General features: G+C 61.0%; 99 protein-coding genes and 2 pseudogenes (1 of these 101 running past the window's edge). 44 read left to right on the top strand and 57 right to left on the bottom strand.

Annotation, left to right across the window (positions count from 1 at the left end):
* The 3 genes from prfB to ACSSNI_RS13205 all read left to right on the top strand — a co-directional run.
* Positions 1-708, top strand: a protein-coding gene (prfB, locus tag ACSSNI_RS13215; protein ID WP_102835948.1) for a peptide chain release factor 2; it begins 388 nt to the left of the window's first position. Within the gene, positions 1-708 belong to an annotated coding region that runs on past the window's edge; the region does not span the whole gene.
* A 195-nt stretch (positions 709-903) separates the two neighbouring features.
* Entirely contained in the window at positions 904-2,406 is a 1,503-nt protein-coding gene (gene lysS / locus ACSSNI_RS13210) for a lysine--tRNA ligase (protein ID WP_200639050.1), read from the top strand.
* A 282-nt stretch (positions 2,407-2,688) separates the two neighbouring features.
* On the top strand, positions 2,689-3,984 hold the full coding sequence (locus ACSSNI_RS13205; RefSeq protein WP_200639052.1) for a flavohemoglobin expression-modulating QEGLA motif protein: 1,296 nt from the start codon (positions 2,689-2,691) through the stop codon (positions 3,982-3,984).
* A gap of 59 nt (positions 3,985-4,043) precedes the next feature.
* Here ACSSNI_RS13205 and ACSSNI_RS13200 read toward each other — a convergent pair whose 3' ends face one another.
* The 3 genes from ACSSNI_RS13200 to dctP all read right to left on the bottom strand — a co-directional run bounded on the left by ACSSNI_RS13200 (position 4,044) and on the right by dctP (position 7,003).
* Positions 4,044-5,354, bottom strand: a complete 1,311-nt coding sequence (locus tag ACSSNI_RS13200) for a TRAP transporter large permease (protein ID WP_148926450.1) — start codon at positions 5,352-5,354, stop codon at positions 4,044-4,046.
* On the bottom strand, positions 5,351-5,890 hold the full coding sequence (locus ACSSNI_RS13195; protein WP_200639053.1) for a TRAP transporter small permease subunit: 540 nt from the start codon (positions 5,888-5,890) through the stop codon (positions 5,351-5,353). The genes ACSSNI_RS13200 and ACSSNI_RS13195 overlap by 4 nt, the downstream gene beginning before the upstream one ends.
* A 78-nt stretch (positions 5,891-5,968) precedes the next feature.
* Complete coding sequence (dctP, locus tag ACSSNI_RS13190; RefSeq protein ID WP_102835953.1) at positions 5,969-7,003, bottom strand: TRAP transporter substrate-binding protein DctP; 1,035 nt, start codon at positions 7,001-7,003, stop codon at positions 5,969-5,971.
* 436 nt (positions 7,004-7,439) lie between these two features.
* Between dctP and ACSSNI_RS13185 the strand changes: the two genes are divergently transcribed.
* The 8 genes from ACSSNI_RS13185 (at position 7,440) to ACSSNI_RS13150 (ending at position 15,321) form a co-directional block, all read left to right on the top strand.
* Positions 7,440-7,958: a PaaI family thioesterase gene (locus ACSSNI_RS13185; protein WP_200639054.1), complete on the top strand. Its 519-nt coding sequence runs from the start codon at positions 7,440-7,442 to the stop codon at positions 7,956-7,958.
* On the top strand, positions 7,951-9,162 hold the full coding sequence (locus tag ACSSNI_RS13180; RefSeq protein ID WP_200639055.1) for an acyl-CoA dehydrogenase family protein: 1,212 nt from the start codon (positions 7,951-7,953) through the stop codon (positions 9,160-9,162). The genes ACSSNI_RS13185 and ACSSNI_RS13180 overlap by 8 nt, the downstream gene beginning before the upstream one ends.
* Before the next feature lie 34 nt (positions 9,163-9,196).
* Positions 9,197-9,964, top strand: a complete 768-nt coding sequence (locus ACSSNI_RS13175) for an SDR family NAD(P)-dependent oxidoreductase (protein ID WP_200639056.1) — start codon at positions 9,197-9,199, stop codon at positions 9,962-9,964.
* Between the two features lie 10 nt (positions 9,965-9,974).
* Positions 9,975-11,045 carry a phosphotransferase gene (locus ACSSNI_RS13170; RefSeq protein WP_200639057.1) on the top strand — a complete coding sequence of 357 codons (1,071 nt, stop codon included), beginning with the start codon at positions 9,975-9,977 and terminating at the stop codon, positions 11,043-11,045.
* The gene (gene surE / locus ACSSNI_RS13165; protein WP_200639059.1) at positions 11,042-11,845 is read left to right on the top strand and encodes a 5'/3'-nucleotidase SurE; all 804 of its coding nucleotides are present in this window, start codon (positions 11,042-11,044) and stop codon (positions 11,843-11,845) included. Before ACSSNI_RS13170 ends, surE begins: the two co-directional genes overlap by 4 nt.
* Positions 11,845-13,527 (top strand): long-chain fatty acid--CoA ligase, encoded by a 1,683-nt coding sequence (locus ACSSNI_RS13160; RefSeq protein WP_200639061.1) that lies wholly within the window; start codon positions 11,845-11,847, stop codon positions 13,525-13,527. The genes surE and ACSSNI_RS13160 overlap by 1 nt, the downstream gene beginning before the upstream one ends.
* 65 nt (positions 13,528-13,592) lie before the next feature.
* Entirely contained in the window at positions 13,593-14,339 is a 747-nt protein-coding gene (locus ACSSNI_RS13155) for a class II aldolase/adducin family protein (RefSeq protein WP_045425379.1), read from the top strand.
* A 52-nt stretch (positions 14,340-14,391) separates the two neighbouring features.
* Positions 14,392-15,321 (top strand): 2-hydroxyacid dehydrogenase, encoded by a 930-nt coding sequence (locus ACSSNI_RS13150; RefSeq protein ID WP_200639063.1) that lies wholly within the window; start codon positions 14,392-14,394, stop codon positions 15,319-15,321.
* A 78-nt stretch (positions 15,322-15,399) separates the two neighbouring features.
* Here ACSSNI_RS13150 and ACSSNI_RS13145 read toward each other — a convergent pair whose 3' ends face one another.
* Entirely contained in the window at positions 15,400-16,968 is a 1,569-nt protein-coding gene (locus tag ACSSNI_RS13145) for a class I adenylate-forming enzyme family protein (RefSeq protein WP_200639064.1), read from the bottom strand.
* A gap of 283 nt (positions 16,969-17,251) precedes the next feature.
* On the opposite strand from ACSSNI_RS13145, the gene ACSSNI_RS13140 reads away from it, so the two are divergent.
* Positions 17,252-17,590, top strand: a complete 339-nt coding sequence (locus tag ACSSNI_RS13140; RefSeq protein ID WP_064480278.1) for a hypothetical protein — start codon at positions 17,252-17,254, stop codon at positions 17,588-17,590.
* A gap of 72 nt (positions 17,591-17,662) precedes the next feature.
* Here the strand turns inward: ACSSNI_RS13140 and lptF are convergent, their stop codons facing one another.
* The 3 genes from lptF to ACSSNI_RS13125 all read right to left on the bottom strand — a co-directional run bounded on the left by lptF (position 17,663) and on the right by ACSSNI_RS13125 (position 19,501).
* Positions 17,663-18,469 carry a lipotoxin F family OmpA-related lipoprotein LptF gene (gene lptF, locus ACSSNI_RS13135; RefSeq protein WP_064480277.1) on the bottom strand — a complete coding sequence of 269 codons (807 nt, stop codon included), beginning with the start codon at positions 18,467-18,469 and terminating at the stop codon, positions 17,663-17,665.
* Positions 18,470-18,511: 42 nt separating this feature from the next.
* Positions 18,512-18,910: a DUF4398 domain-containing protein gene (locus tag ACSSNI_RS13130; protein ID WP_064480276.1), complete on the bottom strand. Its 399-nt coding sequence runs from the start codon at positions 18,908-18,910 to the stop codon at positions 18,512-18,514.
* A 249-nt stretch (positions 18,911-19,159) separates the two neighbouring features.
* Positions 19,160-19,501 (bottom strand): pilin assembly protein, encoded by a 342-nt coding sequence (locus ACSSNI_RS13125; RefSeq protein WP_200639065.1) that lies wholly within the window; start codon positions 19,499-19,501, stop codon positions 19,160-19,162.
* A gap of 200 nt (positions 19,502-19,701) precedes the next feature.
* Here ACSSNI_RS13125 and ppc point away from each other — a divergent pair, with 200 nt between their 5' ends.
* The 11 genes from ppc to ACSSNI_RS13070 all read left to right on the top strand — a co-directional run bounded on the left by ppc (position 19,702) and on the right by ACSSNI_RS13070 (position 29,485).
* Positions 19,702-22,338, top strand: coding sequence for a phosphoenolpyruvate carboxylase (ppc, locus tag ACSSNI_RS13120; protein WP_200639066.1), 2,637 nt, complete (start codon positions 19,702-19,704; stop codon positions 22,336-22,338).
* Between the two features lie 255 nt (positions 22,339-22,593).
* Entirely contained in the window at positions 22,594-23,241 is a 648-nt protein-coding gene (gene adk / locus ACSSNI_RS13115; protein WP_200639067.1) for an adenylate kinase, read from the top strand.
* 144 nt (positions 23,242-23,385) lie between these two features.
* Entirely contained in the window at positions 23,386-24,063 is a 678-nt protein-coding gene (gene tsaB, locus ACSSNI_RS13110) for a tRNA (adenosine(37)-N6)-threonylcarbamoyltransferase complex dimerization subunit type 1 TsaB (protein ID WP_200639068.1), read from the top strand.
* Between the two features lie 58 nt (positions 24,064-24,121).
* Positions 24,122-24,484 (top strand): hypothetical protein, encoded by a 363-nt coding sequence (locus ACSSNI_RS13105; protein WP_234484547.1) that lies wholly within the window; start codon positions 24,122-24,124, stop codon positions 24,482-24,484.
* A gap of 16 nt (positions 24,485-24,500) precedes the next feature.
* Positions 24,501-25,376: a DUF72 domain-containing protein gene (locus ACSSNI_RS13100; protein WP_200639069.1), complete on the top strand. Its 876-nt coding sequence runs from the start codon at positions 24,501-24,503 to the stop codon at positions 25,374-25,376.
* Between the two features lie 59 nt (positions 25,377-25,435).
* Positions 25,436-26,128 (top strand): extensin-like domain-containing protein, encoded by a 693-nt coding sequence (locus ACSSNI_RS13095; protein ID WP_200639070.1) that lies wholly within the window; start codon positions 25,436-25,438, stop codon positions 26,126-26,128.
* 58 nt (positions 26,129-26,186) lie between these two features.
* Complete coding sequence (locus ACSSNI_RS13090; RefSeq protein WP_200639072.1) at positions 26,187-26,969, top strand: class I SAM-dependent methyltransferase; 783 nt, start codon at positions 26,187-26,189, stop codon at positions 26,967-26,969.
* Positions 26,970-27,125: 156 nt separating this feature from the next.
* Positions 27,126-27,545: an HPF/RaiA family ribosome-associated protein gene (locus ACSSNI_RS13085; protein ID WP_102835970.1), complete on the top strand. Its 420-nt coding sequence runs from the start codon at positions 27,126-27,128 to the stop codon at positions 27,543-27,545.
* A gap of 271 nt (positions 27,546-27,816) precedes the next feature.
* Complete coding sequence (locus tag ACSSNI_RS13080; RefSeq protein WP_102835971.1) at positions 27,817-28,077, top strand: hypothetical protein; 261 nt, start codon at positions 27,817-27,819, stop codon at positions 28,075-28,077.
* A gap of 188 nt (positions 28,078-28,265) precedes the next feature.
* Positions 28,266-28,511 (top strand): DUF2789 domain-containing protein, encoded by a 246-nt coding sequence (locus ACSSNI_RS13075; protein WP_200639074.1) that lies wholly within the window; start codon positions 28,266-28,268, stop codon positions 28,509-28,511.
* A 161-nt stretch (positions 28,512-28,672) separates the two neighbouring features.
* On the top strand, positions 28,673-29,485 hold the full coding sequence (locus ACSSNI_RS13070; protein WP_200639076.1) for an inositol monophosphatase family protein: 813 nt from the start codon (positions 28,673-28,675) through the stop codon (positions 29,483-29,485).
* Between the two features lie 195 nt (positions 29,486-29,680).
* On the opposite strand, the gene ACSSNI_RS13065 is transcribed toward ACSSNI_RS13070, so the two are convergent.
* The 7 genes from ACSSNI_RS13065 to ACSSNI_RS13035 all read right to left on the bottom strand — a co-directional run bounded on the left by ACSSNI_RS13065 (position 29,681) and on the right by ACSSNI_RS13035 (position 38,652).
* Positions 29,681-30,160 carry a DUF3597 domain-containing protein gene (locus ACSSNI_RS13065; protein ID WP_200639078.1) on the bottom strand — a complete coding sequence of 160 codons (480 nt, stop codon included), beginning with the start codon at positions 30,158-30,160 and terminating at the stop codon, positions 29,681-29,683.
* 94 nt (positions 30,161-30,254) lie between these two features.
* Positions 30,255-31,742, bottom strand: a complete 1,488-nt coding sequence (locus ACSSNI_RS13060; RefSeq protein WP_200639080.1) for an efflux transporter outer membrane subunit — start codon at positions 31,740-31,742, stop codon at positions 30,255-30,257.
* Positions 31,735-34,902 carry a multidrug efflux RND transporter permease subunit gene (locus ACSSNI_RS13055; RefSeq protein ID WP_200639082.1) on the bottom strand — a complete coding sequence of 1,056 codons (3,168 nt, stop codon included), beginning with the start codon at positions 34,900-34,902 and terminating at the stop codon, positions 31,735-31,737. The genes ACSSNI_RS13060 and ACSSNI_RS13055 overlap by 8 nt, the downstream gene beginning before the upstream one ends.
* Positions 34,899-36,083: an efflux RND transporter periplasmic adaptor subunit gene (locus ACSSNI_RS13050; RefSeq protein WP_200639084.1), complete on the bottom strand. Its 1,185-nt coding sequence runs from the start codon at positions 36,081-36,083 to the stop codon at positions 34,899-34,901. The genes ACSSNI_RS13055 and ACSSNI_RS13050 overlap by 4 nt, the downstream gene beginning before the upstream one ends.
* Before the next feature lie 224 nt (positions 36,084-36,307).
* Positions 36,308-37,597 carry a mechanosensitive ion channel family protein gene (locus tag ACSSNI_RS13045; protein WP_234484548.1) on the bottom strand — a complete coding sequence of 430 codons (1,290 nt, stop codon included), beginning with the start codon at positions 37,595-37,597 and terminating at the stop codon, positions 36,308-36,310.
* Positions 37,598-37,735: 138 nt separating this feature from the next.
* Positions 37,736-37,822 (bottom strand): small membrane protein YohP, encoded by an 87-nt coding sequence (locus ACSSNI_RS13040; protein WP_101153254.1) that lies wholly within the window; start codon positions 37,820-37,822, stop codon positions 37,736-37,738.
* A 95-nt stretch (positions 37,823-37,917) separates the two neighbouring features.
* Complete coding sequence (locus ACSSNI_RS13035; RefSeq protein WP_148926432.1) at positions 37,918-38,652, bottom strand: sulfite exporter TauE/SafE family protein; 735 nt, start codon at positions 38,650-38,652, stop codon at positions 37,918-37,920.
* 167 nt (positions 38,653-38,819) lie between these two features.
* Between ACSSNI_RS13035 and ACSSNI_RS13030 the strand changes: the two genes are divergently transcribed.
* Positions 38,820-39,716, top strand: a complete 897-nt coding sequence (locus ACSSNI_RS13030; RefSeq protein ID WP_234484549.1) for a CAP domain-containing protein — start codon at positions 38,820-38,822, stop codon at positions 39,714-39,716.
* 20 nt (positions 39,717-39,736) lie between these two features.
* On the opposite strand, the gene ACSSNI_RS13025 is transcribed toward ACSSNI_RS13030, so the two are convergent.
* A complete protein-coding gene (locus ACSSNI_RS13025; protein ID WP_019340982.1) occupies positions 39,737-40,108 on the bottom strand; it encodes a SpoIIAA family protein in 372 nt (123 codons plus the stop codon).
* A 302-nt stretch (positions 40,109-40,410) separates the two neighbouring features.
* On the opposite strand from ACSSNI_RS13025, the gene ACSSNI_RS13020 reads away from it, so the two are divergent.
* Positions 40,411-42,006 (top strand): methyl-accepting chemotaxis protein, encoded by a 1,596-nt coding sequence (locus ACSSNI_RS13020; protein ID WP_200639086.1) that lies wholly within the window; start codon positions 40,411-40,413, stop codon positions 42,004-42,006.
* Between the two features lie 108 nt (positions 42,007-42,114).
* Here ACSSNI_RS13020 and ACSSNI_RS13015 read toward each other — a convergent pair whose 3' ends face one another.
* From ACSSNI_RS13015 to ACSSNI_RS12975, 9 genes are all read right to left on the bottom strand, one after another.
* Complete coding sequence (locus ACSSNI_RS13015) at positions 42,115-42,396, bottom strand: peptidylprolyl isomerase (RefSeq protein ID WP_019340980.1); 282 nt, start codon at positions 42,394-42,396, stop codon at positions 42,115-42,117.
* Positions 42,397-42,466: 70 nt separating this feature from the next.
* Positions 42,467-44,011: a glycerol-3-phosphate dehydrogenase gene (gene glpD / locus ACSSNI_RS13010; RefSeq protein ID WP_200639087.1), complete on the bottom strand. Its 1,545-nt coding sequence runs from the start codon at positions 44,009-44,011 to the stop codon at positions 42,467-42,469.
* A gap of 388 nt (positions 44,012-44,399) precedes the next feature.
* The gene (locus tag ACSSNI_RS13005; protein ID WP_200639088.1) at positions 44,400-45,158 is read right to left on the bottom strand and encodes a DeoR/GlpR family transcriptional regulator; all 759 of its coding nucleotides are present in this window, start codon (positions 45,156-45,158) and stop codon (positions 44,400-44,402) included.
* 143 nt (positions 45,159-45,301) lie between these two features.
* Positions 45,302-46,813 carry a glycerol kinase GlpK gene (glpK, locus tag ACSSNI_RS13000; protein ID WP_148926429.1) on the bottom strand — a complete coding sequence of 504 codons (1,512 nt, stop codon included), beginning with the start codon at positions 46,811-46,813 and terminating at the stop codon, positions 45,302-45,304.
* 12 nt (positions 46,814-46,825) lie between these two features.
* Positions 46,826-47,704, bottom strand: a complete 879-nt coding sequence (locus ACSSNI_RS12995; RefSeq protein ID WP_148926428.1) for an MIP/aquaporin family protein — start codon at positions 47,702-47,704, stop codon at positions 46,826-46,828.
* A gap of 318 nt (positions 47,705-48,022) precedes the next feature.
* Positions 48,023-49,678 (bottom strand): FMN-binding glutamate synthase family protein, encoded by a 1,656-nt coding sequence (locus ACSSNI_RS12990; RefSeq protein ID WP_200639089.1) that lies wholly within the window; start codon positions 49,676-49,678, stop codon positions 48,023-48,025.
* 96 nt (positions 49,679-49,774) lie between these two features.
* Positions 49,775-50,200, bottom strand: coding sequence for a DUF1810 domain-containing protein (locus ACSSNI_RS12985; RefSeq protein WP_200639090.1), 426 nt, complete (start codon positions 50,198-50,200; stop codon positions 49,775-49,777).
* Between the two features lie 229 nt (positions 50,201-50,429).
* A complete protein-coding gene (locus tag ACSSNI_RS12980) occupies positions 50,430-51,461 on the bottom strand; it encodes an ion channel (protein ID WP_200639092.1) in 1,032 nt (343 codons plus the stop codon).
* Between the two features lie 192 nt (positions 51,462-51,653).
* Entirely contained in the window at positions 51,654-54,092 is a 2,439-nt protein-coding gene (locus tag ACSSNI_RS12975; RefSeq protein WP_200639094.1) for a helicase-related protein, read from the bottom strand.
* A gap of 208 nt (positions 54,093-54,300) precedes the next feature.
* Between ACSSNI_RS12975 and ACSSNI_RS12970 the strand changes: the two genes are divergently transcribed.
* A complete protein-coding gene (locus ACSSNI_RS12970; RefSeq protein WP_200639096.1) occupies positions 54,301-55,029 on the top strand; it encodes a DUF72 domain-containing protein in 729 nt (242 codons plus the stop codon).
* 100 nt (positions 55,030-55,129) lie between these two features.
* Here the strand turns inward: ACSSNI_RS12970 and ACSSNI_RS12965 are convergent, their stop codons facing one another.
* From ACSSNI_RS12965 to ACSSNI_RS12945, 5 genes are all read right to left on the bottom strand, one after another.
* The gene (locus ACSSNI_RS12965; RefSeq protein WP_102838159.1) at positions 55,130-55,726 is read right to left on the bottom strand and encodes a hypothetical protein; all 597 of its coding nucleotides are present in this window, start codon (positions 55,724-55,726) and stop codon (positions 55,130-55,132) included.
* 208 nt (positions 55,727-55,934) lie between these two features.
* Entirely contained in the window at positions 55,935-56,798 is an 864-nt protein-coding gene (locus ACSSNI_RS12960) for an SDR family oxidoreductase (protein ID WP_200639099.1), read from the bottom strand.
* A gap of 310 nt (positions 56,799-57,108) precedes the next feature.
* A complete protein-coding gene (locus ACSSNI_RS12955) occupies positions 57,109-58,422 on the bottom strand; it encodes a methyl-accepting chemotaxis protein (protein ID WP_200639101.1) in 1,314 nt (437 codons plus the stop codon).
* A gap of 88 nt (positions 58,423-58,510) precedes the next feature.
* Positions 58,511-58,924, bottom strand: a complete 414-nt coding sequence (locus ACSSNI_RS12950; RefSeq protein WP_200639103.1) for a septal ring lytic transglycosylase RlpA family protein — start codon at positions 58,922-58,924, stop codon at positions 58,511-58,513.
* A 266-nt stretch (positions 58,925-59,190) separates the two neighbouring features.
* A complete protein-coding gene (locus tag ACSSNI_RS12945) occupies positions 59,191-61,185 on the bottom strand; it encodes a peptidase U32 family protein (protein ID WP_200639106.1) in 1,995 nt (664 codons plus the stop codon).
* Between the two features lie 201 nt (positions 61,186-61,386).
* Here ACSSNI_RS12945 and ACSSNI_RS12940 point away from each other — a divergent pair, with 201 nt between their 5' ends.
* The gene (locus ACSSNI_RS12940) at positions 61,387-63,621 is read left to right on the top strand and encodes a TonB-dependent siderophore receptor (protein ID WP_200639108.1); all 2,235 of its coding nucleotides are present in this window, start codon (positions 61,387-61,389) and stop codon (positions 63,619-63,621) included.
* A 283-nt stretch (positions 63,622-63,904) separates the two neighbouring features.
* Here ACSSNI_RS12940 and ACSSNI_RS12935 read toward each other — a convergent pair whose 3' ends face one another.
* From ACSSNI_RS12935 to ACSSNI_RS12910, 6 genes are all read right to left on the bottom strand, one after another.
* Positions 63,905-64,240 carry a DUF3325 domain-containing protein gene (locus ACSSNI_RS12935; RefSeq protein ID WP_200639109.1) on the bottom strand — a complete coding sequence of 112 codons (336 nt, stop codon included), beginning with the start codon at positions 64,238-64,240 and terminating at the stop codon, positions 63,905-63,907.
* The gene (locus tag ACSSNI_RS12930) at positions 64,237-65,799 is read right to left on the bottom strand and encodes a PepSY-associated TM helix domain-containing protein (protein WP_200639110.1); all 1,563 of its coding nucleotides are present in this window, start codon (positions 65,797-65,799) and stop codon (positions 64,237-64,239) included. Before ACSSNI_RS12930 ends, ACSSNI_RS12935 begins: the two co-directional genes overlap by 4 nt.
* On the bottom strand, positions 65,796-66,098 hold the full coding sequence (locus ACSSNI_RS12925; protein WP_200639111.1) for an iron transporter: 303 nt from the start codon (positions 66,096-66,098) through the stop codon (positions 65,796-65,798). The genes ACSSNI_RS12930 and ACSSNI_RS12925 overlap by 4 nt, the downstream gene beginning before the upstream one ends.
* Before the next feature lie 184 nt (positions 66,099-66,282).
* A complete protein-coding gene (locus ACSSNI_RS12920; protein ID WP_200639112.1) occupies positions 66,283-68,256 on the bottom strand; it encodes a ligand-gated channel protein in 1,974 nt (657 codons plus the stop codon).
* 134 nt (positions 68,257-68,390) lie between these two features.
* Complete coding sequence (locus ACSSNI_RS12915; RefSeq protein ID WP_200639113.1) at positions 68,391-69,722, bottom strand: HAMP domain-containing sensor histidine kinase; 1,332 nt, start codon at positions 69,720-69,722, stop codon at positions 68,391-68,393.
* Positions 69,722-70,423, bottom strand: coding sequence for a response regulator transcription factor (locus ACSSNI_RS12910; protein ID WP_200639115.1), 702 nt, complete (start codon positions 70,421-70,423; stop codon positions 69,722-69,724). The genes ACSSNI_RS12915 and ACSSNI_RS12910 overlap by 1 nt, the downstream gene beginning before the upstream one ends.
* Positions 70,424-70,585: 162 nt before the next feature.
* Between ACSSNI_RS12910 and ACSSNI_RS12905 the strand changes: the two genes are divergently transcribed.
* The 3 genes from ACSSNI_RS12905 to ACSSNI_RS12895 all read left to right on the top strand — a co-directional run bounded on the left by ACSSNI_RS12905 (position 70,586) and on the right by ACSSNI_RS12895 (position 72,010).
* Complete coding sequence (locus ACSSNI_RS12905; protein ID WP_200639117.1) at positions 70,586-71,437, top strand: CAP domain-containing protein; 852 nt, start codon at positions 70,586-70,588, stop codon at positions 71,435-71,437.
* Positions 71,438-71,584: 147 nt separating this feature from the next.
* On the top strand, positions 71,585-71,734 hold the full coding sequence (locus ACSSNI_RS12900; protein ID WP_200639118.1) for a hypothetical protein: 150 nt from the start codon (positions 71,585-71,587) through the stop codon (positions 71,732-71,734).
* Between the two features lie 147 nt (positions 71,735-71,881).
* Positions 71,882-72,010, top strand: a complete 129-nt coding sequence (locus ACSSNI_RS12895; RefSeq protein ID WP_254981026.1) for a hypothetical protein — start codon at positions 71,882-71,884, stop codon at positions 72,008-72,010.
* 143 nt (positions 72,011-72,153) lie between these two features.
* Here ACSSNI_RS12895 and ACSSNI_RS12890 read toward each other — a convergent pair whose 3' ends face one another.
* The 3 genes from ACSSNI_RS12890 to ACSSNI_RS12880 form a co-directional block, all read right to left on the bottom strand.
* Positions 72,154-74,076 carry a methyl-accepting chemotaxis protein gene (locus ACSSNI_RS12890; protein ID WP_200639121.1) on the bottom strand — a complete coding sequence of 641 codons (1,923 nt, stop codon included), beginning with the start codon at positions 74,074-74,076 and terminating at the stop codon, positions 72,154-72,156.
* A gap of 111 nt (positions 74,077-74,187) precedes the next feature.
* Positions 74,188-75,489 (bottom strand): SLC13 family permease, encoded by a 1,302-nt coding sequence (locus ACSSNI_RS12885; protein ID WP_234484550.1) that lies wholly within the window; start codon positions 75,487-75,489, stop codon positions 74,188-74,190.
* 30 nt (positions 75,490-75,519) lie between these two features.
* Positions 75,520-76,353 (bottom strand): amidohydrolase family protein, encoded by an 834-nt coding sequence (locus ACSSNI_RS12880; protein WP_200639123.1) that lies wholly within the window; start codon positions 76,351-76,353, stop codon positions 75,520-75,522.
* Positions 76,354-76,549: 196 nt separating this feature from the next.
* On the opposite strand from ACSSNI_RS12880, the gene ACSSNI_RS12875 reads away from it, so the two are divergent.
* The gene (locus ACSSNI_RS12875) at positions 76,550-77,287 is read left to right on the top strand and encodes a GntR family transcriptional regulator (protein ID WP_159967565.1); all 738 of its coding nucleotides are present in this window, start codon (positions 76,550-76,552) and stop codon (positions 77,285-77,287) included.
* 53 nt (positions 77,288-77,340) lie between these two features.
* Here ACSSNI_RS12875 and ACSSNI_RS12870 read toward each other — a convergent pair whose 3' ends face one another.
* On the bottom strand, positions 77,341-77,829 hold the full coding sequence (locus ACSSNI_RS12870) for an RNA methyltransferase (protein WP_200639125.1): 489 nt from the start codon (positions 77,827-77,829) through the stop codon (positions 77,341-77,343).
* A 72-nt stretch (positions 77,830-77,901) separates the two neighbouring features.
* Positions 77,902-78,963, bottom strand: coding sequence for an SDR family oxidoreductase (locus tag ACSSNI_RS12865; protein ID WP_200639127.1), 1,062 nt, complete (start codon positions 78,961-78,963; stop codon positions 77,902-77,904).
* 86 nt (positions 78,964-79,049) lie between these two features.
* Here ACSSNI_RS12865 and ACSSNI_RS12860 point away from each other — a divergent pair, with 86 nt between their 5' ends.
* The gene (locus tag ACSSNI_RS12860) at positions 79,050-79,436 is read left to right on the top strand and encodes a winged helix-turn-helix transcriptional regulator (RefSeq protein WP_200639129.1); all 387 of its coding nucleotides are present in this window, start codon (positions 79,050-79,052) and stop codon (positions 79,434-79,436) included.
* Positions 79,437-79,454: 18 nt separating this feature from the next.
* Here ACSSNI_RS12860 and ACSSNI_RS12855 read toward each other — a convergent pair whose 3' ends face one another.
* Complete coding sequence (locus ACSSNI_RS12855) at positions 79,455-79,904, bottom strand: hypothetical protein (protein ID WP_200639131.1); 450 nt, start codon at positions 79,902-79,904, stop codon at positions 79,455-79,457.
* 300 nt (positions 79,905-80,204) lie between these two features.
* Between ACSSNI_RS12855 and ACSSNI_RS12850 the strand changes: the two genes are divergently transcribed.
* Positions 80,205-80,978, top strand: coding sequence for a type IV pili methyl-accepting chemotaxis transducer N-terminal domain-containing protein (locus tag ACSSNI_RS12850; protein WP_200639133.1), 774 nt, complete (start codon positions 80,205-80,207; stop codon positions 80,976-80,978).
* 59 nt (positions 80,979-81,037) lie between these two features.
* The gene (locus tag ACSSNI_RS12845) at positions 81,038-81,178 is read left to right on the top strand and encodes a hypothetical protein (protein WP_200639135.1); all 141 of its coding nucleotides are present in this window, start codon (positions 81,038-81,040) and stop codon (positions 81,176-81,178) included.
* Positions 81,179-81,188: 10 nt separating this feature from the next.
* On the opposite strand, the gene ACSSNI_RS12840 is transcribed toward ACSSNI_RS12845, so the two are convergent.
* A complete protein-coding gene (locus ACSSNI_RS12840; RefSeq protein ID WP_200639768.1) occupies positions 81,189-82,292 on the bottom strand; it encodes a DUF2855 family protein in 1,104 nt (367 codons plus the stop codon).
* Positions 82,293-82,365: 73 nt separating this feature from the next.
* Between ACSSNI_RS12840 and ACSSNI_RS12835 the strand changes: the two genes are divergently transcribed.
* Positions 82,366-83,043 (top strand): TetR/AcrR family transcriptional regulator, encoded by a 678-nt coding sequence (locus ACSSNI_RS12835; protein WP_234484551.1) that lies wholly within the window; start codon positions 82,366-82,368, stop codon positions 83,041-83,043.
* Here the strand turns inward: ACSSNI_RS12835 and ACSSNI_RS12830 are convergent.
* Positions 83,040-83,810 carry a hypothetical protein gene (locus ACSSNI_RS12830; RefSeq protein WP_200639137.1) on the bottom strand — a complete coding sequence of 257 codons (771 nt, stop codon included), beginning with the start codon at positions 83,808-83,810 and terminating at the stop codon, positions 83,040-83,042. The genes ACSSNI_RS12835 and ACSSNI_RS12830 overlap by 4 nt on opposite strands.
* Before the next feature lie 403 nt (positions 83,811-84,213).
* On the opposite strand from ACSSNI_RS12830, the gene ACSSNI_RS12825 reads away from it, so the two are divergent.
* Positions 84,214-84,957, top strand: coding sequence for a class I SAM-dependent DNA methyltransferase (locus ACSSNI_RS12825; protein WP_200639139.1), 744 nt, complete (start codon positions 84,214-84,216; stop codon positions 84,955-84,957).
* 203 nt (positions 84,958-85,160) lie between these two features.
* Here the strand turns inward: ACSSNI_RS12825 and ACSSNI_RS12820 are convergent.
* Together ACSSNI_RS12820 and ACSSNI_RS12815 are read right to left on the bottom strand one after the other, a co-directional pair.
* Positions 85,161-85,469, bottom strand: a pseudogene (locus ACSSNI_RS12820) (DUF2846 domain-containing protein); the annotation flags it as partial.
* A 419-nt stretch (positions 85,470-85,888) separates the two neighbouring features.
* Complete coding sequence (locus tag ACSSNI_RS12815) at positions 85,889-86,584, bottom strand: GNAT family N-acetyltransferase (protein ID WP_200639141.1); 696 nt, start codon at positions 86,582-86,584, stop codon at positions 85,889-85,891.
* Positions 86,585-86,893: 309 nt separating this feature from the next.
* Between ACSSNI_RS12815 and katG the strand changes: the two genes are divergently transcribed.
* Positions 86,894-89,125, top strand: a complete 2,232-nt coding sequence (gene katG / locus ACSSNI_RS12810) for a catalase/peroxidase HPI (RefSeq protein WP_200639143.1) — start codon at positions 86,894-86,896, stop codon at positions 89,123-89,125.
* A gap of 211 nt (positions 89,126-89,336) precedes the next feature.
* Here katG and ACSSNI_RS12805 read toward each other — a convergent pair whose 3' ends face one another.
* The 3 genes from ACSSNI_RS12805 to ACSSNI_RS12795 all read right to left on the bottom strand — a co-directional run bounded on the left by ACSSNI_RS12805 (position 89,337) and on the right by ACSSNI_RS12795 (position 93,186).
* A complete protein-coding gene (locus ACSSNI_RS12805) occupies positions 89,337-89,684 on the bottom strand; it encodes a cupin domain-containing protein (protein WP_200639145.1) in 348 nt (115 codons plus the stop codon).
* Positions 89,685-89,872: 188 nt separating this feature from the next.
* Entirely contained in the window at positions 89,873-91,840 is a 1,968-nt protein-coding gene (locus tag ACSSNI_RS12800) for a methyl-accepting chemotaxis protein (protein WP_200639147.1), read from the bottom strand.
* A 446-nt stretch (positions 91,841-92,286) separates the two neighbouring features.
* Positions 92,287-93,186, bottom strand: coding sequence for a DMT family transporter (locus ACSSNI_RS12795; protein WP_200639149.1), 900 nt, complete (start codon positions 93,184-93,186; stop codon positions 92,287-92,289).
* A gap of 352 nt (positions 93,187-93,538) precedes the next feature.
* On the opposite strand from ACSSNI_RS12795, the gene ACSSNI_RS12790 reads away from it, so the two are divergent.
* Entirely contained in the window at positions 93,539-94,558 is a 1,020-nt protein-coding gene (locus ACSSNI_RS12790; protein ID WP_200639151.1) for a sterol desaturase family protein, read from the top strand.
* A 50-nt stretch (positions 94,559-94,608) separates the two neighbouring features.
* Here ACSSNI_RS12790 and ACSSNI_RS12785 read toward each other — a convergent pair whose 3' ends face one another.
* On the bottom strand, positions 94,609-95,331 hold the full coding sequence (locus ACSSNI_RS12785) for an FMN-dependent NADH-azoreductase (RefSeq protein ID WP_200639154.1): 723 nt from the start codon (positions 95,329-95,331) through the stop codon (positions 94,609-94,611).
* A gap of 117 nt (positions 95,332-95,448) precedes the next feature.
* On the opposite strand from ACSSNI_RS12785, the gene ACSSNI_RS12780 reads away from it, so the two are divergent.
* Positions 95,449-96,354 (top strand): LysR substrate-binding domain-containing protein, encoded by a 906-nt coding sequence (locus ACSSNI_RS12780; RefSeq protein WP_200639156.1) that lies wholly within the window; start codon positions 95,449-95,451, stop codon positions 96,352-96,354.
* 151 nt (positions 96,355-96,505) lie between these two features.
* On the opposite strand, the gene ACSSNI_RS12775 is transcribed toward ACSSNI_RS12780, so the two are convergent.
* Positions 96,506-98,146 carry a BCCT family transporter gene (locus ACSSNI_RS12775; RefSeq protein WP_200639158.1) on the bottom strand — a complete coding sequence of 547 codons (1,641 nt, stop codon included), beginning with the start codon at positions 98,144-98,146 and terminating at the stop codon, positions 96,506-96,508.
* A gap of 200 nt (positions 98,147-98,346) precedes the next feature.
* Here ACSSNI_RS12775 and ACSSNI_RS12770 point away from each other — a divergent pair.
* Positions 98,347-98,504, top strand: a pseudogene (locus ACSSNI_RS12770) (LysR family transcriptional regulator); the annotation flags it as partial.
* Between the two features lie 170 nt (positions 98,505-98,674).
* Positions 98,675-99,889 (top strand): PDDEXK-like family protein, encoded by a 1,215-nt coding sequence (locus ACSSNI_RS12765; RefSeq protein ID WP_200639160.1) that lies wholly within the window; start codon positions 98,675-98,677, stop codon positions 99,887-99,889.
* Between the two features lie 966 nt (positions 99,890-100,855).
* Here ACSSNI_RS12765 and ACSSNI_RS12760 read toward each other — a convergent pair.
* The 5 genes from ACSSNI_RS12760 to ACSSNI_RS12740 all read right to left on the bottom strand — a co-directional run bounded on the left by ACSSNI_RS12760 (position 100,856) and on the right by ACSSNI_RS12740 (position 108,070).
* Entirely contained in the window at positions 100,856-101,788 is a 933-nt protein-coding gene (locus tag ACSSNI_RS12760; protein WP_200639162.1) for a 5'-nucleotidase, read from the bottom strand.
* Positions 101,789-101,946: 158 nt separating this feature from the next.
* Positions 101,947-102,558 (bottom strand): hypothetical protein, encoded by a 612-nt coding sequence (locus ACSSNI_RS12755; RefSeq protein ID WP_200639164.1) that lies wholly within the window; start codon positions 102,556-102,558, stop codon positions 101,947-101,949.
* 6 nt (positions 102,559-102,564) lie between these two features.
* Positions 102,565-103,476 (bottom strand): hypothetical protein, encoded by a 912-nt coding sequence (locus tag ACSSNI_RS12750; protein ID WP_200639166.1) that lies wholly within the window; start codon positions 103,474-103,476, stop codon positions 102,565-102,567.
* 70 nt (positions 103,477-103,546) lie between these two features.
* Positions 103,547-104,812 (bottom strand): ribonucleotide-diphosphate reductase subunit beta, encoded by a 1,266-nt coding sequence (locus tag ACSSNI_RS12745; protein WP_200639168.1) that lies wholly within the window; start codon positions 104,810-104,812, stop codon positions 103,547-103,549.
* Positions 104,813-105,175: 363 nt separating this feature from the next.
* Positions 105,176-108,070, bottom strand: coding sequence for a ribonucleoside-diphosphate reductase subunit alpha (locus ACSSNI_RS12740; protein ID WP_200639170.1), 2,895 nt, complete (start codon positions 108,068-108,070; stop codon positions 105,176-105,178).
* 883 nt (positions 108,071-108,953) lie between these two features.
* On the opposite strand from ACSSNI_RS12740, the gene ACSSNI_RS12735 reads away from it, so the two are divergent.
* The gene (locus ACSSNI_RS12735) at positions 108,954-109,676 is read left to right on the top strand and encodes a winged helix-turn-helix domain-containing protein (protein WP_200639172.1); all 723 of its coding nucleotides are present in this window, start codon (positions 108,954-108,956) and stop codon (positions 109,674-109,676) included.
* Positions 109,673-111,274: an ATP-binding protein gene (locus ACSSNI_RS12730; RefSeq protein ID WP_200639174.1), complete on the top strand. Its 1,602-nt coding sequence runs from the start codon at positions 109,673-109,675 to the stop codon at positions 111,272-111,274. Before ACSSNI_RS12735 ends, ACSSNI_RS12730 begins: the two co-directional genes overlap by 4 nt.
* 73 nt (positions 111,275-111,347) lie before the next feature.
* On the opposite strand, the gene ACSSNI_RS12725 is transcribed toward ACSSNI_RS12730, so the two are convergent.
* Together ACSSNI_RS12725 and ACSSNI_RS12720 are read right to left on the bottom strand one after the other, a co-directional pair.
* Positions 111,348-112,061: a 4'-phosphopantetheinyl transferase family protein gene (locus tag ACSSNI_RS12725; RefSeq protein WP_200639176.1), complete on the bottom strand. Its 714-nt coding sequence runs from the start codon at positions 112,059-112,061 to the stop codon at positions 111,348-111,350.
* A 251-nt stretch (positions 112,062-112,312) separates the two neighbouring features.
* Positions 112,313-113,218: an HTH-type transcriptional regulator ArgP gene (locus ACSSNI_RS12720; protein WP_200639178.1), complete on the bottom strand. Its 906-nt coding sequence runs from the start codon at positions 113,216-113,218 to the stop codon at positions 112,313-112,315.
* Between the two features lie 122 nt (positions 113,219-113,340).
* Here ACSSNI_RS12720 and ACSSNI_RS12715 point away from each other — a divergent pair, with 122 nt between their 5' ends.
* Entirely contained in the window at positions 113,341-113,967 is a 627-nt protein-coding gene (locus tag ACSSNI_RS12715) for a trimeric intracellular cation channel family protein (protein WP_102838198.1), read from the top strand.
* Positions 113,968-114,182 lie beyond the last annotated feature (215 nt).

The following is a 114,182-nucleotide window of genomic DNA, read 5'->3' as shown; positions in this document are numbered from 1 at the left end:
GATATCCAGGCCGGTTCCGGCGGCACCGAGGCGCAGGACTGGGCCAACATTCTCCTGCGCATGTACCTGCGCTGGGCCGACAAGCGCGGTTTCAGTGCCGAGATCGTCGAACTGTCCGAAGGTGAAGTCGCCGGCATCAAGGGCGCTACCGTCCACATCAAGGGCGAATACGCCTTCGGCTGGTTGCGCACCGAGATTGGTGTGCACCGCCTGGTGCGTAAGAGTCCGTTCGACTCTGGCGCCCGCCGCCACACCTCGTTCTCGGCAGTGTTCGTCTCGCCCGAGATCGACGACAGGGTCGAGATCGACATCAATCCGGCCGACCTGCGCATCGACACCTACCGCTCTTCCGGTGCCGGTGGTCAGCACGTCAACACCACCGACTCGGCGGTACGTATTACCCACGTACCAACCAACACGGTGGTGGCCTGCCAGAACGAGCGTTCCCAGCACGCCAACAAGGACACCGCCATGAAAATGCTGCGGGCCCGGTTGTACGAGCAGGAAATGCAGAAGCGCAACGCGGCCTCCCAGGCCCTGGAAGACACCAAGTCCGATATCGGTTGGGGTCATCAGATTCGCTCCTATGTGCTCGACGACTCGCGCATCAAGGATTTACGTACCGGCGTGGAACGTAGCGACTGCCAGAAGGTGCTGGACGGCGACATCGACCAGTACCTCGAAGCCAGTCTGAAGCAAGGGCTTTAACGCGACTGACCTTGGCCAGCGTGGGTGGGCTGAAGCGGAACGCCGCCCGGCTCACCCAACTTGAGTTCCAAGTGTCCAGATGTAGGGTGGGCTTCAGCCCACCAAAATAGGGGCAGGCCACGGTGGGCTGAAGTGAAACGCCTTCCAACACACCCTCCCCGGGATTCATTCATTCGATCCAGGCATTTTTAAACCATGAGCGAACAACCGCTGAACCAGCACGCCATCCACGAGGAAGAAAACAGCCTGATCCTTCAGCGCAAGGAAAAACTGGCTGCTGAACGCGCCAAGGGCGACGTTTTCCCCAATGACTTCCGTCGCGACAGCTACTGCAACGACCTGCAGCTGAAATACGTCGACAAGACCAAGGAAGAGCTGGCAGAAGCGGCGATCCCGGTGAAGGTGGCTGGACGCATCATGCTTAACCGTGGCGCTTTCATGGTGTTGCAGGACATGACCGGGCGTATCCAGGTCTATGTCAACCGCAAGACGTTGCCAGCCGAGACGCTGGAAGCCATCAAGCATTGGGATCTGGGCGACATCATTGCCGCTGAGGGCACGCTGGCGCGTTCCGGTAAGGGCGACCTGTATGTCGAGATGACCGACGTACGGCTACTGACCAAGTCGCTGCGTCCGCTGCCGGACAAGCACCACGGCCTGACCGACACCGAGCAGCGTTATCGCCAGCGCTACGTCGACCTGATCGTCAACGAGGAAACCCGCCACACCTTCCGTGTGCGTTCGCAGGTGATCGGCCACATCCGCAAATTCCTCAACGAGCGCGACTTCCTCGAAGTGGAAACGCCGATGCTGCAGACCATCCCCGGTGGCGCCGCGGCCAAGCCGTTCGAGACCCACCACAACGCGCTGGACCTGCCGATGTTCCTGCGCATCGCCCCTGAGCTGTACCTCAAGCGCCTGGTGGTCGGTGGCTTCGAGCGCGTCTTCGAGATCAACCGCAACTTCCGTAACGAAGGCGTTTCGACCCGGCACAACCCCGAGTTCACCATGCTCGAGTTCTACCAGGCCTACGCTGACTACGAAGACAACATGGATCTGACTGAAGAACTGTTTCGCGAGCTGGCGCAGTTGGTCCTGGGCAGCACCGACGTGCCGTACGGCGACAAGCTGTTCCACTTCGGCGAGCCCTTTGCACGTCTGTCCGTGTTCGACGCGATCCTCAAGTTCAACCCGGAGATCAGCGCTGCCGACCTGCAAGACGTCGACACCGCCCGCGCCATCGCCAAGAAGGCCGGCGCCAAGGTGCTCGGCTTTGAAGGGCTGGGCAAGTTGCAGGTGATGATTTTCGAGGAGCTGGTCGAGCACAAGCTTGAGCAGCCGACGTTCATCACCCGTTATCCGTTCGAAGTCTCGCCGCTGGCGCGTCGTAGCAACGACGATCCGAACGTCACTGATCGCTTCGAGCTGTTCATCGGCGGCCGCGAGATCGCCAACGCCTACTCCGAGTTGAACGATGCCGAGGATCAGGCCGAGCGCTTCCACGCGCAGGTTCGTGACAAGGATGCCGGTGATGATGAAGCCATGCATTTCGATGCCGACTTCGTCCGCGCGCTGGAATACGGCATGCCGCCGACAGCCGGTGAGGGTATCGGCATCGACCGTCTGGTCATGCTGCTGACCAACTCGCCATCGATCCGCGACGTGATCCTGTTCCCGCACATGCGTCCCGAGCTCTGATCAAGGCGCCCAGCCGCCCGGCGCATTGGTCGAGCGGCTGTCCTCCCCACGCTGCGATATGACTGCAGCGGAGGGTAGGCGGGGCATATTGCCGTGGCCATGCCCAGGCTGATGTGCCAAGGCTTGGGTAAGCCAGTTCGCGGTTTCGGCTGGGTACAGATTGCCTGATGCCGGCCGACACACTTCTATACGCCCAGCAGGCAGTTCGCGAACCGGGCCCGGAATGCCACGGTCCGCTGGTGTATAAGTTGAAGGCTATGGCTCATCACTGACGAGGTACGGATGAATACCCGTAACAACCTGGATGAATACCAGCTTACGGTGCGCGGTCTGTCCGAACGTATCGTCGAAGCGCAGACCCCGCTGCGTGTGCTTGATGCGGTGAAATGGGACGACAGCATTCGCCAAGGTTTTTTTGCCGCTGGCGCCCGTGAGCTGCCTCAGGTCGACCGCGCTTACTACGAAGGCCGTCCGCTTGGCTTTAATTCCAGCGCCAAGAAGGAAGAGTTCCAGAACATCGAACGCGACATCACCCGTCAACTGGGCCAATTCAACCCGGTCGGGCAGATCATGCGGCGCATGTGCAAGGAATACCGGATGGTGATCCGCATGCTCGAAGCACGCGGCACCGCCGATTTCGGCCTGATTTCCCAGGAGCTTTACGGCGCTGCTTCTGACGCCTTTCATGCCGGTGATCCGACGCTCGCCGACCTCGGTCTGATGCTGTCCGACTATCTGAACAACATTGCTGACCGCGGCGACCTCAAGGACGAAGCCAAAGTGCTTACCGCACCGCAGGCAGTGGACTTGTTGCAGCGCCGGCTGGATCTGGTGTTTGGCGAGGGTGAAGGCGTGATTCGCGTATTCGAATCTGATGGCATTCTTGCCGATGCCGCCGCCGGCGCTGATTACATCAAGATCCGCAGCGATGCGATGTTCAACGAACGCGACGTACGGGCGCTGGAAGTCCACGAGGGTCTGGTCCATGTCGGCACCACGCTTAACGGGCAGAACCAGCCGATCTGCACCTTCCTGGCCAAAGGCCCGCCGTCCTCAACCGTGACTCAGGAAGGCCTGGCGATCCTGATGGAAGTCATCGCTTTCGCCTCTTACCCGACGCGCCTGCGCAAACTCACCAACCGTACTCGTGCCATCCACATGGCGGAAGAGGGCGCGGATTTTCTCGACGTCTTCGGCTTTTTCCGCGAGCAGGGCTATTCCGACGACGACAGTTACGGCAATGCCAGTCGCGTGTTTCGCGGCTCGTCTCCCGATGGCTTGCCCTTCACCAAGGACCTGTCCTACCTGAAGGGTTTCATCATGATCTACAACTACATCCAGCTGGCGGTGCGTAAGGGCAAGCTGGAACAGATCCCGCTGTTGTTCTGCGGCAAGACCACGCTGGAAGACATGCGCACCCTGCGCCAACTGGTCGAGGAGGGCATGGTGGTGCCGCCGAAGTACCTGCCGCAGCAGTTTCAGGACCTGAATGCGCTGTCTGCCTGGATGTGCTTCTCCAACTTCCTCAACCACCTGAGCCTGGACCGCATCGAAGCGGACTACGCGAACATCATCTGATAGACACGCATGAAAAAGCCGGAGCATCTGCTCCGGCTTTTTTGTTCCCACGCGCTTGATCAGAACAGCGTGTTCGGCAGATAGGTCGCGATCTCGGGGAACAGCATGATGATGCCCATGCCGATGATGTTGACGATCACGAAGGGAATCACTGACCAGTAGATGTCCTTCATGGTGATGCCGGGCGGGACGATGCCTTTCAGGTAGAAGAGGTTGAACCCGAACGGCGGCGTCATGTAACCGATCTCCATGTTGATCACGAACAGCACGCCGAACCAGATCGGATCGAAGCCGAGTGAAGCGACGATCGGCAGGAACACCGGCAGGGTGATCAGCATGATGCCGACGGGATCGAGCAACATGCCCATGACGAAGACGATCGCCATCATGACGATGATGATTGCCCAACGGCCGCCGGGCAGGTCCATCATCAGGCCCTCGATCAGCGACTGCGCCCCCATGCCCTGGTAAGCCGAGCTGAACGCGTGAGCCGCGAACAGGATCCAGGCGATCATGCCGGTCAGCTTGAAGGTGCGGATAGCGGCTTCCTGCAGGACAGGCCAGTTCAGCTTGCGATAGACGGCGGCGGAGATCAGTGCACCGAACACGCCCATGGCGGCCGCCTCGGTCGGGGTCGTCAAACCACCGATGATGGATCCGAGCACCATCACCACGATGCCGATGGGCAGCAGCACGGCACGCACCGCACGCAGCTTTTCGGCCCAACTGCCTCGCTCTTCCTTGGGTAGTGCAGGTGCCAGATGAGGTTGCAGGAACGAGCGCACCAGCACGTAGGTGACCGTCAGCCCAACCAGCAACAGGCCCGGCAGGACGCCGGCGGCGAACATCTTGCCGACCGACTGACCGCTGATCATCGCGTAGAGAATCATCATGATGCTCGGCGGAATCAGAATGCCCCAACCGCCACCGGTGTTGATGCAGCCGAGCACCATGCGCTTGTCATAGCCGCGTTCGAGCATGGCCGGCAGGGCAATGGTACCCATCGCCACGACCGCCGCGCCGCTGATGCCGACCATGGCGCCGAACACCGCACAGATCCCCAGCGTGCCGATCGCCAGCCCGCCACGCATGCCGCCGCACCACAGGTGCATCATGCGGTAGAGGTCGCGCGCCACCCCGGTTCGTTCGAGCAGCATGGCCATGAACACGAACAGCGGGATGGCCACCAGGGTGAAGCTTTCCATGGTGCCCCACATCTGCGAAGCGACCATGTAGAAGGCGTCAACGCCCCAGGTGAAATAGAGAAACAGCACCGAGACACCGCCCAGCACGAAGGCCAGCGGCAGTCCGAGTACAAGAAAGAAGACCAGCGTCAGGAAGAACAGCAACGTGGTGATTTCGATGCTCATGGCGCATCCCCCGCGTGGCGGGTATCGATGACCGATTCACGGCCAAGCGCAATGAGGATGTCCTGCAACAGCTTGGCAATACCCTGCAGCAACAACAGCAAGGTGCCGAGTGGAATCATCGCCTTGATCGGCCAGATCGGAGGATTCCAGGCGGAGTAGGAGGTTTCCATGCCTTGAACCGACTCCCAGGCCATGGAGCTGCCGAAATACAGCAGCGCGGCCATAAACAGGAAAAACATGCTGGAGGTGAAGATGTCGACCGAGGCGCGTGTGCGGGGGCTGAACGAGGCGTAGAGCAGGTCGACGTTGACGTGGTCGTGGTGCGCCATTACGTAGCCGCCGGATAGCACCACATAAGCGCCGAACAGCATCTGCCCGAATTCGTTGGTCCAGGAGGTCGGGTTCGAGAACAGGTAGCGCATGAACACTTCGAGCAGCAGCAGCGCGAAGATAATAAAGATTAGGTAGGCCACCCAGCGGCCGATGAATTCGTTGAGCCGGGTGATGCCGTTGATGTAGGCATGGATCAGGCGCATGACGGGCCCCACAAGCAAGGATTGAGCGAATCGCACTCCCGACGCGTGACCGCGTCGGGAGTGGGTCAGGCGAGGGGGTTACTGGTAACCGAGGTCACTGAGGAAGGTCTTGAGCTTTTGCAAGGCTTCAGCCGACTTGTCGCTACGCTTGCCTTCTTCTTCCCAGGTCTTTTTCGCGACTTCACGAAGCCGCGCCTGGACGTCATCCGGCAGTACGTTGACCTTCACGCCCTGTTCCTTGATGGCCTTCTGCAAGGCGATCTGTTCCTGATACAGGTACTCGTTGGTGCGATACCAGAACTGCTCATCGAGGATCTGTTTGACGATCTCCTGGTCGCGCTCGGACAGCTTGTCCAGCGCCTTCTGGCTGATGATGATCACATCGGTGCCGGCGATGTTCAGTGCGGGTCGCACATGATTCTTCGCCACTTCGTAGAAGCTCATGCTGGCGGCACCCTGGACCGCGCCCCAGTGGGCACCATCAACCACGCCAGTATCGAGCGCTGGGTAGAGCTCGCCACCAGGCAGATAGGTGGTAGAGGCGCCAGCCTCGTCGAGAAACTTCTGCAGCGCACCGGATGAGCGGATCTTCAGCTTGGTGAAGTCTTCCCAGCTGTTGATTGGCTTCTTCACCACCATCTCGGTTGGGTAGACCTTATCGGTCGACCAGTAGACGCCGTGTTGCGCGGCTTCTTCACGGAGCATGTCTTCGAAGCCCATCTGCTTATGGAAGTAGGCAGCCTCCCAGACATTCTGGAAGGCGAAGGGCAGGCCGGAAGCGATACCGGCGAGGGTCATCTTGTCCTGCGCGTAGCCGGGAGAGATGGTGCCCATCTGGACGATGCCGCGGCTGACGGCATTGAAGGTTTCTTGCGGTTTGAACAGCGCGCCGGATTCGAACAACTGCAACTGCAGCCGCCCGTCGGTGCGCCGCTCGATTTCATTCTTGAGTCTGACAAGGCTGTCTTGGTAGGAGCTGCTGGCGCTCGGCCAATGCGATTGCACGCGCCATTTGGTGACGTCCTGTGCGGCAGCCATCTGCGGAGCCATGGCGGAGACCGCCATCGCTAACAAACCGGCGGGAACGAGTAGCTTTTTGAGCATGGATTTCATAACGCGTCCTCTTGTTGTAATTGTCTGGCTGAGGCCATCTTTGTATCACGTGCGTCGCATGCTTGTTTCGCACAGCAGAACTGACTTTTGCAAAGCTGCTCGAAAGCTAACATAGCGCGGAGCTTTTTCAAGCGCTAGCAGAAGGCTATCGCTGCCTTTCTCGATAACAGGTCCGGTGTGCAGCGACTGATTGATCGTGGTCTGTCCAGTAAAGGTTGAGCTTAGACGGTTCTGTTTGTGGGGCATCATAATTCTGCCTGATGGAACTGGATTCCGAATTGACTCAGCGTTTTCTGCATGCCAGCTTCGAAAAGAAGAGGACTCCCCCACAAAAACAATCGAGAGGACTCGTCATGCGCCTCGATGCAAGAGACACCCAGACGCAAGGTCCAGGCTCCGGTTCTGCAGCTGCTGGCAGCTATGCGGTAGTGACACGATGAATGGGCAGGAAACGGAGCCGCCGGTCGATGACAGCCGGACCAATCATTTGCCCATCAGTGGAGGCAGCGACCTGCCTGGCTTTCATCAGGTGCTTGGCTATCGTCAGGTGTCCTGGACCGAAGACGAAGCCGTGATCGAGCTCGATGTGCAGGCCTGTCATCTGAATATGGCCGGCGTGCTTCATGGCGGCGTGATGACTGCGCTGCTGGATGTGGTGCTCGCGGAGGCTGGCACCTATTGCCCTTATCCGGGACGCGTTCGCAAGGCCATCACCCTAGTGCTCAACACCACCTTCACCGGCCAATGCTCGGGCGGTGTGATACGCGCCATTGGTCGGCGACGGGCCGGTGGGACACGCATTTTCAATAGCTCGGGTGAGGTGCGCGACGCGGACGATCGCCTGCTGGCGATTGGCGAGGCGACCTTCCGGCTACGCTCTGGCAGCGAACAGGCGCAAGGCGTGCCTGTGGATTTCCTCGTGCCCAACAACAAGAAGGAAGACGGCGATGTATGAACTGACCGGCAAGGCGCTGGAACTCCAGCAGCAACTCACGGCGTTCATGGATGAACATATCTACCCGAACGAACACGTCTTTCACGAGCAGGTCGCCACCGCCAGCAACCGCTGGGCACCACCGCCGATCCTCGAGGAATTGAAGCTCAAGGCCCGAGCGCAAGGTTTGTGGAATCTGTTCCTGCCGGAAAGCGAACACGGCGCCGGACTGACCAATTTCGAGTATGCGCATCTCTGCGAAATCATGGGCCGCTCCCATGTTGCCGCCGAGGTGTTCAACTGCTCAGCGCCGGATACCGGCAACATGGAAGTCCTGGCGCGCTACGGCACGCCAGAGCAGCAGGAACAGTGGCTCAAGCCGTTGCTCAATGGCGAGATTCGCTCCTGCTTCTCCATGACCGAGCCCGAGGTTGCGTCATCCGACGCGACCAATATCGCCTGCGAGATTCGTCGCGAAGGCGACGAGTATGTGATCAACGGGCAGAAGTGGTGGTCGTCGGGCGCAATGACTACCACCTGCAAGATCGCCATCGTCATGGGCAAGACCAATCCCTCGGCCGAGCGGCATCGGCAACAGTCGATGATCCTCGTGCCGCTGGATACGCCTGGCGTCGAGATTGTTCGCGCGCTCCACGTGTTCGGTTACGACCATGCGCCTCATGGCCATGCCGAGATCCATTACAACAACGTCCGCGTGCCTGCCAGCAACATGCTGCTCGGCGAGGGCCGCGGCTTCGAGATCGCCCAGGGGCGGCTCGGCCCAGGGCGCATTCACCATTGCATGCGCACCATCGGCGTGGCTGAGCGGGCCTTGCAAGCCATGTGCGAGCGGGTGCATTCGCGTGTTGCGTTTGGCAAGCCGCTGGCTGACTTCGATTCGATCCGCAAGGACATCGCCCGGTCCCGTATCGAGATCGAGCAGACCCGCCTGCTGACGCTGAAGGCGGCACGCATGATGGACACCGTTGGCAACAAGGTGGCACGTCAGGAGATCGCGATGATCAAGGCCGCCGCACCGAGCATGGCGCTGCGGGTGCTGGACCGCGCGATTCAGGTCCATGGCGCCAAGGGTGTCAGCCAGGACAGCTTCCTGGCGGCAGCCTGGGCGCACCAACGTACCCTGCGGCTGGCCGACGGCCCGGACGAGGTGCATCTGGACACCATCGCCAAGCTGGAACTGAAGAACTACGCCAGCAAGCGCTGAGCCTCCACCAAAACAACAAGAAGGATGCCGTCCGATGACCAATCCCTTATTCGACCTGTCTGGAAAGGTGGCGCTGATCACGGGTTCCACTCGCGGTATCGGTCGCTCCATTGCCGAAGAAATGGCCCGTTGCGGCGCGCGGGTGGTGATTTCTAGCCGCAAGGCCGACGCCTGCGAGGCCGTTGCTGCCGAGCTGAACGCGGCTGGCTTCGAGGCCATCGCCGTGCCCTGCCACGTGGGGCGCAAGGAAGACCTGCAACGGCTGGTCGACACCACTTTGCAGACCTGGGGGCGCATCGACGTGCTGGTCTGCAACGCGGCTACCAACCCGGTTTACGGTCCCACCAGCGAGCTGACCGACGACGCCTGGGACAAGATCATGGACACCAACGTCAAGGGCACCTTCTGGCTGTCCAACATGGTGCTGCCGCAAATGGCCGAGCGTGGCGAAGGCGCGGTCATCATGCTTTCCAGCATTGCGGGATTGCGCGGCAACACCGTGATCGGCACCTACGGCGTATCCAAAGCAGCCGAAGCGGCACTGGCGCGTAACCTGGCGGCGGAGTGGGGGCCAAAGGGCATCCGCGTCAACGCCATCGCGCCGGGGCTGGTGCGTACCGATTTCGCCAAGGCATTGCTCGATGATCCTGAGCGGGTTCGCCGCGCCGCCGAAAAGACACCGCTGCGCCGTATCGGTGAGCCGGTGGACATCGCCGGTCTCGCGGTCTTCCTGGCAGTGCCCGCCAGTGCCTATATCACTGGCCAGGTGATCGTCGCCGATGGTGGCGAAACCGCATGTTGAGGACCCGTCGATGAACGAACCCGAGCTGATCGACGTTCTGCCTGCGCATCGATTCGACGAGGCGGCCCTGGCTCGATACCTGCGCGAGCATCTGCCGCAGATGGGTGACGATCTGCTGGTCCATCAGTTTCAAGGCGGCCAGTCCAACCCCACCTACCTTCTGGAAAGCGCCGGGCGCCGTTACGTGCTGCGCAAGAAACCGCCGGGCAAGGTGCTGCCCTCGGCGCACATGGTCGAACGCGAGTACAAGGTGATCCGTGCGCTCTCCGAACACAGCAGCGTGCCGGTGCCCTCGGTGTACCTGCTGTGCGAAGACGAAAGCATCATAGGCACCGCGTTCTACGTAATGGACCACATTGAAGGACGAATCTTTAGTCACCCGGCCCTGGACGAATTGCCGGTCGCCGAACGCCAATCGATCCACCTGGCCGCTATCGATACGCTGGCCGCGCTGCATCAGGTCGACGTTGAAGCGTCGGGGTTGAGCGATTTCGGCAAGGCTCAGGGCTATTTCGCCCGTCAGGTGAAACGTTGGTCCGGTCAGTATCAGGCGTCTCGCACCGGCGACATGCCGGCGATGGAACATCTGATGCAATGGCTGCCGGAGCAGGTCCCGCAGCATGACGAATGCGCCATTGCCCACGGTGACTACCGCCTCGGCAATCTGATCTTCGCGCCGGGCGAGGCGAAGGTCGGGGCGATTCTGGATTGGGAGCTGTCCACCGTCGGCCATCCGCTGGCGGACCTGGCCTACTTCTGCCTGCCGTATCACCTGCCAGCCGGCGTCGACGGTTTGCGTGGTCTGATCGGCATCGATCTGCAGGCGCAGGGTATTCCGTCCGAGCACGAGGTGCTGCAACGGTATTGCCTGAAGAGCGGGCGTGATGGCATCGACGACTGGCATGTGTTCGTGGCGTTTTCACTGTTCCGGCTCGCGGCGATTCTGCAGGGCGTGTACGCGCGAGCCCTGCAGGGCAATGCCAGCAATGCCGATGCGTTGCAGGTTGGCCAGCGTGCCGGTCTCTTGGCTGAGGCGGGCTGGCGGATCGCCCAGCGTGGCAACAGCGGGGTGGTGGCATGAGCAAACCATTATTACGGCGCGTTCTTCTGACCAATGACGACGGTATCGCCGCGCCGGGGTTGGCACTGCTCGAGCGAATTGCCGCGCAACTGGCCGAGGAAGTCTGGGTGGTCGCACCCGAGCACGACCAGAGTGGTACGGGTCAGGGCATTTCGGTGCATGCGCCGTTGCGGGTATACCACCACGGTGAACGCCGCTTCGCCGTCTCCGGCACGCCGTCGGACTGCGTCATGTTCGCCATGGCCGAATGGCTGCAGGACGCGCCGCCTGACCTGGTGCTGTCCGGCGTCAACAGTGGGGCGAACATCGGCGACTCGGTGCCTTATTCCGGAACCCTTGGGGCGGTGCTCAGTGCTGATCTGCTGGGCGTGCCGGCTATCGGTCTGAGCCAGGCCTTCCTTGATCGAACCGCCATCGACTGGTCAGGCGTCGAGCGCTACGCCGCGGCCACCATCCGTGCGCTGTGGGCACGTCGCGATGAGAACGGCTGCTGCTGGAATGTGAATTTCCCGGCGTGCTCGGCTGATCTTGTCAGCCATCTGCGAATGACCCGTCAGTCCCATGGCTCGATCACCCGGCCGCGTTTGCAGGCGGGCCATGACGGGCGAGGCCTGCCGTACTGGTGGCTTGGCTTCGAGCACTCATCGGCTCACCTCACGGACCCCGAACTCGACGTCGCAGCGCTGCGCGAGAAGCGCATCGCCATCACCCCGCTGCGCGAAACCCGTGCCTGGCTCGAATGGGGCGAAGAGTGGGCTGTGGCCGATCTGGCCAACAATTGCGATTCAGGAGTTCTGTAATGTTCACTCGTCATCATGTGGTCTGGCCTGACGATCTGCCCAAGCACCTGAGCGTGCCGGAAACCAGCCTGTTCACCAATCTCGAGATCTCGGCGCGGCGTTTTCCCGACAAGCCAGCCATCGTCTATTACGACACCCTGATAACCTATACCGAACTCCTGCGCGAGGTGGAGGCGCTGGCCGGTTACCTTCAGCATTTGGGCGTGGAAAAAGGCGATCGGGTACTGCTGTACATGCAGAACTCCCCGCAATTTACCATCGCCTATTACGCGATTCTGCGCGCCGATGCCGTGGTGATCCCGGTCAATCCGATGAACCACAGCGCCGAGCTGGAGCATTATCTGCACGACACCGGCGCCTCCGTGTGCCTCTGTGGGCAGGAGCTGACCGGCTTCATTGCTCCGCTGGTCGGAACCGCGAATTTAAGGCATGTCGTGGTTGCCGCGTATTCGGATTACGTGCGAGTGCCCACCGACCTGGCGCTGCCGGCTGAAGTGCAGGCTGCGGCGGTCACCCCGAGTTTCACGGGGGGCATCGGCTGGCGTGATGCCCTCAACGCAGGCTGCAGACCCGGCCCGCACACGGCCGGCCCGGACGATCTCTGCGTGTTCCCCTACAGCTCCGGCACCACCGGCGCGCCCAAGGGCTGCATGCACACCCACCGTTCGGCGATGGCGACCATCATTCATCGGGTGGTCTGGACCAACAGCACCAGCGAATCGGTGATCCTCGCAACCCTGCCGTATTTCCATGTGACCGGCATGCAGGGCGCCATGAGCGGGCCGATCTACAACGGCGGCACTGCCGTGATCATGACCCGCTGGGACCGCAAGGTTGCCGCGCAGCTGATCGAGCGCCACCAGGTGACCGGTTGGGTCAACATCGCCACCATGGCCATCGACTTTCTCTCCGATCCGGATCTCGAGCGCTACGACCTGTCCAGTCTGGTCAGCGTCGGTGGCGGTGGCGCGGCGATGCCCAAAGCGGTGGAAGAAAAGCTGCATCGACTGACCGGCCTCCGCTACATCGAAGGCTATGGGCTTTCCGAGACCATCGCCGCTACCCACATCAACCCGGTGCCGCGACCCAAGGCGCAGTGCCTCGGGATTCCGGTGTTCGACGTCGACAGCCGGGTCATCGACCTGAACACCGGGCAGGAGCTTGGCCCGGATGAAGTGGGCGAAATCGTCAGCCGCGGGCCGCAACTGTTCCAGGGCTACTGGAACCGCCCGGAAGAGACCGAACGCGCCTTCATCGAACTGGACGGCCACCGATTTTTCCGCACCGGCGACATGGGCTACTACGATGAAGAGGGCTATTTCTTCCTGGTCGATCGCGTCAAGCGGATGATCAATGCCTCCGGATTCAAGGTCTGGCCGTCGGAAGTGGAAAGCCTGATGTACCGCCACCCCGCCATTCAGGAGTGCTGCGTCATTTCGCGGCCCGACCCCAAGCGCGGCGAGACGGTGAAGGCGTGCATTGTGCTGCGTGAGGGCCAGGCCGGACAGGTCAGCGAGCAGGACATCATCGACTGGTGCAAGGCCGAGATGGCCGCCTACAAGGCACCGGTCTACGTGGAGTTCGTCAGCTCGTTGCCTCGCTCCTCCACTGGCAAGCTGATGTGGCGTGCGCTGCAGGAAGAAGAAAACCGCAAACACGCCGTCGGCGCTGAACAGGCCTGAGGGGTGACAAGCAATTGCAAGGGCCCGCGCCGGCTGGCGCCTTCCAAATCAACGGAGCAGATGCGATGCAAGATTCAACCGCTACGAATCGGGAAGCTGAATGGCAGGTGCGCAAGGACTTGGCTGCCGCCTATCGACTGGTCGCGCACTTCGGTTGGGATGATCTGGTGTTCACCCATCTCTCCGCCCGCGTGCCGGGGCCAGAACATCATTTCCTGATCAACCCGTACGGGCTGTTGTTCCAGGAGATCACCGCCTCGTCGTTGGTGAAGGTGGATCAGGAAGGGCAAATTGTTCAGAGCGGCAGCCTGCATCGGGTCAACCCGGCCGGCTTCACCATCCACAGCGCCGTGCACATGGGGCGTGAGGACGCCGGGGCGGTGATGCATCTTCACGCCGCCGACGGTGTGGCAGTCTCGGCGCATCGCGATGGACTGCTGCCGCTAAGCCAGACCGCGATGCTCTGCCTCGATCACCTCTGCTATCACGAATACGAAGGCGTGGCGTTGGACTTGAGCGAACGCGAGCGGCTGATCCGCGACCTCGGCGACAAGCGCATGATGATGCTGCGCAACCACGGCGTGCTGACGGCGGGCGGCACCGTCGCCGAAGCCTTCACCTACCTCTACTTCCTGATGAAGGCCTGCGAGATTCAGGTGCGCGCTCAGGCCTGTGGCCCGACCCATATGCCGTCAGCGGCAGCCATCGAGACGACGCGCCAGCAATCGGCTGAGCTGGGCAGCGCCGCCAAGCTGACCTGGCCTGCGTTGTTGCGCCTGCTGGAAGCCAATGGGCATGTCTATGCGATATAGCAGTACGCTTTGCGCGTTGCAGATGTCTTCCAAGGAATAAAACTGAGTGACCATGAAAATCCTCTTCGTCGCCGCCGATCCCAAACCCGAGCGCTGGACCAGCCTGATTCAGCAACAGTTGCCAGACGCCGATATCCAGGTCTGGCAGCCGGACAGTCCGAGTTGCGGTGCGGATTACGCCATCGTCTGGCATCCACCGGCGGCGCTGTTCGATAAAGAGCCGCGGCTGAAGGCCGTGTTCAACCTCGGCGCCGGCGTGGATGCGCTGGTACGCATACCGAATCTGCCGCGCGACATTCCGATTGTTCGCCTCGAAGACGCGGGCATGGCGGTGCAAATGGCTGAATACGTGGCCTATCATGTGATCGGCATCAGCCGCGACATGGACGCCTATCGTGAACAGCAGGCGGCCGGTCAGTGGAAGCTGCGGCGGCCCATCGAACGCAGCGAGTGGCCGGTTGGCGTGCTCGGGCTTGGGCATATCGGCCAGCGTGTCGCCAAAACGCTGGCGACGCTGGAGTACCCCGTTATGGGATGGTCGCGCTCCGAGCACCGCCTTGACGGCGTGCGCTGCTTTGCTGGCGAGGCAGGGTTGAATGATTTTCTTGGCGAAACGCGCGTGCTGGTCAATACGCTGCCCTTGACCGACAGCACCCGCGATCTGATCGACTACTCGCTGCTGTCACGGCTGCGGCTTGACGCGGTAGTCGTAAACGTGGGCCGCGGCGAGCATCTGGTCGATGAGGATCTCTGCCGTGCCATCGAAGAGGGCAAGGTGACTCGCGCAGTGCTGGACGTGTTCCGTGAGGAACCGCTGCCGTCTTCGCATCCGTTCTGGCAGATGCCGCAGGTGTCGCTCACCCCGCATGTTTCCGCGCGAACGCTGCGCGAGGCGACCATCGTTCAGATCGCCGAGAAGATCGTCGCGCTGGAAGACGGCCGGACCATTAGCGGCGTGATTGATATCCAGCGCGGTTATTGATCCGCGCCAGGCACGTTGCGGTCTCGATGAGCCGCCCCGGCCGCGGCGCCAGCGCCTGGGGGCGCTGGCTGGTTCTCTTCAGTCAGCTGCGCCGTGCTCAACCTGGTATTGATCGCGTAGTTCACGCTTGAGCACTTTGCCGATGGCACTGCGCGGCAGCTCGTCCGTCAGCACCAGTTGTGCCAGGCGTTGCGTCTTGCCCACGCGGCTGTTGAACCCGTCCAGCAGCGCCTCGGGGGTCGCCATCTCGCCCTTGGCGAGCACCACGAAGGCGACCGGCGTTTCACCCCAGCGCGTCGAGGGCACGCCGAACACAGCGACATCGGCGATGGCCGGATGCTCACGCAGAATCGCCTCGAGATCACTAGGGTAGAGATTGAAACCGCCGGAAATGATCATGTCCTTTTTGCGGTCAACCAGCGTCAGGAACCCGTCCGCATCGAAGCGACCAATGTCGCCGGTACGGATGAAGCGTTTACCGCTGGGGTCGAACCATTCGGCTTCGGCCGTTTTCTCGGGCTTGTTCAGGTAGCCGGTCATCATTGCGGGGGAATGTCCGACGATTTCTCCAATCGAGCCGACAGGCAACTCGTGGCCTTCATCGTCAATCACACGAATGTCATGCCCCTCAGCCGGACGGCCGACCGTGTGCAATTTATCCGGGTACTCGTGCGCAGCCAGAATGCAGGTGCCGCCGCCCTCGGTCATGCCGTAGGTGTCGATCAGCCCGCCGGGCCAGCGTGCCAGGACTTCGGCTTTCAGTGCGGCACCGAACGGCGCGCTGGTGCACATTTTGTAGCGGAAGTGGCTGAGATCGTATTGCTCGAAGTCCTCGCGCGCCATGAGCCGCTGGTACTGCACCGGCACCAGCATCGTATGGGTCACCGCGTGCCGCTGGGCAAGGCGCAGGTATTCGCCCGCGTCGAACTTGCTCATCAGCACCACGCAGCTGCCCAGAGCCAGGGTTGGGAGAAACGCCACCAGCGTGGTGTTGGAGTACAGCGGCGTGGAGATAAGCGTGGTGGCCTCATCGCCGTATCCGTAGGCGGCACTGCGTCGAACATGGGCCCAACGCATGGCGTGAGATTGCACGATGCCCTTGGGCTCCCCGGTGGTGCCGGACGAATAGATGATGTTGAACGCCCATTCCGGCTGGATCGCTACAGACTCTGGCGTGGCATCACTCAGCCAACCGGACAGTCCATTCGCCGCCGTCTGGTCCAGGCGCAGGGTTGGACAGGGCAAGCGTGCTTCTACCGGCTCCAGGTGTTGCGCCGCATGAGCGTCAATAAATAGCAGGCGGGGCGCGGCGTCAGCGAGCATGGTCAGCAGGCTTTCGGCACTGGCCGAGGGCGCCACCGGTGCCACGGCTAAGCCGGCGCGCAACGCGCCGAGAAACACGACGGCGTATTCAATCGAGTTGTAGGCACAGATCGCCAACGAGTTGCCGGGCAGCAGACCGTCACGCTGCAGCGCGGCGGCGACGCTGCTGATCAAGGTGTCGAGTTCTGCGTAACTCAGGCGGCGCCCATCTTGAAGTAGCGCCGATTGGTCCGGCCGATGCCTGGCCCAATAAGCGATCAGGTCTGGGACTGCAGCGAAGGCTTGGTTCAGGTCGGGGGCGTCGGGGCTGGCGGATAGGACCATGTCGGGCTCGTTCTATTGAAGGCAGGTGGACGCTCGCGTGCAACGGCAAGCATGGCAGCGCAGCAGTTGAACAACCTTCGATGGTTAGCGTGTGAGCGGGAAGAGCTATTCGTCTTGGCAATGGTGGACGATTACTGCCAAACAAGTTTGCTGGCACTTTCGCGGCAAGCCGGCCCTGGCGGAAGGGCTCCACGTCGAATGATCGGGGCGGGCAGCGAGCGGGTTTCGCGCTCAAGCCGTTATTTTTGCGACAATACCGGCCCTTTGATCAGGCGACCCCGTCATGTCCGAACGCAACCCCATTCCGCTGATTCTCACCGCCATCGGCAGCGTCATAGGCACCGTTGCGGTGCTCTCCTTCTATGGTTACGTGCACATCGCCAAGCCGGAGGACGCCCTGTTGCTGGCCGACTACACGATGCTCAAGACCATTCCCGGTGAAGACTATCGGGTCTCGCTCAAGCCCGCGCCCCAGGTAGCGGAGTGCATCGACGGTGTGCTGGTGCTTTTCGATACCGAGCAGAAAGGCCTGACCGGTGTGCTGGTGGATAACCGCAAGCGCGCGATCCGCTGCATGGGTCAGCAGGTGCCGACCGAGCGGGCTCCGGCAACCAAGCCGTAGCGTCGCACCGCCATGAAAACAAGAAGCCCGCCATAAGGCGGGCTTCGGTACTGCCGACGCGTTTCCGAGCGGCTATTGCTGCATGGAAGAGCGCGGTGCTACGCGCTTGTTATCGTTGGAGATCGTCACTTCGACGCGACGATTCATCGCCCGGCTTGCTGGCGAGTCGTTGCTTGCGACCGGATACGCTTCACCGTAACCGACGGTCTGGATTCGATCGATTTCCACACCGGAACGGACCAGCGCACGGCGCACCGCTTCAGCTCGACGCTCCGACAGCTGCTGGTTGTAAGAGTCGGAGCCGGTGCTATCGGTATAGCCTTCGACCATGACCTTGCGCTCCGGATTTTCGTTTAGAAACTCCGCCAGCTTCTGTACATCACGCATGCCGGCTGACTTGAGCTCGGCCTTATTCAGGTCGAACAGCACGTCGCCAAAGGTCACCAGAGTGCCGCGCTCGGTCTGCTTGGCCTGCAGGTCCTGCTGCAGCTGGCGGATCTCGTCTTGCTGACGCTTGAGCATCGCCTCGCGGGATTCAAGCCGTGCCTGCGCCCGCTTGGTGGAAGCCTGCTCGATCTGTTGCTCAGCCTTGCGCAATTCGATGGTCTGCTCGGCCAGGTCAATCCGGCGGTTGGCCAGATAGGCAAGCTGGTCGACGCGCTCTTCATCCGCGTCGCTCAGATAGGCCTTGTTGGCTTCGTCGAGTTGCTTGGAGGCGTCCTGGGTTTCCAGGGCGGCATATTTTTGTGACAGCGGATTGCTCTGCAGTGATGCGAACTCGCTGCGTGCCGTTTCCAGATTCTGGTTGGGCTGCGACGAGCAGGCAGCAAGACCGATGCTCATGGCGATCGCTGTGGGGATGGCTACTAGCTTATGCATGTCGATTCATCCTCTGCTAAAGGGAGTGCGGAAGGGATAGGGTTACTGCTGAAGGCCGCGCATGCTTTCTTCGCGCAGCTCCTGAATTCCCTTCTGGGCGTCCTCAACGGCCTTTTGGGCCTTGGCAGCTTGTGCCTTGCGCTCCGCAACGCGTGCGTCCCATTCGGCCTGCTGTGCAAGTCGACGGGCTTCGTCATAGTTTTCTTTCTGCATGGCAAGTTCGGCTTGCTTCCACTTTTCCTGAGCGGCACGCATATCCACGGGAGCGTACTGGGTAGCCCCAGCGCTGACGGCGCTACGGACGGCCGATTCGGTTACAGCGAACTGCTCGTTGGGTGGATTGCCGGCACAGCCAACCAGCAACAGGCCCCCAAGTGCAACGGCTGCCAGCTTGGGTAGCTGGAATCGCGATAGCGGGCTTTCGATGGTGTTCATTTTCATGGCCAGTCTCCATTGGGATATCGGATGGGATATCGAAAACAGTGCCCGTTACGCTGTGGCTTGCACTTGTTAAAAATGGTCAGCAATCAGAACGGGCATGTTTTTGTGAGGCCGGCTGGCTGTAATCGTTCCAGTGAAAAACAAACGAAACGACGAGAGGACGGCGATCTAGAGCCATTGAACAAGGCACGAGGTGGCATGCACGGGCTACCTCGGACGCATGGACGGCTGTTCAGCGTTCGGATTCGATCAGGATTTCTCAGCCCGTTCGGCAAGTAAACGCTCGAGATGCTTGCGCGAGAGCGCCAGGAATCGCGGCGTTGGTCCGATGTCTTCGTAGATCGGGTCGCCTTGCTCGTCCGTCGAAATCACCTTGGAACCCTGCTCGTAGGGAAGGCTGGTCTCGATCCCTTCGAGGGCTGCGCCGACCAGTTCGCCCAGCAGCTCTTCGGTGCTGCGCTTCGGATACATTTCGCCCAGAGCAGCCAGCCTTGCCGCGCTTTCGACATCCAATGGGATGGTGTACTGGGCGGCGCTCATGCGGCCCTTGGCACTGCTTTCCCATTCACGGACCAATTCTGAAATCTTCATCTAGCTCCATCCTTAGCTCGCCTCGCGAGCAATATTGGCGGGTATTACGACCCAGCATCGACAGGCTTGCTCTGCTATGCCTTGTCTTAGTCGTAGACGCTGTGCACTCTGTTTGGACGGTTCCTACAGCGTAGCCGTTCAGCATCGCGGGCATTCAGTTACGAACTTCCGATGCGGCGGCCTGTAAAAGAGAGGCGAACATGGCGAAGATTGACGCGCGTTTGCGCGAAAACGTTCATCTGCTCGGCGAGCTGCTGGGCAATGCAATTCGCGAGCAACACGGCGATGCCTTCTTCGACAAGATCGAGCGTATCCGCAAGGGCGCCAAGGGCGCGCGCCGTGGCTCGGCTGACGGTGCGCGGCTGCTGCAGGAAACGCTCGACGGGTTGGGCGATGACGAGATGCTGCCGATGACCCGCGCCTTCAGTCAGTTTCTCAACCTGGCCAATATTGCTGAGCAATATCACCAGGTGCGCAGGCGGCGCCCCGACGAGCCGGCCCCGTCCGAAGCCGGCGCATTGGATGGCCTGCTCGAACGCCTGAAAGGCGAAGGATTCGGCCAGGAGTTCCTGGCGCGTCAGGTTGGCCGACTCGATATCGAGCTGGTGCTGACCGCACACCCGACCGAAGTCTCACGGCGCACCTTGATCCAGAAATACGACGCCATTGCCGCGCAGCTGGCGGCTCGGGATCACACTGACCTCGGCCCGGGCGAACTGGCCAAGATCGAGCTGCGGCTGCAGCGGCTTGTGGCCGAGGCCTGGCATACCGAAGAGATTCGTCGCAGCCGGCCAACGCCAGTAGAGGAGGCGAAGTGGGGGTTTGCCGTGATCGAGAATTCGTTGTGGCAAGCGCTTCCGAACGTTCTGCGACAGACCGATCAGGCGCTCAAACGCAGCACCAGCCTGCATCTGCCGCTGGACGTCGCGCCGATCCGCTTTGCATCCTGGATGGGCGGCGACCGTGACGGCAACCCCAATGTGACGGCGAAGGTCACCCGGGAAGTCCTGCTGCTGGCGCGCGGGGTTGCTGCAGACCTGTTCCTGCGAGATATCGACGGCTTGATCACGGCGCTGTCGATGCAGACCGCCAGCGATGAACTGCTCAAGCGCAGCGGGCAGTCGGCCGAGCCTTACCGGGCCCTGCTCAAGACCCTGCGCGAACGTCTGCAGGCCACGCGTGAATGGGCCAGTATGGCGCTCGAGCATGACCAGCCTGCACCAGCAGAGGTGTTGCTGAACAACCGCGATCTGTGCGAACCGCTGGAGCTCTGTTACCACTCGCTGCACGCCTGCGGGATGGGCATGATTGCCGACGGCGACTTACTCGACACCCTGCGTCGGGCCGCTGCGTTCGGTCTATTTCTGGTGCGTCTGGATGTCCGCCAGGACTCGTCCCGGCATGTTGCCGCGCTGGCGGAAATTACCGATTATTTGGGTATCGGCCATTACGATCAGTGGGATGAGCAGCAGCGTCTGGATTTCCTGCAGTCGGAATTGAATAACCGCCGGCCGTTGCTACCGCCTAACTTCCAACCCTCGGCCGAAACGGCCGAAGTGCTTGATACCTGCCGCGTGGTGGCGCAGGCCCCCGGCGCCTCGCTTGGCTCCTATGTCATTTCCATGGCCAAGGGTGCCTCGGATGTGCTGGCCGTACAGCTGCTGCTCAAGGAGGCAGGGCTGCAACGCCCGATGCGGGTCGTGCCGCTGTTCGAGACACTGGCCGATCTCGACAATGCCGGCCCGGCCATCGACAAATTGCTCGGGTTGCCCGGCTATCGGCAGCGTTTGCAAGGCCCGCAGGAAGTGATGATCGGCTATTCGGATTCTGCCAAGGATGCCGGCACCACCGCGGCGGCCTGGGCGCAGTACCGTGCGCAGGAAAACCTGGTCGAGATCTGCCGTGATCATCAGGTCGAACTGCTTCTATTCCATGGCCGTGGCGGCACGGTTGGACGTGGTGGCGGACCGGCGCACGCGGCCATTCTTTCCCAACCCCCGGGATCGGTGGCGGGGCGATTCCGGACCACCGAGCAGGGGGAAATGATCCGTTTCAAGTTTGGCCTGCCGGATATCGCCGAGCAAAATCTCAGCCTTTACCTGGCAGCTGTGCTCGAAGCGACCTTGCTACCACCGCCTATGCCTGAGCCGGACTGGCGTGAAACCATGGAAAAGCTCGCGGCAGACGGCGTGTCGACCTACCGCAGCGTGGTGCGCGACCATCCGCAGTTCGTCGAATATTTCCGCCAGGCGACGCCGGAACAGGAGCTTGGGCGGCTGCCGTTGGGCAGCCGCCCATCGAAGCGCCGCGCAGGCGGTGTCGAAAGCCTGCGCGCGATTCCCTGGATATTCGCCTGGACCCAGACGCGACTGATGCTGCCCGCCTGGCTGGGCTGGGAGCAGGCCCTACGCGGCGCGTTAGAACGAGGCGAACGTGAACGGCTCAAGACGATGCGCGAGCACTGGCCGTTTTTCAGCACCCGCATCGACATGCTTGAGATGGTCCTGGCCAAAGCCGACGCGGAGATCGCCGAACGCTACGATGCGCGTCTGGTCAGCGCAGAGCTGCTGCCGTTAGGGTGCGATCTGCGTGACAGATTGTCGCAGGCGGTTGCGGCGGTGCTCGAGTTGACCGGGCAGTCAGTGCTGCTGGCGCACAACCCTACCAGCCTTGAAGCGTTCAGCCTGCGCAATACCTATCTCGATCCGTTGCATCTGATGCAGACCGAACTGCTGGCACGTTCACGGCAACAGCAAAGCCCGGCGGAAAGCCCTCTGGAGCAAGCCTTGCTGGTCAGCGTGGCAGGCATTGCAGCCGGATTGCGCAACACTGGCTGACGCTCACAGGGGCTGCTCAGGTCGCGTCTGGGAAACGCTTTCATGAGCAGTCTGTGGCATTTTTTCGTCCTATCAGGCCCGTCTTGATCAGCTTGCTGCGGCGCCCCGGGCGCCGCTTGTCTGCATTCTGTGCGCTGTGTATCGTGTTCAACCTTTTGTCGCATGGCGGCAGACCAGATTTTTTGATTCGCCAGGGCTGAAAGTGCGTTGCATTGATCCTGGCGGCATCCATTTGCAAACTTGAGGACTTACTCCATGCGCATCATTCTGCTGGGAGCGCCGGGTGCCGGGAAAGGCACACAGGCCCGCTTCATCACCGAGAAGTTCACCGTTCCGCAAATCTCCACGGGCGACATGTTGCGTGCAGCGGTCAAGGCTGAATCGCCGCTGGGCCTGCAGGTCAAGGACGTCATGGACAGTGGTGGTCTGGTCTCCGACGAGATCATCATTGCTTTGATCCAAGAGCGCCTGCAGCAGCCTGATTGCGCTAACGGTTTCCTCTTTGATGGCTTCCCTCGCACCATTCCCCAGGCCGAAGCGCTGCGTGATGCGGGCGTTCACCTGGACCATGTGCTGGAGATTGCGGTAGACGACGAGGAGATCGTCGGTCGCCTGTCGGGTCGTCGTGTGCACCCGGCTTCAGGCCGCGTTTATCACACCGAGCACAACCCGCCGAAGGTGGCTGGAGTCGATGATCTGACAGGCGAAGAGCTGATTCAGCGCAAGGACGATCTTGAGGAAACCATCCGTCACCGTCTGAGCCTTTATCATTCCCAGACCAAGCCGCTGGTCGCCTTCTACCAGAACCTGGAAGCGGTGCAGGGCACGCCCAAGTGCAGTCGCGTCGAAGGCGTCGGCACTGTTGAAGAGATCACCGCCAAGGTGATGGCAGCGATCAGCTGACACTTCTGGATTTCCGAGACGGCCCGCTTGCGGGCCGTTTTTGTTTTCTGGGTATCTACATGTTGTCGAAGGAGTTCGATATTCAATCGGCACAAGCGCAACTGCTACAATCGCGCCCCTTTTCCCTGCCGACCGGAACATCTGATGACCACGCTGCTGGCCCTGGATACCGCCACCGAAGCCTGCTCCGTCGCGCTGTTGCATGACGGTCGAGTGTTGAGCCATTACGAGGTGATTCCGCGGCTGCATGCCCAGCGTCTTCTACCTATGATCCAGACGCTGCTGAGCGACGCAGGCATTGCCCTATCGGCAGTCGATGCGCTGGCGTTTGGCCGTGGTCCCGGTGCTTTTACCGGAGTGCGTATCGCGGTTGGTGTGGTGCAGGGCCTGGCGTTCGCGCTGGAGCGGCCAGTACTGCCTGTCTCGACCCTGGCGACCATTGCCCAGCGGGCGCACCGAGAGCAGGGAACTGAGCAGGTTGCGGTGGCGATTGATGCCCGTATGGACGAGGTCTACTGGGGGTGCTACCGGGTTCAGCAGGGTGAGATGCAGCTGGCTGGCAGCGAGGCGGTGTTGCCGCCGGAGCAGGTCAGCTTGCCTCGCGCAAGCGATGGCCAATGGTTCGGTGCGGGCACCGGCTGGGGTTATGGCGCGCGGCTCGCCGTTCAGACCTCCGCAAGCGACGCTACCCTGCTGCCGCATGCGTTGGATCTGCTCACGCTGGCCGGCTTTGCCTGGGCGCGCGGGGAAGCGGTAGAGGCCGATCAAGCCCAGCCGATCTACCTGCGTGATAACGTCGCCACGCCCAAGGCCCCGCGATGACCAGCGGCATTGCCAATTGCGGGTCGGCTCGCTAGAGTCGACCAACTTGAACAGGTGAATGATGCGCCTCAACGGTCTCGCCCCCTCAGCCTATCCCATCGAACGTCCTGCCCATCCTGGCAGTGCGCCGGTCCCTTATCGCGAAAGCGAAAGGGCTGCGGAACAGGCGCGCGAGTCTATCGTCACGCCGGCCAGCCAAGCCGATTCCACCTACGAATACCTCGCCCGAGGCAGCAAGAGCCAGTCGGCCGACTACGGTTCGGTTATCTCCGGCGACTTCATGCCGGCGCGCTTTGAGGCCATGATGGAACGTCCGCTCACCAGCCGTGCCACTCAGGCGCTGCAGAGCTATGGCACTACCGCCAGCTTCACGGCCGACCTCGACGCCCATGAAGTGCTCGGCCTTGATCTCTACGCCTGAGGCGTATTGAACCCGTTTGAATCTTCCCTATTTTCTCGGTTGCCCGTCGTGGAACGATGCCGGATGGCGCGGTTCGCTCTATCCGTCAGGGCTGCCCGCGAGCGATTACCTGGCGCGCTACTGCTCAGTATTCAACACGGTCGAGGGCAACACCACGCTTTATGCCTGGCCTTCTGCGCAGAAAGTCGAGCGCTGGGCAGCTGTGATGCCGGAAGGCTTCCGCTTCTGCGCCAAGCTGCCGCGTGACATCAGTCAGGCGCCTGATTTACGTGAAGTCGAGGATCTGATCCGCTCGTTCCTCGCCCTCCTGGCGCCCCTTGGGTCACGGGTGACGCCGTTCTGGTTGCAGCTACCCGCGTCGTTCGGCCCGGCGCGTCTTGACGAGCTGGCGCACCTGATCGAGACGCTGGATCGCCCACTTGCCGTGGAGGTGCGGCATGCCGCGTTCTTTGCCAAAGGCGAAGAGGAGCGGGCGTTGAACCGGATGCTGCGTGAGCGAGGCGTCGAGCGGATCTGCATGGACACCCGTGCGTTGTTCAGTTGTCGGTCCAGCGATCCTGCGTTGCTGCATGCCCAGCGCAAGAAACCGCGGTTACCGGTGCGGCCTGCGGCGTTCAGCGAATCTCCGCAGCTCCGCTTTGTAGGGCATCCCGAATTGGAAGCTAACGATCGCTTCCTGGCCCCTTGGCTGAGCAAGGTCGCTGAGTGGATAGAGGCGGGCAAGCGCCCGCACGTTTACCTGCATACCCCTGACAACCAGCTGGCACCGGATCTGGCCATGCGTTTCCATGACCTGCTTAGCGCGCTGCTCCCAGGCTTGCCACCGTTGGCCGCGCCACCCATGCAAACCGATTCGCAGCTCTCACTGCTCGGCGCGCCTGGGCAGCGCTGAAAGTCCAAGGGCTACCGGCTGCGCTGCAACCTTCAAGTCTCGGCGTTGCCGAAACACCTATGACTTTAGGCCGTGTATTCCTGTTGCTGCTCGTCGCTCTGGCCGGGTTCGCCTATGCCGTCTGGCGTGGGCATGTGGACGTCCCGGCGAAATGGAACCCCTGGGCGCCACTGGATATCCGCGAGGCGCCGAACCTGCTGACCTCGTTCAAACTGCAACGGTTGCAGCAGGATCGCGCACTGTGTGAACAAGCCTTGAAGACCTCCGGCTTGAACTACGTGGCTGTGCCTGACAGCACCCCGCAGCCCGGTTGCCCGGTCGAAAATGCCGTACGCGTCAGCGACTCGGGCGTGCGGTTCAACGGCGCTTTTCTGGCGACCTGTCCATTGGCCGCGGCTTATGCGCTGTTCGAAAGGCATGGTCTGCAGCCTGCCGCACAGCGGGTCTTCGGTCAGCCTGTGGTTCGGGTCGATCATTTCGGCAGCTTTGCCTGCCGCAATATCGCGCGAAGCAACAGGCGAAGCCAGCACGCTTCGGCAAACGCGCTGGACCTGGCCGGCTTCAGGCTGGAGGACGGCACGCGCATTACCGTTGCGCGCGACTGGAACGGCGATGACGACAAAGCGCACTTCCTGCGCGACGTAAAGGCGGCTGCCTGCAATGTTTTCAAGATCACCCTGAGCCCTGAGTACAACGCGGCTCATCACGATCATTTCCATGTGGATATGGGCGGTTTCGGCATGTGCCGCTGAGGCATCCGGGCGTTGCCTCTGGCAAAATGTGGCGTTTTTCCGACCCTGAGTTTCCCCTATGACCGCCTCATGCCCGTTGGTCCGTATCGAAGCCCTCGCACCGCAATTTGCGGAGCTGGTCGGCGCCTGGGCGTCGCGGCTGGGGTTGCCGGTGCAGGCGGACGAGGCGGAGTTCGCCCTGCAGCTCGGGGAGGCCGGCCTGCAACTGCAACTGCTCGGCCCTCACGCGCCAGGGCCGGTCCGGGTGGATTTCGTCGAAGGCGGCGCTGCGCATCGTCGTCAGTTCGGCGGTGGCAGCGGTCAGATGATCGCCAAGGCGGTAGGCATCCAACCCGGCATCCGTCCCCGTGTGCTCGACGCCACCGCGGGCCTCGGCCGAGATGCTTTCGTGCTGGCGACGCTGGGCTGCGAAATGGTGCTGTTCGAGCGCCAGCCTTTGATTGCCGCGCTGCTGGAGGATGGTTTGCGGCGCGGTAGTGAGGATGCCGAGGTGCGCGCTATTGTCGAACGTATGCGTTTGCGGCAGGGCAATGCCATTGAGTTGATGCGCCAGTGGCAGGGCGAGCCGCCGCAGGTCATCTATCTCGATCCGATGTTTCCGCACCGGGAAAAAAGCGCCCTGGTGAAAAAGGAAATGCGCCTGTTCCGGCCTTTTGTCGGGGACGATCTGGATGCGGGCGCCTTGCTCGAACAGGCTTTGGCGCTGGCCAGCCATCGGGTAGTGGTGAAGCGGCCACGCAAAGCGCCCACCATCGTGGGACCCAAGCCGGGCTACAGCCTCGAGGGCAAGTCCAGCCGTTACGACATCTATCCGAAGAAGAAACTGTCCGCTGACAGCTGATTCCATTTCTCGATATCACACCGCCAGACCCCGGCCATTTACCACAAGCGAAACGCGGCTTTCTTGGTCTTGCTTATTCTGCACAATAGTGGCATTCCTAGATCAGGCCGTTTGTGGCTGAACGGTGGTTACCTGATCGCGTAGAAGGAAGAGCATATGCAGATCCAAGTTCATAGCGATAACCACATCGAAGGCAGCGCCCGTCTCGTTGAGTGGGTCAGTGGCAGTGTTGCCGACAAGCTGGATCGATTCGACGACGAAGTCACCCGCGTCGTGGTGCACCTGAACGACGAGAACGGCGTCAAGGCTGGCGCGCAGGACAAGCGCTGCCAAATCGAGGCTCGACCCAAAGGCCTGCAACCGGTATCGGTCACGCACAAGGCGGCCTCGCTGGAACTGGCGGTCGATGGCGCCATCGACAAGCTCAACAATGCCTTGAATCATCAGTTTGGCAAGCTGCGCAGCAAGCGTGCCTCAGCCCCGACGCCTCTGGAAGGCGAAACTCTGGAAGTCGAAGGCCGTGACGCCTTGCTTGAAGAAGACTTTCTTGCCGACGAGCAACTGCGCAGCTCCTGACTGCTGTCGTCCCCTGCACCCGGCAGGCTTCACCCGCGAAGCCTGCCTCCCGCTAAAGACCTTCCATAGCCCGTTCTCACATGGCCCTGTCGATCCGATGACCGGGCCTGCGAGCCTTGGTGCCTGTGCTATACACAATGGAGGAGCTGCATTGGACGCCGGGCTATCGTGCGCTCGAGACTCTGCGGCAACTTAACGGACGGAAAGGGGGGCCATCAGGCACGTGGGCGAGCTCCGGCCAACCCGTGCCACCAGCAGGCGAGGTGACATCATGACCATGATGCAGTGTGAATACCGTGACCACGTCATTACCGCAGAGGTAATGGAACATCCAGGCACGCCGACTCCGTGGGCCGGCGGATGCCGTATCAGCAATCCCCAGGGGCAGACGACCCGACGCATGGCGCTTCCGGTGGGGCACGCCTTCATGGCGGAGCTCGAACAGGCACAGCGGGCATCCATCGCCCATGGCAAGTGGCTGGTCGACCAATGTCTCGATCAGGGGCGGCAGCTTTTCGACAAGGCCGCTTGACCTTTTCCAACCTGTCGCGGCCTTTTGGCTGCGGCGGGTTTTTTTATTTCTGCTCGGTACGAAAATGGGCCTCTATGGGTCCCGTGCCTGTTTCCGGTTGAACTGTGCGGCGCTCCACCACCTCTATCTAGTAGAGGATTGCCAGCGAGGCGGTCCAGTTTTTCTGCATAGCCTGACGGAGCCCTTACATGGAATTACCCAACAAAGACCTCGGTACACTTTTCGAGCAACTTGGCCTGCCTTCCGACCCGGCCAGTATCGACGCCTTCATCGCCAGCCACCGTCCGATCCCCAACCATATGAAGGTTTCCGAAGCGCCGTTCTGGAGCGACGCCCAAGGCTCGTTTCTCAAGGAACAGTTGATGGACGACGCTGAATGGGCGCCGGTGGTCGATGAGCTCAATGTGCGCCTGCACGAGCAGGGCGACGAATAGCATTGACTATTATGAGCGGCTCCGCCTGGTCAGCCGCTCAAGGTGGACGTTTATCGGCGCGTTAATGCGCGCAAGCGGCATCGTCCGGTATGACCGTTGCCACCAATTCTCTAGAATCTGCCTTCCGCGCGGCACCCGCGCACCCGATTCACAGGACGGTCATGACTTCCGAGCAATTCCTCGATATCGACGCGCGCTATGCCAGCGCCAAATCCCTTGCCCTCGAGGCCGCACAGCTGGGCATGGACTTCTACCGCAAGCGTGAGGCACTGACGGTCGAACACAAGGGCGACGATCTGCAGGACGTGGTCAGCATTGCCGACAAGCAGATCGAAGCCTTTATCCGTGAGCGCTTGACTCAGCTCTTCCCTGAGGACGGCTTCCTCGGGGAAGAGAGTGGCTCGGCTGATCTGGGCGCACGCTGCGTCTGGGTCATCGACCCGATCGATGGCACCGCCTGCTTCGTCAATGGCCTGCACAACTGGTGCGTGTCGATCGGCCTGCTGATCGACGGCGAGCCGCACCTGGGCGCTATCGCCGATCCCAACCACAACGAGCTGTTTCATGGTTGTCTGGGTAGAGGTGCATTCGTCAATGACACGCCGTTGAAGGTCAGCACGGCAACACGCGTCGGGCAAGGCGTGACCGCCACCGGCACGTTCCATCCGCGTGGTAAAGAACACTTCATTCCGTTCATGGAAAAGCTGCTGGCCGAAGGTGGCATGTTCTTCCGAAACGGCTCAGGCGCACTGATGACCGCCTACGTGGCCGCCGGAAGACTGCTCGGCTATTACGAAACGGAGCTGAAAAGTTGGGACTGCATGGCCGGGCTGGTGCTGGTGAAAGAGGCGGGCGGTCAGGTCAACGACTTCTTCCGCAATGATGGGTTGCTGCTCGGCAATCCTTATCTTGTCGCCTGTCCAGGTGTGTATCCGCAACTGGCCGAGATGATCGGGCCGTCGCTGGACGATTGAACGGTGGCATTAGCTAATTACGTCTAGCCAGCGTGGATCCTGGGTTCGCACGAACAACTGGTGGAACGAGGCGTCTCAGCCAGTTCGCGAGCAAGCTCGCTCCTACATGGCTTGCACACCTATTTTTCTAGGAGCCAGCCTGCTGCAAGTCGGTACTTGCCGGGTGACCAGCACCCGGCGAAGCGCGGAGGTCTATCAGGTCCGCAGTTCAGGCGGAACGGTGCCGCCATGTTCGGCGAGCTTGTGCATAACGGTGCGGTGCAGCCAGGTATTCATCTGGGCTGAATCGCCCATCTTGTCCTGCGGGCAACCCAGTTCAGTGGCGAGTTCTTTGCGCGATTCCAGGCTGCTGTCCAGACCCAACAGCTTGAGCAGATCGACGATGGAGGTGCGCCAGTTCAGCTGTTCCGGATGATTGGCGGCCATGGCGTCGAGCTTTGCTGGAACGTCCACTGCGCTGGTTGAGGAACCCGCTGAGTGAGCTACGCCTTCGGGGCTGGGCGCCACACCGGGCGGCGTGGTGGTTGCGTTGTGTGCGGCGGTAGGCCGCTCCGAATCAACAACCGTATCCGGCGCATGCTGGTTCGGAGTGTTGTTCCGATCGACCGGCTTGTGTGCTTCGTTGCTCACGCCGCCCATGCCGAGTTTGTCTTTGATCTTGTCGAACAGGCCCATTTCATTTCCTCAGGTCGTTATGTGGTGATTTTTGGACCATCACGCCCGGTTGAGGATTCGTCGCCGTAGGTCGGGAAAGGCGCTGTTCCGCGGCTTAGCGATTCGAGGTCGCGTCCCGCTGCGCTGGACCGGTTGGTGCTGACGAAACCTGCGTTCCGCCACCCAGCGCGATGTACAGACTCACCAGATTCTGCACTTGAGCACGCTTGACCTCTACGAACGCCTGTTCGGCGTCGAACAGGTTGCGCTCGGCATCGAGTACCTGCAGGTAGTTCACCACGCCTTCGGCATAGCGTTCACGCGCGAGATCGGCGATGCGTCGCAGTGTGGCGACATTTTCGGCCTGCGCGGCGACCTGTTCGGCCAGGTAGCGGCGGCCGGCGAGGGCATCAGCCACTTCCCTGAAGGCGGTTTCGATGGTGCTTTCGTATTCGGCTACAGCCACGTTTTCACGGGCCTCAGCGACGGTCAGGTTGCCGCGGTTGCGGCCGAAGTCGAACAGCGGCAGGTAGAGACTGGGCCCGATGCTCCAGGTGCGGTTGTCACGGCTGACCAGATTGTCCAACTCGTTGGAGATATAGCCGAAGCTGCCGGTCAGCGAGATCTGCGGGAAAAACGCCGCCCTCGCCACGCCGATGTTGGCGCGCGCCGCGCGTAGGTCCAGCTCGGCACCTAGAATGTCCGGCCTTACCAGCAGCAGTTCAGATGGCAGCCCGGCATCCAGCTGCAGCGGTTCAATCTGTTCGGCCAGCGGTAGCGGCGCCGGCAATGGCTGCTGCAGCGGCCCGCCTAGCAGCTGGGTGAGATAGTTACTCTGCTCGGCACGAATCAGGTGCAAGCTGGCCAGCTCGGTCTTGGCCTGGGTCAGCAGCGCCTGCGCCTGGTTCAGATCCAGCGCTGAGGTGATCCCCGCCTCAAAGCGCACGCGAGCGATACGCAGGCCATCGCGGCGACTCTGCAGCGTCGCTTCGGCCAGATCGATGCGCGCCTCAGCGCCGCGGACGGCGAGGTAGGTCGAGGCCACATCGGCAATCAATGACAACCGGAAGGCGCGTTGCGCCTCGACCGTCGCGAGGTATTGAGTACGCGCAGCCTCGGTGAGGTTGCGTACTCGCCCCCAGAAGTCGAGTTCGAACGCGGAGATGCCCAGCCCTACCGAGAATTGCTCGGTGATCTGGCTGCTCGAACCACCGGCGGCTCTCGAGGAAGCGCCGCCTGCCGCACCAGCGCTGCCGATGGGAAAGCGGCCGCGGCTGGCATCGGCCGTTGCAGCCAGCGTCGGGTAGCGGTCGGCACCTTGCACGCCAAACTGGCCGCGGGCTTCTTCGATTCGGGCCACGGCGATCTGCAGGTCGCGATTCCGCTGCAGGGCCGTTTCGATGTACAGCTCAAGGCGTGGATCTTCCAGGAACTCGCGCCAGCCGATCTCGCTGGCCAGCACCTCGCCGTCCATCGGTCGATATTCAGCCGGATACTGCGCAGCGCTGGGGGAGGGCGGCTGTTTATGGGGCGGCGCGAGCTGGCAGCCAGCAAGCAAACCGGCCATGAGTAGGGGTGCAAATTTCAACCGCGGGTCAGGCATTGTCCGGCGCCTCCTTTTCCTCGGCTGGGTGCGCCTTGTCTTCAGCAGTTGGTGGTCGACGCTTGGTCAGCCAGCGACGCACAGACAGATAAAACAGGGGGATGTAGAACAACCCGAGCAGGGTGGCGACGATCATGCCACCCATCACGCCGGTACCCACCGCAACCCGACCCGCCGCGCCGGCACCGGTCGACAGGACCAGCGGCAGCATGCCGAGAATGAAGGTCAGCGAAGTCATCAGGATTGGGCGGAAACGCAGGCGCACTGCGTTCATCACCGCATCGGTCAGGTTCTTGCCGTGGCCTTCTTCTTCGATGGCGAACTCCACGATGAGAATCGCGTTCTTCGCCGACAGGCCGATGATGGTCACCAGGCCGACGTTGAAGTAGACATCCGCCGGGAGGTCGCGAATCATCGCAAACAGCACGGCGCCCAGCGCGCCGAATGGCACCACCAGCAGGACCGCGATGGGCACCGTCCAGCTTTCATACAGCGCGGCCAGGACCATCAGCACCACCAGCAGCGACAGCCCCAGCAACAGACCGACCTGTCCAGAGGCCTGCTGTTCCTCCAGCGAGGCGCCGGTCCACTCATAGCTGAAGCTGCCTGGCAGCTCGGATGCCAGCCGCTCCATCTCGGTCATCGCTTCACCGGTAGTCGACCCGGGCGCGGCGCTGCCGGACAGGGTCAGCGCCGGGTAGCCGTTGTAACGCTGCAACTGGGTCGGCCCTTCGGTCCAGTCCACCGTAGTGAAGGCGCCAAATGGCACGCTCTCGCCCTGGTCGTTAATCACTTTCAGATCGAGCACATCCTGTGGCGTCATGCGATAGGGCGCCTCGGCCTGAAGTAGCACCTGCAGGACACGTCCGTCACGGTTGAAGTCGTTGGCATAGGCACTGCCGAAGGCGATCGCCAGCGTTGCATTGACCTCATTGATCGAAAGCCCCAGCGCCCGTGCCTTGATGCGGTCGATGTTGACCCGCAGGCGCGGCGCGTCATCGGCGCCTTCAGGTCGCGCGTTCTGGAGCACAGGGCTTTCGCTGGCCTTGCCCAGTAACTGATTGCGGGCGTTGAGCAGCGCCTGGTAACCCGCGCCGCCACGGTCTTCGAGCTTGAAGGTAAAGCCACCGGCCACACCCAGTCCGGGGATCGAGGGGGGATTCAGGGCGAACACCCGGGCTTCCTTGATCTGCGAGAAGCGTCCCATGGCTTCGCGCACCAGCGCCTGGGCAGAACTGCCGTCTTCGGTGCGCTGGTCCCAGGGGATCAGCCGTACAAAGGACATCGCGTGCGCCTGGCCCTGACCGAAAAAGCTGAAGCCGTAGACCGTGATCGCGTCCTCGACCAGTGGATGTTCGGCGTAGAACGCCTTGACCTGCTCGACGGCTTCCTCGGTGCGCTCGATCGTTGCGCCGGCTGGCGCTTGGATCACCGTCATCAAAGATCCCTGGTCTTCGTCGGGCAGGAAAGCGCTGGGCATCCGCAGGTAAAGAAAGGCCGTCAGCGCCAGCAAGCCGACAAACGCCAATAGAAACCAAAGGGGCCGGGCGAGCATGCCGCCGACTGCATGGTGGTAACGGTCGGTGGTGCGCTCCATCCAGCGGTTGAACGGACCGAAGATCCGTTGACTCAGACCGGGCTTGCCGTCGTCCGGTTGGCTCGGTTTGAGCAGCGCTGCGCAGAGCGCAGGGGTCAGCACCAGCGCCAGCACCGTCGAGGTGGCCACGGCAATCGACAGCGTCACGGCGAACTGGCGGTAGATGCCGCCGGTTGAACCTGGAAAGAACGCCAGCGGCACAAACACGGCGATCAGCGCGACGGTCGTGCCGATAATCGGCGCGGTGACCTGCTCCATGGCTTTCACCGTGGCCTGGTAGGGCGGCAGCTGCTCTTCGTCCATGATTCGTTTGACGTTCTCCACCACCACGATGGCATCGTCCACCAGGGTGCCGATCGCCAAAACCATGCCGAACAGGCTCAGCAGGTTGATCGAAAATCCGGCTATCCAGAGTCCGAGGCAGGTGCCTGCCAGGGTGATTGGTATGACGATGGTGGGAATCACCGTGGTGCGCCAGTTCTGCAGGAACAGCAGCATCACCAGCACCACCAGCGCCATCGCCTGGAGCAGGGTGACCACCACCTGCTGAATCGAAGATGAGATGAACGGCGTCGAGTCGAATGGCACCGTCCAGGCGATGTCTTCGGGAAAGCCTTCGGCCAGTTCGCGCATCCGCTGTTTGACTGCTGCCGCCGTGTCCAGCGCGTTCGCGCCGGGGGATAGCTGCACGGCGAGCCCCGCGGCAGGCTGGCCATTGAGCTCGCTACGCGAGGTGTAGTTCTGTGCGCCGAGCTCGACCCGGGCCACGTCGCGCAGCCGTATCGCCGAGCCGTCCGGCGTCGCGCGCAGGATGATCGAGGCAAACTCCTCCGGCGTACTGAAGCGACCACGGGTTTCCAGCGGTGCGTTGATCTCGATGCCTTCAGCCAGTGGCAGATCGCCGAGGGCGCCGCCGGCCGATTGGCTGTTCTGCTCCTGAACTGCAGCCAGCACGTCGGCGGCGGATAGGCCGAAGCTGGCGAGGCGGTCCGGATTGAGCCAGATGCGCATGGCATAGGCTGTGTAGAACTCGCGGATATCGCCGACGCCCTGCACGCGGCGCAATTCGTCGAGCACGCGGGTGGTGGCGAAGTGGCCCAGCTCCAGCGTGCTCATGGTGCCGTTCTCGGAGAACAGCGAGATGATAAGCAGGAAGTCCCGCGATGCCTGGAACACCTGGATACCCTGCCGGCGAACCTCCTCCGGCAGGCGCTGCTCGACCCGGCTCAGGCGGTTCTGCACTTCCATCTGGGCGATATCGATGTCGGTGCCGGCCTCGAACGTCAGCTCGATCGAGGCGCTACCGTTGGAGCGGCTCGAGGAATCCATGTAGAGGAAACCCTCGACGCCGTTCAGCTCTTGTTCGATCACCTGGGTCACGTTGGTTTCGAGCACCGACGCGTCAGCACCGGGATAGGTAACGCCGATGCGCAGCGCTGGTGGCGCGATGCTCGGGTACTGCTCGACGGGCAGCGAACGCAGGGCCAGCACACCGCCTAGCAAGATTCCCAGCGCGATGACCCAGGCAAATACCGGCCGACGGATGAAGAACGCAGGCGTCATCGTGCGGACTCTGAGGTGGTCGACGGCTCGGTTGGTTCCGGCGGCTCCTCACGTTGGAAGGGGGTGGTTCGCACAGCTGCGCCCTTGCGGACGCTGCCACCGCCTTCGACGATCACTGTGTCTCCAGCCTTGAGGCCATCACGAATGACCCAGTCGCTGCCCTGCAGCTCGCCCAGTTCGACTTCGCCCGAGGCGACCTTGTCGTCCTCACCCACCAGCAGCACCCGCGCCGCCTGGTCATTGACCATGACGGCGCGCTGCGGAATCAGTACGCCGTTCGGACGGGTGCCGGCATTCATCCGGGCCCGGACGAACTGACCGGGCAGGAGCAGGCGGTCCGGGTTAGGGAATTCGGCACGCACGGCCACGGTGCCGGTGGTTTCGTCGATGCTCATGGCGTAGAAGTTGACGTAACCGGGATGCGAGTATTCGGCGCCGTTTTCGAGGATCAGCTTTACCTCGACACGGCCGTCGTCAGGCAGCTTCAGCGCGCCGGAGGCAAGCCGTGCACGAATCTGCAGCAGATCGGAGCTAGACTGAGCAAAGTTCACATACACCGGATCGAACTGCTCCACCGTGGTCAGCAGGGTGCCCTCGCTGGCGCTGACCAGCGCACCTTCGGTGACCTGGGCGCGACCTGCGCGGCCTTCGATGGGGGACTCGACCGTGGTGTATTCCAGATCGAGCTCAGCCGACTGGACGTTAGCCTCGGCTTGGGACACATCCGCCTTGGCGGTGCGCAAGGTGGCCTGCGCGGTGTCATATTCCTGCTGGCTGATGGCCTGCTTGGCGACCAGGCCTTTGTAGCGCCTGACATCCTGAGCGGCGTTCAGGGCTGTTGCTTCAGCGCGTTCCAACGCGGCTTTGGCGGCCTTCAAACTGGCGCGCATTTCTCGCGGATCGATCTGGAACAGCGGCGTGCCGACCTCGACGTCGGTGCCTTCCTCATACAACCGCTTCTGGATGATGCCGTTGACCCGGGCGCGGATCTCAGCAATGCGCACAGCCTGGACCCGCCCTGGAAGCTCGATAATGTTGGGGATCGGCCGAGGGTCGACCGTCATGACTTCCACCTCGGGCGGTGGTGGTGCCGGTTGTTGGCCTTGTTCGTCATCGGAGCAGGCCGCCAGTAACAGCGACAGGGCGCCTACCAGCACCGCGTTTTCCAGGAACTGCCTCATTCAGTTTGACCTTTTGGCTCGTGCACCGTCTGCGCCGCGGTATAGCGCGCCGACCTACACTCGACCGCGGTTAGCTGATGCGGTTCCGGTTCATCGCCCGTTTCGGTTCGTGCCTGTAACGAAATCAGGTCTTGGCGGCGCTCGGGAGGGCGAGCGCCTGGGGCTGCGCCTGCCATGTCTTCAAGCGGTTATGCAGCAGCGCTCGACGGCACGAGGAGCCGCGATCAGCTTTTCGGCGTATGTACCACGATGTGCTGCCTCGCCTGATCTGGCAGCGTGATTCCCGCGTTAAGCAGCTCGGCGACCAGGGCCTTGCGTACCTCCGAGGCGGTGGTGACGAAATCCGAGCGGCGCGAGTCGCACCAGAACAGCACATCGAAGACCAGCTGACTGTCGCCCAGATCGATCAGCAGGACCTCGGCGTGCGGAGTCGCTAGTACACCGGGTGTTTGTTGGGCGGCGTCACGCATCACGGCGCTGATGGTCTCGATGTCGATGCCGTAATACAGCTTGCAGACCACCTTGCCGCGGCGGACTGGCGCCGCCGTGTTGTTGGTGACACGCGAGGTGAAGGTCTCGGCGTTGGGGACCAGTACGCGGCGTCCGTCATAGGTGCGGATCTGGGTGGCGCGCAGCTCGATGCGCTCCACGCTGCCCTCGGTCTCGCCGATGATGATCTGGTCGCCCAGCTGGAACGGCCGCAGCGTCAGGATCAGCAGCCCACTGACGAAGTTGGAGAGAATGTCCTTGAGCGCAAAACCCAGCGCCAGACTGGTCAGGCCAAGGCCGGTGGCCAGGGTGCTGGGCTCCAGGCCAAAAGCACTCGCTGCGACGATGATGCCGAGCACCCAGACCGCGTAGTAGCTCACCTGCCGGACTAAATTCTCGACGGTCAGATCATTCGCCAGGCGACGCACGATTTTCTTCATCAGCGCGCGTACGCCGGTGGCCAGCCCCCAGAACAACAGCAGGACCAGCAGGGCGGCCAGTACCCGCGGAATGATATTGACCGCGGATTCGACCAGGCGCGCAAAGGCGTTTTCGACGCTCGACTGCACCGAGGTCAAGAACCGCCCACGGTCTGAATCACGGCGTTTGGCAGCCGTTGCCAGAGCCCGGTCGAATATCGCTGCCCAGTCGCGGGCCAGTCGGTCGAGCGGCTGGCCGTTGGCTTCGGCATCGGCCGGCGAGACCACCATCAGCGGTCGTCCGGCTACGCTGATCTGCAGCCCCTCATCCTCCTCGGATTCAGTTGGCTCGATACGCGCCCGCGTGATGCCTTTGGGCGTTTCCAGCACGGCTGCCAGTTGCCGTTCGATTTGCCGTGCCCGTGGTCGCGCTTCGAGTTCTTCGCTGGGGCCGATACGGAACAGCGCGCGGCCATCCAGGCGCACCGTCGCCACGCCCTCCTGCGCCCATACGTGCATCGTCGGCAGCATGGACATGCAGAGCAGCATCAGCAGGGCGAGCGGGCGTAGCAGGGCAGGAAACGGGTTAGCGAGGCGAGAAGACATGGCGATCATCAGCATTCGGAGGGCAGAGGCCGGATACGAACAGGCCGCCGTGTGACGGCGGCCTGTCAGTGAATCTTGCAACGTGCCGTTGTGCGTACCGAGGCACCGTGGTTGCAATGCAATCGTCTTTCGTTGGCGTTAGAAAATCAGCGCGAACAAGCCGATCACGACCAACAGACCGATCAGAAAGATGATGCCTACTGTGCTGCCCAGAAACTTCAGCATGAGGATGACTCCTTTGCAGTGGGTTCACTAAATCCGACTGGGCAGTGGTGCGAACGTTCAGAAAACCGGGCGGCCGGTCGTGCCTGGTGCGCGTTTCAGAGGCTTTTGTAGATCAACTGCAACCCGGCCAGGAGCATCCCAAGGCGAGCGATCCGATAGAACAATTTGTGGTCGATGCGCTTGTGCAGCCAAAGCCCGGCCCAGACGCCGAACGGCACTACCGGCGCCAGCGTCAGGCTGAGTAGCAGGTTTTCGCGGCTGAACTGGCCGAGCGCGGCGTAGGGGATCAGCTTGATCGCATTGGTCATCAGGAAGAACAGGTTGATGGTTGCCACGTAGCGGAGCTTGTCCAGCTGCTGCGGCAGCAGGTGCATCATGATCGGCGGCCCGCCGGCGTGTGCGACGAAACTGGTGAAGCCGGCAATAGAGGAGAGCAACGTGCCACGACCGCGCTGCAGCGGTCGCGGCTTGTCGTTGTTGGTGATCAGCCCTAGCAGTACGAAGCCAACAGCGATTGCGCCCATCATCAGGCCGATCATGCGCTCGTCGAGCATGCCGAAGGTCAGCGAGCCCAGCGCAATGCCAATCAACGCGCCCGGCATCATCACCTTCAGATTCGCCTTGTCCCAGTGGCCGACGTAAGCCTTGAGGCCCACGACATCAGCCAGACAGAGAATCGGCAGCATTACTGCGGCAGCTTGTTTCGGCGATATCGCCAGCGCCAGCAGCGGTACGGCGATGCCGCCCAGGGCGCCACCGAAGCCGCCTTTGGACAGGCCGGTGAGGAAGATCGCCGGCAGGGCAAACAGCAGGAAATCAGAAAGGGTCATGAGTGTGGTCAGGGGGGCGGGTCGGGGTTGGGCAGCGCTGTGCATCATCGCATCATCGCCGCCTGGTTGTGGTCTTAGACGACCTTACAAGTTTGGCGGTGTGCCGGAGCGGATCGCCCGCGACGGATCGTGGTCAGCATCTTTAATCGCAGACAGACAGGTGACCCATGACCCCGCTTATCAAGACTCCAATCACATCCTCAGCAGACGGTGCGCCAACCCGTGTGGCGGCTGGCGCCCTGCTGATCCTGGCAACGAGCCTGGCGTGCCCGGCGCATGCGCAGGAATCTGACCCCTTGATCGGCTTGATCAATGAATTTCGTGAGGCCGAGGAAGCCTGCGGAAGTGGCGAAGCCCAGGCGGTCGGGCCACTGGCGCCCAATGCTGCGCTGGCCGTGGCACCCGCCACCAGCGGGGCGCAGTTGCAGCAGGCGTTGCAGGATGGCGGTTATAGGCCATCCAAACTGCAAGCCATCTCGGTCTCAGGGCCGGGCGATGCGCAAAGCGCAATGCAAGCCCTCAAGCAGCGATATTGCGCACCCCTGCGTAGCCATGAGTTCGCCGAAATCGGGGTGTCGCGCCAGGGCAACACCTGGCAGGTGCTGCTGGCCAAGCCACTGCTTTCGCCCGACCTTGGCGACTGGCAACAGGTTGGCAAGAACATTCTGCAGAGGGTCAATGAAGCGAGGGCGCAGCCGCGCAACTGCGGTAGTCGGGCCTTCGAGGCGGCACCGGCGTTGAGCTGGAACGGCGAGCTGGCCGATGCTGCCCTGGCGCACAGCCGCGATATGGCCAAACAGGACTTCTTCAGCCATCGGGCGCCGGATGGCAGCATGGTGAGTGACCGCGCCAACCGTGCCGGGTACAGCTGGGAGCGTATCGGCGAGAACATTGCGGCGGGGCAGGGGGCGGCAGATCAGGTCATGGCGGGTTGGTTGGCCAGCCCCGGGCATTGCAGCAACATCATGAATCCGGATTTCACCGAGATGGGCGCGGCCTACGCTATCGACAAGTCCAGCGCCGCCGGCAGCTACTGGACCCAGGTATTTGGTACGCCCCGCTAGCGGGCTGTCGGGAAGCCTGGTCAGTTCTGGCTCTCCAGCCAGTTATGCGCTTCGGTGTTCTGGTTCTCGTCGAAGGCCTTGATGGCCAGGCCGGGGAACAGCGCACCCTCGATCTCGCTGGCCCTGCGCAGCCAGTCCTTGTTGGACACCACTGCGCAGCGATCGAAGCGGCGGATGAAGCGAAACAGCTGGGGGATTCGCGCCAGTTCGACACCCATCGCGCCCAGGGTCGGTATATCGAAATCACCAATGCGATAGAGCATTTGGCCGTGGCTGATGCCCTCTGATTTTCGCATCAGTTCGTCGAGTGCGAAGCGCATCTCGCTGCTGTCGAGTTTGCCGGAGAAATCCACGTCGATGCGATTGTCACCAATGCGGGTTACATGAAACATGACGAGTCCTCAATGAAGAAAATGGGTGCCAGACAAGTCTCCCTGCCATTACCTGACCATAGTCGTTATACGGCGTTCGGTCGGCCAAAAATGTGTCTATTTGAAGCTGTTTAATTGATCTGGATCAGTGCGTGGGGACTTGTCTCATGAGTGTCCTGAAATGGATCAAACGCCCGTATGACGGGACTTTCAGAAAGGTGATCGACGGCTATCAAGTTGCCTCTGTTACAGCCGAGAAGTGGGTAACTGCGACGCCGTCGAGTGATGGCAGCGCTTTACCTTCCCTGTAGTTGGATACACCTATGACCAGCACTTTGGCGAACGTCATCCAGTCTGTATTGCGCGGATTGGGTCTGCGTACCATCAACCACCAGTTCTTCTTTTCCTACAGCCTGATCTTTCTTTGCGCGGCCCTGACCGCTGGGGTGCTGTTCATGTCCAGCAAGGACGCCAGCCAGATCGACATGGCCGGCGCCCAGCGCATGCTCAGCCAGAAGATGATGAAAGAGGCGTTGTTGGCTTCCCAGGGCATCGGTGGGCCTGCAGACGTGGAGAAGACCATTCAGCGTTTCGAACAGTCGCACCGTCTGCTGCTCAACGGCGATGGCAGCCAGGGCGTTGCCCCGGTAGAACTGGCCAGTGCCAAGCCTCATCTGCAGCGCGTTGACCAGATATGGCAGCGCTATCGTCCCGCCGTGCAGGCGCTTGCGACGGGCCAGAGCGCTGATCTGAAAGCGGTCGCCGCAGATGCCAACGAAATTCTCGCAGCGTCCAACGAGGTGGTGTCGCTGATTTCCGCCGAGGCTAATCGCAGTGCTTCACAGCAACTTTGGGTCGCCATGGCCTCGACGCTGTGCATTCTATTTCTGGTAATTCTCGGAAGAATCGCCGGCATGAACTGGCTGATGCTGCAGGTCGATGAGCTCCGCAGTCGGTTGGAAAAGGTCAGTCAGGGTGATTTCTCCGCGCCGCTGCAGGTGCGCCATGCTGACGACGAAATTGGCATGATCACTCTTGCGTATAACCGCCTGCTGGTGCAGGTCGGCGAGATGATTCGTGGGGTGCGTCAGGCCGCCGATGAAGCCGATGGCCAGTGCGTACGCATGGCAAATCTGGCAGGCGACAGTGCGCGCAACGTCGAGGCGCAGCAGGCCGAGATTGATCAGGTCGCCACCGCCATGAACGAGATGCTCGCCACCTCGCAGGAAGTGGCGCGAAGCACCGTCGAAGCGGCCAGTGCGGCGGATCTCGCCGAGCAGGAAACCAGCGCTGGTAATGCGGTGATGAACGAATCGGTCACCGCCATCCGCGCCTTGACCGGCCATGTCGACGGGTTGGCCGGTGTGATGCAGCAGCTGGTGAAGGACAGTCACGAGATTGGCAAGGTGCTCAACGTGATCAGCGGCATCGCCGAGCAGACCAATTTGCTGGCGCTCAACGCCGCCATCGAAGCTGCACGAGCAGGCGAGCAGGGACGCGGCTTTGCCGTGGTTGCAGACGAGGTACGCAGCCTGGCCAGTCGCACACAGGATTCGGCTAAGGAGGTCAGTGTGCTGGTCGAGCGTCTGCAGAGCCAGGCCACCCGTGCCGGCGATGCCATGGATGCTTCACGCCAGAGCAGCTCGACGACGCTTACCCAGATCGAAGCGGCGCAACATGCCTTGGGCGAGATCGTTGGTGCGGTGCAGACCATTCGCGGCATGACGAACCAGATCGCGACGGCGGCCGAGGAGCAGTCACAGGTTGCCGAGGACATGAACCAGTCGCTGACCCGTATCGCTCAGGTAGCCGATCAGGCGGCCAGCGCCACCCACGACACCGCGGCGTCAGGCAACACCATCATGCAGAGCATGAACGGACTCAAAGCGCTGACTGGTCGTTTCCGTCTGGAGGCGTGATCGGACTCACGATGAAGCGGGGAGGTACGGCTTGGAAGGGGGTCGCTCGGCGCCTCGATGGCTGAGCGGCCTGGGCATCCCCGCGCAAGATGCGCGGGGACAGCAGGATCAGTCCTGGCGGCTGGTCACTTCCAGCAGGTGATAACCGAACTGGGTCTTCACCGGACCTTGCACCTGGTTCAGCGGGGCGCTGAACACAACAGTGTCGAATTCCTTGACCATCTGGCCAGGACCGAACGAACCCAGGTCACCGCCTTGGCGGCTCGACGGGCAGGTGGAATTGTCCTTGGCAACCTGAGCGAAATCGGCGCCACCTTCGATGGCAGCTTTCAGCTCGTTGCACTTTTCTTCAGTGGGAACCAGGATGTGGCGGGCAGTGGCTCGGGCCATGGGGTGTTACTCCGTCTTGAGAAGTCGCTGAGCCTACCGCAATCGGCGGCGATCCGAAACGTCGCGGCCGTCAGGCCGCGTCTACGTCGGTCGTCCTGCTCACGTGCGCTTGCAAGTAGTGCTGCAGGCGGGTCAGTTCATCCGCGGTGAATGCCAGGCCAAGTTTGCTCCGGCGCCAGAGGATATCGTCGACCTGAGTGGCCCACTCTTCGCGGCGCAAATAATCAACTTCCTGTGCATATAGATGCTGGCCGAAGTTCTCTCCTAGCGCATCGAGCGAGCGGGCATCGCCGAGCATGCGCCAAACCCGATTGCCATAGAGGGTCGCCCAGCGTTTGGCGAGCGGTCGATCAATGCCTCTGATCTCGGCCATCAGCTCTGCAGCGAGCGCCTCGCCCGTGCTCATGCCTTCGCCGCCGGGCAGCGGGGCACTGGCTGTCCAACTTTCGCCCATGCGGGGGAAGTAGGGCTTGAGTTGAGCCATCGCCGACTCGGCCAGCTTGCGGTAGGTGGTCAGTTTGCCGCCGAAAACCGAAAGCAGCGGCGCCTGCTTTTCTTCTGCCGACAGCGACAATGTGTAGTCACGGGTGACGGCGGAGGGGTTGTCCGATTCGTCATCACACAGGGGCCTGACCCCTGCAAAACTGTGCAGGATGTCCTTAGCCTCGAGCTGCTTGCGAAAGTGCGTATTGGCGACACCCAGCAAGTAGGCGATTTCTTCTTCGCTGATGCTCACTGTGGCCGGGTCGCCACGGTACTCGCGATCGGTCGTGCCAATCATGGTGTAACGGTCGAGATACGGGATGGCAAAGACGATGCGCCGATCCTCGTTCTGCATGATGTACGCCTGCTCGCCTTCGTACAGTTTGGGCACGATGATGTGGCTCCCCTGAATCAGCCGAATGCCGTAGGGCGAACGCTGCTGCAGCTTGTCACCGATGAACTGCGCTACCCAGGGGCCTGCCGCATTAATTAGTGCCTTGGCGCGTAAGGAAAACCGAGTGCCGTCCTGTCGCTGCAACTCGACGTGCCAAATGCCGGCGGCGCGCTTGGCGCTCAGGCACTGGGTCCGGGTGTGGATGTGTGCGCCTTTCTCGCGCGCGGCCATCGCGTTGAGCACCACCAGCCGCGCATCGTCGACCCAGCAATCGGAATATTCGAAACCGCGCTTGATCTCGGCTTTGAGCGGGCTCTCCGAGCCAAAGCGCAACCCCCGCGACGCCGGGAGCTTTTCGCGCCTGCCCAGGTTGTCGTACAGGAACAGTCCGGCCCGGATCATCCAGGCCGGGCGCAGATGTGGGCGATGCGGCAGTACGAAGCGCATCGGTTTGACGATGTGGGGCGCTTTGGCCAGGAGCACTTCGCGTTCGGCGAGTGCCTCGCGAACCAGGCGAAATTCATAATGCTCAAGGTAGCGCAGGCCGCCGTGGATGAGCTTGCTGCTGGCTGAGGACGTATGACTGGCCAGGTCGTCGCGCTCGCAGAGGAACACCGACAAGCCCCGACCGGCTGCATCCGCAGCTATGCCCACACCATTGATCCCACCGCCTATCACGGCAATGTCGTACAGCTCGGAGACGGTTTCGCTCACGGCATCCTCCTCAAGAACGAACATTTATTTTCGAATATGAACATCCTAGCGCAGAAGAGCTTGCCTCTCTACAGTGGATGTTCATTTCTTATATCAAAAGAAAATAATCGAACCTATACGAACTGCTAATTGGTGCTGGCATTCCATCATTGACCAGCAGTTTCAGCTGGCATGCGCCCCTTTGACCGCAGCGACTGCGGGAGGTGATTGTGATTCACGAAGGTAGGGTGGGCTTCAGCCCACCGTGAAGGAGGCGCTGTTTGCAGGTGTTAGCGAATGCTCAGCGCTAGGTGAAATTGTCGTCTAGCTTGAGTTCGGGCCTGGGGATGCGGGGCGCAGGCGAGGCGTGAACACTCCTGGCCGGGGGCACGGCGGGCTTCGGTATTGCACCGGCCCGCCCTTAGAGAGTGGCTCAGTTAGTGATTTCCAGCTTTACATCATGCTGCGCCAGCAAGGCCAGAAAGGCTTCCGGTGGTTGAGCTTCAGTAAACAACATGTCGATCTGTTCAAGCGAACCGAGACGGGTCATGGCGCTGCGGCCGAACTTGCTCGAATCTGCAGCGAGAAAGACCTTCCGCGCGTTGTGAATGATGGCTTGTGAGACCCGGACCTCCTGGTAATCGAAGTCCAGCAGGGTACCGTCTTCATCGATCCCGCTGATGCCGATCAGCGCATAGTCGACCTTGAACTGCCCGATGAAATCCGCGGTGGCCTGACCGACCACGCCGCCGTCGCTGCGCACGTTGCCGCCGGCGATCAGCACGTCGAAGTCTTCCTTGGGACTGAGGATGCTCGCCACGTGCAGATTGTTGGTGATCACCTTGAGGTCGCGGTGGTTGAGCAGGGCGTGAGCGATGGCTTCGGTGGTGGTGCCGATGTTGATGAACAGCGACGCCTGGTCAGGGATGTGTGCGGCCATGGCGTCGGCGATGCGCCGTTTCTCGTCGCGCATCTGCCGGGCTCGCTGGGTATAGGCGGTGTTCTGTACGCTGGAATCGTGAGCGGCACCACCGTGGTAGCGGCGTAGCAGGCCGGCTTCGCCGAGCTGGTTGATGTCACGGCGGATGGTCTGGGGCGTCACCGCAAACTGTTGCGCCAGCTCTTCGATGCTGACGTAGCCGCGCTCGCGGACCAGGTCGAGAATGCTCTGCTGTCGTGGGGCCAGACTCATGGAGGCTTCCTTCTTATCGATATGCCGTGAAGGATGCCGCAGTCTGGGGTTTGATTAAAGAATTGTTCGTTTGCGAATAAACGCGCCCGGCGCGGTTCAGGACCGGGCCGGGCGCGATGACAGGGGTGCTTGTGCGTTGGGGCTTATTCCTCTTCCCAGTCGCGGGTGCGCCCCACCGCCTTCTTCCAGCCCTTGTAGAGGGCCTCACGCATCTCGTCGTCGCAGGCGGGTTCGAACACGCGCTCGATTGTGGCCTTGCTGCGCAACTCATCCAGGCTGCTCCAGAAGCCAGTTGCCAGACCCGCCAGGTAAGCGGCACCAAGGGCGGTGGTTTCCTTCATTTCCGGGCGCTCGACCTGGGTACCGAGCAGATCGGCCTGGAACTGCATGAGGAAGTTGTTCGCCACTGCGCCGCCATCCACGCGCAGTGAGCGCAGGCGCTCGCCGGCATCCTGCTGCATGGCATCGAGTACGTCGCGTGTCTGGTAGGCGATGGATTCGAGCGCGGCGCGGATGATGTGGTCGACCTTTACGCCCCGCGTCAGACCGAACAGTGCCCCACGGGCGCGTGGGTCCCAGTAGGGCGCGCCAAGGCCGGTGAATGCCGGTACGAGGTAGACGCCATTGCTGTCCTGAACCTTGGTGGCGAAGTATTCCGAATCCAGCGAATCGTTGATCACCTTCAACTCGTCGCGCAGCCACTGCACCGTGGAGCCGCCGTTGAAGATGGCGCCTTCGAGTGCATAGTTCACCTCGCCTTTCGGCCCGCAGGCGATGGTGGTGAGCAAGCCATGTTCGGACTGCACGGCCTTGGTGCCGGTGTTCATCAGTAGGAAGCAGCCGGTGCCGTAGGTATTCTTCGCCTGGCCCGGCTCGACGCACATCTGGCCGAACAGCGCCGCTTGCTGGTCGCCTGCGATGCCGGCAATGGGGATGCCGGTGCTTTGGCCGGAACCGAGATAGGCGTGGCCATAGACCTCGGACGACGAGCGCACCTCCGGCAGCATTTCACGCGGGATATCCAGCGTCTCCAGCATCACCGGGTCCCAGTCCAGCTTGTGGATGTCGTAGAGCATGGTGCGCGAAGCGTTGGTGTAATCGGTCACGTGTGCCTTGCCCTGGGTCATCTTCCAGATCAGCCAGCAGTCGACGGTACCGAACAAGAGTTCGCCACGACGGGCGCGTTCACGGCTGCCTTCGACATGGTCGAGGATCCACTTGATCTTGGTGCCGGAGAAGTAAGGGTCGATGACCAGGCCGGTGGTCTTGCGAATGTGATCCTGCATGCCGTCACGCTTGAGCTGGTCGCAGATCGGCGTGCTCTGGCGGCTCTGCCAGACGATGGCGTTGTAGATCGGCCGGCCTGTGACCTTGTCCCAGACGATGGTGGTTTCGCGCTGGTTAGTGATGCCGATGGCGGCAACCTGTTCATTGGTGATCCCGGCCTGGGCCAGCGCTTCGACGAACACGCCGCTCTGGGTCGCCCAGATTTCCATGGGATCATGCTCGACCCAGCTTGGTTGCGGGTAGATCTGTGCAAATTCGCGCTGAGCGATGGTCACCACGTTGGCGTTGCGGTCGAGCACGATGGCGCGGGAGCTGGTGGTGCCCTGGTCAAGGGCGACGATGAATTGCTTGTTGTTCTGGTTGCTCATGGTGTCGATTCCTTAACGAGCTTCGTGGGCAGTGACATCGTGTTTGGTGAAGGACTCGGCCTCGGGCTTAGTCTCGGGGACCGCGCACGCAGCGCCTCCCAGCCCTGGCAAATGTTTGCAGATCAGCGCCTTGTAACCGGCCGCACCAATGCAGGCACCCAGCACCGGGGCGAGCAGCGGGACCAGGAAATACGGAATGTCGCGTCCGCCAGTAAACGCGACTTCGCCCCAGCCGGCGAAATATGTCATCAGTTTCGGTCCGAAATCCCGCGCTGGATTCATCGCAAAACCGGTCAGCGGACCCATCGCCCCGCCAATCACGGCAATCAGCAGACCGATCAGCAGGGGCGCCAGTGGTCCGCGGGGCAGGCCGTTACCGTCATCGGTCAGCGCCATGATCATCCCCAGCAGGATAGCGGTAATCACCACTTCCACCAGAAACGCCTGGCCGATGGACAGCGATGGGTGCGGGTAGGTGGAAAACACCGATGCGAGCTGCAGGCTGGCGACACTGCCACGGGTTATTTGCTGCGCCTGTTCGAAATCGAAAAACAGGCTGCTGTAAAGACCATAAACCAACGCAGCGGCGCAGAAGGCGCCCGCCGTCTGCGCAAGGATGTAGGCGGGGACCTTGTTACGTTCGAAGGTGCCGAACAGCCAGAGTGCAATGGAGACTGCAGGGTTCAGATGCGCACCCGATACACCGGCGGCAAGGTACACACCCATGCTGACGCCGACACCCCAAATAATGCTTATTTCCCAGAGACCTAGGTCTGCACCGCCGAGCTTGAGCGCAGCTACGCAGCCGGTACCGAAGAAGATCAACAGAGCGGTGCCGAGAAACTCGGCGATGCATTGCCCCCGAAGCGTCGGGGTGGACGGGTTACTCATGCACTGAACCTCTTTGTAGGGCTGTTGTTTTTATGATCCGAATACTGCGCGGGGTTCGGAAATGTTCGGAATCGAAAACTTAAAGTCAAAATCTCGTGCTGTCAAAGTAAAAAGCTGAACATTTCAGCGGAAAACTGACAAAAGCACGCCGAACCTGTCATGAGTGGCAGGATTCTGGCGGGTGATGGTCTTGGCGGCGCCCTGGCCGATTAGAGCGCGCGCTGGCAGGTGGCGCCCCGCAGCTAATGCATCGCGCGGTCATCGATGCCGTTGGCTCGCAACAAACTGGGAGGCTGGCGGTGACGCCGGTTGGAGGGGTTAGCTGATCAGTGGCTCCTCGACCTGCGCTGCGCCACGGTCGGTTTTTTGCGGCATGGCTTCGAAGCTGTCCGCCTGGGCCATGCTCCAGATTCTGGCGAAGAATTCGCTGTCGATCTTTTTCGCCAGCAGCGCACCGGGCTGAACGAAATAGTAGAGCTGCGAGAACAGCTTGATTTCGGTCGTGCTGATTCGCCGGATCAGGTGGTGCGGGCCCAGTTCACCCGGGTGTGAGAGGCCGGCCGCTGCCAGCAGTTCGGCCAGGGCGTGCACGGTGTTGCGGTGAAAACTGAACACCCGTTCAGCCTTGTCGGGTACGACAAGCGCGCGTTGGCGCAGCGGGTCCTGGGTGGCGACACCGGTGGGGCACCGATTGGTGTGGCAGTGCTGTGACTGGATGCAGCCAATCGCGAACATGAACCCGCGGGCAGAGTTGACCCAGTCGGCGCCCATCGCCAGGACGCTGGTGATGTCGAAAGCGCTGACGATCTTGCCGCTAGCACCGATGCGGATGTGCTCGCGCAGGTTGCAGCCGACCAGCACGTTATGCACGAACAACAGGCTTTCGCGCAGCGGCATACCGATATGGTTGGTGAACTCCACCGGCGCCGCGCCCGTACCGCCTTCTTTGCCGTCAACCACGATGAAATCCGGATAGATACCGCTCTGTAGCATCGCCTTGACGATACCGACGAACTCCCATGGATGACCGATGCACAGCTTGAAACCGACTGGCTTGCCACCGGACAGCTCGCGCAGGCGGGAGATGAAATCCATCAGCTCCAAGGGAGTGCCGAAGGCGCTATGGCTCGCGGGGGAGATGCAATCAATGCCTTCCGGCACGCCGCGAGTGGAGGCGATTTCAGCATTGACCTTGCGCCCTGGCAGGATGCCGCCATGCCCGGGTTTAGCGCCTTGGCTAAGCTTGATCTCTATCATCTTGACCTGCGGGTCCCGTGCCTGCACGGCAAAGCGTTCCGGATCGAATGCCCCGCTCTCGGTGCGGCAGCCGAAATATCCGCTGCCCAGTTCCCAGACCAGATCACCGCCGTGCTGGCGGTGATAGGTGCTGATGCTGCCTTCGCCCGTGTCGTGATAGAAGCCGCCGAGCTTGGCACCACGGTTCAGCGCCTGAATGGCATTGCCGCTGAGCGAGCCGAAGCTCATCGCTGAAATATTGAACACCGATGCGGAGTAGGGCTGCTCGCACTGCGGTCCGCCGATGGACACGCGAAAGGTTTCGGGGTCGCTGACCGCTGCGGTGCGGATCGAATGGCCGATGCATTCGTATCCCGGTTCATAAACATCGATAAGGGTGCCGAAGGGCTTGTCATCCACCTGATTCTTCGCCCGCGCATAGACCAGCGAGCGCTGTGCGCGGGAAAACGGTACGCGTTCCTGATCGCTCTCGAGCAAATACTGACGAATCTCCGGACGGATGCCTTCGACCATGTAGCGGATGTTGCCGAGTATCGGGTAGTTGCGCCGCACCGCATGTTCGCACTGGCGCAGATCGCGGACGCCAATGAGCGAGAGCAGTGCGGTGACGATGAACAACGGCCATACCCAAGGGTGATTCAGAAAGGGCAGGCAAAACACGGCAGTGGCGACGCAGAGGACAAGAAAAGCGTAACGGCTGAACAGCGAGAGATTCATCTGGGCACCTGTATGAGGGCGGCGGACCTGCCAGAAAGGGGGAAGCCTACCGCACTGGCTGCGCTCCATCTAACGACGCCTGGTCTTCGCGCGTGCTCAATGGTGCAGACGCGACAGCGTGGCTGGGTCGGGATCGGCCGCGAAGAAAGCGTCGAGCACCGCCTGGAATACGGTTCGCTCAGGCGCGACGGCGGCGAACAGCGTCATGCTCGAGCGCAGCTTCATATCATCAGGCGAGCCGAGAATCTGCCGCGCCGGCCGCTCGGCATGGGCGAGCAGCGCTTCTGCGCATTCTTCCAGGCGAGGCCCGAGCAGCGGGTGCTGTGCATAAGCCGTGGCTTCGTTCGCATCCTTGATCGCGTAGCGACGCGCCATGTCGCTGTGACCGAGGCCCGCAATCTGCGGAAAGATGAACCACATCCAGTGGCTTTGTTTGTGGCCGGCCTTCAGTTCCGCCAGTGCCCGGTCGTAAACCGATTGTTGGGCGTCGACGAATCGTTGCAGATCGTGCGGGTCGCTCATGGTGCCTCCCGATTGCTCAGACTGTATAAATCAGAGCCGGGATGGCGTGGTTGATTCCCGAGAGATCGAGACCGAGGGAGCTGGGCTCGGCGATAACCGACGGGTGAGTCAGCGTGGGCAGGTCCAGATTCGTTGGGTCTACACGATGACCGTGATGCTCAGCTCGCTGTCGTGAAAGCCGAGCAACTACGGGGCTACCGGCGCAGGCCTGTTCGGCGCTGCGCCATTCTCAGCTGGCGTCGCCCAAGCCTGCGAGTCGAGCATCGGCGATGTAGAACAGCTCGCCGCCGCGCACTGAGACGTCATTGCCCGGGTTGATGATTGGTTGGGTCTGGTCCTTGGCGCGGTAGCCGATCAGCGTCGCGTTGTGACGGTCCTTCAATTGCTTGTACAGCGCGCCGACGGTGCTTTCAAAGCTCTCGGGCAGCAGCAGCCGATACTGGGTCGCGCCCTGGCCGACGCTCAGCAACTCGTTGATGATCACCGAGGAGCCTGGGTCCTGCGATGAGCGCACCAGCATCTCGATGGCCATGCTGGAGGTGCACTCCAGTTTCGGCGCGTAGCTGCGGGCAAGTCGGGCCGTCTCGCTGCTGCTGAAATGTGCAACCACATGGCCGACTGGGTTGAGCTGGTTGATGGTCAGCACCACTGCAAGTGTCAGGTCATCCGAGCCGGTGCGCACCAGCGTGCGTTCGGCCCCTTTCACCCCGGCGCGCTGCAGCAATGCCAGGGACGACAGGCTCTCGCCATGGATGAACTCGGTTTTGCCTGGCATCGGGTTTTCTTCGAGCACCGTGTCGCAGATGACGATCAGGTGGTCATTGGAGGTCTCGTCTTCGTGCAGCAGTTCGACGACGCGCTCGCTGATTTCGCCTTCCCAACCGATCACCACGGTATGGCCCGTGCAGGTGGCGAACGTCCCTTTGCCTTTCATGCCTTTCCTCCAGACTGCGATTATGGAATTAGTGGTTTTGCCGATGACGGCGGTCAACAGCGCGATGCCGCCGACCATCAACCAGGTGGACACAAAGATGCGACCGCCAGCGGTCTGCGGCGAGAAATCACCGTAACCGACGGTCAGCGCAGTAGTGAGATAGAAATAGACGAAGGTTTTGAGCTCGGTGAGCGGCGCTTCGGCAAACAGACGCAGGCCGACGTAGGACACACCGGCATGCACCGCGAGCGCGAATAACAGTGCGGCCCAGCCAAATCGGCTGGTGACCGCGGCCAGCTGTCTTCGCAACTGAATGATGATCGTCATCGACCCTGACTCCTTGGTTTGCGTTGTTCGCTGTCATAACCGAGGCTGGATAGGCAGCGGTCACGCGATGGACCTGCGGCATCCTAAGGGGCGACCCGTCCGCTGGCCAGTCCCCAAAAGGCCAGGATCATCGCTGAACCGTGTCTTTCCTGACGCGGCGAGGCGCTGACAGGTTGCGGCGATCCTAAAAGGCTATTTGCGTTTTTCGCTGAAACAGTTCTGGCACAGCCTGAATTTGCGTGCAGCCATCGGCATGGCTTTGCCACAGCCCTTGCAATTGCGGTTGTCGCCCGACACGCGGCGGCGATCTGAATTGCGCGGTTTGCGCTGGCGCGACAGCTCGCGGGTGATGGCACCGTTGAGCAGGCTGCGATGCTCTTCGGCCTGCTCCAGCGAAGGGAAGTGCGCTGGCAAGGTGCGCGCCAGGTGCAGGTAGGTTTCGATGACGTGCAGCGAACTCTCCAGGGTGGCGAGGTCTGCATCGATAATCAGCCGTGGCAATGAGATCTCTTTGTCCTGCGCGACCTTTTTCAGCCATTGCTGGGCGAAGACGGCGGCCGGGCTGTCGAGACCGCCGCGTATTGGCGTGCAGGCAAATATCCAGCGCAACGGCAGATCGATGGTTGGGTCGTCGATCAGCTTGATCCACTCCGCCAGCTCGTCGGGCAGGATCGAAATGAATTCGTCGCCATAATTGATGTTGCGATTGAAGGTCAGCCAGGCCCGTAGCAGGCTCGGTTCGTTCATCAGCTCGGCGATGGCCTGCAAGTGTTCGATGGACGGCCGCACCTGGAATTGCGACAGGTCCACCGGTTGATCGTCGCTATGGAACAGCTGCTTGATCGACTGCAGCGTTTGCCCGTCGAGGGCGGTGATGACCCCGCTGGCGTGATGGCCGAAGCGTCCGGCGCGGCCGCCGATCTGCTTGACCTCCTGGACCTTGAGCTGACGATTCTGGACGCCGTCGTACTTTTCATCCGTATAGAAACACAGCGTATGCGCCGGCAGGTTGAGGCCCATACCCACGGCATCGGTGGCGACCATGATGTCCGCCTCGCCTTCGCGAAAGCGGCGCGCCTGCTCGCGGCGGACTTCAGGCGACAACGCACCGTAGACCACCGAGACGCTTTTGCCGGTCATCTCCAGCATCGCCTTGAGTTCCAGTACCGTCCTGCGGCTGAAGGCGACCAGCATCGAGCCGGCGTCCAGCTGCTTGAGGTTGGTCGCGCGGCGGGCCACATCGACCGGCGACAGGCGTTTGGTGCGCTTGATTACCAGCTGGTCTTCGCACAGGTCGCACAGGGTCTTCAGCGACGGCTGGATCAGCTCTGGGCCGGTCATGATCAGGTCCTGGGTGTAGGCACTGACCAGCGCATCGACCCAGGCCCAGCCGCGTTGCGAGTCGGCCATCATCTGTACTTCGTCGATCACCACCACGTCCCATGACTCGTGCCGGAAGCGCGCGAATTCCTCGACCGTGCAGCAGTAGTGGGTGGCACCCTCGCGGATGATCTCTTCCTCGCCGGTGACCAGCGAGCAGGGCACGCCCATGGATTCGATGCGTTCCTGGTTTTCCAGCGCCATCAACCGCAGTGGCGATAGGTAGATGGCGTGGGTCACGCCGGTCATGGCCTGGATCGCCTGGTAGGTCTTGCCGCTGTTGGTGGGGCCGAGCAGGGCGGTCCAGGTGCGGGTGATTCGCCGTGCGGCGTAGAGCTTGTGGTAATGGACGAAGCGCGGGTTGTTCTCCAGCAGCACCGCAAAGGCCATCTTCTCGCGGTTGTCCTCGCGGGCGAAGCGGATGGTCCGGCGCAGCTTTTTCGGCTCCATCATGAAGACTTCGGTCAGGCGCTTCTCACCAAGCAGCTGCAGGTCGAAGTCCTGCGCCTCCTCGATCATCATTTCGAACTTGGCGTTCATCGCCGCGCGGTCTTCGTCTTTGAGCTCGGCGACTTCCCGGTCGCTGAGCACATGGCCCTGGCCGCCCGGAATGCGCCGCTGCATGTCCAGCGCTACCTCGCCGTGGCGCAACTCGACGACATAGCGCAGCTCATGCTTGACCTCGTTAACGATGTCCACGGCGCGTGCGGCGAAGTCTTCCAGGCGTGCCAGCCGCACGGGCAGTCGCTCCAGGCACTGGCCTTTCTGTTCGTCGCTGAGCTCAGCGAAGGGCTTTTCCAGCACATGCAGGCGATCTCGGACCAGGGCCTCCACCGCAGCGCAGACGCGGCGTTCAAACTCATCGACAGAGCGGCTTTCGTCGATGCGCAGCGCGAACTCGGGCTCGAGCAGGTTCTGCACCGGGCCGCAATCCAGCGTTTTTTCAACGCCGAAAATATCCACCGTACAGCTGAAGTCGTTCACGTCCCGGTTCAGCAGGCGGCCTATCAAGCTGGCTGGTTCAGCATTCTCGAGGTTCGCCTCGACGGTTACCGGGTCCAGCCCGAGCCAATACAACCGCGCCGCACGGCCGATCTCCGGCGGTTGGTGGCCGAGGTAGGTGCTGAACCACTTTTCCTGATGATTTTTCTTCGGTGTGAAGTCGGGATGACGTTCTGTAGCCCAGCTAAGGAAGCGTTGCAGCCTTTCAAGGCTGGAGCTGCGGCGGTGTTTGGCTTCGGCCTTGCGCATGATCGACGCCTCTCTGATCAGGTGTGCTGCAAGTTTGGACAATCGAGCCGCGCAATACGAGCGGTACGGAAGAGTGCCATGTGTCGGGCGCACAGGCGCAGCGCTTCGGGTTCTGGCATTTGCATGGTGCGGTCGCTGTAGCAACGGATCGTAAGGGCGCACTGCGTGGTCTTTTCAAGAGACCGTCGTTTCATAGAAAGGCCAGCCTATGGCAATCAGCAGTCCCATTTTGCTTGGCACCGCCGGCTGGAGTCTGCCGCGCGAGCAATGGCCGGCGTTTCCGGCAGGGGGAACACATCTAGAGCGTTACGCGGGTCGTTTGCCCGGCGTGGAGATCAACAGTTCGTTCTATCGCTCCCACCGACCCGCGACCTATGCGAAGTGGGCCGAAAGCGTGCCGAACGGGTTTCGTTTCTGCGTCAAGGTCCCCAAGCAGATCACCCATGAACGGCGTCTGCTTGAGTGCGAAGGCTTGCTCGAACAGTTTCTGCACGAGTGCGGCCACCTGGGTGAGAAACTTGGCTGCCTGCTGGTGCAATTGCCGCCGTCGCTGGATTACGAACCGGCCAGTGCCGCTGCGTTTATCGACGCTCTGAGAAAGGATTACGCGGGGCTGGTGGCAATCGAGCCTCGTCATCCGAGCTGGATCGATGCCGAGACGCTGCTTGACGAGGCACGGATAGCTAGGGTCGCGGCCGATCCGGCGCCCTTTGCGGAAGCAGCTGAACCGGGCGGCTGGCAGGGTTTCCGTTATTACCGCCTGCATGGCTCGCCGCGCATGTACTACTCGTCCTATGGCGATGACTGGCTCGACCGCTTGGCCGAGCGTCTGGAGGCGCAGGCAAGTACGGCTAACTGGTGCATTTTCGATAACACTGCCAGCGGTGCGGCGATTGCTAATGCTCTGGCGCTGCAGGGTCGGCTCTCCCCCGGCTAGGATCTGTTTCGCTAACGTGATCCGGCGTTGCGGTCAGCCTTGCCAGGTCAGCGCGGTTCTCGGAAAGGATGAGGCTGACCCGCGCATTGCCGCTCCGTTCTCAGCGCGGCACGATCCGGACCCGTCCGGCCGTGTTGTCGCGCCGTCCGGCCTTGTCGTTTTCCGCACGGCCGGGAATCGAGCCGTTTGCGGCGCCACGATCTCCGCTGGCCGTCCCGTCCACTTCGCGTTCATCGACGCTGAGAGATGTGGCGTCGGGGTAGCCGGTGGTCAGAGTTTCGGTGCTGGCAGTGACTGGAGTCGCTTCTTCTTCACCCCAGTTGGCGCTGCGCTCGTCGATATCGATGGCGCCGTTTCGCTCCATCAGGTCCTCAACCATGGCGACCTCGGCATCGGTATCCAGCGTGACAGTCACGACTGTCGAGCCACGCCGAGCAGCTTCCGGATAGCGGCCAGCGTGCTTGCTGGAATCGTCACCAAAAATCTTGTGGAAGAAACTTCCCAGCTTCTCGGCAGCCGTGGCGTCATCGCCCGGCTCTTCGCCCACCACTTCCACGCGGCTGCTGTCGACGCTATCCGGGTTGAAGGAGGCTGAAATCTGGATGGCGTCGCCGGCGATACCTTTGCTCAGGAGTTCGGTCTTGACTTGCTCGGCTTCGGCGTAGCGGTCGAACGCCGCGAGAAGGATCTGGGGCATGACTTCACCTTTGTGTGCAGCTCTGGCTGCGGTTCGTGATTGTGGCGCGCGGCTCGACCGGTGCGGTGATCGCGTGCCGTTCTGCATTGGGCGGGCGAAGCGGGAGGATGGTTCCGTAGCGGGTCATTACCCGATGCTTCGGATGGCCGAGCATGGGCCGGCCGCGGTGATAGCGCGGCGCGGCACGATGGGCAGATCGAGAGTCAGCTCAGCCGTTCAGCACCTTGCCGCCATTGATATGGATAGTCTGGCCACTGACATAGGACGAGTCTTCGCACGCCAGGTACACGTACGCCGGACCCAGCTCAGAAGGTTGGCCACAACGACCCATGGGCATCTGACTGCCGAAGTCCTCAAGCAACTCGGGGTCGTGCTTGCCGAGGGTGGCGGGTTGCAGTGGTGTCCAGATCGGACCGGGCGCGATCTGGTTCACGCGGATGTCGCGCTCGATCAGTTGCTGCGAAAGGGCGCGGGTGAAGCCGTCGATGGCGCCCTTGGTCGAGGTGTAGTCCACCAGCATCGGGTTGCCGATAAAGGAGTTGATCGAGGTGGTGTTGATGATCGCCGCACCGGCTTTCAGGTGCGCCAGTGCAGCACGGGTTAGGTAGAAGTAGCTGTGGATGTTGGTGGCAAAGGTCTTTTCCCACTGCTCATCGGTGATGTCTTCGAGCCGTGTCTGCACTTCCTGACGGCCGGCATTGTTTACCAGCACGTCCAGCTGGCCGAATGTCTTCACCGTCTGTTCGACCGCATCAGTGCAGTGGCTGCTATCGCGGATGTCGCCGGGCAACAGCAGGCAACGCTTACCTTCGGCTTCGATCATGCGCTTGGCATCTTGGGCGTCTTCATGTTCGTTGAGATACATGATCGCCACATCCGCACCTTCACGGGCAAAGTGCACCGCTGCCGCGCGACCGATGCCGCTGTCACCACCGCTGACCAAGGCTACCTTTCCGGCCAGCTTCCCGCTGCCCTTGTAGCTGTCGCGGATGAACTCCGCCGGCGGTTGCATCTCGCTTTCCAGCCCCGGCAAACGGTCTTGTTTCTGCGCGTGAATTTTCGGATAAGCCATACATGCTCCAGACGTGAAAATGGGGTCTGTAAGTACGGCTGATGCCTGGCCCGAAAGTTTCGGCGGATTGCCGAGCGGTGCTTCGCGGCGTCCGGTGATTGGAAAAGACTCTGCCACGGTAGATGGCGCAGGCCTACTTGGCTAAGTGACAACGCACCCAGACGAGCTCAGGCCAGAAAGTAACCGGAGGCGCCGGGAATCCCGTCTCCCGCCGGCTGTCGGCCGCTTGATGGGAGGCGGGCGGTACTCAAGCGAGCGACCAGGGGGCGCAGGGATCACGCTGCGCATCCCGGTTGGCTATCCGAAGCGATTAATTCAATTCGTTGGCAAAACGCCCGACGGCGCTGACAACCTGCTTGGCCCCATCCTGAATCTCGACGATCACGGCGCCGGCCTGGTTGGCCAGGGACAGGCCTTGTGCTGCCTGCTCACGGCTGTTGGCCATCTCTCGTACCGCTTCATCCACCAGTGCCTGGTTCTTTTGCACCACGCTGACGATTTCTTCGGTGGCGGCGCTGGTGCGGCCAGCCAGCTGGCGAACTTCGTCGGCGACCACGGCAAAACCGCGTCCCTGTTCACCGGCGCGCGCCGCTTCGATGGCGGCGTTGAGTGCCAGCAGGTTGGTTTGTGCAGCGATGCCGCCAATAGTCTGGACGATGGAGCTGATCAGATGCGATTGCTGACCTAGCGCCTCGATACCCTGCGTCGCCGATTCGACCTCTTCGGCGATGCGCTGCATGGTTGCCACCGTATCCTTGACCACCACGGCGCCGCGCTCGGCGCTGGTGTCGGTCTTACGGGACACGTCATAGGCGATGCTCGCTGCCTCGCGCACCTCCTCTTCACGGGCGACTTGGTCGCTGACCACACTGGCGAATTTGACCACCTTGCACAGCTTGCCTTCGGTGTCATACACGGGGTTGTAGGTCGCTTCCAGCCAAACGTCCCGGCCCATGCTGTCGATGCGCTTGAAGCGGTTCGCAACAAACTCGCCTCGGTTAAGCGTCTGCCAGAAGGTCTTGTACTGCTGTGAAGAGGCTTCTTCGGGAGTGCAGAACATGCTGTGGTGCTTGCCCACGATCTGCTTGAGCGAATAGCCCATGCCTTGCAGGAACTGATCGTTGGCCGAAACCACAGTGCCGTCCAGATTGAACTGAATGACCGCGGTAGAACGCAGCAGTGCGTTGATAAACGCTTCGTTCTCCTTGGCGAGCTGCAGCTCTTTGGTCACTTCCCGGGCGTAGCCGCTCATGTGTAGCAGCTTGCCGTGAGCATCCAGGATCGGATACCAGTCGATGTGCAGCCAGGCTAGGCTGCCATCAGTGCGTAGAAACCGATAGTCGTCGCTGACTGGCGCTAGCTTGGACACAGCGGCTTGAAAATTGTGAAAGCAGGGCAGGTTCTTGACGTAGGCCGGCACGATGTCCGTCATAGGGCGGCCCTGCAGCTGTTCGACGGTGTAGCCGAGCGTCTTGGCGAACTTCTGATTGACCGCCACCATCCGAAACTCGGTGTCGAGGGTGATCGACAGCATCGTGGCACCCATCTGATCACGGAGCTGTCGTAGCAGAGACAGTTCTGCAGCCTGTTCTTCGAGTTGTTTTTTTAGCTGGCCGTTGAACATGAAAGCACACCGATAGATGAGTGGACGTACATCGCTATCGGCACGCTATTCCCATACTTGATGACCGACGATCGCTGGCCGTGCGTCACTAGTCGACCCGCTCCACGCGCACTCGGATCACGCCGGCGCGGGTGCTGGCGATGCGTTCAAAGGCTGCTTTGGACAGGTCGATGATTCGCCCTCGCACGAACGGCCCGCGGTCGTTTATGCGTACCACCACGCTTTTGCCGTTGCGGGTGTTGATCACCCGAACTTTCGTGCCGAAGGGCAGGGTGCGGTGCGCCGCTGTTAGCGCTTTCTGGTCGAAACGTTCGCCGTTGGCGGTCAGTTTGTTGTGGTGCTGGTTACCGTAATACGAGGCTTTGCCCGAGCCGATCTGCTCCCCGGAAACGGGCGCTGGCGGCTGGCCTGTCGTCGGTTCCTTCGGCGGAGCTGTCGTACAGCCAGCAACAGAGGCGAACAAAAGCAGTGCAGCGATCCAATTGACTGGCCTGTTGAGCATCCTTCGATCCTTGTCTTCACGCTGAGGCTTTACGCCCCTGGTGGGTGCAGGGGCGCGGTGCCATTAGGAGTGTCCATTCGCCAGTAAGTTTGCTGGGGCGATGAATTCGACAGCTGCGTCCTGGTTGTCGGCATTGTCGTCCAACCAGCCACTGTTGGCCGGTGCGCAACTTCCAGGTGCGGCTTTATTGTTGACGGTGTAACGCAGGTGCTGGTTATCGGCGCCAGCCGGACGCCGAGATGGCATCCGCTGGGCCTGGACCCATGTCAGGCGTGGGGCTTGCTGCGGATCGTTTTCATCAGATCAGCCGGGGTAATGTGGCCGACTACACCGCTGCCTGGCTGCGGCAGGTTGAGGATGTTGTCCTTGATCTTGCCGATCACATGCATCTCGCATGGTTTGCAATCGAATTTCAGGGTCAGCACTTCGTCGCCATGTACGAGCTGCATCGGGGCGACCTTGGTGCGCACGCCGGTCACGCCCTTGGCCTGTTTCGGACAGAGGTTGAAGGAGAAGCGCAGGCAGTGTTTGGTGATCATCACCGGCACTTCGCCGGTTTCCTCGTGGGCCTCGTAGGCCGCATCGATCAGCTGCACGCCGTAACGGTGGTAGAAGGCGCGGGCTTTCTCGTTGTAGACGTTGTAGAGGAAGGACAAGTGAGCTTCCGGGTAAACCGGAGGCGGCACGCTGACGGCCTTGCGGCTGCCCAGCGGACGAATCGCTTCGCGGGCTTCGGTCAGCGCCTCGATGGCCTCGCGGCGCAGCGCCTTTAACTGGGAGTTGGGGATAAAGAAGGCCTGCGGCGCGTCCACGTCCACTTCTTCGGCGTGGTAGATGGTCGTGCCCAGCTGGCTCAGCAGGTCCGTAATCTGGCTGGGCACCTGCTCCGGCTTCTTCGCTTCGCCAAAGGGGCCGGCCAGCGAAACCGTGGCGTAAGCGCCTTCTTCGCTGGTGACGTGCAGCTCCAGCGCGTCCGCCCGCAGTTTGGCCAGCCAGCGCACGCCAATACGGCGCTCGGCGGAAGTTTTAAGCAGCGCGTTCTGCCAGTTGTGGTCCAGGTTGCGGTTCAGCGGATGGTTCGGCCGCAGCTGGCGTATCGCCGCGGGCATTTCGTTGGGCTCGACGCGATATTGCCAGAACTGCTGACCGTCTTCTTCGAATTGCTTGAGCTGTTCGACCACGCTGGCGCGGAAACCCACTACCTCGCGCTTGATCAGCACGTTCAGACCATCGCCGTTGGACAGCGGTTCGCGGGTCTGTACGGTCAGGTCGTACTTGCCGACCTTGAGTACTTCGCCTACGGCGAGGCCGGTGAAGGTCGGTGAATCGAAGGCGCCAATGTCGATCTTGCGGTCGGTGACAAAGTAGTCGGTGCTGCCGCGGTGGAACGTCTTGTCTGGGTCCGGCACGAAGAAGTGATCGGTACGGCCGCTGGACGCGCGGGCCAGATCGGGGCGGTCCAAGAGGATTTCGTCGAGGCGCTGGCGGTAGTAAGCGGTGATGTTCTTCACATAGCTCACATCCTTGTAGCGCCCCTCGATCTTGAACGAACGCACGCCGGCATCGACCAGCGCGCGCAGGTTGGCGCTCTGGTTGTTGTCCTTCATCGACAGCAGGTGTTTTTCGAAAGCGACCACCTGGCCTTTATCGTCCTTCAAGGTGTAGGGCAAGCGGCACGCCTGCGAGCAATCGCCACGGTTGGCGCTGCGGCCGTTTTGCGCGTGGGAAATGTTGCACTGGCCGGAGAACGCTACGCACAGCGCGCCGTGAATGAAGAACTCGATGGCCGCATCGGTCGCATCGCTGATCGCGCGGATCTCCTGCAGGTTCAGCTCGCGGGCCAGTACCAATTGAGAGAACCCGGCCTTGTCGAGAAAGGTGGCGCGCTCCAGGGTGCGGATATCAGTCTGAGTACTGGCGTGCAGCTCGATCGGTGGAATGTCCATTTCCATCACGCCCATGTCCTGCACGATCAGCGCATCCACACCGATTTCGTAGAGCTGCCAGATCAGCGCCCGGGCCGCTTCCAGCTCGTCGTCATGCAAGATGGTGTTGATGGTGACGAACACCCGCGCATGGAACAGATGGGCAATTTTCACCAGCTCGGCAATGTCCGCCACGCTGTTCTCGGCGTTGTGCCGCGCCCCAAAACTCGGCCCGCCGATATACACCGCATCGGCGCCATGCAGGATGGCCTCACGGGCAATGGTGGTGTCCCGAGCAGGGGAGAGCAGTTCGACATGGTGCTTGGGCAAGGACATGGGCGCGGACCGAGTGTGAATCGAAAGTCGCGCATTGTAATGGCTTAAGGGGCTTTTGGGATTGGCCGCTGGGCGAGTAGAGCGCGCCGATGAAGTCCGGCGGCTTGGTCGTTCGTTCCATGAGGGGGCTTTCGGCAATCCTGATACGAACATATAATGCGAAAGATTCTCATAATCGATCACATTACATGGAAGCCAGAGATGCCGACCACCACGTTTGCCCAGCTCGACCCCGCCGCTGGACGCTCTAAGCTCGCCCTGAAGCCGCTCACGCTGGTAGTTCACCTACTCGCTGTTGGTGCGCTCCTTCCCGCCATGCCTGTTTACGCGCAGTCTGCCGCTGCAACTGAGGCAGACGAGGCAACCACCCTCGAAGCGGTCACCATCACCGGTGAGGCGGTACAAGACGTGACGGAAGGAACGGGCTCCTACACGACGGGCGCTGCACGCACGTCCACCCCGCTCAGCATGTCCCTTCGCGAAACGCCGCAGTCGATCAGCGTGATAACGCAGCAGCGCATTGAAGATCAGGACATGCAGACCATTCTCGATGTGGTGAATAACACCACCGGTGTTTCGGTGAACCGCTACGAAACCGATCGAGCGCAATTCAACGCCCGCGGGTTCGAGATCAACTCGCTGATGATCGACGGTGTGCCGACGATATGGGAGCAGCCTTGGAGCTCGGGCGAGATGTTCAGCAGCCTGGCGATGTATGACCGCGTTGAAGTGGTGCGCGGAGCAAACGGTCTTATGGCGGGGGCCGGAGATCCGTCTGCTTCGCTCAACCTGGTCCGCAAACGTGCGAGCAGCCGCGAGTTGACGGGTTCTGTCGAGGTCAGCGCTGGAAGCTGGGATACCTATGGCACGGAAGGCGACTTGTCGTTCGCTGTCAACGAGGCCGGTACGATACGTGCCAGGTTGGTGGGAGAGTTCAACGAAGGAGACAGCTGGATTGACCTGAAGTCCAAACAGCGCGAAACCTTCTACGGAACCATGGATATTGACCTCACGCCAGACACCACCCTTTGGTTCGGTCTTAGCCGTCAGACAAACGACTCCGACTCGCCAATGTGGGGCGGCCTGCCGATCTGGTATGCCGATGGTAGCCGCACGGACTGGAGCCGTTCCAAGACGACCTCGGCCGAGTGGAGTAAATGGGACAGCACGTACGACACCTACTTCATCAATCTCGATCACCGCTTCGCCAACGATTGGGAGTTGAACCTGAGCTACAACCGCGGCGAACGTAGCTCCGACTCTTATCTGCTGTACCTGTCGGGTAACCCTGGCCGCGACGGCAGCGCACCGATGTCGTCCTTTCCTGGCTCCTACAAGACTGAAACCGTACAGGACGATTACAGCATCCGCTTTGGTGGGCCTGTGATGCTGTTGGGGCGCGAACACGAAGTCGCTTTCGGCTACATCTATAGCCAGCAGGACTTTGATGCCGATAATCGTGTCGCGCAGAGCGGCTTCGGTGGCGTCGCCAATTTCGATGCCTATGACGGCGACTTTCCTGCGCCGACTTGGGGAGGGTTGGCGCCTTACAGCTACGGCGATCTGACCCAAAAAGGGCTGTACGCCGTGACTCGACTGAGCGTGACGGACGACCTGAAGGTGATTCTTGGCGCGCGTGACAACCGCTACGAGAAGACCAGTGACGACACTCCGTTCACCTCACCCTCCCGCCTGGACGAGCACGAACTGACACCCTATGCCGGCATCGTTTACGACCTTACGGAGAACCTGTCGGCCTATGCCAGCTACACCGATATCTTTCAGCCCCAGGCGCGGCGGGATATTACCGGTCAGCAGTTGGACTCGGTTATCGGTGAAAGCTACGAGACGGGCTTGAAAGCCGAGTTCTTCGAAGGCCGGCTAAACGCATCCGCAGCCATTTTCAAGATCAAGCAGGATGGCCTGGCCGAGAGCACGGGTACTGCCGTTCCCGGCGGCATGGTGGGAGAGTTTGCCTACGAGCCTATCGATGTGACCAGCGAGGGCTTTGAGCTGGAGGTCTCCGGCGAGCTGGCACCGGATTGGAATCTCATGGCGGGCTATACCCAATTTGAGGTCGAGGACCCGGAAGGTAACGCCCGCAGCACGCGCTTCCCGACCAAGCTGCTGCGTACTTTCACGACCTATCGTCTACCAGGTGCGTTCAATAAGCTGACCATTGGCGGGGGCGTGAACTGGCAGGACAGCATCTACACCTATGCCACCAATCCAGCCGGCAATCGGGAGAAGATTGAGCAGGAAGCATATGCCCTGGTGAACCTGATGGCGCGCTATGAAGTGACCGACAATCTCACCGCTCAGTTGAACGTGGACAATCTGACCGACGAAGAATACTTCGATATGTTCGAAGCCTATGGTGCGCTGACATACGGTGCGCCGCGCAGCGTCACTGCATCCGCGAAGTATCGTTTCTGACGGATGCGCTTGGCTGAACGGTGTCCCCTAAAGGCTCACGTAAAGCTGTAATCAAAAGCCCCGACCGCAAGGCCGGGGCTTTTTCGTTATCAATGGGCGGGCGTTCTGCAAATTAAGAGCTGCGGCGCGGATAGGGCAGACCCCTGAGTTCTGGAGCTAAAGAATAGCGCTGCTCGACATGTGTTCGTGCCGCCGATTTGTAGCGTGGACGTCTATGAACAAACTGTGCCGCACTGGCCAGAACACTTTATGCGCGAGCTTATGCGGCCAGCCGCTTCATGCCCTACAGCAACGCCACTACCACCCAAATCGATGCGCCTAGCATAGGCAACGATGTCGCCACGCGCGGCGCATACGGGATCAACATCAACAACGCAAAGCCCGCCAGCGAGATCAGGCCGAACCAGCCGACCACGGCCATGCCGCCCGGCCAGACCTGGCAGGACGCATATACGGCGAGCCCGAGCAGAACACTACCGACCGGTACACATACGCAACGAAGCTTGGTCGGTACGCGCGGATTGACCAGCTGCTTCCAGTGGCGCTCCTTGTTCAGGCAGAAACCCAGCATGCCGGCGTAAGCCAGTACAAGGCTGGCGAACAGGGCTGAATCGTTCATGACGATGCTCCTTGAGCTGGGCGGCTCGGGCGAGGCGAGCGGACGTCTCGGGCGGCGATGACCGACGGTATTTTCCACACGGTCCAGCCCAACAGCAGTCCCATCGAAGCCACGCTCGCCAGCAGGGACAGGCGCAGGCTGTCTTGAGTGATTTGTGCAGTCCACAGGTCCAGCAACGGCAGGGTGACGGCCATCAGTGCTGTGGCTGATAGCTGTTCGCGCCAGGCCGCCAGCGGCTTGCGCAGCCAGCCGTGCAGCCAGCTCAGCGCCCAGACGCCGAAGAACACGCGCAGCTCCCAGTCCTGACGGTCAGTCAGCGCGGCCGGCAGCAGCCGGTTACTCCACAGCAGCGTCGTACAGGCCAGCAAAAGCCCGGCAACGACTGCCACGTTGAGGCTCTCCACCACGCGCAGAAAGTGTGGGTTGGCCTTGGCCTGTTTGCGTTGTTTGACGGCATAGAGCACCAGTCCCGTACCGATCATGGCGCAGCTGATCAGGCCGCAGACGAAATACAGCCAACGCATCGGATAGCCGCCGAACTGCGCGAAGTGCAGGCCCGCCATCACCCGTTGGGTCAGCTGGCTGGTGCGTGACGGCTCGGGCGCCTGAATCAGCTCGCCAGTGACGCCGTTGAAGACCATGCCTTCGCCCTTGGTCAGCTCGATTCGGTTGCCCAATACCGGTCGCGCCGTGACCTGGGCGTTGGTCTTGCCAGGGTTGCTGACGGCCAGACCGCCGATCATGCCCTCGCCATAGTGCGCTTCGGCGCGGCTGACGATTTCACCCAATGCCAGCATAGGTGCCGCTGGTGCCGCGACGGGCTTGCTGCCACGTCCCTCGCCGCGTGGCGCCTGCTCTACAGCGCGCCCTGACTGCGCATCGCGAAAATAGGCCTGGCGGTCGCCGTCATAAAGGGCATCCACCGCTGCCGGCATGTAGAGCAGAAAAAAGATGGCCAGCCCCGTGTAGGTGATCATCAGGTGAAACGGCAGCAGCAGAACGGCACTGGCATTATGGGCGTCCAGCCAGGAGCGCTGCCCTTTGGCGGGCCGAAAGGTAAAGAACTCCTTGAAGATCTTCTTGTGGATGATGATGCCGCTGATCAGTGCCACCAGCATCGCCATGGCCGCAAACCCCACCACCCATACCCCCAGCGTGCGGGGCAGATGCAGCGTGTAGTGGAAATGGAAGAAGAAGTTGCCGCCGATGGTTTCGCGCGGCTCGATGGTCGCCCCGGAAACCGGATCCAGCTGAGTGCTCACCGCACCGCGGCGACGTTCGCCGACGGATACGCTGAGAGCGGGCGTGCGCTCAGTCGGCAGGCTGATGTTCCAGTTCGATTGGTCTGCATGGTTGTCCATCAACCAGCGCTGCGCCACATTGGCCGCAGCGGCTGGTGACTGCGCCCTATCGACCAGCTCCGGCTGCATCCACCAATTGATCTCCTTGTCGAACACCGCGAGGGTGCCGGTGAGAAAGATGGCGAACAGCATCCAGCCGAGCAGCAGCCCGCACCAGGTATGCAGCCAGGACATCGATTGCGTCAGGCTGCCTTTCATTGCCACATCTCCAGCAGCTGAGGCCAGAAGCCGATGACTGCCAAGGGAATTGCGAGCCCGGCACCAATCAGTAACCGCCGCAGCGATGCTGCCGCGAAGGTCCAGAGCACGAACGTCAGGTACACCACGAACGACAGCAACGACGACGCGGTAACCGCGTCGACCGGATCGAGCGGCAGCCACTGTGCGAGCGCGGCAGTGAAGGCGTAGGTGAAGGCATAACCGCCCAGGAGGGCCAGCAGGGTACGGGCCGCGATGGCAGGCCATGCACTTCTCGATTGAGTGGCAGAACGGGTCACGACGTGCTTCTCAGTGAGAGTCTTACGAAAAATGCCCAACCGTCGTAAACGCCGGCCGGGCATCGGTCTTGTGATGAACCGGGAGGGAGGCGCCCATGTGCCCCATCCAAACTGATGATCGCTACCCCAGTCTTACGGATCGAAGCGAGACGCCAGTTGGCAAAGACGTCTCCCTCACGACACCTCAGAACGAAGCGCTCACCCCCAGCGTGTAGCGACGCCCGTCGAGCACGGTTTCGTAGCTGTCGTAGTCGATCTGCTCGTTGAATACGTTGTACACACCCGCCAGCAGCTTGACGTTCCGGTTCAGCGCATAGGTGCCGCCAAGGTCGACCAGGGTGTATGCCGGGGTGCTATCCGCCATGCTGGTGCGCGACAGGTATTCCGAGGTTTCGCTGCGGTAATTGAGCCGTGCCCAGGTGCCGAGATGGTCGCTGGCCTGCCAGTCCAGCATGGTGTTGAACATGTGCTTGGGCATCTTGTTCAGCGGCTCGCCGCGGAAGTCACCGCTGCGCTGCTCCGAGTCGGTGTAGGTGTAGTTGGCACCCAGGGAGAGGGTCTCGGTGATCGCCCAGTCGAAGGTCGCCTCGACACCGCGCATGCGCGCTTCATCGACGTTCACCCGATCACTGATGAAACGGTACGCCTCACCATTGACGACGCACTGGCCGGAGGCATTGCCGGTGGTATCCGTGCAGCGGCGAAGCTCGGTGATCTTGTCTTCGAAGTCGGTGTTGAACAGGGTCAAGCCCGCCGAGACACCGTTCAGGCTGTCCCACAACACGCCGATTTCCTGGCTCAGGCTTTGCTCGGGTTTGAGTGCCGAGTTGCCGACAATGACTGCGGGATCGCCCCGTCCGCCGCCGGTGATCTGTCCCCAGTTATCCACGGCCGCACGAATGTCCGGCGAGCGGTAGCCGCTGGAGACGCCACCCTTGACCGTCCATTGCTCGGCCGCCTGCCACACGCCGTAAACCCTCGGAGACCAGTGGGTGCCGTAGTTCTCATCGCGATCCATACGCAGGCCGGTGGTCAGCGCGAAGCTGTCGGTGAGGCTCCACTCGTCTTCGGCGAACAGCGCCCAGGACCAGCGCGTCAGGCGGGTCAGGTCCTCGGCACCGGCCAGCTGGTTACCCTTGTCCGAAAGATCTTCGTACTTGTATTGGCCGCCGAGCGTGGCGATGTGGTCACCCAGAAACAGCGAGCTCTGCGTGTTGAACACGCTGTTCTCCAGCTCCATCTCACGCCCGGGGTTCTCGATGCGCTCCTGCTGCAGATAGGTTTCCGACTGGCCCGAAGTCCAGCGGCCTGTGTGGCTGATGGAGTAATGGGTGCGGTCGTAGTCGGACAGCGAATCGCTGTTGCCCGTGCCAGAACGGCCCACGCTGGAGTTGCGTTCCTGCTCGGTCTTACCCGCTTCCAGCACGATGTCATTGGACTCGTTTGGCGTGAACGACAACTTGGCCGTTCCGCTGTCGGTCTTTTGCTCATTGAATCCGCGAGGGATGTCGTCCTCGTCTCGTCGAGCTGTCTGTCCGTATACCTGTAGCCCCAGAAGGCCGTCGACCAGTGGCCCGGAGAGGTAGCCGTTCAACGTATGGTAATCACCGGAGTCGGAGCGGTCCTGGAAGGTCTTTTCGGTGCGTAGCCCACCGTGCCAGGTATCGGCCACCTTGCGCGTGATGATATTGATCACACCGCCCATGGCATCGGAGCCGTAAAGCGAAGACATCGGGCCGCGCACGACTTCGATGCGTTCGATGGCTTCCAGCGGCGGCGTCCAGCCTTGCTCGATGCCCGGGCCGTCGCTGTTGGGGCGCGTCGCGCGCGACTCCATGCGCTTGCCGTCGATGAGGATCAGGGTGTACTTGGAGGCCATGCCGCGAATGCTGATATCGCTGGAACTGGCGCCGCCGGTGACCACGACGCCCGGAATGTCACGCAGGGCATCGGTGACATCACGGTAGGATTTGTTTTCCAGTTCCTCGCGAGTGACCACGGAGATGGAGGCGGGGGCCTGCTTGATCTGCTGCTCGAATCCCGACGCGGTCACGACGACGTTCTTTAGTTCGACCGGCTCTGCGGCACTGACCGGCGTGCTCATCCAGGTTGCTACAGCGATTGCGCAAGCCAGCCGATGTCGATTGAAAGTCACCATGTACTGCCATCTCCCTGAGAAAACCTACGTCTGCAGCCATTAACGATATGGCGCATGCATGTGAGCTGCGGTGCGATCCGCTAGTCGCTCGCAATGCTAAGTATTCTCATTTGAGAGTAAAGCGCATTTACAATCTATACACTTCGCAGGCGGATGATCATGCGTAACCCGGACGCTCCGTTCTCGGCCCAGATCGCGCCGCCCTGCATCACCACCATGCTGCGGGCGATGGCCAGGCCCAAACCGAAGCCGTCGCCACCGGGTCGGGCTGCGCTGAGCCGAGCGAAAGGCCTGAAGATCACCGGCAGTTTCGCCTCCGGTACACCGGGGCCCTGATCCTCGATGCGCAGCTGCCAGCTATCACTGTCTCGATTGGCCGTGAGCCATACCACGCCTTGCGCCGGGGAGTAGCGAATGGCGTTGCGCAGGATATTTTCCATGGCCTGCGCCAGCGCGTTGAGATTGCCGAGCACCTGACAGCATTCCGGTATCTGCGCCTGTATGCGTTCACGCGGCCAGCCGGCCTCGAAACAGGCGTTTTCGCAAAGCAGGTCCCAGAGCGCCGCAACGTCCACCGGCTCGCATTCGAAGCGGGGCTGCTCACTGTCCAGCCAGGCGAACTCCAGGGTGTTATCGACCAATTGCTGCATGCTGGTGATTTCGCGCTCGGTGCGGCTGCGCATGTCTTCGGCGCCCAGTTCGCTCTCGCAGGCGACCCGCAGTCTGCTCAGCGGCGTGCGCAGCTCGTGGGAGAGATCGCGCAACAGCTGTTGCTGCTGGGCGACGGAGTCGCGCAGGCGCTGCGTAAGGTATTCCAGCGAGCGGCCCAGTTCGCCCAGCTCATCGTTGCGTCGCGCGATGGAGGGGGGCAGCAGGGAGTCGAGGCGGTTGCCGCGTAAGGCGTTTGCCTGTCGACGCAGGCGGTCCAGCGGAGAAACCAGCATCCGGTAGAGAAGCCAGCAGAACAGCAATGACAGCAGCACCAACGGCAGATAGACGCCGCCCGCAGTGAGCAACGCATGGTTGCGCCAGGGTCGGAAGCGCTCCGGCAACTGGATGATCAACGTAGCGGCGCTGCCCTCCAGCGGTACCGAAACCAGTGGCAGGCCGTCATAGCGCCTGCTCATGGGCCAGTCATAATGCCGCACGAAGGTGAGCTTTTGCCGTTCCTCGTCGCTCAGCGTTTGCCCGCCCAGCGGTTGCAGCTGTTCGTCCACCACCACCAGCCAGCCCGGCTCACGTTCCTTCATTGCCATCAGCCACTGCGCCATCGCCTCTGGGCCCTCCTGCAGCGCAGCCTGGGCTTCGCCCGCATAGCCACTGAGGGTGTCGCGCGCCTGTTCAGACAGAAACGAGCTGGTCCTGTCGATATAGCGGCCCACATAGCCGCTGGCCCAGATCATCGACAGGCAGAATCCGGCCACCAGCACCACCAGGCGCCAGAACAACGAATGACGATTGGGCATCAGCTCGCCTGCAGTTCCAGCACATAGCCTTTGCCCCACACCGACTCCAGGCGCAGGGTCAGCACCTGTTCGCGCGCCAGCTTGCGACGGATGTTGCTGACGTGCATGTCCAGGCTGCGATCATGCTGGGAAAAACCACGGCGTAGTGCCTGCTGGTAGAGAAACGGTTTGCTCAGCACTTCTCCGGCTGCCTCGTACAACACCTTCATCAGTCGGTACTCGGTGGCGGTAAGGCCGACCCAGCGCCCCTCATAACGCAGGTCGCAGCGCTGGTCGTCGAAGTGCACCGCATCCTCGTTCGCCGCTGGCGTTACGCTTCGCTCGTAGGCCACGCGCCGCAGGATGGCGGCGATGCGCACCTGCAATTCCTCGATACTGAAGGGCTTGGGCAGATAGTCGTCGGCCCCGCTGTCGAAGCCCTGGATCCGATGCGCCTCGTTACCCAGCGCGGACATCATCAGCACCGGCGTGCGGCGTTGCTCGCGCAACCGGGTCAACAGCTCCATGCCGCTGAGTTCCGGCAGCATCACATCCAGCAGGATCAGGTCGTACGTCGCTTCGCTGGCCAATGCGAGGCCGGTCGGGCCGTCATTGGCGAGGGTGACGTTGAAGCCGCGATGCTCCAGGGAGGTTTTCAGGTGAGGGCCGAGGATCGGATCGTCCTCGATGGCCAGTATTAGGCGAGTTGCGCAGGTTGACATGCAGAGTTCCGGTGCAAATAAGAACGATTATAGATTGCCGTTAGGGCAGAACAGCAAGCGCGACCAGCTGTTTCAGCAGCGTGAGTCGCCGCTCGGGCTCGACTTTCGAGGTGCACCAAGTGCATCTTCAGCGTCCGCGATCCGTGCTATCTGGAGATGTCCATGCGCCTGCCTTGTTTCTCATTTCTGCTCATGACGCTGCTGAGCGGTAGCCCTGTCGCTATGGCGACCAGCGCAGGAGAGGAGGGGCAATTGATCGAGACGATCAACGCCTATCGCAGCGAAGTACAGCGCTGCGAAGAGCGGGCGAGCGAAGAGCTGACAGCGCTGTCACCGGACCCGCGCCTGGTGTTGCCCGCAACCGGCGCCGGTGATCTGCAGGGCTCGCTGGGCCGCAACGGTTATCCGATGGCCAATGTGCAGGCCATCAGCCTGTCCGGACCACGCGATGCGCAAGCCGCCATGCAGGCGCTGCGCGAAAGCTTTTGTCGCGTGGTGCTTGACCCGCAGTACGTCGATATCGGCGTAAGCCGCGAAGGGCGCGACTGGCGCATCGTGCTGGCACGGCCAATGCTCGGTGGGCACCTGAAAGACTCCCAGACTGAAGGCCAGGCGCTGCTCGATGAGATCAACCGTGTGCGAGCCAGCGCACGCCAATGTGCCGGAAAACCCTTCGCCGCGACCGCTCCGCTGAACTGGAACGCAACGCTTGCCGGTCTCGCCGAAGCCCACAGTCGAGCCATGGCTAATGACAACTTCTTCAGCCATCTGGATCGTGACGGACGAACGCCGGGCGACAGGGCCGAGCTGGCAGGTTATCCCGGGGCTCCAGTTGGCCAGAACATCGCCGCCGCGCTGGATCGACCGCGACAGATTGTCGAAGGCTGGCTGGCGAATCCAGGACATTGCGCCAATCTCATGAACCCGCAATTTACTGAAGCGGGCGCCGCCTATGCGGTGGACCCGCAGAGCGATGCCGGTATCCATTGGGTCGCATTCTTCGGCGCGCAATAGAGGCTGCTGGGACGAATCCTCTATGGTCAAGAACAGCAAACGTCCGTTTTCCGATCGGGCTTGGTCGCCAGCGAACATTTGGTGGGTCGGTGCGTTCGAACAAGGGAGCCGCTCAATCTTGCCGGCAACAGACCAGGAGCCAACAACATGACCGACCCTAAAGACCCGCTCAAGGATGGCCTGACCCCACCGGACTATGACGAATATGGCGACGCGCCTGATTCGGGCGAAAACGACCCGGAGGAAACGGTAGAGCCCAAAGACGAGCCGAATGCTGGAGAGAGCCCGCTCGGATAACCGGCGGCACCTGTTTCATTGGTTGCAGAGGGCCCTTCGCCAAGCAGCGCACTGGACAATTCGATCGGCCCAGCCTAAAAAGACGCGCCCAAGCTCGGTAGCAACGTGCTAGTCAGCAGTCGCGTTTTTTTCAAAAGCAGGTAGATCGTGAGAAAGAAAAAGCCAGTAGACCCTGTTCGGCAAGCAGAAAAGAACCGTGCGCATCGGATCGGCTGGGCAATCGCCGTGGCCGGCATCGTCGCCGGTTTCATTCTGGTGATGATGAAACCGGCGTGATCCCGCTGTACTGCTGTTCGGGCTCTATTTGCAGGCATCGGCGACGGACATCGGCTGGGTATCGCGCAATACGGTAATCGGTGCGTCGGCCGTGAGTGTTCCGGGCTATGCCGACGCCGCTCTACCGCGCGAGGTGCCCTGTGCTACACGCGAAAACGACTAACCATCGCCTGTAGCTCGTTGCCGAGGCGCGCCAGCTCGATACTCGATGCCGCAGTTTCATCACTGGCCGTTGCGGTCTGTTCGGAAATGTCGCGCACGTTCACTACGCTGCGGCTGATTTCCTCGGCTACCGCGCTCTGCTGTTCGGCCGCAGCGGCAATTTGTTGGTTCATCGCCTGGATGTTCGAGACCTTGGCGGTTATCCCGTTCAGCGCCAGCCCCGCCTGGCGGGTCAGCCCAACGCCGCTTTCGGTGAGGCTGTGGCTGTTACGCATCGCGACCGCCGCCTGCTGCGTGCCCTGTTGCAGTCCGGCTACCAGTTGCTCGATCTCTTCGGTCGATTTCTGCGTGCGCTGCGCCAGGCTACGAACTTCATCAGCGTCCACTGCGAACCCACGACCCGCCTCACCGGCACGTGCGGCTTCGATGGCTGCATTGAGGGCTAGCAGGTTGGTCTGGTCTGCCACGGCCTTGATTACGTCCATGACGCTGCCGATCCGGTTGCTTTCCGACTCCAGCTCGGCCATCGCCCCGCTCGAGCGGAGCATCTCCTCGGACAGCCGCTCGATCTGAGCGATCGCCTCGGATACGACGGCGTCACCGGCACGCGCCTCACGATCAGCGTCCGTCGCGGCCATCGAAGCGTCCTCGGCATTACGCGCGACTTCCTGCACCGTGGCGGCCATTTCATGCATCGCAGTGGCAACCTGATCGGTTTCGATCTTCTGGCTGTTCATTCCCGCGCTGGTCTGCTCGGTGATGGCCGACAGCTGCTCCGCAGCGCTGGCCATTTGTGTAACGCTGTCGCGGATCCCGCCGATGAGCTCACGCAGGGTCGCCGCCATGCCCATCACGCCCTGTTGCAGCGCGCCTATCTCGTCCTGTCGGTCGATGTGGTGGTGGTCGGTCAGGTCGCCCGCGGCGATGTTCCTGACCACCGCAAGAGTCTCGGCCAGGGGGCGGGTGATCTGCCGGGTGATCACCCAGGCGGCCAACAAGCCGATGAGCAACGCCAGGGTGGTGACGGTGAGTTGGGTGACCTGAGCCTGCACGGTTTCCGCGTCGCGTTGAGCATCCTGGGTTTGGGTCAAACTCATGCCGAGATGGTTGATCTCATCTGTCTGGCTTGTCATTTGCTGGCGTGCCGCTGCGATGGCTTCGGTCTGGGCAACGACGGCATTGAGGGCGGTGAGATAGCCATCGAGCGCCTGTTCGGTAACGGCTACCTGGGCGGCGAAGCCGTTTCCAAGCACCGCCTGCAGGCGTGCCGCGGAGCGCCGGGCCTGGGCGATCTGCTGCTCGACCAGCGAAGCCACCTCGGCTGTGGGCGTCGTGTTGTAGCCTCGCATCTGGTAGCGCACCAGTTGCCAGTTCATGCGCAGGTCTGAGATGGCCTTGAAGGCTGCGTAGCGGTTGGGCGCGTCGTCCGGCATTTGCTCTACAGCCTTGCCGATGGCGTCGATTGGCTCGCTGGCGAGCTTGGCCTGCCTGCCCATCTCCGTGCGTGCAGCGTTGCCGGCGGCGTAGGCGTCACGCATCGTGTTCAGGGATTCGCCATAGCGCTGAATCAGTTCGCCTTGCTTGTGCAGGAGCGCCAGGTTCTCGGGCTGGAAGAAGCTTTTCGAGACCGCCTCAAGGCGAGACGAGAACCCGTCTATAGCCTCGTCGACCGCCTTGCCCGCTTGTGGATCACCGTTTTCGAGCATGTAGTGCAGTCGCGCCACTTTCAGCTTGCTTAGCGATTCGTTGAGCGAAGCGATCTGCTCCATCAAGGCGCTGCGGTGCGTGACCCCCTTTAAGCCGAGCCAGCCGGACGCGGCCAAGCTTGCGGTCAGTAGCAGCACCGAGCCGAAGCCGATCGCCAGCTTTCTGGTCATGCTGATATTGGCGAACCAATCCTTCATTTGATTTTCTCCTTACCTCAAAAGGGCGGCCGGGCCGAAGTGCCCGGCCGCCGCTGACGACTCGTGTGGCGTCTCTGCCCATGACCCGCTGTCCGGGCCATGGCGACGTCGTCAGTAGACGAATGTCAGCAACGCGTTGAATACCAGGGCGGCAACGAAGCCCAGGGGCGCCGCTCGAAACAAGAGTTGTGGGAACAGTGAAGTGCGGCTTTGCCCCGTGGGGCATGAGCCGAGGATGAGGCTGCCACCGGAGGAGAATGGCGAGATCGAAGTGGCCTGCGCGCCGACCACGATGGCAACGAAAAGCACCATCGGGTCGACCCCGAGCGCCGCGGCAATTGGCGGCACCATCGGGAACAGGGCCGGTGTCACCACGCCCAGTGTGCTGGAGAACAGCGACATGAAGGCTGCGACGATACCGAAGACGATCGGCACCATGATCGGCGGAATGCTGTTTCCCATCCAGGAGGCGAGCAGGTCGATGGTCCCGGCCTTGATCGCGACCGAGATGAGCATGCCCACGCCGCAGATCATGATCAGCGTTGCCCAGGGCACCGAGGCCATGGCCTTGCGCTCGTCGCCCAGTTTGAGCAATAGGGCGATCACGGAGAACAGGCTGGCGATCAGGCCGATGTCCATTTTCGAGTTGATGAAGCTGACCGTCGCGTTATCCGGGAAGGCGATCTGGGTGATGGGCGCTGCCAGAACGATGGCCATCATGGTCAGCGTCAGCCACAGGGTAATCTTCTGTTCGCTGTTCAGCGGCGTTGGCTCGGCTGCCACGTACGCCGTAGCCTTCATCGCCTTGCCGTGTCCCGTGAAGAACACCAGCATGGAGATCACCACCAACGGAACCACCAGGGTGCTGACGAAGATCGCCGCGGCGTTGATGAAGGCCTCGTTTTCCGGGATTCCGGCGTTGACCATCAGGCCGCGAAAGATGATGCCGCTTTGGCTGGAGACGAAGTTCGCCCCGCTCAAGGCCCCGTAGTTCACCGCCATGCCTCCGGTGATCAGACTCATCCCGGTGCGCTCGCACAGCAGCAGGGTGATTGGCGCCATGAATGCCAGCACCGTGTAATAACCCGCGCCCATTGCCGAAATCACCGTGGCGGTGAAGAAGACTGCGAAGGGCAGCAGCTGGGGCATTGTTCGGCAGCGGTAGATCAGATGCTCGGCCAGCTTTTCCAGCGTGCCGTTGACGGTGGCGAAACTGTAGAACAGGCATACCGCGAAGATGATGAAGAAGATCTTCAGCGGCCACATGCTGATGACTTCGGAAGGGCTGAGCCCCATTCCGAAACAGCCGATCAGGTAGGCAAAGGCGATGGCGAACAGACCGATGTTGATCTTGGTCTTGTAGCCAAGGGCGACGGCAACCACGATTGCCGCGACGACAAGCAGGCTCATCATGAGAGAAGTCCTATTGTTGTTATGGATCGTTTAGCGGGAAACGCCGAAGCCGAACAGCTTTGTCGGGTTATCCAGCAGTACCTGGGCGCGTTCGTTCAGGTCCGGTAACAGCGCCGCGATGAAGGCGACCTGTCGGTCGTAGTCGGTCTGATCCTCGAACTGGGTGTTGGGCCAGTCGCTGCCCCAGATGAAACGCGAGAGACCCCCGCCGGCCTCGCGCACTTGCGCCAGAACCCGCTGTGCCTGAGCCAGATCCGACTGGCTGCGGTAGGGCGCAGACAGCTTGAGCCATACGCGCTCGTCGCCGAGCAACGAGAGAAAGGCCACATGGTTGGGCTTGGTGCTGTCGATGCCGCCAATGGGCAGGCCGAAGTGATCGATCACCACGTCGACGCCGCAGGCCAGGATGGCCGGAACGATCAATACCACGTCATCGATGCCGCGCTGAATCTCGACCTGCCAGCCACGCTGGGCCAATCGCTGGAACAAGGCGCTCCAGGCGTAGCCACGGTAATCGGCCAATTTCTTGCCGATGAGGTTCAGACGAACACCCACGACGCCGGCCTCACCCAGTTCGTCCAGCTGCGCCTCGCTGACGTCCGGCTCGACTACCGCCACGGCACGTAGCCGCTGCGGATAACGGCGTAGCGCCTCGAGCAGGTGGCTGTTGTCGGTACCGAGAAAACTGGGCTGGATCAGCACGCCGTGGGCCAGGCCATGACGGTCGAGGTGTGCGAGGTAGTGCTCGATCAGCGCATCGTAGTGCGGGCTGTAGCGGCGCCCTGGCACCATTGGCAGATCCTGGCGGAAGATGTGCGCGTGTGCATCTATGCCGTGCAGTCCGGGCGAAAGGAGGCGATCCATAAGCAAAGACCCTGGTCGATTGTTGATGTGACTGACGTAGACGGCAGGCCAAGACGCGAGCCTAATCAGCGCTGACACTCAAGCTGGATAACTAGTCATATATATGAATGTATGACCATATCTGCAATGCTGGATATCTGTCAATCGACACCGCAGTGATAAAGTGGCTGCGCCTCGGATATGGACTGATAAATAGATGAACACCTCGACACTCGGATATGACGAGCGCCTGCCGCTCTATCAGCGCCTGAGAGAAGAAATGCTGGCCAAGATCGCAGCTGGGGAATGGACGCCCGGCGCACCCATTCCCACCGAAGCTGAGCTGACCCGGCATTACGGCGTAGCCATCGGCACGGTGCGCAAGGCGGTGGATACGCTGGTCAACGAGGGGCTGCTGTTGCGCAGTCAAGGCCGTGGCACCTTCGTGCGCCGCCCGAACTTCGATGCCTCGCTGGCGCGCTTCTTTCGTCAGGTAGATGCCAGTGGCGGACGGGAAATCCCCACCAGCCGCATCCTCTCCAAGACGCTGCAAAAGCCGTCGCAGGGGGTCACCAACGCTTTGGAATTGGGCAAGGGCGAGCAGGTCGTGCACATGGAGCGCCTGCGCATGATCGAAGGCCGCACGCTGTTTCACGAAGATATCTGGCTTCCGGCCAATCGTTTCGGTGCGCTGATGGATGTCGACCCCGAGGACTTTGGAGAGCTGCTCTATCCGTTCTACGAGCGGCAATGTGGCCAGTGCATAGCCTCGGCTAAGGAAACCCTCACCGTTGGCGCGGCCGACGGCGACATGGCTGCAACCCTTTCGATCGAAGAGGGCGCCCCGGTCGTCACCATCGAGCGCATCGCCTTGGGCTACGACCGATCACCGTTGGAATACCGCCTCACCCGTGCCGCGGCCGAGGGGTTTCGGTATCAGATCGATATCTCCTGAAACGCCAAGCGAGTGCGGGCTTCTCTATCTGGGAGTGAATCTTCGGCAGCGGATCAACAGGGTTTAGGCGCCGCTCCAAAACCGGGGCCGGAGCGGGTGTTGTTGCCCTTGGCCAAGCGGTCGTAGAGCACCACGTTGACCGTTGCAGCGAGGTTCATGCAACCGTTGGTGGGGATATAGATCACGTCCTCGCACCAGTCACGGATCTCTTTGCTCAGTGACCCATCTTCTGCGCCGAAGATGTACAGCGCGCGATCCGGATGGGTGTATTCAGGAAGGGCTCGCGCACCTTCGACCAATTCCACGGCGACCGGCACGCAGCCGAGCGGCAGGATCTTGCGCAGATCATCGATGTTGATCAGCGGAATGTCCTGATGGACTTTCTTGGTGTCAGTGATGAAATCCTTGGCTCGGTCGTAGCGAGTGCCGGTGTAGAACACCGACGCCGCGCCATAGCAGCCTGCTGCCCGCATGATTGCGCCGACATTGGAAGGCGACTTCGGATTGCTCAAGCCGATGCAGGCGTAACGTTTGTTGCTCACTGGAAAAGACTCGCGCGGAAAACGCGCGAGTATACGGGACAGTCTCGTCTCCAGCCGGTTGCCTTGTCGCGATCAGGGAATGAGCTTGCTCGCACGCAGTTTGGCAAAAACCTCGTAGAACGCATCGTCACTCGCCTGGTAATCCAGAAAGCCAAGCTTTCGACTCTTCGACATGTCTGTCACCACCTCGATAGGCCGACCCAGGTCGGCATCGGTGTGCCACGGCGAAATCAATTTGCCTATGTCCGCCTCGGCCAGTTCGAACTGTTTAGCCATCTCAGCCCATATCGGCGCATCGCCCGCCATCTGTTGTTCCAGCGGAGCGGGCTGGCCATCGAATGGCGCCGCTTCGATGCCAAACCACTCGGCAATGCGAGACCACATCCACTTCCAGCGGAACACGTCACCGTTGACGATGTTGAAGGCCCGGTTGGCGGCGGCCGGTGTAGTCGAAGCCCAGTGCAGGTGCCGGGCCAGCTGGCCTGCATCCGTCATGTCGGTCAGGCTGTTCCACTGGACTTCCGAGCCCGGAAAGCGGAAGGGCCGACCGGTCTGACGGCAGATCGAGGCGTACACGGCCAGCGTCGTTGCCATGTTCATTGCGTTGCCGACTGCGATTCCGGTGACGGTGTGGGGGCGGTGAACGCTCCAACTGAAGCCGTCACGCTTTGCTGCGGCAAATACCTCGTCTTCCTGGGCGTAGTAGAAATTCTCGACGTCGAGCCGCCCTTGTTCTTCACGAAACGGCGTCTGCGGCAGCGAGCCTTTGCCGTAGGCTTCAAACGGGCCAAGGTAGTGCTTGAGGCCGGTGACTAGCGCGACGTGGCGAACCGAGTGGGAGCTGCGGACGGCTTCGAGTACGTTTCGAATCATCTGCGCATTCACGCGTATGTTCTCCGCCTCGGTGGCCTGGCGAGCCCAGGTGGTCAGAAAGAGGTGAGTGGGCGAAACGTCGGCCAGCGCCGAAGACAGGGCCGTCGGGTCCAGCAGGTCTGCACTGATCGGAGTAACCCCGGATTCCTGACTCGGCCGACGCGCGAGCCCGGCGACCGCCCAGCCTTCTTTGGCCAGCAGGCTAGACACCGCGCTACCCACGATTCCACTCGCGCCGACCACCAGTGCTTGATTTGTCATCTTCAGACCCCAAAAACGAAACAGGCCTGCACCTTACCCACTCGAAAATGCCGATCCAAGTCGGCACCAAATGGTAACCATCCCCCATGCAACCCGGCTCTGACGAAGGACAATGGCGCGAAGACTGCGCCCCAAGACGCGTGCTCGAGATCTTCTCGACCAAGTGGACCAGCATGATTCTGCACACCCTGCATGCCCGTCACGACGGCACCGCGCGCAGCGGCGCGTTGCATCGAAGCCTGCCGGGTATATCCAAGAAAATGCTGATCCAGACGCTGCGTGAGCTGGAGGGCAGCGGGCTGATCGAACGACATACGCTCGATACAGTACCGCCTGCCGTGAGCTATGCACTCTCGCCACTGGGCAAGCTTATGGTCCAACCCATCGAGATGATCTACGACTGGGCGAGGCAGAACTCAGGTGCGCTGGACCAGCTGCAGCCGAGACGTACGTCGCGCAGGCGGGGGGAGTAAGTGAACTCATGCGTATCCTCAGGCGGGTTTTGTTTTCGCCATCTGGAAACCGATAAAACAAAAAAACAGGCCCAGCCCTGCCCAGAGGCAAAACGCCGCAAATCGTGCGACTGACTCACCAAACAATTGAGTAGCGAGAAGAATGAGACCGCAAATAGATCCGCATCGGCCGCTTCCGTCCGGCAGTGATTGCCTGTCAGCAAGAAAGCCCATCCCATAAAACATGCCAAATGCACCCAGTAGGATCAAGACCATCCCTATTGGTCTCAGGCTGGGCTCGCAATCTGAATTTAACCGTTTTTCGGTATGCCCTTTCAGCACCATGGTCAAGGCGAGTAGAAAGGTTACGAATCCCAAGAAAACGGCGATGTCAGAGAATCGGGCCGTTGGGTTTGACATGAGCGCTGCAAGCGTAATCCCTCCCGCACCCAAGATGATTAATTGTAAAAGCCTGCGTAGTGCTTTCATTGAAACAGCCTTTGGATCAATTCACCCAAGCCCGCAGGTGGACGTCAGGAATGGGCATTTTGGGGGTGCAACGGGATGGTAGCTTTGGCTGCTTGCTTCTCGCGCTTTGTTTTATGGTGCATCGCGTCACACTTCCATCACTCCACGCCGCCGCTTTTGACCTTTGCAAGGTTAGAGAAAGGTAGCGCGAATCCAATAGCGCTCTGAGCGGTGCATCAACGCGATTGTTTGCGGCGGGCTCAGACGCTGGTCGCAGATGCGGCCTGCGCTCATCTTCAAAGCCAGAAAGGATTTACCGTGTTGATCAAGAAATCTCTGCGCGCGCTGCTATTGGGTTGCAGTCTGCTGAGTGCGACGTGCTGGGCGGATATAGCACCTTTGGAAATCATGAACATGGCCGGTCTGCAGCGCAGCCTAGGGCAGATCGTGGCCAAGGATTACCTCATGATCGGAGCCGGCGTGAAAGTGGACGAAGCCACTAAACAACGTGCCGCAAGCCTGGCCTTGTTCGAAGATCACCATGCCCAGCTCAAGGCGGCTGCGCCGAGTGACGCCATTCGCGTTGCGTTGAACGACGTGGAGCGCACCTGGGCCGATTACCGCGCTCTGGCGGCCAGTACGCCGGACAAGGCCCAGGCTCCGCTCGTACTGGCGAAGGCCGAAGAGCTGGTTCGCCAGACGCAGCAAGTCACCGACCTGTTCGAACAACACAATGGCGACGTGGCCTCGCATTCAATCAACCGCAGTGGCTGGAACCGCGTACTGACGCAGCGCACCGCCATGTTCTACATGGCCCGTGCCTGGGGAGTGCAGGACCCGGCCCTGGAAAAAGACTTTGCTGCTTCGGTGGAGGAGTTCGGCGCCATCATGGCCGAGCTGCAAGCCAGCGACGCACCTAACCAGGAAATCGCTGAAGCCCTGCGCAAGACCGACGCCCGTTGGAAGTTCGCGAGCAAGGCCTTCACCTCCAAGCAGTTCGTGCCCACCATCGTCGCCGTGAATGCTGAGTCAATGTTTCGTCAGCTCAACGAAATGACCCGCCTTTACGCCGGCTTGCACGACAACCGACTGTAACCCCGCGCTCGTGCATCTATCGGACAGGTGTACGGGCTCTCAAGCAGTTCAAACAAGCGATGTTGCCTTGGTACGTATTGCTGATCTCGTCGCCGGTCATCGTCGATCCCTGGTATGAGTTCGACAGTGACGCTGCGAGTGGCTCGGGATTCGCCAGCCGCAGCAGCGTGCTGCATCCGGCTGGCGTGGCATCACGCTAGCCGGATGTGCTCAGTCGAGGACCACAGCGTGGCCTTCCAACGGGTTGATATCGCCTTTGATCAGGGCTTCGGCCAGCGTTTGTGCGGCTTCGAGACCGGCGTGTTCGTTGACCTGCATCCAGGGCTGCTGCGCATCGCTTACCCGGGCGATGAAGGCCAGTTGCGCCTCGTTGAAGCGACGGGTTACCTCGGCGGCGCCCCAATCAGCGTTGCGCTTCTTGATCTGGTAGGGCGCGAAATAGGGCTGTGGTTGCGGCCCGGTCAGCGCCTGATCAGGCTCGCTGTATTCATGGTTCTGGGCTGAGCCGGCGTAGCAGTCGTACACCAGGGCGTCTTTGAAATGGCTATGGATCTGCTGGCGAAGACTGGCGCTGCCGGAAAAGTCGACGTAGAGGGTGGGCACGCCGGGGTCCAGCGAAGCGAGCTGGTCGTAGCCAACGGCTTGGCGATAGCAGCCCAGCTGCTGCACGAAGCGGGTATTGCCCGAGGATGTCAGGCCAATGACTTGCACGACCGGGTTGTCCTGCAGGCAGAACGCGGTGCCATACGCGGTCTTGCTCGAGGCGCTGGACATCACGATCTGACGCGCACCAAAAAAGGCGTTGTCGTCGAGGAAGTCGGCCAGCATGAACGAGGTGATGAACAGCGGGCGCAACAGCATCTGGTAGTTCTCGCTCTCAGCGCGATAGGCGTCGTCGCTGCTGATGCGCTGGTACTGATTGTAAGCAGAGGTCAGTTCGAGCCGGTGTTCGGCGCCGTCATAGAAGCCCCGATCAGTGACCCGCACCGGCTGCATGACCAGATGGCTGGCGATTGGCCAAAAACCATAGAAGCGCTCGCCCTTTGCCAGGCCATCGACAGTGCTCTCCACGACCTCGGCGAAGCCCCAGGCCGGCATGTGAAACCACTCGGCATCGCCAGTCGGAAAGAAGTCCCAGTAGCGCAGGTGAGGGGTTTCGCCAAAGGCTGCATAGGTGACGTTATTGGTGGTCAGCGCCAGTCGGCTGATCCGCAGCAGGGCTTCGCCGGGTTTCAGCTCCGGCATCGGCTCGGTCTGTATGCGGCTCTGCTCCATGTCTTTCTTGTTGTTTTGCAACTGGCGAATGACGCTCATCAATGGCACCTTGGCTTCGTAAATGGACGGCATTGACTGTAGCCCTTTCGTTTAACCGCCGGGTTCGGATTCCATGAAGACACCATCGCCGAGCGCCAAGCCGCTCAAACGGCCTACCCAGGAGCGGGCCAAGGTCACCGTTCAGGCGATTTTCGACAGCTATGTTCGGATATGGCAGCGCGATGGCTGGTCTCGATTGACGACCCGCGCGGTCGCTCTGGAAGCCGGCGTGGCCATTGGAACCCTGTACGACTACTTCCCCAGCAAGCACGCGTTGCACTCGGGCTATGTGCGCTATTGCGTTGAGCAGATGCTTGATACCATCGACGCGCAAGCGGTAGCGCCCATGGCGCTTGCCTGGCCCGAGCGAATTGGGCGGCTGGTACGTACGCTGGCCGGCGTCGAACCACAGCTGCCCTGGTTTCACCCGGACATGCTCGAACTGGAAACGCTGGTCGCCGAGCCCAAGCATCAGCGCCGGGTTTATGAGGACTTATTGGGCGCCTGGCACCGAGTCATTGACGCCGCGACCGACCTGCCGCTGCGCCCTTCGGCTGCGGCCCTGGAAGCGCTTCATCTTTCGCTGTGGGGCGGGCGTCGTTACGCGATGCTGGTGCAGCTCGAAGCGGATCGAATGACCGAGTGGGCTGAGTGCATGGAGCAGCTGTGCCTACGCACGCTTGAGTCGAATCAGAGCCGCAGCAGTACCCGAAGATACCGCCGCGGCCCCGATGATCAAGAGGCTGATTAGCCCTTGGTTGGCGTGGTCAGGTTCTGCAGGATGTCGGCCAAGGTCGACACGTTGTCGTGGATGACCACGTGGAAACGGTCGGACTCAAGATAGCTGCGCCAATCGGCATCGGACATCATCAGAGGTTGATCAATGTCCTTCGACAGCTTCTCCAGGCGATCTCGCGCCTGCTTGAACTGCTTCGGATCGGCTGTCCAGCCATAGTTATTACCCGCTCGCTCCATGGAGTTGAGCAGATCACTGGTGGTCTCGCGCAGGTCGCGCAGCTGCTCCAACACGTTATTGCCGGTCAGCACCTGAATGCCCTTGGTTTGCCAGTTCTCAGCGAGAATGCTGGAGACCTGCTCAAGGTGAGCGCCCAGGCTCTTGACCTGCTTGGTGACCGTCACGCTGTACTCTGGGCCACCCATCCAGTCCAGCCATTCCTGGTCCGTGGCTTCCGCTTTTTCGTCCAGCACAGTTTCCATCTGCTGTAGCTGTTCTTCGATTTTCGAAAGCCGCTTTTCCTGCTGCTCCCAGTTGCCCAGGCCCAGACCCTCTTCTGCCATAAGCAGCGCGCCAACGAAGTCAACCGCGGTTTCGCGGACATCATCCACCGCATCTACCACGTTATGACCGACGGAGATGGTTTGCATACCAGCGCCGGCCTTTTGGCCTGCTTGAGCCGTCTGGTTCGCCTGCTGGGCGACCGCCGCGGTGGGCAGCCCCATGGCGAGGGATGCGGCCAATACTGCTGCCGATAGGGAAGTCGATTGCTTGAAGTTCATCTATGTCTCCTCCGCTTGCGATTTCGGGGAAACGAACTGCATTTCGCTTGAAACTATCCAGCTCGCTTACAAGTTTGGGCGTGCGGTGGACTTGGGAGTTCCTTGAAAAACTCTTCGATCTACCCGCCGGTCGTTTCATCTTGCATGCGGGCATTGTTCGACCGCTTGCGCGCCCACCAAGCGTCGATGAGGAATCTGCGGTTTTGCATCAGCGGTGTTTCGGATGCTTACAAGCGGCTACGGGGAGAGGCCAGCTGTCGACATTTGTTGAAGCTCGCTGGGCTAACGTCTTCATAGCGCTCGGTGCCGTCATCGACAGCGTCACGCCCGGCGCGACGCCGGTTCCAACTGGCGATATGATGCGCGCCCGCCAACGCTCCACGCCTACCTCATTCAGGTCATCATGCCCGGCACCGCCATCTATACCGACCTGTCGGATTACTACGATCTCATGTGCGCTGATATCGACTACCGTGCGCAAAGCCACTGCATCCAGCGCCTGCAAAAGCTGCTCGGCAATGGCGGCAGCCGGCACCTGGATCTCGCCTGTGGCACCGGTCCTCATGTGCGGTATTTCATCGACGCGGGATTTGAAAGCGCCGGGCTCGACATCAACCAGCCGATGCTGGACAGGGCAGCTATACGCTGTCCGGAAGCTCGCTTCTCCCGGCAGGACATGTGTGGCTTCGCAGTCAGCCAGCCGGTCGATCTGATCACCTGCTTCCTGTATTCCATCCACTACAGCGGCCAAGTCGCACGATTGAAGGCCTGCATCGCCAGCGTGCACGATGCATTGGCGACCGGTGGCCTGTTCTGCTTCAACGCTGTCGACAAACATGCCATCGACAATGATTCATTCGTATCGCACGACGCGAGCCACCCCGATGGCATATTCAACTTCAGCTCTGGCTGGTACTACCCGGGCACGGGTGATCAGCAACTGTTGAGGCTGCGAATTCAAAAACAGACAGCAGGGCACAGTCAGCGATGGAACGACGAACATCCCATGGTGGCACTGAGTTTCGCCGAATTGAGCGAGCTGTTGCGACCGTACTTCGAGGTCCACGTCCTTGAGCACGATTACGAAAAGATCCTGCCCTGGAACGGGACGTCCGGGAACGCAATCTTTGCTTGTGTGAAGACTTAACGAGCTTGGCGTTGACGCGAGGTTTTACCGTTTAGCACCCAAGTCAGGCTTTGCAACGGTAGAACTGTCCATCTCGTTTTGGGAACGCGCAATGCTTGTATATACACAATAAAAAGCCCCGCATTTGCGGGGCCTTTTACATCTGCTTTCATCGATTGTTTAAGTCGAAAACTGGATCAGCAGCGGACCGTTGATAGGGGCTATCAGCGAGCGAGTTCGGTATTCGCTACGGCTTTCTGGCCTTCGCTTTCAGCTACTTCGGTCAGCTTGGCACCGCCGACGAACACGCCCATTTTGATTGACTGACGAACATAGTGGTTTTTGCCGCCTTGTGCGTTCAGCTCCAGCAGGTTATCACTGAATTCCGATTCGGTGGCAAGCGTGTGCGGGCCCGGCGAGACGAGGCGGTAGAAGTAAGTGTTTGCTGCGGTTTCGCCGATGACTTCCCCGTCTATCTTCACCGACTTCTTGAGCGCGGCTCCGAGCATCGAGTCGCGGAATATATACAGACCGGCCTGATCTTTCGGTGGTGCTGGGAAGGATTTGAACGCCTAGTCCTTCTCAGGAGATTCCATCGGTACCGACGCGCAGCCGGTCAGTACGGCGAAGCTCAGCGCTGCGGCGCTCATCATGAAGTGCTTGAACATATGTACTCGTTCCTGAGTGTAAGGCTGAAGCTGGGTAGCTATTAAATTGCCAGCACGCGCACATTAACCTTGGAACTTATACGGACAAGGCTTGCAAATCGATTTGGTGCTGTGGATCACGTTTTGCCAGAGAGATCGGATAGTCGGATAGGCGGTGAACCGGTCAGCGAAGGGATGCACAGCGACCGCGGCCGAATTGTTTCCTCGCCTCTAAGAAGCACCTGTCAGGCATCGGATGGAAAGCAAACGGCCGAACGGCACGTGGGTCTGTACGCGCAAACAAATCAATGCAGCCGATTGGCCGTCGAGGATGTCTGCGTCAGATGAAGTGCCTGTTGAGCCAGCTCATCGAGTAGTTGATCGCGGCTTTTCTCCGCGTCGCTCATGGCTTGCGCGCCGTGTTGTTTGACCAGGTAGCCATGGATCTGGCGAACTTCCTGTGACTTGAAGATGGGCTCCAGGTCCTGCACTGCCACCAGGCCGCTGGACGCCTGGCTTCGGGTGTTCATGACGACCTGAGGGCCGCGAGCCGCCAATGGCTGAAAGCCCAGCGATTGAAAATACGGCACCTTGCTGGCCACGCACGCCACTTCCCCATGCGGATAACGCGCCAGCATCGCTTCGACCATGGCGCGCCCGATGCCCTGCCGGCGATGGCTGGCCTGCACCGCCAGATAGAGCAGCGCACAGGCGTCGGGATCGTCCACGTACGGCAGATACAGGGCAAAACCGAGCAGGCGTGCCGGGTCTTCGGCGTCCAGCGCCATGATCAGCTCCGGCTTGCCGTTCTGTGCGCCGTCCATGCTGTCCAGGTAGCGATGCACTTCGAAACCCACAACGTACTGATACAGCTGATACAGCGGGTTGCTGGGCGCAAGTGACACAGGGCTGACGTCGCTGAGATAGTCCACCACCATCTGCAACAGCTGGCTCTCCATCGATTCCGGCGGTGGGGTATCCAGGTGGGCGAGGGTGAACATCGGCAGGGCTCCAAGTGGGTCAATCGCTGCATTGTACCGGGCGTTCAACGCGAGCGACGCAGAAGAAGACTTCCCGCTTACACGCGCTAGGAGAGGGTGAGCCTATCGTGGCGATAGGCAAATTTGCTGTTCAGCGCTTTGCATGCCTTTGGCGTACGGAAAACTGCTTTATGGCGAATTTTTAGCGAAGATTTGACGACGTTGGCGACAAACTGCCGCTAGATGGGGAGCTCAGGCAGTCTCGGGCCGAGTGCTAAGTTCTATTCAGCGGCGCGTCAACGCGTCAACCATAACCCTAAGGAGCAGAATATGAACGCTGAAACTGGAGAAAACGCGGGCGGTGGATGCCCGTTCGGCCACGGCGCGGGTGCACCGCGCAAGCGTCCGAGTAATAAAGACTGGTGGCCCGAGGCGCTGAGCCTCACTTCACTCAACCAGCACTCGCCGCGCTCCAATCCCTACGGCGGTGATTTCGACTACGCCGCTGCGTTTGAATCCCTTGATCTCGACGCGGTCATCGCCGACTTGCACGCCCTGATGACCGACTCCCAGGACTGGTGGCCGGCCGACTTCGGCCACTACGGCGGCCTGTTCATCCGGCTCGCCTGGCACAGCGCCGGGACCTACCGCATCACCGATGGCCGCGGCGGTGCCGGCGGCGGTCAGCAGCGCTTCGCTCCACTTAACAGCTGGCCGGACAACGCCTCGCTGGACAAGGCCCGCCGTCTGCTGTGGCCGATCAAGCAGAAATACGGGCGCAACCTCTCGTGGGCCGACCTCTATGTGCTCACCGGCAACGTGGCGCTGGAGTCCATGGGCTTCAAAACCTTTGGCTTTGCTGGCGGGCGTGCCGATACCTGGGAACCGGAAGAACTGTTCTGGGGCCCTGAAGGCACCTGGCTGGGTGATGAGCGCTACAGTGGCGAACGCCAGCTGCACCCCGGCCTCGGCGCCGTGCAGATGGGTCTGATCTACGTGAATCCGGAAGGCCCGAACGGCAACCCGGACCCGAAAGCTTCCGCCATCGACATTCGTGAAACCTTCGCCCGCATGGCGATGGATGACTACGAAACCGTTGCGCTGATCGCCGGTGGCCACACCTTCGGCAAGACCCACGGTGCAGGCGATCCCTCGCTGCTGGGCCCTGACCCGGAAGGCGCCGTGATCGAAGATCAAGGCCTGGGCTGGCGCAGCCGGTTCCAGACCGGAGCGGGCGCGGACGCCATCACCTCCGGCCTCGAAGTCATCTGGAGCCAGACGCCGACCCAGTGGTCCAACTACTTCTTCGAAAACCTGTTCAACTTCGAGTGGGAGCTGACCAAGAGCCCGGCCGGAGCGCACCAATGGGTCGCCAAGGACGCGCCGGAGGTCATGCCGGATCCGTTCGATCCAGGCAAGAAGCGCAAGCCGACCATGCTCACTTCTGACCTGGCGCTGCGCTTCGATCCGATCTACGAACCGATCTCACGGCGCTTCCTGGAGAACCCGGACGAGTTCGCGGATGCGTTCGCGAAAGCCTGGTTCAAGCTGACCCACCGCGACATGGGGCCTGTTGGTCGTTACCTCGGGCCGCTGGTGCCGCAGGAAACGCAGATCTGGCAGGACCCGATCCCCGAGTGCGACCATCCGTTGATCGATGAGGCTGATATCTCCGCGTTGAAGCAGAAGATTCTGGGCATGGGCTTTTCCGTGTCCGAGTTGGTGTCAGTGGCCTGGGCTTCGGCTTCGACCTATCGCGGTTCGGACAAGCGCGGCGGTGCCAACGGTGCACGCATTCGCTTCGCGCCGCAGAAGGATTGGGAAACCAACAATCCGGCGCTGCTGGCTCGCGTGCTGGAAAAACTGACCGAGATCCAGACTGAATTCAACGCCTCGGCCACCGGCGGCAAGAAGGTCTCCATGGCCGACCTGATCGTCCTGGCCGGCTGTGCCGCGATTGAAAAAGCGGCACAGGAGGGTGGGGTGAACGTCACCGTGCCGTTTACACCGGGCCGGATGGACGCCGAGGAAGAGTGGACCGATGTGCAATCCTTCGAGGCGCTGCGGCCGGTCGCTGATGGGTTCCGCAATTACTACCACGAGTCGCACTTCATGGCGCCCGAGGAAGCGCTGGTCGACAAGGCGCATCTGCTTCGGCTCAGCGCGCCGGAAATGACCGTGCTGGTGGGTGGTATGCGCGTGCTGGGCACCAACGCGGACGGCGGCCAGGACGGCGTCTTCACCAAGCGCGTGGGCACCTTGTCGAACGACTTCTTCGTCAACCTGCTGAGCATGCAGAACGAGTGGGTCGCGACCGAGCACAAGAACCGCTATCAAGGGCTCGACCGCAAGACCCGCCAGCCCACCTGGACCGCCACCCGTGTAGACCTGATCTTCGGTGCGCAATCGGAGCTGCGTGCCCAAGCCGAGGTCTACGGCATGGCAGACGGCAACGAGAAGTTCGTCCAGGACTTCGTCAAAGCCTGGGACAAGGTGATGAACGCGGATCGGCTCGATATCGGCAAACCGGCCGATAATTTCAGCCAGAAGCTTTCCGCTTGAGCCTCGCGGCGGCGCCTCTGGGCGCCGCCGACGCTTTCATGCACCGCGACGCAGAGCGGGCGGCCATAACGGTTGCCCGTGGCGAGCGGCTTCGTATGATCCTTCCGGCGGTCCAGTGCTGGCCTGCCTATCGTGTAACTGGCGGACGGCTCAGCTGTTCGGCCGACGCTTGCCGTAGCACCGATTCGACGCGCGTCCTGCGCATTACCATTCAGGCAAACACGAAGTACTTGCGGACGGTCTCGACGACTTCCCAGGTGCCGGTCATGCCGGGTTCCACCACGAAGATGTCACCCGCCTTGAGGTGGAGGGGCGCCATGCCGTCAGGCGTGATGATGCAGTAGCCTTCCTGGAAGTGGCAGTACTCCCATTTGACGTATTCCACGCGCCATTTGCCGGGCGTGCAGATCCAGGTCCCCATGATCTTGCTGCCGTCATCGGAGGTGTAGGCGTTGAGGTTGACGGTGTGCGGTTCGCCTTCGATTCGCTCCCATTTGCAGGCATCGACGACAGGCATGGGCTGGGTATCGCGCAGTACGGTGATCGGTGGGTTGGACATGGGCGCTCCGGTTAAGACGTGATCGGGCGCTTACCATAGGGCGCTGCTGCCTTGGTCAATTGTCTGGGGTCGACGCCGGGATGCCCATCAGCGCATGGAGCGTCGTTGAGCACGCGGTCGTCGTCCGCCAACGCTTAACCCAGTCTCAGCCGAGCGGGGCAGCCCCGAAGGGCTGGCCGCTGCAAACGTTACTGCGTGCGGAAGCGCCCGACCAGCTGCCGGAGCGCGCTGCTGAGTTGCCGCTGCTCCTGAGAGTAGCTTTCGACTTCCGAAGCCTGGCTCGACACCTGGGCAACCGCGTCGCTGATGGCCACCACGTTGCGGTTGATGTCCTCGGTAACCAGATGCTGTTCCTCGGTGGCAGTGGCGACCTGGGTGGTCATGTCACGGATCATCTGGACGGCATTCTCGATCTCTTCGAACGCTCCCAGGACCTCACCGGACAGCTCGATGGCCTTGCTCGATTCGGTCAGGCTGCGATCCATGCTCGCGGTCACCTCGCTGATGCGGCTGACCAGAAGGTTGAGGATCTTGTTGATCTCGCCGGTTGAATCCTGGGTGCGCCTGGCCAGATTGCGTACCTCATCGGCCACCACGGCGAAGCCGCGTCCTTGTTCGCCAGCACGTGCCGCTTCGATGGCCGCGTTGAGCGCCAGCAGGTTGGTCTGTTCGGCGATCTGCTGGATGCTCGACAGGATGGTGTTGATGCTCACCGTTTCGCGTTCGAGTTCTCGAATCACCTTGCTCGAACCCTGGATGCTGGCGCCAAGATCGTTCACCCCGGCGGTACTGCGGGCGATCACCTCCTTGCCAACGCGCGTCGCTTCCAGACCCTGTGCGGAGACTTCTGCCGTCCTGACGCAGTTGTGCGCCACCTCGTTGGCCGCCGAGGCCATCTCGGTGACAGCGGTGACGATCTGCTCCACAGCACTCGACTGGCGCTGCAAACTGTCCGACATGGCGGTGGTGCGCTCGTTGGTCTGGCTAGAGACGCTGTCGATGCTGACGGCGTTGTCCTTGATGACGGTGATCATCGACTGCGTCGACTCGATGAACTGGTTGAACCACTTGGCCAGTTCGCCGGTTTCATCCCGGGCCAGCACGGGGAGGCGATGGGTCAGGTCACCCTCGCCCTGGGCAATCGTGCGCAGCCCGTCCTTGACCAGATTGATCGGGGTGACGATGCGGTTGGCAAATATGACCCCGGCGATACCGAACAGCACCACCAGCACTGCGCAGGCGACCAGCGTCATCCACGCCAGCCTGTGTGCGCCAGCCAGGATTTCGTCGACCTGCATGAAGCCGACAAACTTCCAGCCCAGAGTCGGCGAGGTGAAGACGTTGGCCAGATAGTCGACGCCATCGATGTTTACCTCGATCAGGCCGTTCTCTGTGTTTGCGATGTTCGCGACGTAATCGCCCGGCAGCTCGCTGAGCTTCTTGAAGTTGTTTTCGGGTTGGTGGCCGTCAACCAGCAAGGTTCCGCTGTTCTCGACCAGCATGAAGAAACCGGTCTCGCCGAAGCGGGTTTTCTGGACCATGTCGGTCAGCGCCTTGAGCGACACGTCAGTCGCCACCACCCCGGCGAAGTTGCCGGCCTGGTCCTTGAAGGCTTTGATCACCGACACGTAGACCGCGTCGTCCGGTTCCCAGTAATAGCCATCCAGGCGCGTCAGCTGGAAATTGGCGTCTTTGCCCAGGGTAAACCAGGGGCGCCCGCGCGGGTCCCAATCGCCGTAATCTCCGGTACCCGGCCACTCCACGTAACCGCCCTGGGCATCGCCCATGTAGACGTAACCGAAGTTCGGGTTGTTGTTACCGATACCCGAGAAGTAATCGAAGATTTGTTTCTCGCGGCCCCCATTGGCCGTGGCGGTGGCGCCGGGTTTGCCGGGCGCCCCGAAGTAGGTGGTCAGCTCGCCAGCCTCGGTATCCTTGACGGCGGCAAAGTCGGCCATCGCCGACACGGTATGGCTGACCGAATCGAACAGGGTCACAAAGGTGTTGTTCACCAGCTGAACATCCAGGCTGCTGCTTTCCTGAAACTGGACCTTGGCCTCCTCGGTTACGTTGCGGATGGTGAACAGGGCCACGACAAGGACGGGAACAAGCGTCGCGACCAGAAAGCTTGCTAGCAGTTTGTGTTTTATTTTCATTGTTCAACGGCCTCTGGCCAGTTCATCAAGACGTCCACGCCGACCTGCGCTTCGTTCTGCGGGGAACCCTCGCGCAATCCAGTGCGCTTCGCGGCCGCGAAGCGCCCGATTCCTCAATCGAATCGATCGCTGGCGAGTCGCGGCCGGCAAGACGTTATCGGCACGGGTCTGTCAAGCCTTGAGGTTGCCCCGTATCTTTCCGACCAATGCACTTTATGGCGCAAGGACGGGGCTTACAGGGACACCGGGTGTTTCGATGTACGTCACCTCACGGGCGATCGGCCAAGCGCCGTTGGCAGTTCGCCAGGGGCGGTACCGGTCTGTGAAGTGTCCACTCGCTGCCTTCGCTGTTAAGCCTGACGCGCTTCGGCGCTTATCTCGCGGCTGATCCGCGGCCGCAGCGACTTAACGGAGGCTTCCGGCGCGCATGGCGTCTCCCTTGCGGTTTACTTGTCCGCCACCAGACAGGGTTTCGCACCGGGGCCGGACGGTCCGTGCGATGCGGGGCGCCGACGCAGACTCAATCCGGCGTGAACCACCAGTGTCGCAATGACCAGCGCGCCGCCATAAAGCGTTGAAGTTGCGGGTGTCTCGTTCAGGAAATACCAGGCCCACAGCGACCCCAGCACGCTTTCCAATAGATAGAAGAGCGCGACTTCCGCAGAGGGCAGATAGCGGGTTGCGTTATTGATCAACAACGTGGCCAGCGGCATCTGGATCAGGCCCATGATTGCCAGTGCCCAGTAGCTTGTCATCTCCAGGCCCAACGGTTCGGCCTTGGGCCAGGCAATCAGCGCAGCCGCCAGGCCGCCGAGCGCGATGAGGGGCATCCTTTCGATGGCGGGGTGGCGGCGCAGCAGGGTGAGATTGGCGCCCACCGCTGCCGAGGACAACAGCGCATAACCGTTGCCAGCCAGATCGGTGGGGGTGAAGGCTCCGGCGAAGACCACCATGATCCCCAGCGCCGCCACGCCGATGGCCAGCCAGGTGTGCAACGCCACCGACTCGCCCAGGAAAAAGCGTGTGAACAGGGCGGCGAACAGGGGCGCCGTGCTGAGCACGACCACCACGTTGGCCACCGTTGTATGAATGACCGCGAGCACGAAAAAGATCGAAGTAAAGGCCAACAGCAAGGCCGAGGCGGCGCTGATCAGCGGTTGCGCCTTGAGACTTGCCCGACTTTTGGCCGACAGCGAGAACGCACCCAGCGCCAGAAACATCAACAGCCCCCGCCAGAACACGATGCTCCAGCCATCGGCCTGTGCCAGGCGCACCAACAGGCCATCGAAACTGAGTACGACGATGCCGCTGCTTACCAGAAGCAGGCCGCGCGCTGAATCGTTCAATCGTGGGTCCTCCGTTACCGCTGCCGGCGCCTGTCGTTGCCCTGGCGCGGACTCGCTCTAAGCCGCGTCCGGACGCTGCGGCCATGATGGCGGCTTTGTTAGCCAAGCACCTGCCCAGAAGCGCCCCGGCGCACTGCAGTTCGCGACTTCAGCGGCTGCTATTGCTTGCCCCGCGGCGTGGGAGCTGATCCGTAAGCGGCCGTTTTGGCCGGAGCATGTCACGCCGTCAGATCTCTCCCCACAAGCGCCTCGAAGGCGAAGTTATCCGTTTTTGCGGCTGATAAAGATTCGCATATACGAGCCGTTTCGCATGGTCCTATAATCCGCGACTTCTTTTTTGAGGCGGCCAGACATGGGCGTTCTTGAATCCCTCCATCACTACCTTGCCGAACCGCTGATCGAGCAGTTTCTCGGCGTTTTCGACCTGAACGGCCGCCTTGGCGTGCTGTTTCTTGCCATCTCCTACGCCACCGCTTATGGCCTGTTTCGCTTCCGATTGAGCCGCGGCCTGACTGACGCACCCTCGTTCTGGCAGTTCATCGGTGGGAATAGGGTGCACCTGCACCGTTCGGCCTTGCTCGATTACCGCTATTACTTCGTGCGTGGCGTCATCAAGGTATTGCTGGTGGTGCCCATCGTGGGCCTGGTCGACCCTTACATCCTCCGCTCGGGCGACTACATCAGCTTCTTCACCAACCTGTGGGGCGAGCGGCCCCAGGTCGGGCACAACCTGTCGCTGGCGCTGCTGTATGGGCTCGGCGTATTCCTGATCAGCGACTTCACCCACTACTGGGTTCATCGCGCCTTTCACTGCAGTTGGCTGTGGGAGTTTCACAAGGTCCATCACTCGGCGCCGGTGATGGTTCCGCTGACGGCGAGCCGCGTCCATTTTCTGGAAAAAATAGTCGGCAGGCTCGTCGATCTGGTCTTCCTCGGCGCCTATGCCGGTGCGTTCTGGTATGTCTGCGGCGGGGAGATCAGCCGCTACACCCTGTTCGGCGTGACCTATCTGGTATTCATCTTCAACGGCCTGGCCTCGAACCTGCGGCACAGTCATGTGTGGCTGTCATTCGGACCGCGCCTCGAGCACATCTTCAACAGCCCAGCCCAGCATCAGATTCACCACAGCGATGCGCCGCGGCATTTCCACAAGAACTTCAGCACCAACCTGTCATTGTGGGACTGGATGTTCGGCACCCTCTACGTCACCAGCCCCGTGCCTGAACGCATCGAATTCGGCACCGCCGAACGCGACTCGCACCGCTACCTGACGCTCTACAGCCTGATCGTGATGCCTTTCGTGGATACAGCACGCAAGCTCGTATCCAGCCGCCGTCCCTTCACCACGCCAGACAGCGCACCCGACGCCTGAGACTGGCGTTGGCTTCTGTCCATCGCGGGGCGAACGGGGCGGCTGTGTCGCTAGACGGGTTCGCCCTGCCTCTGCTGATGGGAGCTCACCGGCGCCCTGGCAAGCGCCGCCTGCAGTTCCGCAACCAACACATCCACCTCACGTTGCGCCTGCTCTACTGAGGCCGCCAGCACCTCGCCCCCGGTTTCCTGCCCTTCAATCGCGATCTGATGGATGCGGGTGATACCGATGAAGTTGAGCGCCGTCACCAGGTTCGGCTCAAGATTGTTCATCTGCGCCATCTCGCCACCAGGACCGTAGCCGATGCCCCCGCGGGCGGTGAGGATGACCGCGTGCCGTGGCCGGTCAGCCAGCAGCGGGACGTAGGGTTCGGGTAGTTTGGTTTCGTCGATCTCAATCGTCCTTCCCGGGCGCACGATGAGGTCGACCCACGCCTTGAGCGCGGCGGGCATGCCGAAGTTGTAAAACGGCGTCCCGATGACCAGTACATCCGCCCCGATCAGCTCATCGACCAGCCGGTCGCTCTCGGCCAATGTTTCCTTCATCCATGCTTCACGACGATCTTCAGGCGTGAAGGAGGAGGCGATCCAGTCGTGGCTGATGAAGGAGGGCGGGTTCTGGCCGATGTCCCGATAGGTCATGCTGTCCTGCGAGCGATGGGCCAGCCATTGGCTTACGAAGCGGTGGCTGAGATGACGGCTGTGGGAACCGTGCTCATCCGTGCCGGCAAAACCGGGGCGGGCACTGGCGTCGAGGTGCAGAAGGTGTGTCATGGTGGGTCTCCTGTGTGACTGAATTCATCTGTCATTCGCGGTAGACCCAGACTAGGTTTAGCCTCTGTGGGCGACAAACGACCATTTCTTTCGGTTACAGATGAGGAAAATTCAGCCATGGCGCACCGCTGGTTACCTTCGCTATCCGCTTTGCGTGCCTTCGAAGCGGCCGCCCGCCATGAGAGCGCCAAGCAGGCTGCCGAGGAATTGAACGTTACCGCTACGGCCATCAGCCACCAGATTCGCTCGCTTGAAGAATCCCTCGGCGTGGCGCTGTTCCTACGCAAACCCAGGCAGCTGGAGCTGACCGCTCAGGGGCGTGAGCTGCAACAGACGCTGGAGACCGCGTTCGACAGCATCAGCGCCACAGTCGACCGCCTCAGTGCCGGACCCTGCCGACAGGCGATCACCCTCAGCACCACCCCTGCCATCGCCGTGCGCTGGCTGGTGCCCTGGGTCTGCCTGCTGCGCGAATCCCATCCCGATATCGACCTGCGCTTCCATACCTCGCACGAGCCGGTGGCGCTGGATGGCGTTACGGCGGATATGGCCATCCGCTACGGTGACGGCCGCTGGCCCGGGCTGGTGGCCGAGAAGCTGATCGACAATACCTTCGTCCCGGTCTGCAGCCCGCTGCTGGGCTTGCGTGACGCCGTCGACCTGCCCAACCACCCGCTGATCCACTTTCATGCCCGGGGCGCCACCTCGGCGCCGATTCATTGGGCCGCGTGGCAAAAGCTCGCGAAGGTGCCGAGCCTGGACGTCAGCGCCGGGCTGGTCTTCTCCGACGAAACCCACGCCATCTCCGCCGCCATCGGTGCCCAAGGCGTGGCGCTGATGAGCCGGCAGTTGGTCGAGGATGAAGTGAAAGCAGGGCGGTTGATGCAGCCGTTTGGGCCGGAGATGGCGGGCAAGCCGTTTCATCTGGTTTATCCGGAGAGCCGTCGGGATGATCCAACCGTTCTTGCGGTGAGGGAGTGGGTGATGAAGGTGCCGGGTGGGTTGTGTGAGGTAGGGCGCTGATACCGGCAAAGCCGAGCCGCGCTACCCGAGGCTCGACCGTAGAGTGGAATACGGCGAAGCCTTTTCCACGCGTATCTTCCAGGCTACTTGCTAGCTGCCCACCTTCCACCTCGCTAACGGGCAACGAGGCGGAGGAAGACGCGACGCGGTGTTATCGCGCCTTCACGACCGTTGGGCGCGGTACCCTGAGCTCGCTCCGCAGGCCGATGACGATGCTGACGCACATTAGCAGCAGCACGAAGGTGAACGGGAAACCGGTCGTGACCACCATGGACTGCAACGCCTTGAGGCCTCCGCCCAACAGCAGGGCGATGGCGACCAGACCTTCGAAAATGCACCAGAACACGCGCTGAGGGATGGGGCCGTCGTCCTTGCCGCCGGACGTGATGGTATCGATGACCAGTGAGCCGCTGTCCGATGAGGTGATGAAGAACACCGCCACCAGAACGATGCCCAACAGGGACATCGCCTGAGTGAATGGCATCACGTCGAACATGGCGAACAGTTTGACCTCCAGCGCCGCATCCGCCACGGCGCGATAGCCGTCATTGATGTACTGGTCGAACGCGACACCGGAAAAGATCGACATCCAGAGAATGCAGACGGCTGACGGGACGATCAGCACGCAAATCATGAACTCGCGCACCGTGCGGCCGCGGCTGACCCGGGCAATGAACATCCCCACGAAGGGCGACCATGATACCCACCATGCCCAGTAGAACGAGGACCAGCCCTGTGCGTAGTTCTCGTCTTCACGGCCGAAGGGCTGCGACAGCGCCGGTAGATAGGCGAAATAGCTGACCACAGAGTCCGCGACCCGCTCCACGATTGCGCCAGTTGGGCCAAATACGCACACGGCGATCAGCAATACGAACGCCATGATCATGTTGATCTCGGAAGCCTTCTTGACGCCCCCCTCAAGCCCGCGCAGAACAGAAACGGTCGCGATGCCCGTAATCAGCGTGATCAACACGATCTTGGTCGTGGCGGACACGGGTACGCCGTAGAGAAAGAACAGGCCAGCATTGATCTGTTCGGCGCCAAGCCCAAGCGAGGTCGCAAGACCGAAGAGGGTCGCCAGCACCGCCAGTATGTCGATGGCATGGCCGACCCAGCCCCAGACCCGCTCTTTGAAGATGGGATAGAACGTAGATCTAATCGCCAGCGGCAGGCCTTTATTGAAGGCAAAGAGCGCCAGCGCGAGCCCCACGACCGCATAGATCGCCCACGCCTGCAGTCCCCAGTGATAGAGCGTGGCGGCAAGGCCGAGCCTGGCCGAGCCGTCGACATCGCCGGGCAACCCCCCGAGCGGTGCCCAGCTGTCAGGGCTCCCAGCATCGGGCGCGACCGAGCTTACAAAGTGCGTCATCGGCTCACCGACGCTCCAGAAAAGCAGCCCGATGCCCATGCCGGCGGCAAACAGCATGCAGAGCCACGCCAACAGCGAAAAGTCCGGTTTCGAATCAGGCCCACCGAGCCTGACCTTGCCATAGGGCGAGAGCGCGATAGCGACCGCGAATACCAGGAAGATGTTGGAGGCCAGGATGAAAAGCCAGTCGAAGCGGACCGTTACCCAGCTCATCGCAGCGGTGAATATGCCGGTTGCGAGTTCCGGGAACGCCAGCGTGAAGATGACGAACACAATCGTCATCAGCCCGGAGATAGCGAAAACAGGGTTATGGATGTCGACCTCTATGGGGCCGATGGTCGTGACCAGATTGTCCTGACCAATCTGGTAGTCGGTATCAATCAGGTTCCCGCCTGCCGCCGGGCTTTCACTGCTATCGGCCATGCTTTACCTCCACTGATGATCACAGCTGTCCATGCGCGCTTTCCATCCCTCGGGCTGCCTCTTACTGCTGCGGCCCGGATTGACGAGGCGGCGACTGTCGAGACCAAAGAATAGTCACGATTCTGGCGATCCGTGGTTTCGCCTGCTTCTCCAAACCCTCATGAGTGCTTCGGGTCCCCTTGTCAGCAGATCGAGGACGGGTGAGGGCAGGGCGGCTGATGCAGCCGTTTGGGCCGGAGATGGAAGGCAAGCCGTTCATCTCGCATATCCCGGAAGCCGTCGGGATGATCCAACCGTTCTCGCAGTAAGGCAGTGGGTGATGAAGGTGCCGGGTGGGTTGTGTGAGGTGATGGACTAACGTCCCCCCCCCTTCCGTTTCGCCCGCCCCAGCTATAGGCAACTGCAGACTGCAGGGCCTTCGCCTCGTGGTGACGCTACCTCAAGTTTTTCGTGATGCCTAAATGATGGCAATGTCTGCGCCGCACTTTATAGTGCGCTCTTATTCACGGCCGAAAGAACTGTAGCGACATGGATGAAGTAGCGAAGCGCTGTCTAGATAAATACCGCAGCCTGCAGGCTGATAACGAGCGGCGTAAACAGGATGGGCTGCATGATTACAGCCTGATCGCATCGATGCTCAAGCCGTCGAACGAAGTGACGCTTCACTCGCGTTTCCTGTGCTCAATGCTTAATCCGAAAGGTCTGCACTATCAGGGAAACATATTTCTAAAGCTATTCCTCGAAAAGCTACCAGTAGGGCTTCGAGATTTCATCGACCTCAAGCGCGCCATGGTCCTTCGGGAAAAAGACAGTATCGATATCCTGATACACGACGGTGAGCACGCGCTCATCATCGAAAACAAGATCAATGCGCTGGACCAGCCTCACCAAATTAGCCGGTATATCGGTTGCGTACAGAAGAAGCTGTGCGCCGGCGAGCAGAATCTAGCTGGCCGGTTGGCTGTGATCTATCTGAGCGCTCGGAGGAGCCGGCCGAGCAGTGACAGCATGATTGGGTTCTCTCTTGTTGACGACATGCTGCGTTGGGAGGGAGTTGGTCAGCCTAAGCCTCATCCCGATCTTCCGGAGCTGCAGTTGGGTGCGGAGATCCCGTTTCATCACTACCCTTATTTCCCTTCGCTAACTCAGTGGGCTGAACGCTGCGCTGAAAAAGCGCCAGCCGGCGGCATACGAAACGCCTTTGAAGAATACCGCCTCGTTTTAGAGCGGCTGCAAAAACCCAAGTCTTGGAGAAAAGTCATGAGTCTCGATAGTTACGCCATGAGCCTGCAGGATAGGGATCAGCGTGAGATGTACGCTTTCATGGTCGAGGCGCAGACGGCGCTTGATCGTTTCATCGCGGCCAGGCTGTTTGAAGGGCTGAAGGCACTGTTCGGCGAAACGGCGCTAATGGAGCGCGGCCTGTTCAAGACACTGGATGAAGAAGGCCTATTTAACTGGCTAACAAAAAAGGGCAAAGATTGGGAGCGTGTGGGCGCAATCTTCGATGCTCCGGCGCAGACGGTCGGCCTAGTCCTGGCTAGCGAGTTTGCCTACATTGGGGCTGTGGGCGAGAGGCCGTTGTGGGACAAAGAGTGTGGGGATGCCAATCGAATCCACGGGGGAGCCGTAAGAAATCTTCTCCGTACGCAGCCGGACGGTGTGTATCGATTCCTGGATAACATCAGTAAGCGAGCGGTTCAGTGTGGAGTGCGGGTGAGTTCGCTGGAGAATGAATCGTAGTAAGAGTTTTTCTGACGCTGTGGTTCCGCCCTGCTGGGCGGGTCACTTTTTCCAGTCGCGGAAAAAGTAACCAAAAACGCTTGCCCCTGCATCCGGCCCTGCGCTTCGCTCCGGGTTCGTTCGCTCCATCGCCATTCCAGGGGCGCGCCGCGAAGGGCCATCCCTGGCCCATCGCGGCTCTCGCGGCATCCATGCCGCTCAACCCCTTCCATGACGATTCCGTTCACCCTCCTAAAAGGGGCGGTTGGTGTCGCTTGCCGGTTCGTGCATAAGAAACAAATGAACCAAAAGATTAGAAGGCGGAGCGGACTCCGCTCCTCGTCAAGAGTGACGTCTGCCGCAGGCCAGACCCGGATGTTGGGGTGACATGTTAGTGTTGAGTAAGCCAGCGCTTTATTTTATTCCGATTGCGGAGAATGGCATCGACTCGGCTCGATCTGCGCAACCAACAGATTTCGAAGCAATAGGTGGGGCAAGACAAAAAGATCAATCCGATATGTGATGGTTTCGCAGCGTCAGGGAAAACAAGCTTGTTTCCTAAAACAAAAAGCCATAGCAGAAACGAAATCCAGAACAAGATCAAATAGGCGTAGCTTCGAGCAATCTCTCTGGTGATAGCAGGACTGTCAGTGCGAATCTGCCGAAGCCAATTTACGTGTCTCAATTTCCGCTTTCTAACCCATAGTCTTAAGGGCTTCCCCATAAGACCAAGTAGATAAAATAGGAAAGATCCAACGAGCCCCAAGATTTTCAACAATATTGGCTTGAAAACGATAGCACCAATAGCGCCTGCGATAAGGCCCGCAACGGCTCCGCTCCAGGCATCTGCCTCTTTGAGTCCCTTAAATACCTCTATCAAAAACTCCATCGTCGTCCTTGATTCAAAATAATGTTGTATTAGTGAGTCTGTCAATGCCGTGCCAATGGCAAGTTAGGTGCGTCTTTTTGTATTGTTGCTGACTTGTTTCAATTTAGCTTGTTGATAGCGCCGAACGGGATGTGTACTGAGGGGAGAACTGACGCCGCAGGGTCGAGGTGAAGACGCTGATCGTCGAAGAATATGTGAGGTTTTAATACTTCGAGAACAGATTTTTTCTCAATGCCCCCTAAGAAAAACGCTTTATTCACCATGATCTCCCAATGCCTCATCGTGTTTATCACGCGCTCGTGGGATGGCGCATTACGTGCGGTAACGATACTGATATCTAAGATCTTGATATAACTCGGGTTGGTTCCAATCTTGGTTTGTTCTAGTTTTTGTATAATTGAGATCTTTTTAAGAAACTCTGCCAATGGACCCGGGTTGTGGGGCGTATCTACAAGGCTCCGTTCGTGATCGTGAAAATCAGTGAGGTCCTTAGACTGTTGATAAATGCTTTCCGCTTCGTCGTCCGCTAACACGCCATCGAAGTCCAGTGCTATTCGGAGTTGATGGTCCTCTGGGTCGTCGTAGGCGAGTGTCTTCAATACCTGGCCAGCTGGGTATCCGGCGGTCATCGCCTGCTTGACGTCGAGCTCGTTAGCAGACAGAAACAAACTGATATTCAACGCTGGGATATAGGCTTGGGGTGATTGGCCTTGAAGAAACACTGCGCGTGTCATAGGTAGGTCGTGAAACTCAATCGACTTCATGACGCGAAGCCCTGTATCCGGATCATTTCGGGAAAGCAGTATCACCTCTACCGGCGGATCGGTTGGGTTGAGTTGGTTAAGGCTTAACAGTCTTCTGACAAAGGAAAACGCGACACCACACGGCAATGGACGATTTTGATTTTTACGCTGGTAGTTCCGATAGGCTTCCTCGCCTTCTAAGCGAAACACTTCATCCGACTCTTCCAGATCGAAGAGAGCGCTGGAAGCTAAGCCAATGACAAGCCGATTTTTTAATTCGTACGGCATTTAGTTTCCTTGGGGAGCTCGCATAAATCGAGATTTTACTTATTCTTTAGATGGCAGGTGCGTCTGGCGAAGGGGCAGCTTGCTAATAAATTTTAGATGGCGGGCTGTTTTTGTAGTAAGCGGCGGCCTCTTTATAAATGCGCATCCGCTTGCCCTTTCTAGCTCGATTCTCTCAATCTTTCAATAAGCAGTGTCTGCTCAAGTTTGCTTAGAGCAGATCTCTGATATCTGTACTCAATCTGGCCGGCTTCGGGGCCCAGTACTAGAGGTGACTCTGTTTTTCCCTCAGCTGTAATTAAAACTGTTACAGCCGGATTTTTACCAAGAACACGTGATCGATGTAATCGTCCCGCCTCAAAAAAATATTTGTCGCCGGCGCGTAAAATTAAAGGCACCTGATGCGTAATACTGATTCTTTTAGAGGTTTTGGTTAGAACAGATTCGGAGCCCGTGTAAGTTGTACAGTAGGCGACCGAAAGCTCACCGTTGTTTTCAGGGGTAAAGGTTTGGCTTTCAATTGTTCCTTGGATCACCCAGCTTGTGAAGTCAAATGTATGATCGTGTACTTCTAGTCCACCAATTTGCTTTTTGTTGTCCGTTGGCCATATGTGTAGTCTGGCTTTAGATATTTCGTGCCTGATGAAAGTACCGGACACGAATCCTAGTGGATGCCAGACAAGTTTCTCGTTTGCATCTTCACATAACTGTATCAGATCGAAAACGGTAAGTCTTCGTTCGTCCAAGAGTCGTTCGAGCTCTATCGTATTCATCTTAGGCTACCGATACGGGTCTGTCGGATTGTTAACTTTGTCAACTATATGTTGTGCGTTCAGTAAACTGATGGCGGCACTGTTCGCTATTTGGCTCTCAATTATAAGAGGGATAGCTGTGGCAGAATTGATTTCGTCTGGCATTATTGCGGGTAGCACCATTCTTCGGGCTTGTCTTTCTGTAAGTCGGACGTCGTCTTTGTAAGAGTCATAAAAATAGGAGCCTGCATCAGCTCGTAGGGCCGATGCTTCTTTATCCTCTTTTGTAATTATTGCGTATACGTCGGAAATATCTAAGCGAAATGCTGAGAAATTGTTGACGAAATATAGCTCAATCCGCAGAAGGGGCTCTGACTGCGAAAACTTTAGTGCGGTAAGTGCGGTTGCAATGATTTCTTCTTGGACGGATGTAGCTGTCCATGGAACACCAGTTCTTGCCGACTTTAGGCTTCTGCGATACGTTGCGTATTCTTCGCAAAGCCCAGTATCGTTTGGGTCAAGTAGGAAAATTCGAATATCGCGTCCAATTCCGGCATTTCTGGCTGCTTCCGCGAAGCGCGGGATAGTTGTTGCGCGTGTGTAACGTCCACAGGTTCCTTTGTAAATCCAAAAGCAGGACGAGTCTGTTGCGCTCTTCAATAGGGGGTTGATTTGCTTTGGTTCAACTACCTGGATTACAGATCTTCGGATAATTTCTGGCTGTAGCCAGAACAGAAAGCAGCCAATTGCTACTGCCAAGAATAGAGAAATGATGAGGTTGTCGAGAAGCGATGCAAGGAGGGTCGTATAAGTAATATCTAAGCTTCCGTCCAGCTCAGGAATTACATACTTACGAATTAACAGGGTAAGTAAAATTATTGTTGTTACGGAAAGGAAAAATGTTTTCCTATAGTGAGTCTTCGCCAGGATCTCGTCCATGAATGTTGTATCCGAAAACCTTTTGTACGGTGCACCGTGGGCCTAGGTATCCCTAAGCCCACGCGTAATATTAATCCCAGCTCAACGCCCCACCCGTCTGATATTCAATAACCCGCGTCTCAAAGAAGTTCTTTTCCTTCTTCAAGTCCATGATCTCGCTCATCCACGGGAACGGGTTGGTGGTACCCGGATACTCTTCCTTCAAACCAATCTGCGTCAGGCGACGGTTGGCGATGAACTTGAGGTAGTCCTCCATCATCGAGGCGTTCATGCCGAGGACGCCGCGGGGCATGGTGTCGCGGGCGTATTCGATTTCCAGCTGCGTACCCTGGAGGATCATCTGAGTCGCCTCGTCCTTCATGGCGGCGTCCCACAGGTGCGGGTTTTCGATCTTGATCTGGTTGATCACGTCGATGCCGAAGTTCAGGTGCATGGACTCGTCGCGCAGGATGTATTGGAACTGCTCGGCAGTGCCGGTCATCTTGTTGCGGCGGCCCATGGAGAGGATCTGGGTGAAGCCGCAGTAGAAGAAGATGCCTTCCAGTACGCAGTAGTAGGCGATGAGGTTGCGCAGGAACTCTTTGTCCGTCTCGACGGTGCCGGTCTGGAAGGTCGGGTCGGAGATGGAGCGGGTGTACTTGAGGCCCCAGGAGGCTTTCTTCGCGACGCTCGGGATCTCGTGGTACATGTTGAAGATCTCGCCTTCATCCATGCCCAGTGACTCGATGCAGTACTGGTAGGCGTGGGTGTGGATCGCCTCTTCGAAGGCCTGGCGCAGGATGTACTGGCGGCACTCGGGGTTGGTGATCAGGCGGTACACGGCCAGCACCAGGTTATTGGCGACCAGGCTGTCGGCGGTGGAGAAGAAGCCGAGGTTGCGCATGACGATGCGGCGCTCGTCTTCGCTGAGGCCGTCCTTGCTCTTCCACAGAGCGATGTCGGCGTTCATGTTCACTTCCTGCGGCATCCAGTGGTTGGCGCAACCATCCAGATACTTCTGCCAGGCCCAGTCGTACTTGAAGGGGACGAGCTGGTTGAGGTCGGCGCGGGCGTTGATCATCTGCTTGTCGCCGACGTGAACGCGGGCGGATTCGCCTTCCAGTTCGTCCAGGCCTTCCTGGATGTCGAGGTCGTCCAGGGCTTTCTTGGCGCGGGCGATGGCAGCGGAGTCATCAGCGGTTACGGCGCGGGCTTCTTCGACGGAGCCGGCGGCGTCCTGGTCGAGCTTGGCGGGGGCTTCGTTGCTGGCGGCAGCGGCCTGGGGGGCGGCTGGCGCAGCGACGCCCGGCGCGGCGGTGGTGGTTTCTTCTTCGTCGAATTCGTCCCAGCTCAGCATGGCGGTTTTTCCTGATTGGGGACCGGCGCGGCCGGTCGGGAATGTTTTGGGCTTTTGGTTTGCACGCAAAAGCAGAAATTGGTGGGCGGTGGGGCCCGATGTCACCGTATTTCCGAGAGGTCGGAGCGGGAGCGGATCGCGAGCAAGGACTAGGCGTCCCCCTCGCTCCTACAGGGTCCGTGTTGCCTCTCAAACCTCAGAGCAGCGCTTTTCAGCAGCAGCTCGGTGTGAGCGGTTTCCAGAGCGAGGCAGCGCTAGGCGTCTGCCAAGCCGGAGCCCCTGAGCGTACGCATGTACGTGATGGGGGCCGGCTTGGCGGACAACAACGCGCGGTCCGCTCTGGGGACCGCGACTTTCAACTACTTATTGGCAGGCTTCGCAGTCTGGCTCATCAATCGCGCACGCCTTCGGCACCGGTGCTGGGCCGGCTGCCATTTCTGGCGCGGCCGCAGCTTTGGCTGAAGCAGCGCTAGCGCCGCTGTTGCCACCGCTGGACACGGCGTTGAGCTTGCCGGTGTTGACGGTGGACTTCTCGGTGCTGGTCGCGGCCAGGGCACGGAGGTAATAGGTGGTTTTCAGGCCACGGTACCAGGCCATGCGGTAGGTCACGTCCAGCTTCTTGCCCGAGGCGCCGGCGATGTAGAGGTTCAGCGACTGAGCCTGGTCGATCCACTTCTGGCGGCGGCTGGCGGCGTCGACGATCCACTTGGTTTCCACTTCGAAGGCGGTCGCGTAGAGGTCTTTCAACTCCTGCGGGATGCGCTCGATCTGCTGCACCGAACCGTCGTAGTACTTGAGGTCGTTGATCATGACCGCGTCCCACAGGCCGCGCGCCTTGAGGTCGCGAACCAGGTAGGGGTTGATCACGGTGAATTCGCCCGAGAGGTTCGATTTCACGTACAGGTTCTGGTACGTCGGCTCGATGGACTGCGACACGCCGGTGATGTTGGCGATGGTCGCGGTCGGTGCGATGGCCATGATGTTCGAGTTACGGATGCCGTTCTTGACGCGGGCACGGACCGGGGCCCAGTCCAGGGACTCGGTCAGGTCGACGTCGATGTACTTCTGGCCACGCGCTTCGATGAGGATCTGCTGCGAGTCCAGCGGCAGGATGCCCTGGCTCCACAGCGAGCCCTGGAAGGTCTCGTAGGCGCCACGCTCGTCGGCCAGGTCACAGGAGGCCTGGATGGCGTAGTAGCTGACCGCTTCCATGGACTTGTCGGCGAAGTCGATGGCGGCGTCTGAACCGTATGGGATGTGCTGCAGGTACAGCGCGTCCTGGAAGCCCATGATGCCCAGGCCCACCGGGCGGTGCTTGAAGTTGGAGTTCTTCGCCTGCGGCACGGAGTAGTAGTTGATGTCGATGACGTTATCGAGCATCCGCACGGCGGTGCGTACAGTGCGCTCCAGCTTGGCGGTGTCGAGCTTGCCGTCGACGATGTGGCGCGGCAGGTTGATCGAGCCCAGGTTGCAGACGGCGATCTCGTCCTTGTTGGTGTTCAGCGTGATTTCGGTGCAGAGGTTGGAACTGTGCACCACGCCGACATGCTGCTGCGGGCTGCGCAGGTTGCACGGGTCCTTGAAGGTCAGCCATGGGTGGCCGGTTTCGAACAGCATGGACAGCATCTTGCGCCACAGGTCTTTGGCCTGCAGGGTCTTGTAGTTCTTGATCTTGCCGTATTCGATCAGGGCTTCGTAGTACTCGTAGCGCTCCTCGAAGGCCTTGCCGGTGAGGTCGTGCAGGTCGGGTACTTCGCTCGGCGAGAACAGGGTCCACTTGCCGTCGTCGAAGACGCGCTTCATGAACAGGTCCGGAATCCAGTTGGCGGTGTTCATGTCGTGGGTACGGCGACGGTCGTCACCGGTGTTCTTGCGCAGCTCGAGGAATTCCTCGATGTCCAGGTGCCAGGTTTCCAGGTAGGCGCAGACCGCGCCCTTGCGCTTGCCGCCCTGGTTGACCGCGACGGCGGTGTCGTTGACCACTTTCAGGAAAGGCACGACGCCCTGGGATTTGCCGTTGGTGCCCTTGATGTAGGCGCCCAGTGCACGGACCGGGGTCCAGTCATTGCCCAGGCCACCGGCGAACTTGGAGAGCAGGGCGTTATCGCGGATGGCATCGTAGATGCCACCCAGGTCGTCCGGCACAGTGGTCAGGTAGCAGGAGGACAGCTGCGGACGCAGGGTGCCGGCGTTGAACAGGGTCGGCGTGGAGGCCATGTAGTCGAAGGACGACAGCAGGTTGTAGAACTCGACGGCGCGGGCTTCGCGGTTTTCTTCCTCAATGGCCAGGCCCATGGCGACGCGCATGAAGAAGATCTGCGGCAGTTCGAAACGCACGCCATCCTTGTGGATGAAGTAGCGGTCGTAAAGGGTCTGCAGGCCGAGGTAGGTGAACTGCTGGTCCTGCTCGTGGTTGATCGCCGCGCCCAGCTTGGCCAGGTCGTATTCCTTCAGGCGCGGGTCGAGCAGTTCGAACTGCACGCCTTTTTCCACGTAGGCGGGCAGGGCCTTGGCGTAGAGGTCGGCCATTTCATGATGGGTGGCGGCTTCGGCGACTTCGAGGAAGCTCAGGGCTTCAGCGCGCAGGGTGTCCATCAGCAGGCGAGCGGTGACGTAGGAGTAGTTCGGCTCACGCTCGACCAGGGTACGGGCGGTCATCACCAGCGCGGTGTTGACGTCGGTCTGCTCGACACCGTCGTACAGGTTCTTCAGGGTTTCTTTCTGGATCAGCGCGCCATCGACTTCTTCGAGGCCTTCGCAGGCTTCGGTGATGATGGTGTTCAGGCGGCCCAGATCCAGCGGCGCCATGCTGCCGTCGGCACGCTTGATACGGATGCTCGGGTGGGCTTCGACCGGTGCATCGGCAACGCCACGCTTGCGTTCCTGGCTACGGGATTCGCGATAGATCACGTAGTCGCGGGCAACTTTCTGCTCGCCGGAACGCATCAGGGCCAGTTCGACCTGGTCCTGGATCTCTTCAATGTGGATGGTGCCGCCGGAAGGCATGCGACGCTTGAAGGTGGCGGTGACCTGTTCGGTCAGGCGGGCGACGGTGTCATGGATGCGCGACGAGGCGGAGGCGCTGTTGCCTTCCACTGCGAGAAACGCCTTGGTGATGGCGACGGTGATCTTGTCGTCGGTGTAGGGGACGACTGTACCGTTGCGCTTGATCACGCGCAGCTGGCCCGGCGCGGTAGCGGCCAGGTCCAGCGAGCTGTTGTCGGCGTGCGGGTTCTCGCGAGTGGACTCGTTCTGCATGGGGTCTCCGGATTCTCTCTGTCTCGGTAGCACGTTAGGTGTCAGGCCCGCTTTGTGGGCGGCCTTGATCGGGTCTTGCGTGTCTCGTATTGCATGAACCATGCCCCGGCGAACCGGCCTCATGGGTGACTCAAAACTGGAAACGATCCGGCACCTGGGGTGGCGAATCGTGTGTGCCGAAGCATAGTCAGGCGTTGTGAAGATCACAACCTCAAAACACAACATGTAGTGTGACGCGCTTGGCGCATGCGCTACTGCTGGGCTTGAGCAAAATCAACGTTGGGCTGTGCAGGATCGCGGTCTGCGGCGACGATCTATCGCGCCCGTGGGGGCGCGAGCCGGGTAAAAATCAGAGCGAATTTATTTTGCTTGCTTTTTTCGGCGTTTGTGTCTGTTTGGCCTTGGACACCCAATATGTGGGGTAAAAGGCGCTTGGAGCGACACGATAGTGAGGGTTCAGGCCCAGTGCAAGGCACCTGAAATGAACAACCTGTGGATAACATGTGGGTGAGCTGTGCGCGATAAGGGCGCAGCCCGCGCCGTTTCCGGCGTGCAAAGGCTTCGGATGAAATGCGGGCTCATACAGCGCTTTCAGACGCCCGGAGGTGCCTTGGGCAAAACACTATATGTGGTGTTTTGTCAAAGGCGGATTTAGCGCCGTTTACGCTCAGCGAGACGGTGATTTGACGGAACGGGCTGTGCTGATGGCCTTTTGCCTGGCATGGGGCCGGCGCGGCGCTGTGGCAGTTCTGCGAAGCGGGCATCAAGGGCGTCGCTTCCACCGGTCATCCAGGCCGCTCCGTCGTGGAGGTGCATGTCAACCGCTGCCATCTGGCGGTGCCCTGGCGCTACAATGCCGGCCGGTGTATCGGGAGGGCGCGTGGTGGATCAAGAGTCTTGGAACATCCTGATTGTCGAAGATGACCAGCGGTTGGCCGAACTGACCCGCGAGTATCTTGAAGGCAATGGCATGCAGGTCTCGATTGAGGCGGACGGCGCCCAGGCGGCCGAACGCATCATCAACGAGCGTCCCGATCTGGTGGTGCTCGATCTGATGCTGCCCGGCGAAGACGGACTGTCGATCTGCCGCAAGGTGCGTGATCGTTATGACGGGCCGATCCTGATGCTGACCGCGCGTGCCGACGACCTGGATCAGGTGCTGGGGCTGGAGATCGGTGCCGATGACTATGTGTGCAAACCGGTGCGGCCGCGGTTGCTGCTGGCCCGCATTCGCGCCTTGCTGCGGCGCCGGGAAGGCACAGAGGTGGCGGCAGCCGCAGGCGGCAAGCGCGTCCAGTACGGCCCGCTGGTGGTCGACAACGCGTTGCGCGAGGCCTGGTTGCGCGGTGAGGGCATCGAGCTGACCGGTGCAGAGTTCGACCTGCTGTGGCTGCTGACCTCCAATCCGGGACGGATCATGTCCCGCGAACAGATCTTCTCTGAATTGCGCGGTATCGAGTACGACGGCCAGGACCGCTCCATCGATGTGCGTATTTCGCGCATCCGCCCCAAGATCGGCGACGACCCCGACCACCCGCGCCTGATCAAGACGGTGCGTGGCAAGGGCTACCTGTTCGTTTCCGAAGCGGCTGAAGCGCTGCAGTGAATTCGATCTTCCTGCGCATCTACGGCGGCATGCTCGCCGTACTGGTGCTGGTTGGACTGCTGGGCGTGGGCGGTCTGCATCTGCTCAACCAGGTACGGGCCGATCAGCATCGAGAAGCGCTGGCGGCCGGTACCTTTCGCCTGATGGCGCACAACATGAGCAACATGACGCCCATCGAACGGCGTCAGGCGGCGAACCTCTGGGGGCGGCTGCTGGGGATTCCGTTGCGGGTGCGCACCCTGGAAGACATCCGGCTGGAAGGCGGCCTGGAGACACGACTGCTGCGCGGCCAGGTCTTGGTGGAGCAGATTCGCCCCGGCAGCGTGACGATCTATTCCCTGGTCAGCGCCGACGACCGGCTGGCCCTGACCGGCGAGGTCGAGCAACTCAGCGAGCAGCTGGCACGCGCCACGATCTACCTGCTGATCGACGAGCTGATCCGCTATCCCGAAGCCGAACAACCCCAGCGCCTGGCCGAACTGAAGACGGCGCGTGGTTTCGGCTATCCGCTGGCGCTGCTGACCCGCGACAGCGCCAGTCTCGATGACGATCAGCGGCGCCGGCTTGATGAAGGCGACACGGTGATGGCGCTGGTCAACGGCGGCGAGGCCATCCGGGTGTTCGCCGCGATTGCCGGAACCCCGTGGATCATGTCGCTGGGGCCGTTGCGTCAGCTCAATCCCTATCCGCCCGAGCTGCTGACCCTCATCGGTGTATTGGGTTTGTCGCTGATCGGGCTGACGGTGTATCTGCTGGTACGCCAGCTGGAGCGGCGCCTAAGGAGCGTCGGGCGCGCCGCCACGCGCATCGCTAACGGCCAGCTGGAAGCGCGCGTGCCGGATGCCGGAACCGACTCGGTCGGGCGATTGGCCAAGGCCTTCAACGGCATGGCCACTCACCTGCAGCGCTTGCTGGCGGTGCAGCGGGAAATGGTCAGCGCCGTGGCCCATGAGCTGCGAACGCCGGTCGCGCGGTTACGTTTCGGCCTGGAAATGGCCGGCTCGGCGCAGACAGCGGAAGCACGTAATCGCTATCTGGAAGACATGGATGGCGATATCGACGACCTGGATCGCCTGGTGGACGAGATGCTGGTCTATACCCGCCTCGAACGGGGTTCGCCAGAGCTGACGTTCCAGGCGGTGGATCTCGGCGCACTGGTCGATCAGGTCATCGGAGAGCTGGCGCCATTGCGGCCAGCGGTGCAGGTCGAGCGCGGGCCCTGTAAGCCGGCCGCCGACGGCAGCAGCGTGGTCGATGCCGAGCCGCACTACCTGCGCCGCGCCTTGAGCAATCTGATCAGCAACGCCATGCGCCACGCCGAAACGCGAGTTCAGGTCAGCTTCGTCATCGATGGCGAGCGGGCGCAGTTGGTGGTCGACGATGACGGGCCGGGCGTGCCTGAAGATGCGTGGGAGAAGGTCTTTGCCCCCTTCCTGCGTCTGGATGACAGCCGTACTCGCGCGTCCGGCGGGCATGGTTTGGGGCTGTCCATCGTCCGGCGAATTACCTACTGGCACGGCGGCCGTTCGCAGATTGGGCATAGCGACCTGGGCGGCGCGCGCTTCAGCCTGGTCTGGCCGCGCAAGCGGGTGAAGTAGGCGCTGGGGTCAGCGCCCTGCGGCTATTGAGAGGTGTGTTGTCCGGGAGGGCTTTGCGCCGAGCTGTGACGATTCAAGCTGGAATGCTCACCAAGCTCAGCAGGTAATCATCGAACTGCGCGAATTGGCCCTCCAGCTCGGCGCCGGTCGTCCATTGTTCCGATAGGTCATTGAGCAAACGCAGGCGGGCGTAACCGCTGCTGTCGTGGTGGATCAGCTCGGCTTCCTGGAAGTAGAAGCGCTTGTTGACCAGCGGATACAGCGCCTTGAACAGGCTTTCCTTGATGGAAAAGGTCAGGGTGACGCGCAGCGCACGCTGGGTCTCGTCGAGTGCGGCGTAACCTTCCAGCTCGCGCGGCGTGAGGATTTCAGCGACCAGGCGGTCGGCCCGTGTAGTGGGAATCTGCTTCTCCACATCCAGCCCGAGACCGCGCCATTGCTCGCGACGCGCCACCACGGTCGCCGCCCAGCCAGCGCCATGGGTGATGGAGCCGACCACCCCGGCAGGCCAGTTGGGCGAGCGATCCTCGTTCACGGCCGGGATGCACGGCGCGCCCGTCACCCTGCGCAAGGCCTCGTGCGCACAGAGGCGACCGGCGAGAAACTCGGTCTGGCGCTTGCTCACGGCGCTCATGCCCGGCACGCCGCAGCGGGTGAAGTCCTCGGGGTCGAGCAGGGCGGGGTCGAAGCGGGTGCTAATTAGCTGCACGCCAGGCAAGGCGAGCGGCAGCGGCCAGTGATCGCTCAGCGGCGAGCAGCAGGCTGGGTGATAAAGAATGGAAGTCATAGGCGTTAGTGTGCCTCAGTGCCGGCCGGAGCGCAGTTCCGGTGATGCGCTTGGCCTGGACATGGGGCTCTTCGTAGCAAGCTCGCGCCTACATAACACAGGTTAGCACCTGTTGTAGAAAGCCCGCTTTCCCTTGAGCCGGACGCACGGGCGGGGCGGCCATCGATTTGAGCCCTGTCCCGATCTCGCATCTTATTGCTCTTGCAGAAGCGAGCTGGCTCGCGGACCACAAAAGCAGGCGGACACTCTTTTCAGCAGGCTTCCTCAGGTCGCGCAAGGATCTTCGGCGCCGCTTCGATGATCTGGCGGGAGAGGCTTTCCATGCGCGGCGACTGCACCTTCCAGGTGTGCCAGTACAGCAAGATGTCCAGCGGCGCGTCTGCGGCCAAGTCGACCACGATGCCGTCGGCCAATGCATCCTGCAGCAACGGCTGCGGCACCATGCCATAGCCCAGCCCGTAGCGGATCGCATTGAAGCGAGGCTCGGCGCCGGGCACATAGTGGCAAGGGTAGGCGCCCTCGGGCAGGCCCAGCCGGCGAAGCAGGAACGAAGAGGTGAGGCGGTCCTTGTTGGTGTAGGCGACCACCGGCGCCTTGCGCGCGGCATTGCGGTTCAGACCGTTGGGAAAGTACTGCTGCCGAAAGGCCGCGGACGCCACCAGGCGATAGCGCATGCTTCCCAGCGGGCTGGCCGTGCAGCCGCGCATGGGCTTGGGCTCGGTGCTGATGCAGCCAATCGCTAGACCGGTTTCCAGCAGACTGTAGGTGTGGTCCTGGTCCTCGACCGTCAGATCGAGCAGCACGCGCTCTTTGATCAGCACATCCGCCAGCGCCGGAAAGAACCAGGTGCCCAGGCTGTCGGCATTGAGCGCGGCGACCACCACCAGCGGCGCGTCGCTGCGTTCGGCCAGGTCCGCCATCAGGTCGGCTTCAAGCAAGGTGGCCCGCTTGAGGTACTGCAGCAGCCGCTGGCCTATTTCGGTAGGGCGACAGGGGCGGCTGCGCACCACCAGAGCATTGCCCAAGGCGCTTTCCAGCGCTCGCACCCGCTGCGAAATCGCAGGTGGCGTCAGATGCAGGCGCAGGGCAGCTTGCTCAAAACTGCCGGTTTTGATGACCGCACGGAAGGCTTCAGTCTGTTTGGGATCAAGATTCAAGCCCTGCGTCCTCAGATTAAATAAATGTTTGTATAGCCTAATTTTGCTAAGTCACATCGATTGAATAGCAGTGTGCCCCATAATGGCGCCGTTTTCCCGCCTGCCTGTTCTGGAGTTCCGCTGTGACGCTGTTGCACATCATCTATCTGATCGCCATTACGGCCGAAGCCATGTCCGGCGCCATCATGGGCATGCGCCGCGGCATGGACCTGTTCGGTATCTGCATGCTCGGCACGGTGACGGCGCTGGGCGGCGGCACGGCGCGCGATGTGCTGCTGGGGCATTACCCGATCGGCTGGATCGCCCATCCCGAGTACCTTGGTTTCACCGTGGGCGCGGCCATCGTCACCGCTCTGGTCGCGCGGCACATGCATCACCTGCGGCAGGTGTTTCTGCTGGTCGACGGCCTGGGCCTGGTGGCCTTTACCGTGATCGGTTGCGGCGTCGCCATGGACATGGGCGCGCACCTTTCAATCGTTGTGCTGGCGGGGGTCATCACCGGCGTGTTTGGCGGATTGCTGCGCGACATTCTCTGCAACCGTGTGCCGATGGTGTTGCGGCGCGAGCTCTATGCCACGGTGGCGCTGTTCACTGGCGTGCTCTATGTGACGCTGCTCTGGCTCGGGATCGACACGTCCATCGCCTCGCTGGCCACGCTGTGTGCGGGCTTCCTGTTCCGAGTGCTGGCAATGACCTTCCAGTGGCAGCTGCCGCACTTTCAGGAGCGCGACGTCCGCGGGCTGGACTGAATTCGCAACCGCCAGGCGCCCAATCAAAACGCGCCTGGTTCTGCCTGACCTGCATTTGTCTTGCAACGCAGATTCCCGCCCTTCGAGCCGCTACACTAGCGCACTGGCCACCAGGGGAATGGAACCGTGCTGAGAGACCTAGCAGCCTGTCGGACTTGAATTCATAAATGGACAGAGCGCGACAAAGACAAAGCGAATTGCCCACTATTTGAGCG

The sequence above is a fragment of the Stutzerimonas tianxiuensis genome (assembly GCF_053470365.1).
The sequence above is the reverse complement of the archived record's forward strand: the minus strand, read 5'-3'. Positions and strand labels throughout refer to the sequence as shown.

What these genes read in the sequence shown, in the direction of transcription:
- ACSSNI_RS13020 (WP_200639086.1), top strand. Translation starts at nt 40,411, where the DNA reads ATGACCAGCACTTTGGCGAACGTCATCCAGTCTGTATTGCGCGGATTG.
- ACSSNI_RS12905 (WP_200639117.1), top strand. Translation starts at nt 70,586, where the DNA reads ATGCGCCTGCCTTGTTTCTCATTTCTGCTCATGACGCTGCTGAGCGGT.
- ACSSNI_RS12750 (WP_200639166.1), bottom strand. Translation starts at nt 103,476, where the DNA reads ATGGACGAGATCCTGGCGAAGACTCACTATAGGAAAACATTTTTCCTT.
- ACSSNI_RS13145 (WP_200639064.1), bottom strand. Translation starts at nt 16,968, where the DNA reads ATGGTCCTATCCGCCAGCCCCGACGCCCCCGACCTGAACCAAGCCTTC.
- ACSSNI_RS12790 (WP_200639151.1), top strand. Translation starts at nt 93,539, where the DNA reads ATGGGCGTTCTTGAATCCCTCCATCACTACCTTGCCGAACCGCTGATC.
- ACSSNI_RS13065 (WP_200639078.1), bottom strand. Translation starts at nt 30,160, where the DNA reads ATGGGCCTGTTCGACAAGATCAAAGACAAACTCGGCATGGGCGGCGTG.
- ACSSNI_RS12880 (WP_200639123.1), bottom strand. Translation starts at nt 76,353, where the DNA reads ATGGATCGCCTCCTTTCGCCCGGACTGCACGGCATAGATGCACACGCG.
- dctP (WP_102835953.1), bottom strand. Translation starts at nt 7,003, where the DNA reads ATGAAATCCATGCTCAAAAAGCTACTCGTTCCCGCCGGTTTGTTAGCG.
- ACSSNI_RS12900 (WP_200639118.1), top strand. Translation starts at nt 71,585, where the DNA reads ATGACCGACCCTAAAGACCCGCTCAAGGATGGCCTGACCCCACCGGAC.
- ACSSNI_RS12800 (WP_200639147.1), bottom strand. Translation starts at nt 91,840, where the DNA reads ATGAAAATAAAACACAAACTGCTAGCAAGCTTTCTGGTCGCGACGCTT.
- ACSSNI_RS12985 (WP_200639090.1), bottom strand. Translation starts at nt 50,200, where the DNA reads ATGAGCGACCCGCACGATCTGCAACGATTCGTCGACGCCCAACAATCG.
- ACSSNI_RS12805 (WP_200639145.1), bottom strand. Translation starts at nt 89,684, where the DNA reads ATGTCCAACCCACCGATCACCGTACTGCGCGATACCCAGCCCATGCCT.
- ACSSNI_RS12830 (WP_200639137.1), bottom strand. Translation starts at nt 83,810, where the DNA reads ATGAACTTCAAGCAATCGACTTCCCTATCGGCAGCAGTATTGGCCGCA.
- ACSSNI_RS13015 (WP_019340980.1), bottom strand. Translation starts at nt 42,396, where the DNA reads ATGGCCCGAGCCACTGCCCGCCACATCCTGGTTCCCACTGAAGAAAAG.
- ACSSNI_RS13030 (WP_234484549.1), top strand. Translation starts at nt 38,820, where the DNA reads ATGACCCCGCTTATCAAGACTCCAATCACATCCTCAGCAGACGGTGCG.
- ACSSNI_RS13080 (WP_102835971.1), top strand. Translation starts at nt 27,817, where the DNA reads ATGACCATGATGCAGTGTGAATACCGTGACCACGTCATTACCGCAGAG.
- ACSSNI_RS12740 (WP_200639170.1), bottom strand. Translation starts at nt 108,070, where the DNA reads ATGCAGAACGAGTCCACTCGCGAGAACCCGCACGCCGACAACAGCTCG.
- surE (WP_200639059.1), top strand. Translation starts at nt 11,042, where the DNA reads ATGAGCAAACCATTATTACGGCGCGTTCTTCTGACCAATGACGACGGT.
- ACSSNI_RS13150 (WP_200639063.1), top strand. Translation starts at nt 14,392, where the DNA reads ATGAAAATCCTCTTCGTCGCCGCCGATCCCAAACCCGAGCGCTGGACC.
- ACSSNI_RS13160 (WP_200639061.1), top strand. Translation starts at nt 11,845, where the DNA reads ATGTTCACTCGTCATCATGTGGTCTGGCCTGACGATCTGCCCAAGCAC.
- ACSSNI_RS12815 (WP_200639141.1), bottom strand. Translation starts at nt 86,584, where the DNA reads ATGTTCACCCTCGCCCACCTGGATACCCCACCGCCGGAATCGATGGAG.
- ACSSNI_RS13095 (WP_200639070.1), top strand. Translation starts at nt 25,436, where the DNA reads ATGACTTTAGGCCGTGTATTCCTGTTGCTGCTCGTCGCTCTGGCCGGG.
- ACSSNI_RS12935 (WP_200639109.1), bottom strand. Translation starts at nt 64,240, where the DNA reads ATGAACGATTCAGCCCTGTTCGCCAGCCTTGTACTGGCTTACGCCGGC.
- ACSSNI_RS13090 (WP_200639072.1), top strand. Translation starts at nt 26,187, where the DNA reads ATGACCGCCTCATGCCCGTTGGTCCGTATCGAAGCCCTCGCACCGCAA.
- ACSSNI_RS13125 (WP_200639065.1), bottom strand. Translation starts at nt 19,501, where the DNA reads ATGAAGATTTCAGAATTGGTCCGTGAATGGGAAAGCAGTGCCAAGGGC.
- ACSSNI_RS12930 (WP_200639110.1), bottom strand. Translation starts at nt 65,799, where the DNA reads ATGAAAGGCAGCCTGACGCAATCGATGTCCTGGCTGCATACCTGGTGC.
- ACSSNI_RS13200 (WP_148926450.1), bottom strand. Translation starts at nt 5,354, where the DNA reads ATGAGCATCGAAATCACCACGTTGCTGTTCTTCCTGACGCTGGTCTTC.
- ACSSNI_RS13170 (WP_200639057.1), top strand. Translation starts at nt 9,975, where the DNA reads ATGAACGAACCCGAGCTGATCGACGTTCTGCCTGCGCATCGATTCGAC.
- ACSSNI_RS13045 (WP_234484548.1), bottom strand. Translation starts at nt 37,597, where the DNA reads ATGTCTTCTCGCCTCGCTAACCCGTTTCCTGCCCTGCTACGCCCGCTC.
- ACSSNI_RS12745 (WP_200639168.1), bottom strand. Translation starts at nt 104,812, where the DNA reads ATGCTGAGCTGGGACGAATTCGACGAAGAAGAAACCACCACCGCCGCG.
- ACSSNI_RS12825 (WP_200639139.1), top strand. Translation starts at nt 84,214, where the DNA reads ATGCCCGGCACCGCCATCTATACCGACCTGTCGGATTACTACGATCTC.
- glpD (WP_200639087.1), bottom strand. Translation starts at nt 44,011, where the DNA reads ATGTTCGTTCTTGAGGAGGATGCCGTGAGCGAAACCGTCTCCGAGCTG.
- ACSSNI_RS12785 (WP_200639154.1), bottom strand. Translation starts at nt 95,331, where the DNA reads ATGACACACCTTCTGCACCTCGACGCCAGTGCCCGCCCCGGTTTTGCC.
- ACSSNI_RS12915 (WP_200639113.1), bottom strand. Translation starts at nt 69,722, where the DNA reads ATGCCCAATCGTCATTCGTTGTTCTGGCGCCTGGTGGTGCTGGTGGCC.
- ACSSNI_RS13070 (WP_200639076.1), top strand. Translation starts at nt 28,673, where the DNA reads ATGACTTCCGAGCAATTCCTCGATATCGACGCGCGCTATGCCAGCGCC.
- ACSSNI_RS13140 (WP_064480278.1), top strand. Translation starts at nt 17,252, where the DNA reads ATGTCCGAACGCAACCCCATTCCGCTGATTCTCACCGCCATCGGCAGC.
- ACSSNI_RS12940 (WP_200639108.1), top strand. Translation starts at nt 61,387, where the DNA reads ATGCCGACCACCACGTTTGCCCAGCTCGACCCCGCCGCTGGACGCTCT.
- ACSSNI_RS12725 (WP_200639176.1), bottom strand. Translation starts at nt 112,061, where the DNA reads ATGACTTCCATTCTTTATCACCCAGCCTGCTGCTCGCCGCTGAGCGAT.
- ACSSNI_RS12890 (WP_200639121.1), bottom strand. Translation starts at nt 74,076, where the DNA reads ATGAAGGATTGGTTCGCCAATATCAGCATGACCAGAAAGCTGGCGATC.
- ACSSNI_RS12920 (WP_200639112.1), bottom strand. Translation starts at nt 68,256, where the DNA reads ATGGTGACTTTCAATCGACATCGGCTGGCTTGCGCAATCGCTGTAGCA.
- ACSSNI_RS13155 (WP_045425379.1), top strand. Translation starts at nt 13,593, where the DNA reads ATGCAAGATTCAACCGCTACGAATCGGGAAGCTGAATGGCAGGTGCGC.
- ACSSNI_RS12965 (WP_102838159.1), bottom strand. Translation starts at nt 55,726, where the DNA reads ATGCCCCAGATCCTTCTCGCGGCGTTCGACCGCTACGCCGAAGCCGAG.
- ACSSNI_RS12780 (WP_200639156.1), top strand. Translation starts at nt 95,449, where the DNA reads ATGGCGCACCGCTGGTTACCTTCGCTATCCGCTTTGCGTGCCTTCGAA.
- lysS (WP_200639050.1), top strand. Translation starts at nt 904, where the DNA reads ATGAGCGAACAACCGCTGAACCAGCACGCCATCCACGAGGAAGAAAAC.
- ACSSNI_RS13205 (WP_200639052.1), top strand. Translation starts at nt 2,689, where the DNA reads ATGAATACCCGTAACAACCTGGATGAATACCAGCTTACGGTGCGCGGT.
- tsaB (WP_200639068.1), top strand. Translation starts at nt 23,386, where the DNA reads ATGACCACGCTGCTGGCCCTGGATACCGCCACCGAAGCCTGCTCCGTC.
- ppc (WP_200639066.1), top strand. Translation starts at nt 19,702, where the DNA reads ATGGCGAAGATTGACGCGCGTTTGCGCGAAAACGTTCATCTGCTCGGC.
- ACSSNI_RS13175 (WP_200639056.1), top strand. Translation starts at nt 9,197, where the DNA reads ATGACCAATCCCTTATTCGACCTGTCTGGAAAGGTGGCGCTGATCACG.
- ACSSNI_RS13060 (WP_200639080.1), bottom strand. Translation starts at nt 31,742, where the DNA reads ATGCCTGACCCGCGGTTGAAATTTGCACCCCTACTCATGGCCGGTTTG.
- ACSSNI_RS13040 (WP_101153254.1), bottom strand. Translation starts at nt 37,822, where the DNA reads ATGCTGAAGTTTCTGGGCAGCACAGTAGGCATCATCTTTCTGATCGGT.
- ACSSNI_RS13035 (WP_148926432.1), bottom strand. Translation starts at nt 38,652, where the DNA reads ATGACCCTTTCTGATTTCCTGCTGTTTGCCCTGCCGGCGATCTTCCTC.
- ACSSNI_RS13085 (WP_102835970.1), top strand. Translation starts at nt 27,126, where the DNA reads ATGCAGATCCAAGTTCATAGCGATAACCACATCGAAGGCAGCGCCCGT.
- ACSSNI_RS12975 (WP_200639094.1), bottom strand. Translation starts at nt 54,092, where the DNA reads ATGCGCAAGGCCGAAGCCAAACACCGCCGCAGCTCCAGCCTTGAAAGG.
- ACSSNI_RS12760 (WP_200639162.1), bottom strand. Translation starts at nt 101,788, where the DNA reads ATGCCGTACGAATTAAAAAATCGGCTTGTCATTGGCTTAGCTTCCAGC.
- ACSSNI_RS13055 (WP_200639082.1), bottom strand. Translation starts at nt 34,902, where the DNA reads ATGACGCCTGCGTTCTTCATCCGTCGGCCGGTATTTGCCTGGGTCATC.
- ACSSNI_RS13075 (WP_200639074.1), top strand. Translation starts at nt 28,266, where the DNA reads ATGGAATTACCCAACAAAGACCTCGGTACACTTTTCGAGCAACTTGGC.
- ACSSNI_RS12855 (WP_200639131.1), bottom strand. Translation starts at nt 79,904, where the DNA reads ATGAAAGCACTACGCAGGCTTTTACAATTAATCATCTTGGGTGCGGGA.
- ACSSNI_RS12955 (WP_200639101.1), bottom strand. Translation starts at nt 58,422, where the DNA reads ATGTTCAACGGCCAGCTAAAAAAACAACTCGAAGAACAGGCTGCAGAA.
- ACSSNI_RS12885 (WP_234484550.1), bottom strand. Translation starts at nt 75,489, where the DNA reads ATGATGAGCCTGCTTGTCGTCGCGGCAATCGTGGTTGCCGTCGCCCTT.
- ACSSNI_RS13050 (WP_200639084.1), bottom strand. Translation starts at nt 36,083, where the DNA reads ATGAGGCAGTTCCTGGAAAACGCGGTGCTGGTAGGCGCCCTGTCGCTG.
- ACSSNI_RS13180 (WP_200639055.1), top strand. Translation starts at nt 7,951, where the DNA reads ATGTATGAACTGACCGGCAAGGCGCTGGAACTCCAGCAGCAACTCACG.
- ACSSNI_RS12840 (WP_200639768.1), bottom strand. Translation starts at nt 82,292, where the DNA reads ATGAGCGTCATTCGCCAGTTGCAAAACAACAAGAAAGACATGGAGCAG.
- ACSSNI_RS13185 (WP_200639054.1), top strand. Translation starts at nt 7,440, where the DNA reads ATGAATGGGCAGGAAACGGAGCCGCCGGTCGATGACAGCCGGACCAAT.
- ACSSNI_RS12970 (WP_200639096.1), top strand. Translation starts at nt 54,301, where the DNA reads ATGGCAATCAGCAGTCCCATTTTGCTTGGCACCGCCGGCTGGAGTCTG.
- ACSSNI_RS12865 (WP_200639127.1), bottom strand. Translation starts at nt 78,963, where the DNA reads ATGACAAATCAAGCACTGGTGGTCGGCGCGAGTGGAATCGTGGGTAGC.
- ACSSNI_RS12875 (WP_159967565.1), top strand. Translation starts at nt 76,550, where the DNA reads ATGAACACCTCGACACTCGGATATGACGAGCGCCTGCCGCTCTATCAG.
- lptF (WP_064480277.1), bottom strand. Translation starts at nt 18,469, where the DNA reads ATGCATAAGCTAGTAGCCATCCCCACAGCGATCGCCATGAGCATCGGT.
- ACSSNI_RS13005 (WP_200639088.1), bottom strand. Translation starts at nt 45,158, where the DNA reads ATGAGTCTGGCCCCACGACAGCAGAGCATTCTCGACCTGGTCCGCGAG.
- ACSSNI_RS12835 (WP_234484551.1), top strand. Translation starts at nt 82,366, where the DNA reads ATGAAGACACCATCGCCGAGCGCCAAGCCGCTCAAACGGCCTACCCAG.
- ACSSNI_RS12765 (WP_200639160.1), top strand. Translation starts at nt 98,675, where the DNA reads ATGGATGAAGTAGCGAAGCGCTGTCTAGATAAATACCGCAGCCTGCAG.
- ACSSNI_RS13025 (WP_019340982.1), bottom strand. Translation starts at nt 40,108, where the DNA reads ATGTTTCATGTAACCCGCATTGGTGACAATCGCATCGACGTGGATTTC.
- ACSSNI_RS12945 (WP_200639106.1), bottom strand. Translation starts at nt 61,185, where the DNA reads ATGTCCTTGCCCAAGCACCATGTCGAACTGCTCTCCCCTGCTCGGGAC.
- ACSSNI_RS12845 (WP_200639135.1), top strand. Translation starts at nt 81,038, where the DNA reads ATGTTGCCTTGGTACGTATTGCTGATCTCGTCGCCGGTCATCGTCGAT.
- ACSSNI_RS12755 (WP_200639164.1), bottom strand. Translation starts at nt 102,558, where the DNA reads ATGAATACGATAGAGCTCGAACGACTCTTGGACGAACGAAGACTTACC.
- ACSSNI_RS12950 (WP_200639103.1), bottom strand. Translation starts at nt 58,924, where the DNA reads ATGCTCAACAGGCCAGTCAATTGGATCGCTGCACTGCTTTTGTTCGCC.
- ACSSNI_RS13105 (WP_234484547.1), top strand. Translation starts at nt 24,122, where the DNA reads ATGATGCGCCTCAACGGTCTCGCCCCCTCAGCCTATCCCATCGAACGT.
- ACSSNI_RS12860 (WP_200639129.1), top strand. Translation starts at nt 79,050, where the DNA reads ATGCAACCCGGCTCTGACGAAGGACAATGGCGCGAAGACTGCGCCCCA.
- ACSSNI_RS12995 (WP_148926428.1), bottom strand. Translation starts at nt 47,704, where the DNA reads ATGAGTAACCCGTCCACCCCGACGCTTCGGGGGCAATGCATCGCCGAG.
- katG (WP_200639143.1), top strand. Translation starts at nt 86,894, where the DNA reads ATGAACGCTGAAACTGGAGAAAACGCGGGCGGTGGATGCCCGTTCGGC.
- ACSSNI_RS13130 (WP_064480276.1), bottom strand. Translation starts at nt 18,910, where the DNA reads ATGAAAATGAACACCATCGAAAGCCCGCTATCGCGATTCCAGCTACCC.
- ACSSNI_RS12910 (WP_200639115.1), bottom strand. Translation starts at nt 70,423, where the DNA reads ATGTCAACCTGCGCAACTCGCCTAATACTGGCCATCGAGGACGATCCG.
- ACSSNI_RS13195 (WP_200639053.1), bottom strand. Translation starts at nt 5,890, where the DNA reads ATGCGCCTGATCCATGCCTACATCAACGGCATCACCCGGCTCAACGAA.
- ACSSNI_RS12990 (WP_200639089.1), bottom strand. Translation starts at nt 49,678, where the DNA reads ATGAATCTCTCGCTGTTCAGCCGTTACGCTTTTCTTGTCCTCTGCGTC.
- ACSSNI_RS12775 (WP_200639158.1), bottom strand. Translation starts at nt 98,146, where the DNA reads ATGGCCGATAGCAGTGAAAGCCCGGCGGCAGGCGGGAACCTGATTGAT.
- ACSSNI_RS12960 (WP_200639099.1), bottom strand. Translation starts at nt 56,798, where the DNA reads ATGGCTTATCCGAAAATTCACGCGCAGAAACAAGACCGTTTGCCGGGG.
- adk (WP_200639067.1), top strand. Translation starts at nt 22,594, where the DNA reads ATGCGCATCATTCTGCTGGGAGCGCCGGGTGCCGGGAAAGGCACACAG.
- ACSSNI_RS12980 (WP_200639092.1), bottom strand. Translation starts at nt 51,461, where the DNA reads ATGACGATCATCATTCAGTTGCGAAGACAGCTGGCCGCGGTCACCAGC.
- glpK (WP_148926429.1), bottom strand. Translation starts at nt 46,813, where the DNA reads ATGAGCAACCAGAACAACAAGCAATTCATCGTCGCCCTTGACCAGGGC.